At 65.9% G+C, this 112,526-nt stretch carries 115 protein-coding genes (2 of these 115 cut by a window edge); 58 read left to right on the top strand and 57 right to left on the bottom strand.

Annotated elements, in window-relative coordinates:
• The 6 genes from flhB to flgB form a co-directional block, all read right to left on the bottom strand.
• On the bottom strand, window positions 1-545 hold the 5' portion of the coding sequence (flhB, locus tag AAFN88_RS11450; RefSeq protein WP_347520440.1) for a flagellar biosynthesis protein FlhB. It extends 541 nt beyond the left edge of the window; the window shows 545 of its 1,086 coding nt (coding positions 1-545); the start codon lies at window positions 543-545; its stop codon lies beyond the left edge, outside the window.
• A 12-nt stretch (window positions 546-557) separates the two neighbouring features.
• Window positions 558-1,325, bottom strand: a complete 768-nt coding sequence (fliR, locus tag AAFN88_RS11445; RefSeq protein WP_347520439.1) for a flagellar biosynthetic protein FliR — start codon at window positions 1,323-1,325, stop codon at window positions 558-560.
• Between the two features lie 16 nt (window positions 1,326-1,341).
• Entirely contained in the window at window positions 1,342-1,608 is a 267-nt protein-coding gene (gene fliQ, locus AAFN88_RS11440) for a flagellar biosynthesis protein FliQ (RefSeq protein ID WP_347520438.1), read from the bottom strand.
• Window positions 1,609-1,656: 48 nt separating this feature from the next.
• Complete coding sequence (gene fliE / locus AAFN88_RS11435) at window positions 1,657-1,965, bottom strand: flagellar hook-basal body complex protein FliE (protein ID WP_347520437.1); 309 nt, start codon at window positions 1,963-1,965, stop codon at window positions 1,657-1,659.
• Between the two features lie 121 nt (window positions 1,966-2,086).
• On the bottom strand, window positions 2,087-2,494 hold the full coding sequence (gene flgC / locus AAFN88_RS11430; RefSeq protein WP_347520436.1) for a flagellar basal body rod protein FlgC: 408 nt from the start codon (window positions 2,492-2,494) through the stop codon (window positions 2,087-2,089).
• Window positions 2,495-2,542: 48 nt separating this feature from the next.
• Entirely contained in the window at window positions 2,543-2,950 is a 408-nt protein-coding gene (gene flgB, locus AAFN88_RS11425) for a flagellar basal body rod protein FlgB (RefSeq protein ID WP_347520435.1), read from the bottom strand.
• Between the two features lie 212 nt (window positions 2,951-3,162).
• On the opposite strand from flgB, the gene csrA reads away from it, so the two are divergent.
• The 9 genes from csrA (at window position 3,163) to AAFN88_RS11380 (ending at window position 9,179) form a co-directional block, all read left to right on the top strand.
• Entirely contained in the window at window positions 3,163-3,423 is a 261-nt protein-coding gene (gene csrA, locus AAFN88_RS11420; RefSeq protein WP_347520434.1) for a carbon storage regulator CsrA, read from the top strand.
• A 202-nt stretch (window positions 3,424-3,625) separates the two neighbouring features.
• Window positions 3,626-4,009, top strand: a complete 384-nt coding sequence (locus AAFN88_RS11415) for an EscU/YscU/HrcU family type III secretion system export apparatus switch protein (RefSeq protein ID WP_347520433.1) — start codon at window positions 3,626-3,628, stop codon at window positions 4,007-4,009.
• Window positions 4,006-4,332, top strand: coding sequence for a hypothetical protein (locus AAFN88_RS11410; RefSeq protein WP_347520432.1), 327 nt, complete (start codon window positions 4,006-4,008; stop codon window positions 4,330-4,332). The genes AAFN88_RS11415 and AAFN88_RS11410 overlap by 4 nt, the downstream gene beginning before the upstream one ends.
• Window positions 4,333-4,379: 47 nt before the next feature.
• The gene (locus tag AAFN88_RS11405) at window positions 4,380-4,769 is read left to right on the top strand and encodes a flagellar biosynthetic protein FliO (RefSeq protein ID WP_347520431.1); all 390 of its coding nucleotides are present in this window, start codon (window positions 4,380-4,382) and stop codon (window positions 4,767-4,769) included.
• A complete protein-coding gene (gene fliP, locus AAFN88_RS11400) occupies window positions 4,766-5,515 on the top strand; it encodes a flagellar type III secretion system pore protein FliP (RefSeq protein ID WP_347520430.1) in 750 nt (249 codons plus the stop codon). Before AAFN88_RS11405 ends, fliP begins: the two co-directional genes overlap by 4 nt.
• Window positions 5,516-5,618: 103 nt before the next feature.
• On the top strand, window positions 5,619-6,362 hold the full coding sequence (locus tag AAFN88_RS11395) for a 1-(5-phosphoribosyl)-5-[(5-phosphoribosylamino)methylideneamino] imidazole-4-carboxamide isomerase (protein WP_347520429.1): 744 nt from the start codon (window positions 5,619-5,621) through the stop codon (window positions 6,360-6,362).
• 86 nt (window positions 6,363-6,448) lie between these two features.
• A complete protein-coding gene (locus tag AAFN88_RS11390; protein ID WP_347520428.1) occupies window positions 6,449-6,955 on the top strand; it encodes a hypothetical protein in 507 nt (168 codons plus the stop codon).
• Between the two features lie 120 nt (window positions 6,956-7,075).
• Window positions 7,076-8,464: an MmgE/PrpD family protein gene (locus tag AAFN88_RS11385; RefSeq protein WP_347520427.1), complete on the top strand. Its 1,389-nt coding sequence runs from the start codon at window positions 7,076-7,078 to the stop codon at window positions 8,462-8,464.
• Window positions 8,465-8,543: 79 nt separating this feature from the next.
• Complete coding sequence (locus tag AAFN88_RS11380; RefSeq protein WP_347520426.1) at window positions 8,544-9,179, top strand: LysE family translocator; 636 nt, start codon at window positions 8,544-8,546, stop codon at window positions 9,177-9,179.
• A 28-nt stretch (window positions 9,180-9,207) separates the two neighbouring features.
• Here AAFN88_RS11380 and AAFN88_RS11375 read toward each other — a convergent pair whose 3' ends face one another.
• From AAFN88_RS11375 to AAFN88_RS11335, 9 genes are all read right to left on the bottom strand, one after another.
• On the bottom strand, window positions 9,208-12,876 hold the full coding sequence (locus tag AAFN88_RS11375) for a hypothetical protein (protein WP_347520425.1): 3,669 nt from the start codon (window positions 12,874-12,876) through the stop codon (window positions 9,208-9,210).
• Window positions 12,876-13,676, bottom strand: coding sequence for a flagellar motor protein MotB (locus AAFN88_RS11370; RefSeq protein WP_347520424.1), 801 nt, complete (start codon window positions 13,674-13,676; stop codon window positions 12,876-12,878). Before AAFN88_RS11370 ends, AAFN88_RS11375 begins: the two co-directional genes overlap by 1 nt.
• Window position 13,677: 1 nt before the next feature.
• A complete protein-coding gene (locus AAFN88_RS11365) occupies window positions 13,678-14,361 on the bottom strand; it encodes a flagellar motor protein MotB (protein ID WP_347520423.1) in 684 nt (227 codons plus the stop codon).
• Between the two features lie 7 nt (window positions 14,362-14,368).
• Window positions 14,369-14,995, bottom strand: coding sequence for a protein phosphatase CheZ (locus AAFN88_RS11360; RefSeq protein WP_347520422.1), 627 nt, complete (start codon window positions 14,993-14,995; stop codon window positions 14,369-14,371).
• A gap of 75 nt (window positions 14,996-15,070) precedes the next feature.
• Complete coding sequence (locus tag AAFN88_RS11355) at window positions 15,071-15,460, bottom strand: response regulator (RefSeq protein ID WP_347520421.1); 390 nt, start codon at window positions 15,458-15,460, stop codon at window positions 15,071-15,073.
• 114 nt (window positions 15,461-15,574) lie between these two features.
• Window positions 15,575-16,237 carry a MotE family protein gene (locus tag AAFN88_RS11350; protein WP_347520420.1) on the bottom strand — a complete coding sequence of 221 codons (663 nt, stop codon included), beginning with the start codon at window positions 16,235-16,237 and terminating at the stop codon, window positions 15,575-15,577.
• Window positions 16,238-16,277: 40 nt separating this feature from the next.
• Window positions 16,278-16,856 carry a DUF6468 domain-containing protein gene (locus tag AAFN88_RS11345; RefSeq protein ID WP_347520419.1) on the bottom strand — a complete coding sequence of 193 codons (579 nt, stop codon included), beginning with the start codon at window positions 16,854-16,856 and terminating at the stop codon, window positions 16,278-16,280.
• Entirely contained in the window at window positions 16,856-17,938 is a 1,083-nt protein-coding gene (gene fliM, locus AAFN88_RS11340; RefSeq protein WP_347520418.1) for a flagellar motor switch protein FliM, read from the bottom strand. The genes AAFN88_RS11345 and fliM overlap by 1 nt, the downstream gene beginning before the upstream one ends.
• Before the next feature lie 52 nt (window positions 17,939-17,990).
• Entirely contained in the window at window positions 17,991-18,512 is a 522-nt protein-coding gene (locus AAFN88_RS11335; RefSeq protein WP_347520417.1) for a flagellar basal body-associated FliL family protein, read from the bottom strand.
• 306 nt (window positions 18,513-18,818) lie between these two features.
• Here AAFN88_RS11335 and flgF point away from each other — a divergent pair, with 306 nt between their 5' ends.
• Genes flgF through flgH form a run of 4 tightly spaced genes read left to right on the top strand, consistent with a single transcriptional unit; the run spans window position 18,819 to window position 22,153 of the window.
• Window positions 18,819-19,547, top strand: coding sequence for a flagellar basal-body rod protein FlgF (flgF, locus tag AAFN88_RS11330; RefSeq protein WP_347520416.1), 729 nt, complete (start codon window positions 18,819-18,821; stop codon window positions 19,545-19,547).
• 14 nt (window positions 19,548-19,561) lie between these two features.
• Window positions 19,562-20,347 (top strand): flagellar basal-body rod protein FlgG, encoded by a 786-nt coding sequence (flgG, locus tag AAFN88_RS11325; protein WP_347520415.1) that lies wholly within the window; start codon window positions 19,562-19,564, stop codon window positions 20,345-20,347.
• Window positions 20,348-20,361: 14 nt separating this feature from the next.
• On the top strand, window positions 20,362-21,357 hold the full coding sequence (gene flgA / locus AAFN88_RS11320) for a flagellar basal body P-ring formation chaperone FlgA (protein WP_347520414.1): 996 nt from the start codon (window positions 20,362-20,364) through the stop codon (window positions 21,355-21,357).
• Window positions 21,358-21,370: 13 nt separating this feature from the next.
• Window positions 21,371-22,153 carry a flagellar basal body L-ring protein FlgH gene (flgH, locus tag AAFN88_RS11315; protein ID WP_347520413.1) on the top strand — a complete coding sequence of 261 codons (783 nt, stop codon included), beginning with the start codon at window positions 21,371-21,373 and terminating at the stop codon, window positions 22,151-22,153.
• 110 nt (window positions 22,154-22,263) lie between these two features.
• On the opposite strand, the gene dksA is transcribed toward flgH, so the two are convergent.
• A complete protein-coding gene (gene dksA, locus AAFN88_RS11310) occupies window positions 22,264-22,680 on the bottom strand; it encodes an RNA polymerase-binding protein DksA (RefSeq protein ID WP_193371057.1) in 417 nt (138 codons plus the stop codon).
• A gap of 127 nt (window positions 22,681-22,807) precedes the next feature.
• A complete protein-coding gene (locus tag AAFN88_RS11305; protein ID WP_347520412.1) occupies window positions 22,808-23,218 on the bottom strand; it encodes a flagellar assembly protein FliX in 411 nt (136 codons plus the stop codon).
• Window positions 23,219-23,471: 253 nt separating this feature from the next.
• Between AAFN88_RS11305 and AAFN88_RS11300 the strand changes: the two genes are divergently transcribed.
• The 6 genes from AAFN88_RS11300 (at window position 23,472) to fliW (ending at window position 28,864) form a co-directional block, all read left to right on the top strand.
• Window positions 23,472-24,653, top strand: coding sequence for a flagellar basal body P-ring protein FlgI (locus tag AAFN88_RS11300; protein ID WP_347520411.1), 1,182 nt, complete (start codon window positions 23,472-23,474; stop codon window positions 24,651-24,653).
• A 2-nt stretch (window positions 24,654-24,655) separates the two neighbouring features.
• A complete protein-coding gene (locus tag AAFN88_RS11295; protein WP_347520410.1) occupies window positions 24,656-24,961 on the top strand; it encodes a rod-binding protein in 306 nt (101 codons plus the stop codon).
• Window positions 24,958-25,419 carry a hypothetical protein gene (locus tag AAFN88_RS11290; protein ID WP_347520409.1) on the top strand — a complete coding sequence of 154 codons (462 nt, stop codon included), beginning with the start codon at window positions 24,958-24,960 and terminating at the stop codon, window positions 25,417-25,419. The genes AAFN88_RS11295 and AAFN88_RS11290 overlap by 4 nt, the downstream gene beginning before the upstream one ends.
• 57 nt (window positions 25,420-25,476) lie before the next feature.
• Complete coding sequence (gene flgK / locus AAFN88_RS11285) at window positions 25,477-27,345, top strand: flagellar hook-associated protein FlgK (protein ID WP_347520408.1); 1,869 nt, start codon at window positions 25,477-25,479, stop codon at window positions 27,343-27,345.
• A gap of 16 nt (window positions 27,346-27,361) precedes the next feature.
• Window positions 27,362-28,282 carry a flagellin gene (locus AAFN88_RS11280; RefSeq protein WP_347520407.1) on the top strand — a complete coding sequence of 307 codons (921 nt, stop codon included), beginning with the start codon at window positions 27,362-27,364 and terminating at the stop codon, window positions 28,280-28,282.
• 69 nt (window positions 28,283-28,351) lie between these two features.
• Window positions 28,352-28,864 carry a flagellar assembly protein FliW gene (gene fliW / locus AAFN88_RS11275; RefSeq protein ID WP_347520406.1) on the top strand — a complete coding sequence of 171 codons (513 nt, stop codon included), beginning with the start codon at window positions 28,352-28,354 and terminating at the stop codon, window positions 28,862-28,864.
• Window positions 28,865-28,940: 76 nt separating this feature from the next.
• On the opposite strand, the gene AAFN88_RS11270 is transcribed toward fliW, so the two are convergent.
• From AAFN88_RS11270 to AAFN88_RS11225, 10 genes are all read right to left on the bottom strand, one after another.
• Window positions 28,941-31,091 carry a tetratricopeptide repeat protein gene (locus AAFN88_RS11270; protein WP_347520405.1) on the bottom strand — a complete coding sequence of 717 codons (2,151 nt, stop codon included), beginning with the start codon at window positions 31,089-31,091 and terminating at the stop codon, window positions 28,941-28,943.
• A gap of 165 nt (window positions 31,092-31,256) precedes the next feature.
• Entirely contained in the window at window positions 31,257-31,724 is a 468-nt protein-coding gene (gene fliS / locus AAFN88_RS11265; RefSeq protein ID WP_347520404.1) for a flagellar export chaperone FliS, read from the bottom strand.
• A 60-nt stretch (window positions 31,725-31,784) separates the two neighbouring features.
• Window positions 31,785-33,506: a flagellar filament capping protein FliD gene (gene fliD, locus AAFN88_RS11260; RefSeq protein WP_347520403.1), complete on the bottom strand. Its 1,722-nt coding sequence runs from the start codon at window positions 33,504-33,506 to the stop codon at window positions 31,785-31,787.
• Between the two features lie 92 nt (window positions 33,507-33,598).
• A complete protein-coding gene (locus AAFN88_RS11255) occupies window positions 33,599-33,949 on the bottom strand; it encodes a hypothetical protein (protein ID WP_347520402.1) in 351 nt (116 codons plus the stop codon).
• An 82-nt stretch (window positions 33,950-34,031) separates the two neighbouring features.
• A complete protein-coding gene (locus AAFN88_RS11250) occupies window positions 34,032-34,874 on the bottom strand; it encodes a flagellin (RefSeq protein WP_347520401.1) in 843 nt (280 codons plus the stop codon).
• 87 nt (window positions 34,875-34,961) lie between these two features.
• Window positions 34,962-35,798, bottom strand: coding sequence for a flagellin (locus AAFN88_RS11245; protein WP_347520400.1), 837 nt, complete (start codon window positions 35,796-35,798; stop codon window positions 34,962-34,964).
• A gap of 131 nt (window positions 35,799-35,929) precedes the next feature.
• Entirely contained in the window at window positions 35,930-36,766 is an 837-nt protein-coding gene (locus AAFN88_RS11240; protein ID WP_347520399.1) for a flagellin, read from the bottom strand.
• A gap of 87 nt (window positions 36,767-36,853) precedes the next feature.
• Window positions 36,854-37,690: a flagellin gene (locus AAFN88_RS11235; RefSeq protein WP_347520398.1), complete on the bottom strand. Its 837-nt coding sequence runs from the start codon at window positions 37,688-37,690 to the stop codon at window positions 36,854-36,856.
• Between the two features lie 405 nt (window positions 37,691-38,095).
• A complete protein-coding gene (locus tag AAFN88_RS11230) occupies window positions 38,096-38,938 on the bottom strand; it encodes a flagellin (protein WP_347520397.1) in 843 nt (280 codons plus the stop codon).
• 366 nt (window positions 38,939-39,304) lie between these two features.
• Window positions 39,305-40,147, bottom strand: coding sequence for a flagellin (locus AAFN88_RS11225; RefSeq protein WP_347520396.1), 843 nt, complete (start codon window positions 40,145-40,147; stop codon window positions 39,305-39,307).
• 659 nt (window positions 40,148-40,806) lie between these two features.
• Between AAFN88_RS11225 and fliS (AAFN88_RS11220) the strand changes: the two genes are divergently transcribed.
• The 15 genes from fliS (AAFN88_RS11220) to AAFN88_RS11150 all read left to right on the top strand — a co-directional run bounded on the left by fliS (AAFN88_RS11220) (window position 40,807) and on the right by AAFN88_RS11150 (window position 58,013).
• Complete coding sequence (gene fliS / locus AAFN88_RS11220; RefSeq protein WP_347520395.1) at window positions 40,807-41,262, top strand: flagellar export chaperone FliS; 456 nt, start codon at window positions 40,807-40,809, stop codon at window positions 41,260-41,262.
• 36 nt (window positions 41,263-41,298) lie between these two features.
• A complete protein-coding gene (locus AAFN88_RS11215; protein ID WP_347520394.1) occupies window positions 41,299-43,005 on the top strand; it encodes a flagellar hook-length control protein FliK in 1,707 nt (568 codons plus the stop codon).
• A gap of 19 nt (window positions 43,006-43,024) precedes the next feature.
• Window positions 43,025-43,699, top strand: coding sequence for a flagellar hook capping FlgD N-terminal domain-containing protein (locus AAFN88_RS11210; protein ID WP_347520393.1), 675 nt, complete (start codon window positions 43,025-43,027; stop codon window positions 43,697-43,699).
• A 127-nt stretch (window positions 43,700-43,826) separates the two neighbouring features.
• Complete coding sequence (gene flgE, locus AAFN88_RS11205; protein WP_347520392.1) at window positions 43,827-45,080, top strand: flagellar hook protein FlgE; 1,254 nt, start codon at window positions 43,827-43,829, stop codon at window positions 45,078-45,080.
• Between the two features lie 240 nt (window positions 45,081-45,320).
• Window positions 45,321-45,644, top strand: a complete 324-nt coding sequence (locus AAFN88_RS11200) for a DUF1153 domain-containing protein (RefSeq protein ID WP_347520391.1) — start codon at window positions 45,321-45,323, stop codon at window positions 45,642-45,644.
• A 323-nt stretch (window positions 45,645-45,967) separates the two neighbouring features.
• Window positions 45,968-47,671, top strand: a complete 1,704-nt coding sequence (fliF, locus tag AAFN88_RS11195) for a flagellar basal-body MS-ring/collar protein FliF (protein WP_347520390.1) — start codon at window positions 45,968-45,970, stop codon at window positions 47,669-47,671.
• Between the two features lie 15 nt (window positions 47,672-47,686).
• Window positions 47,687-48,703 (top strand): flagellar motor switch protein FliG, encoded by a 1,017-nt coding sequence (gene fliG / locus AAFN88_RS11190; RefSeq protein WP_347520389.1) that lies wholly within the window; start codon window positions 47,687-47,689, stop codon window positions 48,701-48,703.
• A 21-nt stretch (window positions 48,704-48,724) separates the two neighbouring features.
• Window positions 48,725-49,522 carry a FliH/SctL family protein gene (locus AAFN88_RS11185; RefSeq protein ID WP_347520388.1) on the top strand — a complete coding sequence of 266 codons (798 nt, stop codon included), beginning with the start codon at window positions 48,725-48,727 and terminating at the stop codon, window positions 49,520-49,522.
• A gap of 80 nt (window positions 49,523-49,602) precedes the next feature.
• Window positions 49,603-49,911, top strand: a complete 309-nt coding sequence (fliN, locus tag AAFN88_RS11180) for a flagellar motor switch protein FliN (RefSeq protein WP_347521660.1) — start codon at window positions 49,603-49,605, stop codon at window positions 49,909-49,911.
• A 25-nt stretch (window positions 49,912-49,936) separates the two neighbouring features.
• On the top strand, window positions 49,937-50,779 hold the full coding sequence (locus AAFN88_RS11175; RefSeq protein WP_347520387.1) for a MotA/TolQ/ExbB proton channel family protein: 843 nt from the start codon (window positions 49,937-49,939) through the stop codon (window positions 50,777-50,779).
• Window positions 50,780-50,825: 46 nt separating this feature from the next.
• Window positions 50,826-52,190 (top strand): sigma-54 dependent transcriptional regulator, encoded by a 1,365-nt coding sequence (locus AAFN88_RS11170; RefSeq protein WP_347520386.1) that lies wholly within the window; start codon window positions 50,826-50,828, stop codon window positions 52,188-52,190.
• A gap of 47 nt (window positions 52,191-52,237) precedes the next feature.
• Window positions 52,238-54,340 carry a flagellar biosynthesis protein FlhA gene (gene flhA / locus AAFN88_RS11165; RefSeq protein ID WP_347520385.1) on the top strand — a complete coding sequence of 701 codons (2,103 nt, stop codon included), beginning with the start codon at window positions 52,238-52,240 and terminating at the stop codon, window positions 54,338-54,340.
• Window positions 54,340-55,317 carry a GTPase gene (locus tag AAFN88_RS11160; RefSeq protein ID WP_347520384.1) on the top strand — a complete coding sequence of 326 codons (978 nt, stop codon included), beginning with the start codon at window positions 54,340-54,342 and terminating at the stop codon, window positions 55,315-55,317. Before flhA ends, AAFN88_RS11160 begins: the two co-directional genes overlap by 1 nt.
• Before the next feature lie 4 nt (window positions 55,318-55,321).
• A complete protein-coding gene (locus AAFN88_RS11155) occupies window positions 55,322-56,110 on the top strand; it encodes a MinD/ParA family protein (protein ID WP_347520383.1) in 789 nt (262 codons plus the stop codon).
• Window positions 56,111-56,123: 13 nt separating this feature from the next.
• The gene (locus AAFN88_RS11150) at window positions 56,124-58,013 is read left to right on the top strand and encodes a hypothetical protein (RefSeq protein WP_347520382.1); all 1,890 of its coding nucleotides are present in this window, start codon (window positions 56,124-56,126) and stop codon (window positions 58,011-58,013) included.
• A gap of 15 nt (window positions 58,014-58,028) precedes the next feature.
• Here the strand turns inward: AAFN88_RS11150 and AAFN88_RS11145 are convergent, their stop codons facing one another.
• Both AAFN88_RS11145 and fliI read right to left on the bottom strand, forming a co-directional pair.
• Window positions 58,029-58,460: a flagellar FliJ family protein gene (locus tag AAFN88_RS11145; RefSeq protein ID WP_347520381.1), complete on the bottom strand. Its 432-nt coding sequence runs from the start codon at window positions 58,458-58,460 to the stop codon at window positions 58,029-58,031.
• A gap of 71 nt (window positions 58,461-58,531) precedes the next feature.
• A complete protein-coding gene (fliI, locus tag AAFN88_RS11140; RefSeq protein ID WP_347520380.1) occupies window positions 58,532-60,073 on the bottom strand; it encodes a flagellar protein export ATPase FliI in 1,542 nt (513 codons plus the stop codon).
• Between the two features lie 246 nt (window positions 60,074-60,319).
• Between fliI and ctrA the strand changes: the two genes are divergently transcribed.
• Window positions 60,320-61,039, top strand: a complete 720-nt coding sequence (gene ctrA, locus AAFN88_RS11135) for a response regulator transcription factor CtrA (protein ID WP_347520379.1) — start codon at window positions 60,320-60,322, stop codon at window positions 61,037-61,039.
• Between the two features lie 164 nt (window positions 61,040-61,203).
• Here ctrA and AAFN88_RS11130 read toward each other — a convergent pair whose 3' ends face one another.
• The 5 genes from AAFN88_RS11130 to AAFN88_RS11110 form a co-directional block, all read right to left on the bottom strand.
• Window positions 61,204-62,046, bottom strand: coding sequence for a protein-glutamate O-methyltransferase CheR (locus AAFN88_RS11130; RefSeq protein WP_347520378.1), 843 nt, complete (start codon window positions 62,044-62,046; stop codon window positions 61,204-61,206).
• The gene (locus AAFN88_RS11125) at window positions 62,043-63,179 is read right to left on the bottom strand and encodes a chemotaxis response regulator protein-glutamate methylesterase (protein ID WP_347520377.1); all 1,137 of its coding nucleotides are present in this window, start codon (window positions 63,177-63,179) and stop codon (window positions 62,043-62,045) included. Before AAFN88_RS11125 ends, AAFN88_RS11130 begins: the two co-directional genes overlap by 4 nt.
• A complete protein-coding gene (locus tag AAFN88_RS11120; protein ID WP_347520376.1) occupies window positions 63,179-63,544 on the bottom strand; it encodes a response regulator in 366 nt (121 codons plus the stop codon). The genes AAFN88_RS11125 and AAFN88_RS11120 overlap by 1 nt, the downstream gene beginning before the upstream one ends.
• A gap of 86 nt (window positions 63,545-63,630) precedes the next feature.
• Window positions 63,631-64,083 carry a chemotaxis protein CheW gene (locus AAFN88_RS11115; RefSeq protein ID WP_347521659.1) on the bottom strand — a complete coding sequence of 151 codons (453 nt, stop codon included), beginning with the start codon at window positions 64,081-64,083 and terminating at the stop codon, window positions 63,631-63,633.
• A 38-nt stretch (window positions 64,084-64,121) separates the two neighbouring features.
• Window positions 64,122-66,992 (bottom strand): chemotaxis protein CheW, encoded by a 2,871-nt coding sequence (locus tag AAFN88_RS11110; protein ID WP_347520375.1) that lies wholly within the window; start codon window positions 66,990-66,992, stop codon window positions 64,122-64,124.
• Between the two features lie 430 nt (window positions 66,993-67,422).
• Between AAFN88_RS11110 and AAFN88_RS11105 the strand changes: the two genes are divergently transcribed.
• Window positions 67,423-69,171: an iron ABC transporter permease gene (locus AAFN88_RS11105; protein ID WP_347520374.1), complete on the top strand. Its 1,749-nt coding sequence runs from the start codon at window positions 67,423-67,425 to the stop codon at window positions 69,169-69,171.
• Between the two features lie 15 nt (window positions 69,172-69,186).
• On the opposite strand, the gene AAFN88_RS11100 is transcribed toward AAFN88_RS11105, so the two are convergent.
• Window positions 69,187-69,426 (bottom strand): hypothetical protein, encoded by a 240-nt coding sequence (locus AAFN88_RS11100; protein ID WP_347520373.1) that lies wholly within the window; start codon window positions 69,424-69,426, stop codon window positions 69,187-69,189.
• Between the two features lie 241 nt (window positions 69,427-69,667).
• Window positions 69,668-70,699: a Fe(3+) ABC transporter substrate-binding protein gene (locus tag AAFN88_RS11095; RefSeq protein WP_347520372.1), complete on the bottom strand. Its 1,032-nt coding sequence runs from the start codon at window positions 70,697-70,699 to the stop codon at window positions 69,668-69,670.
• A gap of 345 nt (window positions 70,700-71,044) precedes the next feature.
• On the opposite strand from AAFN88_RS11095, the gene AAFN88_RS11090 reads away from it, so the two are divergent.
• Window positions 71,045-71,623, top strand: a complete 579-nt coding sequence (locus AAFN88_RS11090; protein WP_347520371.1) for a hypothetical protein — start codon at window positions 71,045-71,047, stop codon at window positions 71,621-71,623.
• Window positions 71,624-71,788: 165 nt separating this feature from the next.
• Entirely contained in the window at window positions 71,789-73,396 is a 1,608-nt protein-coding gene (locus AAFN88_RS11085; RefSeq protein WP_347520370.1) for a methyl-accepting chemotaxis protein, read from the top strand.
• Window positions 73,397-73,498: 102 nt separating this feature from the next.
• Here the strand turns inward: AAFN88_RS11085 and AAFN88_RS11080 are convergent, their stop codons facing one another.
• The gene (locus AAFN88_RS11080; RefSeq protein WP_347520369.1) at window positions 73,499-74,140 is read right to left on the bottom strand and encodes a histidine phosphotransferase family protein; all 642 of its coding nucleotides are present in this window, start codon (window positions 74,138-74,140) and stop codon (window positions 73,499-73,501) included.
• 172 nt (window positions 74,141-74,312) lie between these two features.
• Between AAFN88_RS11080 and AAFN88_RS11075 the strand changes: the two genes are divergently transcribed.
• Complete coding sequence (locus tag AAFN88_RS11075; RefSeq protein ID WP_347521658.1) at window positions 74,313-74,468, top strand: DUF3553 domain-containing protein; 156 nt, start codon at window positions 74,313-74,315, stop codon at window positions 74,466-74,468.
• A 13-nt stretch (window positions 74,469-74,481) separates the two neighbouring features.
• Window positions 74,482-75,699 carry an ankyrin repeat domain-containing protein gene (locus tag AAFN88_RS11070; RefSeq protein ID WP_347520368.1) on the top strand — a complete coding sequence of 406 codons (1,218 nt, stop codon included), beginning with the start codon at window positions 74,482-74,484 and terminating at the stop codon, window positions 75,697-75,699.
• Between the two features lie 7 nt (window positions 75,700-75,706).
• On the opposite strand, the gene AAFN88_RS11065 is transcribed toward AAFN88_RS11070, so the two are convergent.
• From AAFN88_RS11065 to AAFN88_RS10985, 16 genes are all read right to left on the bottom strand, one after another.
• Window positions 75,707-75,829 (bottom strand): hypothetical protein, encoded by a 123-nt coding sequence (locus AAFN88_RS11065; RefSeq protein WP_347520367.1) that lies wholly within the window; start codon window positions 75,827-75,829, stop codon window positions 75,707-75,709.
• 71 nt (window positions 75,830-75,900) lie between these two features.
• Window positions 75,901-77,292, bottom strand: a complete 1,392-nt coding sequence (locus tag AAFN88_RS11060; RefSeq protein WP_347520366.1) for a c-type cytochrome — start codon at window positions 77,290-77,292, stop codon at window positions 75,901-75,903.
• A 121-nt stretch (window positions 77,293-77,413) separates the two neighbouring features.
• Window positions 77,414-77,755 carry a hypothetical protein gene (locus AAFN88_RS11055; RefSeq protein WP_347520365.1) on the bottom strand — a complete coding sequence of 114 codons (342 nt, stop codon included), beginning with the start codon at window positions 77,753-77,755 and terminating at the stop codon, window positions 77,414-77,416.
• Window positions 77,756-77,763: 8 nt separating this feature from the next.
• Entirely contained in the window at window positions 77,764-78,882 is a 1,119-nt protein-coding gene (locus tag AAFN88_RS11050) for a formate dehydrogenase subunit gamma (protein WP_347520364.1), read from the bottom strand.
• 69 nt (window positions 78,883-78,951) lie between these two features.
• Window positions 78,952-79,191: a hypothetical protein gene (locus AAFN88_RS11045; RefSeq protein WP_347520363.1), complete on the bottom strand. Its 240-nt coding sequence runs from the start codon at window positions 79,189-79,191 to the stop codon at window positions 78,952-78,954.
• A gap of 117 nt (window positions 79,192-79,308) precedes the next feature.
• Complete coding sequence (gene fdh3B / locus AAFN88_RS11040; protein ID WP_347520362.1) at window positions 79,309-79,905, bottom strand: formate dehydrogenase FDH3 subunit beta; 597 nt, start codon at window positions 79,903-79,905, stop codon at window positions 79,309-79,311.
• Between the two features lie 15 nt (window positions 79,906-79,920).
• A complete protein-coding gene (locus AAFN88_RS11035) occupies window positions 79,921-82,788 on the bottom strand; it encodes a formate dehydrogenase subunit alpha (protein WP_347520361.1) in 2,868 nt (955 codons plus the stop codon).
• An 87-nt stretch (window positions 82,789-82,875) separates the two neighbouring features.
• On the bottom strand, window positions 82,876-83,070 hold the full coding sequence (locus tag AAFN88_RS11030; RefSeq protein ID WP_347520360.1) for a twin-arginine translocation signal domain-containing protein: 195 nt from the start codon (window positions 83,068-83,070) through the stop codon (window positions 82,876-82,878).
• Window positions 83,071-83,185: 115 nt separating this feature from the next.
• The gene (locus AAFN88_RS11025; protein ID WP_347521656.1) at window positions 83,186-83,782 is read right to left on the bottom strand and encodes a molecular chaperone TorD family protein; all 597 of its coding nucleotides are present in this window, start codon (window positions 83,780-83,782) and stop codon (window positions 83,186-83,188) included.
• Window positions 83,783-84,084: 302 nt separating this feature from the next.
• Complete coding sequence (locus AAFN88_RS11020) at window positions 84,085-84,822, bottom strand: DUF3306 domain-containing protein (RefSeq protein ID WP_347520359.1); 738 nt, start codon at window positions 84,820-84,822, stop codon at window positions 84,085-84,087.
• A gap of 18 nt (window positions 84,823-84,840) precedes the next feature.
• Window positions 84,841-85,386, bottom strand: coding sequence for a DUF3305 domain-containing protein (locus AAFN88_RS11015; protein ID WP_347520358.1), 546 nt, complete (start codon window positions 85,384-85,386; stop codon window positions 84,841-84,843).
• A gap of 298 nt (window positions 85,387-85,684) precedes the next feature.
• Window positions 85,685-86,176 (bottom strand): hypothetical protein, encoded by a 492-nt coding sequence (locus AAFN88_RS11010; protein WP_347520357.1) that lies wholly within the window; start codon window positions 86,174-86,176, stop codon window positions 85,685-85,687.
• Window positions 86,177-86,493: 317 nt separating this feature from the next.
• Window positions 86,494-86,829: a hypothetical protein gene (locus AAFN88_RS11005; RefSeq protein WP_347520356.1), complete on the bottom strand. Its 336-nt coding sequence runs from the start codon at window positions 86,827-86,829 to the stop codon at window positions 86,494-86,496.
• Window positions 86,830-87,170: 341 nt separating this feature from the next.
• Window positions 87,171-87,398: a hypothetical protein gene (locus AAFN88_RS10995; RefSeq protein ID WP_347520354.1), complete on the bottom strand. Its 228-nt coding sequence runs from the start codon at window positions 87,396-87,398 to the stop codon at window positions 87,171-87,173.
• 58 nt (window positions 87,399-87,456) lie between these two features.
• A complete protein-coding gene (locus tag AAFN88_RS10990; protein WP_347520353.1) occupies window positions 87,457-88,398 on the bottom strand; it encodes a transposase in 942 nt (313 codons plus the stop codon).
• 566 nt (window positions 88,399-88,964) lie between these two features.
• A complete protein-coding gene (locus tag AAFN88_RS10985) occupies window positions 88,965-89,915 on the bottom strand; it encodes an MBL fold metallo-hydrolase (RefSeq protein ID WP_347520352.1) in 951 nt (316 codons plus the stop codon).
• Between the two features lie 445 nt (window positions 89,916-90,360).
• Between AAFN88_RS10985 and AAFN88_RS10980 the strand changes: the two genes are divergently transcribed.
• A complete protein-coding gene (locus tag AAFN88_RS10980; RefSeq protein WP_347520351.1) occupies window positions 90,361-90,939 on the top strand; it encodes a hypothetical protein in 579 nt (192 codons plus the stop codon).
• Between the two features lie 69 nt (window positions 90,940-91,008).
• On the opposite strand, the gene AAFN88_RS10975 is transcribed toward AAFN88_RS10980, so the two are convergent.
• Window positions 91,009-91,470, bottom strand: coding sequence for an Lrp/AsnC family transcriptional regulator (locus AAFN88_RS10975; protein WP_347520350.1), 462 nt, complete (start codon window positions 91,468-91,470; stop codon window positions 91,009-91,011).
• Between the two features lie 139 nt (window positions 91,471-91,609).
• Here AAFN88_RS10975 and AAFN88_RS10970 point away from each other — a divergent pair, with 139 nt between their 5' ends.
• Window positions 91,610-91,891 (top strand): DUF6356 family protein, encoded by a 282-nt coding sequence (locus AAFN88_RS10970; protein ID WP_347520349.1) that lies wholly within the window; start codon window positions 91,610-91,612, stop codon window positions 91,889-91,891.
• Window positions 91,892-92,043: 152 nt separating this feature from the next.
• Entirely contained in the window at window positions 92,044-92,985 is a 942-nt protein-coding gene (locus tag AAFN88_RS10965) for a ChaN family lipoprotein (RefSeq protein ID WP_347520348.1), read from the top strand.
• Window positions 92,986-93,010: 25 nt separating this feature from the next.
• On the opposite strand, the gene AAFN88_RS10960 is transcribed toward AAFN88_RS10965, so the two are convergent.
• A complete protein-coding gene (locus tag AAFN88_RS10960; protein WP_347520347.1) occupies window positions 93,011-93,442 on the bottom strand; it encodes an META domain-containing protein in 432 nt (143 codons plus the stop codon).
• 128 nt (window positions 93,443-93,570) lie between these two features.
• Here AAFN88_RS10960 and AAFN88_RS10955 point away from each other — a divergent pair, with 128 nt between their 5' ends.
• From AAFN88_RS10955 to AAFN88_RS10940, 4 genes are all read left to right on the top strand, one after another.
• Entirely contained in the window at window positions 93,571-94,071 is a 501-nt protein-coding gene (locus AAFN88_RS10955) for a c-type cytochrome (protein ID WP_347520346.1), read from the top strand.
• 53 nt (window positions 94,072-94,124) lie between these two features.
• The gene (locus AAFN88_RS10950) at window positions 94,125-94,526 is read left to right on the top strand and encodes a GFA family protein (protein ID WP_347520345.1); all 402 of its coding nucleotides are present in this window, start codon (window positions 94,125-94,127) and stop codon (window positions 94,524-94,526) included.
• A gap of 204 nt (window positions 94,527-94,730) precedes the next feature.
• A complete protein-coding gene (locus tag AAFN88_RS10945; RefSeq protein WP_347520344.1) occupies window positions 94,731-95,210 on the top strand; it encodes a PAS domain-containing protein in 480 nt (159 codons plus the stop codon).
• Window positions 95,211-95,366: 156 nt separating this feature from the next.
• On the top strand, window positions 95,367-96,719 hold the full coding sequence (locus AAFN88_RS10940; protein WP_347520343.1) for a GNAT family N-acetyltransferase: 1,353 nt from the start codon (window positions 95,367-95,369) through the stop codon (window positions 96,717-96,719).
• A 156-nt stretch (window positions 96,720-96,875) separates the two neighbouring features.
• On the opposite strand, the gene AAFN88_RS10935 is transcribed toward AAFN88_RS10940, so the two are convergent.
• Complete coding sequence (locus AAFN88_RS10935; protein WP_347520342.1) at window positions 96,876-97,541, bottom strand: GntR family transcriptional regulator; 666 nt, start codon at window positions 97,539-97,541, stop codon at window positions 96,876-96,878.
• A 22-nt stretch (window positions 97,542-97,563) separates the two neighbouring features.
• Entirely contained in the window at window positions 97,564-100,509 is a 2,946-nt protein-coding gene (locus AAFN88_RS10930; protein WP_347520341.1) for an FAD-linked oxidase C-terminal domain-containing protein, read from the bottom strand.
• Between the two features lie 138 nt (window positions 100,510-100,647).
• Here AAFN88_RS10930 and AAFN88_RS10925 point away from each other — a divergent pair, with 138 nt between their 5' ends.
• The 11 genes from AAFN88_RS10925 to AAFN88_RS10875 form a co-directional block, all read left to right on the top strand.
• A complete protein-coding gene (locus tag AAFN88_RS10925) occupies window positions 100,648-101,835 on the top strand; it encodes an aminotransferase class V-fold PLP-dependent enzyme (RefSeq protein ID WP_347520340.1) in 1,188 nt (395 codons plus the stop codon).
• A 65-nt stretch (window positions 101,836-101,900) separates the two neighbouring features.
• Window positions 101,901-102,884, top strand: a complete 984-nt coding sequence (locus tag AAFN88_RS10920) for a TRAP transporter substrate-binding protein (RefSeq protein WP_347520339.1) — start codon at window positions 101,901-101,903, stop codon at window positions 102,882-102,884.
• A 136-nt stretch (window positions 102,885-103,020) separates the two neighbouring features.
• Entirely contained in the window at window positions 103,021-103,563 is a 543-nt protein-coding gene (locus tag AAFN88_RS10915) for a TRAP transporter small permease subunit (RefSeq protein WP_347520338.1), read from the top strand.
• A gap of 3 nt (window positions 103,564-103,566) precedes the next feature.
• A complete protein-coding gene (locus AAFN88_RS10910; RefSeq protein WP_347520336.1) occupies window positions 103,567-104,847 on the top strand; it encodes a TRAP transporter large permease in 1,281 nt (426 codons plus the stop codon).
• Window positions 104,848-104,856: 9 nt separating this feature from the next.
• The gene (locus tag AAFN88_RS10905) at window positions 104,857-105,636 is read left to right on the top strand and encodes an enoyl-CoA hydratase/isomerase family protein (RefSeq protein ID WP_347520335.1); all 780 of its coding nucleotides are present in this window, start codon (window positions 104,857-104,859) and stop codon (window positions 105,634-105,636) included.
• A 1-nt stretch (window position 105,637) separates the two neighbouring features.
• The gene (locus tag AAFN88_RS10900) at window positions 105,638-106,855 is read left to right on the top strand and encodes a CoA transferase (RefSeq protein WP_347520334.1); all 1,218 of its coding nucleotides are present in this window, start codon (window positions 105,638-105,640) and stop codon (window positions 106,853-106,855) included.
• Window positions 106,856-106,883: 28 nt separating this feature from the next.
• Window positions 106,884-107,318 carry a heme-binding protein gene (locus AAFN88_RS10895; RefSeq protein ID WP_347520333.1) on the top strand — a complete coding sequence of 145 codons (435 nt, stop codon included), beginning with the start codon at window positions 106,884-106,886 and terminating at the stop codon, window positions 107,316-107,318.
• Between the two features lie 849 nt (window positions 107,319-108,167).
• Window positions 108,168-109,964: a fatty acyl-AMP ligase gene (locus AAFN88_RS10890; protein ID WP_347520332.1), complete on the top strand. Its 1,797-nt coding sequence runs from the start codon at window positions 108,168-108,170 to the stop codon at window positions 109,962-109,964.
• A 60-nt stretch (window positions 109,965-110,024) separates the two neighbouring features.
• On the top strand, window positions 110,025-111,035 hold the full coding sequence (locus AAFN88_RS10885) for an NAD-dependent epimerase/dehydratase family protein (protein WP_347520331.1): 1,011 nt from the start codon (window positions 110,025-110,027) through the stop codon (window positions 111,033-111,035).
• A 117-nt stretch (window positions 111,036-111,152) separates the two neighbouring features.
• A complete protein-coding gene (locus AAFN88_RS10880; protein ID WP_347520330.1) occupies window positions 111,153-111,404 on the top strand; it encodes an acyl carrier protein in 252 nt (83 codons plus the stop codon).
• Between the two features lie 4 nt (window positions 111,405-111,408).
• Window positions 111,409-112,526, top strand: partial view of an aminotransferase class I/II-fold pyridoxal phosphate-dependent enzyme gene (locus tag AAFN88_RS10875; RefSeq protein WP_347520329.1) — the 5' portion only. Its footprint extends 97 nt past the window's final position; 1,118 of the gene's 1,215 nt are visible here — the first part of the coding sequence; the start codon lies at window positions 111,409-111,411; its stop codon lies beyond the right edge, outside the window.

Below are 112,526 nucleotides of genomic sequence, written 5' to 3'. Positions count from 1 at the left end.
TCCTGCACTTCCATCGTCGGGATGACCAGCACATCGTTGCGGTCCGGCCAGACGATCAGCCACACCACAGATCCCACGATCAGAAGCTTCAGGATGCCCTTCAGGAAGTCGGCCAGCGAGCGGCTGGAGAACATCTTCTTGAAGCCGCGCTTGAAGCCGATGTTGGAGAGCTTCGGCTGGATCTGTTCGGTGGTGACGATGATGCCGTTCTGGATCGTGCCGGCCGCCAGGCCCGCCACCAGGATAATGGCCAGCGGGATGGCGGCAACCTTGAGAATGCCCAGCGCCGTGTCCGTCAGAACGTCGCGCATGCCGCCGTTGTCCAGCACGATCATGTGCGGCTGTTCCAGGAAGGGCCGCAGCAGCGCCCCAATGTCCGACATCAGCAACGGCGAGAAGATGCCGACCACCAGCGCCAGGGCCAGCATCATGAACCAGTGCGAGACCTCCTGCGAACGGGGGACCTGTCCCTTCTCGCGCGCATCGGACAGGCGTTTGCTTGTCGGTTCCTCTGTTTTTTGTGAATCGTCGTCTTCACCGGCCATGCTGACGCATCCTCAGTTAAGGCCCGCGAAGGGCAGCATGACGTCCTGGAAACCGGAGATAAACCAGCCGATAAGCGTCGGCAGGGCGATCATCAGGATGCCCATGCCGATCAGGATCTGCAGCGGGATGGCGATGAAGAAGACCTGCATCTGCGGCATGAGGCGGGACAGCAGGCCAAGACCCAGATTGAAGATCAAGCCCACGGCGATGAAGGGCGAGGCGATCTGGAATCCCAGCAGGAAGGCCCGCGCCACACCGCGGGTGATCATCTGCGAGATATCTCCGACCAGGATCGACTGGCCGGGCACAAACAGCTCGTAGCTCTCGATGACGCCGCGCAGCAGCAGGTGATGCAGGTCCAGAATGATGATGATCAGCAGGGCCAGGGTCGAGAGAAACGATCCGGCGATGGACCCCTGCTGGGCTGCCGTTGGGTCGTTGGTCAAGGCATTGGCCAGTCCCGTCACCGTGGCGATCATCATGCCTCCGGTGGACAGCGCGGCCATGAGGACGCGCGCCAAGGAACCCAGGAAAAGGCCGATGAAGGCCTCGCCCAGGATCAGCAGGAACATCGCCATGGCGCTGTCGGGCAGCGCCGGGATAACGCCCTGCGGCAGGACCGGCTGGACCACCACCGTCACGGTCAGCGCCAGGATCAGGCGGATGCGCGGCGAGATATAGCTCTCGCCGAAGCCGGGCATCAGCATCAGGGCGCTGCCCAAGCGCACGAAGACCAGCAATAGAGCGAAAGCTTGATTGGGAAGCAATTCGGCCAGCATGGGCGGCGCTCCTGCCCTAGCCGAGAGAGATCATGCGGTCGAAGAGGCCCTGGGAGAAGGTCGTCAGGCTGCTCAACATGAACGGCAGCATCAGCATCACGCCGACGAAGATGATAATGATCTTCGGCACGAAGGTCAGGGTCATTTCCTGGATCGACGTCAACGCCTGAAACAGCGCGATCACCAAGCCCACGGCCAGCGCCATCAGCATGACCGGCGCGCCGATCTTGAGCATCACGTAGATCGTCTCGCGGCCGATCTCTATGGCTTCCGTGCCGTTCACCGGCCCCCCTTCCCTTTCGCTACGCCGCCGTCTTGCAGCCCAGAGCCCTCAGACCGGCATCCGCAGGATTTCCTGATAAGCCTGGACCACCTTGTCGCGCAGGGTGACCACGGTTTCCAACGTCATCTCCGCCTTCGACACCGCCATGACCACCTCGGTCAGATCGGCCGTGCCGGCCGCCGCCTGGACGGTCTGCCGCTCGCCTTCCAGCATCGTGTCGGCGGCCCGCTCGGCGGCGCGCTGCAGCAGGGAAGAGAAATCGGCGCCGCCGCTGTCGCGCGCCTCCAGGCCGGGCGCGGCCCCGCCCTGGCGCAGCATCTTGTCGTAAGCCTGGATGGCCCCGTTGATATTCATCATTTGGCTCGCTCCTCAGACGCCCGGAATCCGGGTGTCGATCGGGGCCGTCCTGGCGGGTCGGCGGCGCCGTCCTGGCGCCGCGTAACGGTCGCGCTGCCTAGCGCGGGATATCGCCTGCGCCTCAGCGCAGGATATCGATCGTCTTCTGCAGCATGGAGCGCGACGATTCGATGGCCTTCAGATTGGCCTCGTAGCTGCGTTGCGCCTCGCGCAGGTCGGCCATCTCCATCAGCGAATTCACGTTGGGCAACAGCACGTAGCCGTCCTCGTCCGCCGCCGGATGGCCCGGCTCGTAACGGCGCTGGAAGGCGCCGCGGTCGGCGACGATGGAATCGACCCGCACCGTCTCCAGCCCCAGGGAGCGGTCCAGCTCGTTGTCGAAGGTCACCAGCTTGCGCCGGTAGGGCTCGCCACCCGGCGTCTGCGCCGTGGAGTTGGCGTTGGCGATGTTCTCCGCAATGACCCGCAGGCGCGTGCCCTGCGCCCGCATACCGGCGGCGGAGATATTCAGTGATTTCTCAAGATCCATGGCTTCTGCGTCCTAACCGCTTCGCGTCGCCTTGCCCGCTACCGGGCATCAACCCATCCGCCCGCGCAGCGCCATCTTCAACATCGACACCTGCTTCTTGTAGAGATTGGTGATCGCGTTGTAGTCGGCCTGCGTCTGGGCGACGTTGATAAGCTGTTCTTCCAGGATCACGGCGTTGCCGGAAGGCGCGGTCTCGTAGCGCTGCTTCTGTTCGACGCCACGGCCGTCGGCTTTCAGGCTGGAGGTCTGGATGTGTCCGGCCTGTGTCGCGTCCGGCTTCATTGTCGGCTGGTAGTTGCGCTCGACCATGCGGCGGAAATCCTGCGGCTTCAGGTCGTGCGGCACATAGTCCGGCGTGTCGGCGTTGGCAATGTTCTGGGCCAGCACCTTCTGGCGCTGGCCGAGCCATTCCATACGCTTGCCGAGCAGGCCGAAGATTCCGGGTTTCCCGTCCATGACGTTCCTGGCAGTTGCATCGAGCGCCGTTTTCGCCCCCGGCGCCCCGGGGGTCGCAGTCCCGGGACTCCCCCAGCTTTTCCGGGGCCTATGGGCTCCATGATCAAGCCTGCCTTGTTAAGAATCAGTAAAACGAGCTAAATTGTGTATATTAACTATATCCGCGGGCCGGGGGAGGCTGCGGGTCGTGGCGCGGGGGAGCCAAGAGGGCGATGCTTTATCTGACACGCAAAATCGGCGAGTCCGTCATCATAAACGACAATATCGAGGTCACGGTGGTGGATATCCGCGGCAAGTCGATCAAGCTGGGATTTACCTTCCCAAGCGATGCGACGGTGCTGCGGCGCGAAATCTTCGAGCGTATCCAAGAGGAAAACAGGGCTGCTGCCGTAGGCGACGACGAGGCCCTGGCCGAAGCGATCAAGGGCACCGCCGTGCCGGCGTCGCCCAAAAGCGACAGCGGCGGCTCTTAACCCCGTCTCCTTTGCGCCGAGGGCCGTCTAAGGGTCTCTGGCGCTTGGCGTTTTTTCGCCGTTTGAGGGCCGCAGGGCGCTCTCCTCTAACCATTCGTTAAGCATGATCGGTCACCATCGGTGAACCGTCGGAGTTGCGGGCCGCCCAGCGGCCGACCCGGGCCGGCGGCAAAGCCGTGGATTACCGAATCGTGAGTCGATGGTGACGCAGAAACCCCGCCCCGAGCGCAGCCTCGCCATCGCGCTGGAGAACGTGACGCCGGAGGCCGTCGAGGGGCTGGCAGGCCACGCCGCCGGCGCCGCCCCCAGGGTCACGGCCAGCGGCCGCGGTGCCGTCGCCGAGCAGATCCTGCAGATCGCCTTCGAGCGCGGCGTGAAGGTGCGCACCGACAGCGATCTGGCCGAAATCCTGGCGGCGGTCGAGGTGGAGAGCGAGATCCCCCTGGCTGCGCTGGCCGGGGTCGCGGAGATCCTCCGCTACCTCTACCAGACCGACACCGGGCAGACCGACACCGGGCAGACCGGCACCGGGCAGACTGACGGCCGGCACGGCGGGCAAGAATCAGATGAGGAGAAGCAAGCGTGAGTCATACAGCCGCCATCGAGTCCGAAATGCATTCCCTTACGGCGCGCCTGCGCAAGGCCCGGCAGGGCCTTTCGACGGGCACGATCGTCGACCTGACGCCGATCGAGGAGGACGTTAAGGGGCTCTGCCGGGCGATCGAGACCCTGCCGGCCGACGACAGCCGCCAACTCCGCCCGCGCCTCTTCGGCCTGGTGGAAGAGGTCAACCAACTGGGCGAGAACTTGCGCGCCGGCCTGGGCGAGCTGGCCCAGTTGCTGAACGCCGCCAGCGATCGCCGCAAGGCGCTAACCGCCTATGCGGCACCCAAGACCGACAAACCCTAGCAGCCGATCAACCGAACCGCCTGTTGGGGAGCGATTGGGGACACCAAATGGATCTCGGTGAGTACTTCCGCTTCTTTCTCGCGCTGGCCTTCGTGCTCGTGCTGATCGCCGGCTTGGCGGCCCTGCTGCGCCGCTCGGGCTTCGGCGAGCGCCTGGCCGCGACGCCGAGCAGCGCCGGCCCGCGCCGCCTCAGCCTGGTCGAGGTGCGCCCGCTGGACGCCAAGCACAAGCTCATCCTGGTGCGCCGCGACGACCGCGAGCACCTGGTCCTGCTGGGTGCGACCAGCGACCTGCTGATCGAAAGCGACATTCCGGCGCCGCCGGTTCGGCCCGCCGCGGCCGCATCGCCGGTCCAGCCCGGCGGCAGCGCCGATACCGTGGGGACGCAGAACCTGGTAACCCGCCTTGCCGGCAAGCTGCGGAGGCAAACGCCGTGAAGCGCTTCCACTCCCTTGCCGTCCTCGCCCTCCTGCCGGCGGCGCTGCTGCTGCTCCTGCCCGGCGAGGCCCTGGCCCAGGCGCTGACCTTCGACCTGGGCGCCGAGACGGCGGGAACCACCACCGGACGCATCATCCAGCTCATTGTCCTCATCACGATCCTCAGCCTGGCGCCGTCGATCCTGGTGATGATGACCTCCTTCACCCGCATCGTCGTGGTGCTCTCCTTCCTGCGCACGGCCATTGGCCTGCAGCAGACACCGCCCAACTCCGTCGTGGTGAGCTTGGCGCTTTTCCTCACCGCCTTCGTCATGATGCCGACCCTAGAAGCGGTCTACGACGAGGCGTTGGAGCCGCTGATCGCCGAGGACATCACCGAGTTCGAGGCCCTGGACCGTGCCCAGCAACCGGTGCGCCAGTTCATGCTGCGCCATGTGCGCGAGAACGACCTGCGCCTCTTCCTCGATCTGACCGACACCGCCGAGGTCGAGGCGCCCGAGGCGACGCCGATGCGCGCCCTGATCCCCGCCTTTATGATCAGCGAGTTGCGCCGCGCCTTCGAAATCGGCTTCCTGTTGTTCCTGCCTTTCCTCATCATCGATATGGTCGTGGCCTCGATCCTCATGTCCATGGGCATGATGATGCTGCCGCCGGTCATGATCTCCCTGCCCTTCAAGCTGATCTTCTTCGTGCTGGTCGACGGCTGGTACATGGTCGCCGGCAGCCTGGTGCAGAGCTACGGCTAAGCGCCGGTTCGGGGCGGCCCCTCCCGAATCTCCTTCCCTCCCGCGCCGGGCCGCTTCACAATGTCCTGATGATCGGTCTCGGAGAATGAACCGGGAGGCAACCATGATCATCTATCCGGACATCGAGGTGCAGAAGGGGCGCTGCGTGAACCTGCGGCGGGGGCGCGCCGAAGAGCCCATCGTCTACGACATCGATCCTATTGAGGCGGCCCGCAATTTCACCGCGCAAGGCGCGGAGTGGATCCACGTGGTCGATCTGGACGCCGTGTTCAACCAAGGCGACAACGCGGATGTCGTTCAGCGGATCATCGAAGAGGCCGGCTGCCCGGTACAGGTCGGCGGCGCGATCCGCTCCATGGAGCGGGTGCGTCACTGGATCGACGCCGGCGCCCGGCGGGTGGTCCTCGCCACCGCCGCCGTGAAGACCCCGCATCTGGTCAAGGAAGCCGCGACCTGCTATCCGGGCCGGGTGGTCGTCTCGGTGGACGCGCGCGGCGGCCACGTGGTGGTGGAAGGCTGGCGCGAGGCGACCATCTTCACGCCGATCGAGTTCGCACGCCAGTTCGAGGACGTGGCACTGGCGGCGATCATCTACACCGACATCGACCGCGACGACGAACAGCCGGACAGCAGCCTGTCCCACGTAACGGAGTTGGCCGCGGCCATCGAGACGCCGGTGATCGCCAGCGGCGTGGTGAAGTCGCTGGAGGAAATTTCGGTGCTGCAGCACCTCCCCAACATCTCCGGCGCGATCACCAGCCGTGCGCTCTTCGGCGGTGCCTTCACGCTGGCCGAGGCGCTGGCCATCGTCGCGGAGCCGGCGCCGGAGCCGGCACCGTTCCTTTAGGAATTGCCGCCCGACCGCGCCTGACGACCTGTGCCGCACTCTATGCTACTCTGGCCGGGAGCCGATAGCTTGGCAGCCGAGGGCCGATGTCGGGTTCTGTGATCTATTGCATCGACAGGCAAGACCTCATCTCCGAGGTGAGCGATGCCTGGCCGCGTTTCGCCGAGGAAAACGGCGGCGTTCCCGACCCGGCGGCGGTCCTCGGCCGCAGCCTCTGGGACTTCATCGTCGACGAGGGCAACCGCAGCCTCTACCGCTGCATCATCCATGAAGTGCGGCATAAGGCGGAGTCGATCACCATTCCCTTCCGCTGCGATTCCCCCACCGTGGAGCGCCACATGACCATGACCGTCGCTCCCGGCAGCCTGGGGGAGATCGTATTCGTCACTGCCCTGCAGTACGCCTTCGACCGCCGCCCGCTTCCCGTGGGCGGCCCAGCGGAAGAGGCGCGGACGATTGTCGAGTGCGAGTCCTGCCACCGCCTCTGGGCGGGACGCGGCTGGCAGAACTGCTGGGAGGTGATTCGCCAAGGCGACATCGAAATCGACGACCGTCCTATCAAGGTGCTGCGCACCCGCTGTTCGAATTGCTGATCTCCGCTGCGGGAGGCGGCGCAAGGTCGAGACTGAACCAGAGAAGGGCGCATAGCGGAAACCCGCGGTGCCGGAGAAGCGGCAGGCTGGGTCGAACGACCACCGCGGGGAGGCGTCGCCATGCCCGGTGACTGCATCGACTTCATTCATGGACTGAGCCACGCCGCCATTCCGGAAAGCGCGCGCCACGCGGGGCGCCGGCTGCTGCTCGACACCCTGGGCGTCGCAGCCGCCGGCAGCGCCACGCGGGCCAGCCGCATCCTGCGCGACCACGCCGCGCGCTTCTACGGCGGCGGCACGGCCGGCGCCCGCCTGCTCTTCGACGGCCGCCGGGTGGCTCCGCAAGGGGCGGCCCTGGCCGGAGCCGGCACCATCGATTCCCTCGACGCCCACGACGGGCATCGCCTGACCAAGGGCCACGCCGGGGTCGCCGTGCTCCCGGCGCTGCTCGCCTTCTGCGACGAGCTGGCACCCTGCAGCGGCGCGGAGTTCCTGACCCGCCTGGTGCTGGGCTACGAAATCGCGACCCGCGCCGGGATCGCGCTGCACGCCAGCGCGGCGGACTACCACACCTCCGGCGCCTGGAATTCACTGGCCGCCGCGGCGCTCGGCGCCCGCGCGCTGGGCCTCTCGGCGGCACAGACGGCCCACGCCCTGGGGATCGCCGAGTACTATGGGCCGCGCAGCCGGATGATGCGGGTCATCGAGCATCCCACGATGCTGAAGGACGGCTCAGCCATGGGGGCCCTGGCCGGAGTCAGCGCCGCCCTGCTGGCCGCCGACGGCTTCACCGGCGCCCCTGCGGAAATCGTGACGGACTGCGTTCTGGCGCCAATCTGGGCGGACCTCGGCCGGCGGTGGGTCATCGAAGAACAGTACATCAAGGCCTATCCGGTCTGCCGCTGGGCCCAGCCGGCGGTGGAGGCGGTTCTGTCGATCAGGCGGTCACACGATTTCGACCCAGCCTCGGTCGCGCGCGTGACGGTCCACAGCTTCACCGAGGCCGTCCGCCTGGTCACGCGGCGGCCTCAGAGCACCGACGAAGCCCAGTACTCCCTTCCCTTCCCGGTCGCAGCCGCGCTGCTGCGCGGCCGCCTGGGGATGGCCGAGATCGACGGGCCCGGCCTCGCGGACGCGCCGGTCCTGGCGCTCAGCGAGGCCATGGTGCTGGTGGAGGAGCCCGACTACTGCGCCCGCTTCCCGGCGGAACGCTGGGCCCACGCGACCGTCGAACTGGCGGACGGGCGCCGCATTGTCTCGGAGCCCTGCCCGGCCCGCGGCGACCCCGAGGCGCCCTTCAGCGACGCCGAAGTGGCCGCGAAGTTCGACGAGCTGGCTGGGCCGCTGCTGGGCGGAGAGAGATCCGCGGCGCTGAGTGCGGCGTGCTGGGCTATCGATCGCCATCCCGGCAGCCGCGCCCTCACCGACCGACTGCTCGCCCCTGTAGCGGCGCCGCAGATCGCAGCAACCGGGGGCGCCGGGGCTTCGGCCAGGCCAAGCGGAACATAGTCCTGCGGGCGACCATTTGACGCCCTTGGAATCTGCGGGCCGCGTGTAAGTCTGGAGGATCACGCGAGGGAACTGGCCCATGCCGCCTGCAGACTTGCTGATCTCCTTCTTTCTGGCTTCGGCGGCCTTCGCCTGCCTGCCTGGAACGTCGATGGTTTACGTGGCGGCGCGAACGCTGGCGTCAGGCCGCAGGGCCGGCTGGTGGTCCGCGCTGGGTTTCCATCTCGCCGGCCTTGGGCATGTCGCGGCGGCGGCCTTTGGAGTCTCGGCCCTGCTTTCCGTGATGCCCGCAGTATTCACCGCAATGAAGCTGATCGGCGCATCCTACCTTCTCTGGCTTGGCTTCACCTACTTGAGGGGCACTCCCGCGCCAGTACGGCGGGCTGGCAAGTCAAAGGCGCCGACGGCGCGAAGCGCACTCCGCGACAGCGCCATCGTGGAAGCCACGAACCCCAAGACAGCTCTTTTCTTCCTCGCCTTCCTGCCGCAGTTCACGGACCCGGAGGCGGCATGGCCGGTCTGGGGACAGATCGTCGTCCTGGGTGTGACGGTGAATGCGATGTTCAGCCTGACGGATGCCGTCCTGATCGAAGCATCGCAAGCGGCCGCGGCCCGACTTCGCTCCTCCGCAACCTCGTTGAGGCTGCTCCGTCGGCTCTGCGGGTGCCTGCTCATTGCCCTTGGGGTGGAACTGGCCTGGGCGCGGCCCCCGTAACCTGCCGCGCGTTCGGCGAGGGGGGACTCTAGTTCAGCTGGCTGAGGTTCCCGCCGCGCAGGCGTTCACGGTAATTGGCCATGAAATCCTGCGCTTCGCTCACCTTGCCGAGTTCGTCGGCGATGGAGCCGACGGCGACCTTCTCTCCGTCGCCGACCAACAGCTTGAAGGTATCGGCATGAGGACCCCTGGCCATGGCCGCGCCGTAGCGGCGGTCCAGGTCTTCCAGATCCACGGTCTGATCCGACAGCATGAGAGCGACGGCGAGGTTCACCACGAGCTGGCTTTCCTCCTCCTCCATCGGCCGGCGCGGCGGCAGCAGGGGGATCAGCTTCGTAAGGGACGCGACGGCCGAGGGCCATTGGCGCTGGCGCCAGTGAATGTCGGCGCGCAGCCGTTCGGCATCCAGGCTGCCGTCGCCTTCCAGCATGTCCAGCGCCTCGTCGGTCCGCCCCAGGTCCGACAGGCCACGGGCGCGCAACTGGCGCCGCTGTTTCTGCAGTTTATCGCCGAGACCTTCCACCTCGCTGACCTGCAGCGCTTCCAGCGCCGCTTCGGGGTTCCGGTCGAGCAAACGCACCAGCGCCAGGCGGGCCCCGATGCGGGCCTTCTCCGCACCTTCCAACCGGTAGCGGACCTGCCCCTCCAGCAGTTCGGCGGCGCGGTCCAGCAGATCGACCTCGACCAGGCGGTCGGCCAGACCGGCGATCATGCGATCGCCCTCGGGGCCCACGGGGGTCAGCTCCATGAACTCCTGGTACAGCGCCAGGGCGCGCAGCGGCGGCACCTCCGGATCGCCGGCGCCGCGGTAGATCTCGGCGAAGACCTCACGCATACGCTGAGCCGCATTGCGCGCCGCCGGTCCGTCGGGGAAGTTGCTGACCGCCTCACGCAAGGCATAGAGCGCGTCGCGGTGGCGGTCCTCGCGCACATAGAGGTCCGCCAGTTTGCGCAGCAGCGTGAACTCGAAGAGGTCGCCGCGCCAGGCGAAACGCAGGCGCTCCAGCTCCGCAATGGCGGCGGAGGGCGAGAGAGTGCCCTCTTCCATCCCCAGGTCGATCAACGCCAAGCGGGCGCGCGCCTGGGTCGGGCGGTGCGGCCCGTCGCGGGCTTCCATCCACAGCTTGCGCGCCTGCTCGGGATCGCCGTTGGCGTGCTGCAAGGCACCCTGGACGAGCTTCACACGGGCCATCTCACGGTCGTCCAACTGGCCCCGCAGCAGGTTGCCGATCTGGATCGTCGCAGCCTCCAGGTTGCCGGCGCGCAGGAAGGACTCCGCCGCCGCCAAGCCGAGATCGAGCCGCAGATTGCGTGGGTAGGCGGCGATCAGGTCCAGAGCCTCTGCGAAGCCGGTAGCCGCCGCCGGCCAGTCCTCCGCCTGCGCGGCCAAGGCGGCCTGCCAGAGCATCGCCTCGCGCTCGCCGACCAGGGCCGGATGGGCGAGGCTGACGGAAGCCCCACGGAAGTCCTGCAGCATGACCTGGCTGGCGCCCTTGAGCAGGCGGACTTCGGGGTCCAGCGCCAGGCGCGGGTTCTCCGCTTCGATCACCTCGACCGATCCGAGCGTCTCGCTGTCCAGGCCATGGGCGAAGTAGAAGCGCGCCAGGTCGAGCCGGGCGATGCCGAGGCGCTCGCCTTCCAGGCCGCGCATGGCCTGCTGCAGCGCCTGGCGATTGTCCTGATAGTCCTCGATCCCGCCACGCCGCCAAGCCTCCAGGTCGAAGAGGCCCGGGCTGTTGCTCAGCGTGTCGGCGGCGCGCTCGGCGCCGCGGCGCTCCTTGGCCTGGGAGACCAGCAGGCCGTCCCGGTCGCGCACCAGCACGCCGCTGCGGATAGTCGCCACCTCGATCCCCGGGCTCAGCGGCTGCAGGGCGATGCCCTGTTGGGTCTGCAGGCTCCGAAACTGCGGAAAGCTGTAGGGCAGGGTCAGGCCCATGCCGGCGCCGCGCGTCGGGATCACGACCAGGCGGTCGCCGGCGTCCGGATCGCTGACCCAGGTCATGCGCCCGGCACCGATCACCGGGAAGCGGATGCGGCTCCCCGGCCCGTCTTTCTCGCTTGCAGATTCAATCACCGGGGCCGCCAGGCCGCGTTCGGGCAGCGGGCTGCGCGGGCGCAGGTCGACGGTCCAGCGGCTGCCTTCGCGGCTCAGCCGAGGGACCACCGTCGGCGCGGCGCCGATGATCAGGATCGTCGAGCCCCCGTCTTCCATCAGACGGACCTCGCCCAGGTGCGGGGCGCCGGCGGCAATACGCTCGACGACGTCCTTGGGCGCCGGCCGGTCGAAGACCAGCCAGAGCTTCTCACCGCGGCGGAAGGCCGCCGCCGCTGTCGGGCGCTGCCAGGAGAAAGTCATCACCACCGGCACGAAGCCTTCCGCTTTCGGCCCTTGGGCGCTCGAGTTCATGAAGCTCGGCATCGGCTCGGTCTTGATCTCCAGACCGCCGCGCGCGCTGTCGGGAATCGCCGCCGCCTTGGCCGGCGCGGCCTTCCCGGGATCGCCCTTGGCTTCGATGGGCTCGACCTGGGCGGTCTTGGCCGGCGCCGGCTTGCCTGCGGATTTGTCATCGGCCGGCTGGGCGTCGGCGGGCTGGGCATCGGCGGGCTGGGCATCGGCGAGCCTGGTGGGCCCGGGGGTTTCCTCTAGCGGCGCCTTCGCCGCTGCCGGCGGCGTGGCGGCGGCATGGCGCGGCGGCTGCACGGAACGCGGCGTCGCCTCCACCTCGCCGCCCATCGTCTTGGGCACCAGCGGGGTCGGCGCCGGGCTCTCCGCCACGGCCGCCACCTTCTCCTCGGGCGCCCCGGAAGGCGTCTCCGCAGCTTCCCCGGCCAGCGTTGCGGCGGGCTTCTCCGCCGACTGCGGCGCCTCGCGTGGCGTGAGATCCGCCACCTTCGGCCCGGCGGCGGCCGGGACCTTCTCCACCGCGGGCGGCGGTGCGGGTTCCTGCCGTTCCGGCTCGGCCGCGGCGAAGATGTCGAGCACCACCTTCGCGCCGCTGCGGGTGACCTTCAGACGGCTTCCCTCGGGCACCTCCACCGTGACGCCGTCCCGCGTGGCGGAAACGCCGGCAATCTGCGCCAGGCGGCCGGGACGCAGGCCGGAGGTGTCGAAATCGGCCGGCCGGTCGAACACGATGCGCGCGCGCCCCGGCGCTTCCTCAAGCACGTTGCCCACGGGCTCGGCCCAATCGAAGACCAGGCGGCTGAAATCGCTGTGCTGGCCGCCGCGTACCCGCACCCGGGGCAGCTCGGCTTGCGGCGACGCCGCCGCTTCCTTCGGCGGCTGTTCCACCGGTGCCGCCGCGGCGGCCTCTTGCGTCTCGACTGCCGCTTTCTGCAGATCGATCACCACCTTGTTGTCGAGGCGAAAATGTTTCAGCGCGTGAGCGGTGGCCAGCGGCAGGGTCAGGGTCCGGCCGTCGTCGGAGACCTGCGGCGCCGCGGCGTAGCCCGCCAGGCCGCCGCGCATCACCGCGCCGCGGAATTCCGCCGCCTCATCGAAGCTGATGACCAGCCGGTCGCCTTCGATGCGCGCGCGGTAGCCGACCCGGCTGGGCCAGTCGAAGACGAGGCGGCCATAATCCTCGTGCAGGCCGCCCCTTATGGAAACGGAGGCCGGCGCGGACACCGCCTCGGCAGCGGCGAAGGGCGCGGCGGCGGCGAGGATCAGGCAGAGGCGGAGCAGCAGCGTCCGCATCAGCGCACCTCCCCGGCATAGGCGTGGACCACGATGTCGACACGGCGCGCCCGGGCCCTGCGCTCTTCGGCAGGCAGATCGGCGTCGACCTCTGCGTAGCGGGCCGCGCCGTAGCCGCGCACGACGATGCTGCCCTGATAGCCCAGCTCGGTCAGGCGGCCGGAGACCGCCGCCGCGCGGGCCAGCGAAAGTTCCCAATTGGAAGGATAGAGGCTCTGCGGCTGGCTGGGGTCGGCGTGACCCGCCACCTCGACGACGTTGCGCAGGTTGCGCAGCACCCCGCTGAGCGCGAAGACGGCCTTCTCGCCGCCGTCGCCCAGTTCGATCGCCCCTGGCGGAAACAACAGGTCGCCGGGCATGGAAATGACGAGGCTCTCCGCCTCGCGGCTCACCCGCGCCCCGACGAGAGCATCGTTGGCCTCCATCTGCTCCTTCAGCACTGCGGCCAGATAGTCCAGGTCGGTGCCCGGCACCCGCTCCACCTCGTCGGCCGTCTTGTCGGCGGTCGGCAGGGCGACGGTGACCTCTTGCAGGCTGGGCAGACGCGGCGCCAGGGCATCCACCAGGTTCTGCCAGGACTCCTCCTTGATCGTCGACATCGAGAACAGCAGCACGAAGAACGTCAGCATCAGCGCCGCAAGGTCGGTGAAGGTGAGCAGCCAGGCTTGAGAGGTGTCCTGGCCGCCGCGATAGACGAGGATCCCGCCGGAGACCCTGTGCCAGCCCTCCGCCGGCTCGGGCGGGCGCCGGCCGGGCTTGTCGCGCGTCTTGGGCGCTGCGGAACCGCGCTGGTCGGCCATGTCAGTTCTCCCCGCCGCCCGCCGCCGCCCCAGCCGGCCGCGGCGCATCGAGCTGGACGGTAAAGTAGAGGCGCACCTGCCCCGCAAAGGACGGCAGCAGCCCGGTGGACAGGCGCGACGACGTCAAGCCCTGGCGTTCCAGCTCGCGCACCAGCACGCCGGCACGCGCCAGGGCCTCGCGGTGGCCATCCAGACCACTGTTGCTGCCCCGCACGCCGTACAAGAGATCCAGGCGGTAGACCGCCCTTGCGGCCTCCGGGTCGCCCAGCACACCGGCGATCAGACGCAGAATCTCGGCACCGACGGGCAGCAATTCCCTTCCGTCCTCGGAAAAGAGCTCGCTTTCCGGAACGTCCACCTGCAGCGTCCAACTGCCGGGGCTGTCTTCGCGCTCGACGATGGGCAGGCCGGCCCCGAAGATCTGATGCAGCTCGTCGATGACCTCCTCGGCGCCCTTGAAGACGTCGAGGGCCGCCGGATTCCGCCGCAGGTTGACCGAAGCCGGCAACACGCCCTGGAAAGCCTCGCGCACGCTGTCGACGACGGCCGAGCGCTTTTCTTCCTCGAAGCTGGACAGTGCGTTCAGAAGAATGAAGAACGCCAGAAGCAGAATCTTCAGGCTCAGCAGGGCGACAATATGGCTGCTGCTCTTCTGGTAGCCCTTTTGAGATGAGGCACCAGCCATCGGCCCCTCACCCGAACAGCGCGTCGATATCGTCCTGGCTGATCGCGTTCTCAGGCAGCTGCGGGCCGTTCAGAAGATCCTCGTCGGGACGCGCGGGGGCACCGCTCGGCGTGGTCTTCTTCTCTGCCGCCTTGCGCGGCGCATCGCACTTGATGTCGTCGCCGAAAGCATGCAGCAGCGCATCAACCTTGGACTCGACCTGTTGCAGGGCGGTGACCACCTTGGTGATGCGCTGACCCGTGATGTCCTGGAATCCGCAAGCCTCGAAGATCGACGTGACCGCCGCCGAGACCTGCTCGGCGACCTCCGGCTTCATCTTCTCGGTCAAGGCTTCGATGCCTTCGACGGCTTCGAAGATCTGATGCGTCGCCTGTTCGGTCGCGCCGACGATGGCCGTCAGTTCGTCCGTGGCGGCGGGCAGATGTTCGGAGTTGATGTCGTCGGGCCGCAGCTCGGCAATCTCGGCGCGGGCGGTGTTGATGTAGCGCGCCAGGGCCTCGATGTCGGCATAGACCTTCAAGCCGACGGCCGTGAGGTCTCCCTCGATGCTGTCGATAACCGATTCGACGATGGCGACGACTTCGGCGGGGTCGATCGCCCCATCTGTCTTATGCAGTTCCTGGAGCTGCGCCATGATTTTTTCTTTTACGGCCGAGACAGCCATGATTTGCCTCCTAGCCCAAATACGGGAGCTTTGTTGAATAAGGGCTTAGAAGTTTCCAAGGACCGCGGCGAGCTTGGTCTTCAAGGTCGCTGCGTTGAACGGCTTGACGATGTAGTTGCTCACGCCGGCTTCCTTCGCCGCGATCACGTTCTCGGTCTTGCTCTCGGCCGTGATCATGATGAAGGGCAGATCCTTCAGCTTGGTGTCGGCGCGCACTTCCGTCAGCAGCTGCATGCCGCTCATCGGTTCCATGTTCCAGTCGGAAATGACCAGATGGTATTCCTTGTCGCGCAGCTTCTGCAGCGCGGCGCTGCCGTCGGTGGCTTCATCGACGTTGTTGAAACCCAACTGCTTCAGCAAATTCCGAATGATCCGCAGCATGGTCTTGTAATCATCCACGATAAGGATCGGCATACCCATGTCTACAGACGACATCTCTCTACTCCCGTAATTGATCAAGCCCGCCAAAGGCACTTGTGAACCTGCCGAAAAGCTAGCCAATCGGCGTTAATAGTCGGTAAAAACGTCAAGAAAGTCCGATCTTTAGGCCTATTCGCGGGGAAGCGGCAACTCGCGGCGCTGGGCCAACTCCAAGGTAACCGTTTTCGCTCTTTCCGGGTTCATCTTGGCCAGGATCGGCGCCGATTTCCGCTCCTTCATGCGCTCGACGACCTCCAGAAGCACTTCCATGTCGAGCTCTTCGAAGATGCGCGCGGCATCCTTGGGCTTCATGCTTTCATAAATCTTAACGAGGCTCTGCATCTGGGCCTCGGTCTGCTCATCGTGCTCGACCAGCAGCGCCTCGATGGACGCCTGCAGGCGCTCCAGCTCGCCAATACGCTGATCGATGCGCTGCTCCGCCGCTTTCAGCAGCACCTCGCGCTCGTCGATCTCTCGGGCGCGCTGCTCCAGCTCCTCGCGGCGCTGGGAGAGCGACTGCAGCAGCACCAGCTCCTCGTCGGTCATCTGGAAGATGTCCGTCGAGATGTTGGAAATCTGGCCTTCCGGGATCGGTCCGCCGGAGGCGCTCCCTTCGGGAGCCTCCGTCATCTGCCCGGCGTCCTCTGACATTCCCGCATCGCCGGCCGCGGTTTCATACGGCGCCGGCGGGTCGCCGGCGGCAAAGGCCGGGGCCGAAGCGCTGATGGTCTGCCACAGGCCGGCGAGCTTCACCCCTGCGCCAAGGGCGGCGACCAGAATCAAGACCGGCAAGAAGCGAAAACGCATATCCTAACCTCGCAGCGGCACGAGCTCAGCGGATCGCCTGCAGCGTCCGCAGCAACTCGCTGTCGGCTTCCGACAGCTTGCGCTTGGCCAGTTTGGCGATGCCGCGCGGGGCGCCGTTCTTCACCGCGTCCAGGGCGCCGCTCTGCAGGGCGGCCTTGCCCAGAGTCTCGGGCTCGCGGGGCTGAGGCGCCTGCGTGCGGGGGGGCGCCGCGGGCTGCGGCGCCTGCGGCCTTTCCTGATGCAGCGGCGGCGGCGCTGCCTGGGCGGCCTTGCGCGACGCAGCGATCTGCACCTCCAGACGGTCGGCGATCTCGTTGCCCTTCTTCACCAGGAAAGCCATCTCGTCGGCCAGGCGGCAGGCGTCGCCGACGTTCTTGGCCAGGGCCTGGCCGGCGGTGCCGCTGCCCTCCTTCAGGGCCATCAGCCCGCCTTGCGCCTCGCTGGTGGCGGAGGCGAACTCGGCGAAGAGCTTTTCCATATCCCGCTTGGCGTCGCGCAGCAGCGTGAGCTTGCGGTTCAGGGCCACGGCATAGCCGATGGTGACGACCAGCAACAGACAGATGACTGCGTCGAAAACAAGACCGTAGTCCTGCAGCAAAGCCATCAAGACTCTCCTCCCTCTCTCACGATCTTATCGTTCACCTGGACGGCGATATGGCCGCCGCGCCGGCCCATGCGGCCGCGGAACATCGGCACATCGCCGCAGCGCAGCTCGACCTTGGAATTGGGCGTGCAGTTGAGTTCGAGCTGACTGCCCTCCAGCCACTCCAGAACCTGGCCCAGCGGCAGCTCGACCTGGTCCAGCACCGCATCGATGGTGACGTCGGTCTGCCACAGCTCGGCGGTCAGGTGGCCTTCCCAGATGGAATCGCGGCCAAACTTCTCACCCATGAACATCTGCAGCAGCAGCTCGCGCACCGGCTCCAGCGTCGCATAGGGAATCAGCAGTTCGATGAGACCGCCGCGGTCTTCCATGTCGACCCGCAGCGTCACCACGATGACCGCGTTGGCCGGCCGGGCGATGGTGGCGAAACGCGGATTGGTCTCCAGGCGGTCGAAGCGGAAAGTGACCGGCGAGAGGGGGTCGAAGGCGGCCGAGAGGTCGGCCAGCACCACATGGACCATGCGCTCCACGAGGTTGCGTTCGATGGTGGTGTAAGGCCGGCCCTCGATACGCATGGCTGCGGTCCCGCGCCGGCCGCCCAGCAGAACGTCGACGATGGAATAGATCAGGGCGCTGTCCACCGTCATCAGGCCGTAGTTGTCCCACTCCTCGGCCTTGAAGACCGAGAGCATGGCCGGCAGCGGAATGGAGTTCATGTGGTCGCCGAAACGCGCCGAGGTGATGTTGTCGAGGCTGACCTCGACGTTGTCGGAGGTGAAGTTTCGCAGCGAGGTGGACATCATGCGCACCAGCCGGTCGAAGACCACCTCCAGCATCGGCAGGCGCTCGTAGGAGACCAGGGCGGAGTTGAGGATCGCCTGGATGCCGGACTCTTCGCCGTCGTCGTCGCCGGCCCCGGCGACGCCCAGCAAGCTGTCGATCTCGCTCTGATCGAGAACACGGGTCGAGCCACCGCCGGCAGCGGCGCCGCCGCCATCGCCGGAGGCGCCGGCGTCGTCTTCCGCCTCGCCCTCCTCGGCCATGGCCTCCCACTCTGCCATCATCGCTTCTTCGTCGGCCATATCAGACCTTAACCTCTTGATAGAACTGGGAAATTTTTTCTAAACCAGCTCTTTACTGGACCAGCATTTCCTTGAACAGCACATCACGCACCTCGATCGGATGGACTGCGGTGTTGACGCGCATCAGCAGCTCTTCACGCAGGCGCTGCACACCGGCCGACCCGCGCAGATCCTCGACCCGAAGTTCGCGCAGATAGACCTGGAAGTTGTCGACCACGCGCGGCAGCAGGTTGGTCAGCTCGGCGCGGTCCTCCTCGCGGGTCAGCTCCAGGCTGATGGATATCTTCAGGTAGTTGTTCTTCTTGCCGCCGGTGTTCAGGTTGACCAGCATCTGCGGCAGGTCGAAGAAAACGGCGCGGGTATCCACCGGAGCCACCTGTTCCTCGACATGCTCTTCCTTGGCGCCCAGCAGAGGGTCCAGCAGGCCTGCGAAGTAGGCCCCCGCGGCGCCGCCGATCAGCAGCAGGATCGGCAAAATAATGAACAAGACCAGCTTCTTGCCATTGAGGCCACCCTTGGGGGTCGCCTCGATCTCCATATCGCCGAGGTCTTGTGTAACCGCCTGATCGGCCATACCAGTCAACCTATTCAGTTATCTTGAGTTTTCGCCCAGTCAGAGCCTACGGAACGTTGGTTAAGACTTGGTTGAAAGCGTTGATTTCTCCGGCCCCCGGCATGGCAAGGCGGCCGCGCCGGCGATCAGGCGGAGGCAAGATCTGCCCGGCAAGCTCTGCCTTGGCGGCGGCCCGCCCCGCTCTTCGCCGCCCGGCCCGCCTTCCAAAGCCGCGGAATTCCTCGAAGCCGGTCCTGGCACGCCTCTTGCGTGAAAGGGAGCGCCGGGCAGGAGGCCCAGCACTGCCCAAAAGAGGAAGTCAGGACAATGGAGAACGCCGGTTACATCGCGCTATCGCGCCAAATGGTCTTGCGGCGGGAGATGGACGTCATCGCCAACAACATGGCGAACATCAACACTCCCGCCTACAAGGGCCAATCCATGCTTTTCGTCGAGTATCTGGAGACTTCGGATTCCGGCGAGAAGATGAGCTTCGTGCAGGACGTCGCCTTGGTGCGCAACCTGACCGAAGGCCAGATGACGACGACCGAAAATCCCCTGGATCTCGCCATCGCCGGCGAGGGCTACTTCGAGATCGATACGCCCATCGGTCCCCGCTACACCCGCAACGGCGTCTTCCAGCTCAATGCCGACGGCGAGCTGGTCACCAGCAGCGGCCAGCGGGTCCTGGGCGAGGGCGGCACCCCCATCACCCTGCCGCCGAACAGCAGCGACGTGACGATCACCCGCGACGGCACCATTTCGACCGACCAAGGCCCGGCCGGCCGCCTGCGCCTGGTCCGCTTCGAGAACGAGCAGGCCCTGGTGAAGCTGGCCAACGGCCTCTATGACGCCGACGGCCAGGATTCCCTGCCGGCCGAGGGCGCCGAGGTGCTGCAAGGCACCATCGAAGGCTCCAACGTCCAGGGCATCACCGAACTGACGCGAATGATCGAGACCGTCCGGCACTACTCCTCCACCGGGCGCATGGTCAACGACGAACACGAACGGCAGCGCCGCGCAATCCAAGCGCTCGGCGGCACGGTTCAAGCTTAAGCGAGGCTAGAGAGATGAGATCACTGAACATCGGCGCGACGGGGATGCTGGCTCAGCAGCTCAACGTCGAGGTCATCTCGAACAATATCGCCAACATGAACACCACCGGCTTCAAGCGGCACCGGGCGGAGTTCCAGGATCTTCTGTACCAGAACCTGCGCCGCGTCGGCTCCGCTTCCTCCGATGCCGGAACCATCGTGCCGACCGGCGTCCAGCTCGGCTTGGGCGTGAAGTCGGCGGCGATCTACCGCATTTCCGGCCAGGGCAATATCCAGCAGACGGAAAACCCCCTGGACCTGGCGATCAACGGCCGCGGCTTCATGATGGTCGAACTGCCGAGCGGCGAGACCGCCTATACCCGCGCCGGCAGCCTGCAGCTCAGCCCCGACGGCGACATCGTCACCGCCGACGGCTATGTCGTGCAGCCCGGCATCACGGTGCCCGATGACGCCGTCTCCATCACCGTCAACGAGAGCGGTGAGGTCTACGTGGACCTGGACGGCCAGGTCGCCCCGGTGCGCGTCGGGCAATTGGAGCTCGCCAACTTCGCCAATGAGGCCGGCCTCGACGCCATCGGCCAGAACCTGCTGATGGAAACCGCCGCCTCCGGCCAGGCCACCGTGGCGACCCCGGGCTCGGCCGGCTTCGGCCGCATCGTCCAGGGCGCCCTGGAGACCTCCAACGTCAACGTGGTCTCCGAGATCACCAACCTGATCACGGCCCAGCGCGCCTACGAGATGAACTCCAAAGTCATCGAGTCCTCCGACGAGATGATGCGCACCGTGACGCAGCTGCGCTAGGCGGGAGGCTGAAGATGCGTAAGACGACAACTTCCCTGGCTCTCCTGGCCCTGCTGGCGGCGGTGCTGCTGCTGCCGCAGGCCCGGGCCGAAGCCGCCGCCCAGGCCCCGGCGGGACAGGACCTCCTGACCCTGCGCGCCAGCAGCGTGGTCGAGGACGACGTGGTGCGCCTGCGCGACCTCTTCGACGGCATCGCCGACCCGGCGGTAGCCGAGACGCCGGTGGCCAAGGCGCCGCAGCCCGGCGCCTCGATCGATGTCGGCGCGCGCTGGCTGGCGGCCGTGGCCAAGGCGCACGGCCTGCCCTGGCAGCCGCGCTCGCGCTACGAGCGGGTCAACCTGCGCCGCGACAGCCACGACATTCCGGGCGAGGAGATCGAAGCTGCCCTGCGCACGGCCCTGGCCGACCAGGGCCTGGACGGCGACCTGCGCCTTTCCTTCGACCAGCCGGGCCTGCGCCTGCGCCTGCCGAGCCGGGCCGAGCGCAGCCTGCGGGTGGCGCGTTTGACCCTCGATCCCTCTTCCGGGCGTTTCCTGGCCCACGTGGTGGCCCCGGCCAGCGGTGAGCCCAAGGCATCCCTCTCGGTCACTGGCCGCGCCCTGGAGATGACCGAGGTGCCGGTCTTGAACCGGCGCGTCAATCCGGGCGAGGTCATCCGTGCCCGCGACATCGAATGGATGAGCGTCCAGGCCAACCGCCTGACCCGCACCACCGTGGTCGATGCCGCCAGCATGATCGGCATGAGCCCACGCCGCCCGGTGCGCGCCCAGGACCTGGTGCGCAGCACGGATCTGCAGACTCCGGTCATGGTGACCAAGAATACTCTGGTAACCATCCGCCTGCAGACCGAGCGCATGCAACTCACGGCCCAGGGCCGGGCGCTGGAAGACGGCGCCGAGGGCGATGTCGTGCGCATTATGAACACCAAGTCGAATACCATCGTGAACGGCGTCGTCGTCGACGCCGGCAGCGTGATCGTGGCGCCCGCCACCGTCACCGCCCAACGCTAAGGGAGCCAGGTAGATGTCCCGAACCCGCGAGCCCAAGATGAAGAAAGCCCTGAAGCTGGCCGTCAATGCCGGCCTGATCGTTGCCGCCGGTCTCTCCTTGAGCGCCTGCAACCTGATGAACCGCCTGGCCGCCGTCGGCGAAGAGCCGAAGCTCTCCGCCATCGACAGCCCGGCCCCTCTGGCCGCGCCCCAGGCGGTCTCCCTGCCGATGCCGGCGCCCCTGGCGGTCGAGCGGCAGCCGAACTCCTTGTGGCGGCCCGGCTCCCGCGCCTTCCTGAAGGATCAGCGGGCCAGCAACGTCGGCGACATCCTGACGGTGATTATCGAGATCGCCGACAATGCGGCGATCAGCAACACCACGACGCGCGGGCGCGTGAACTCGGAGAACTCCTCGGCCAGCGCCTTCCTGGGCTACGAGGCCAGCCTGGGCGCCATCCTGCCGGAAGCGGTCGACCCGACCAACCTGGTGGACCTGGACAGCGATTCCTCCAGTTCCGGCACCGGTGGCGTCAACCGCAACGAGTCGATCAATCTGCGTGTCGCCGCGCTGGTCACCCAGGTGCTGCCGAACGGCAACCTGGTGCTCGCCGGCCGCCAGGAAGTGCGGGTGAACTACGAGAAGCGCGAGCTGCAGGTCGCCGGCATTATCCGCCCGGAGGACATCACCTCGACCAACACCATCGACTACGACCAGATCGCCGAGGCCCGCATCGCCTACGGCGGCCAGGGCCAGATCTCCGACGTCCAGCAGCCCCGCTACGGGCAGCAGGTCTTCGATATCCTCTGGCCCTTCTAAGCCCTGCTTCGCATCCTCCATCGCAGGCAAAAAAGGGCCGCGTCTTTGACGCGGCCCTTTCTTGTTCTGGGCTACTGCTTTTCGGGGAAAGCAGCCCTACGTGAAGGCTCTCAGTCGTCCCGGTGGGTCCGTTCCATGCGTTCATGCCGTTCCTGCGATTCGATCGACAGGGTGGCAATCGGCCGGGCCTCGAGGCGGCGCAGGGAAATCGGCTCCCCCGTCTCCTCGCAATAGCCGTAGGATTCGTCCTCGATCCGCCGGAGGGCGGCGTCGATCTTGGAGATCAGCTTGCGCTCGCGGTCGCGAGTGCGCAGCTCCAAGGATCGGTCGGTTTCGAGAGACGCCCGGTCGGCAATGTCCGGTTCTTGTAGAGAGACCTCCTGCAGGTGCTGCAAGGTCTCGCCCGATTCGCGCTGCAGGTCCGCCTTCCACTGCAACAGTTTCTGGCGGAAATACTCACGCATCTTCGGGTTCATGAACTCTTCGCCCTCTTTGGGACGGTAGTTCTTCGGCAGCTTCACTGTCATCCCTGGTCCCGTAAATGAGTACCAAACGCGCCGGGAGTATATGGAATTTGCCTAGCCCGGCAAGTCCATGGAATCTTCAAATTTTCTTGGGCGGTTTCCGCCTCGGGATCCGGGTCCCCGGACGCCGTCAGCGCCCCCGCTTGGCCAATTCCACAGCCGCCCGAACCTCAATCTCATTAATGATTTCAGCTAGTTGTGGATCATCGACCTTGTCCTGGCGCTGCCTCAGGAGCCCCGCCAGGTTTTCCAGGTGGGCCAGCGGCACCTCGCCCAGCATGATGGCGATACGCAGTTCTTCCAGCTTATCCAGCAGCGATTCGGCGCGCCGGCGCGCGCGCGCGCGGCCCTCCGTGGCGTCGCCGACCTCCTGAACCGCCAAAAGGGCGGTCAGGGCCGAGACCGGGGAAGCCCCGGTCGGCGCCGCGCTCTGCGCAGGGCCCTCGGCCAGGGCGCGCGCGAAACCGCCGCCGCTGGGGGCCGCGCGGCCGCTGCGGGACGTCGACGTGGTCTTGGGGCCGGAAAAGCGGTCGATCTTCATTCACAACCTTAGAGGAACGGGTTCCTCGGGAGACACTGCGCCCACGCGGTTAATAACGCGTTAAACGTCTGAAAAACCGGCAGGAATTTCCTACCCAGCGGCGCCGGTTTTTGCCGTGCCAGCCCCGGCACGCGCCGCCGAGGCCCGCCCGCAAGGCCGGGAACCCGCCATTTCCGCCAGATTCCGGCATTCCGCAAGTTGGCACGGGATTCGCATTGAGACTGGCGAGTCCAAAGCCCCGGGAATGTTCTTGATGCCCACTGCACGCTTTCATAACGCCGCTTTCCGGCCCGCTTCCAGCCTCCGGCTGCGCCGGGCGCTGACACTGGCTTTCAGCCTGGTTCTCGCGCTCGGCCTGGCTCTGGAGACGACTGCGGCCCGCGCCCAGACGGTGTCGCGGATCAAGGACGTCGCCGACTTCGAAGGCGTGCGCGACAACCTCCTGGTCGGCTACGGCCTGGTGGTCGGGCTCAACGGGACCGGCGACAATCTGGACAGCGCCGTCTTCACCCGCGAGAGCCTGATCGGCATGCTGCAGCGCCTGGGCGTCAATGCGCGGGACGACGACCTGGACACCGACAACGTCGCCGCGGTGATGATCACCGCCGACCTGCCCCCCTTCTCCCGCCAGGGCACCCGCATCGACGTGCAGGTCTCCGCCCTGGGCGATGCCGAGAGCCTCTTGGGCGGCACCCTGCTGGTGACCCCGCTGCTGGGCGCCGACGGCGAGGTCTACGCCGTGGCCCAGGGCCAGGTGGCCGTGGCCGGTTTCAGCGCCGCGGGCAACGCCGAGACCATCGTCAAGGGCGTGCCGACCTCCGGGCGCATCGCCAACGGCGCCATCATCGAGCGCGAACTGGGCTTCGAGCTGGAGCAGCTGAGCTCGGTGAAGCTGTCCCTGCGCAACCCCGACCTCACCACCGCGCGCCGCATCGCCGACGCCATCAACGATTTCACCGGCGAGGCCGCGGCCCGCTCCGTCGACCCGACCACCGTGCGGATCAGCCTGCCGGCGCGCTACAACGGCAACGCGGTTGCCCTGATGACCGATATCGAGCAGCTTCGGGTGCGCACCGACCAGCCGGCCCGCGTGGTCATCGACGAGGCCTCCGGCATCATCGTCATGGGCGAGAACGTCCGCATCAGCACGGTCGCCATCGCCCAGGGCAATCTTACCATCCGCATCACCGAGACGCCGCAGGTCAGCCAGCCCAACGCCTTCTCCAACACCGGCAACACCGAAGTGGTGGACCGCACCGACATCCAAGTCGACGAGGACGGCGACAAGCGCCTGGCCGTGGTGCCCTCGGGCATCAGCCTGCAGGAGCTGGTCAACGGCCTGAACGCCCTGGGCATCGGCCCGCGCGACATGATCTCCATCCTTCAGGCGATCAAGGCCGCCGGCGCCCTGCAGGCCGAGATCGAGGTGCTGTGATCATGGACCGGACCGCCCTCGCCGCCTCCCTCGGCCGCGTCCAGCCCTCGCCGGCCGAGAACGCGGTCGCTCTGAAGCAGGCCAAGCAGGCTGCCGAGGAATTCGAGTCGCTGTTCATCGCCGAGATGCTGAGCCCGGTGTTCGAGAGCCTCGACACCGGCGGCCTCTTCGGCGGCGGCCAGGGCGAGAAGATTTACCGCTCCCTGATGGTTCAGGAGTACGGCAAGGCCATCGCCAAGGCCGGTGGCATCGGCATCGCAGACACGGTGCAACGCGAAATCCTCAGAATGCAGGAGAATCAGCAATGACCGAGATCCAGGCCGACGCGGCCCCGCCGACCCAGGAGGAACTGCGTCAGGTGATCCACATTATCGAGGACCTGACGGCGGTGATGAGCCGCGAGGTCGAGCTGCTGCGCGCCATGCGGGTGCGCGACTTCGGCGAGCTGCAGGACCACAAGCTGGGTCTGGTGCAATCCTACGAGAAGCATACCGAGAACCTGCGCAGCAACCCGGCCTTCGTCGAGGCCATCGACCCGTTGCTGCGTGAGGAACTGACCGACGTGATGGAGCGCATGCACGCAGTGATGAGCGAGAACGAAATGGCCATCAACGCGGCGCGCACCGCGAACCAGCGGGTCGCCACCGCCATCGTCAAGGCGGTGGAGGAGCAGCAGAGCGAAAGCGCCGGCTATTCCAACCGCGGCGGCTCGGGCAAGGCGGCCGGCAAGCCGCCGGTCTCCGTGCAGATCGACCAGCATCTCTAACCCCCGGAACCCGAGGCAGCGGATCCAGTCGACTGGATTTTCAGCGAGATACCGAACATGACGCTCAGCATCGCCCTCTTCAACGCGCTCAGCGGCCTGCAGGTCAACCAGACGGCCCTGCAGGTCACGTCGAGCAACGTGGCGAACGTCAACACGCCGGACTACGCGCGTAAGATCCACGATCAGCAGAACCGCGTGCTGGGTGGCATCGGCGCCGGCGTCGAGACCGCGCAGATCGTGCGCCGCATCGACCAGTTCCTGCGCCGCGACCTGATGGAAGAGACCACGGTGCTCGGCAACGCCGAGGTGCGCGCCGATTATCTCAACCGGATGCAAACGCTCTTCGGATCGCTGGGCAACAACAATGCCCTCGGCAACTCGATCACCGACCTGGCGGTCGCCATCGAAAACGTGGCCAACAGCCCCGAAGTCGCCGCACACCGTTTCGACGCGGTCAACGAAGCGGCCGAGATGGCCCAGTACTTCAACAGTATGGGCGACCAGATCCAGCAGCTTCGCACGCAGGCCGATGCCGAGATCGGGGCCGCGGTCGACACCATCAACACCGAGCTGCAGATTATCGCCGACCTGAACTCGCAAATCGCCAACAACCTGGTCAAGGGCCAGCCGGTCGGCGACCTCCAGGACCGCCGCGACGTGGCGGTGAAGACCATCTCCGAATACATGGACCTGCAGGAGTTCACCGACGCCACCGGCCAGGTCCGGCTGTTCACCGCCGCCGGCCGCTCTTTGGTCTCGGGCGTGACGGTCAGCAGCCTTTCCTACACGACCACGCCCTTCATGACCGCCAACGAATCCTACCCGGCGACCATCAGCGGCATCTATCTCAACGGGCCGACCAACGATATCAGCGCCGAGATCACCAGCGGCAAGCTGGGCGCCCTCATCGAGATGCGCGACCAGGCGCTGCCGGCGATGACGAACGAACTGGACCAACTCGCCGCCCAGATGCGCAACGAAGTGAACCGGGTTCACAACCGCGGCGCCAACACCCCCTTCGGCCTGGGCACCGCGGCCGGCGACCCCGCCGCCATGTACGGCTCGCGCGAGATCGCCACCCCCACCGATCCGCTGACCCTGGGCTCCGGCGTAACCTTCGCCATCCTGGACGCCGACGGCAATTCGGTCACCGCACCGATGACCATCGCCGCCGGCGCGACCACGCCCAATGCCATTCTGGCCTCCATCGACGGCTACCTGACGGCGGCGCCCGGCTACGGCACCGCCGCCTGGAACGCCAACCGCATGGAGATCAAGCTGGAGCCCGGCTACCGCCTGGCGATCCTGGACAACGGCCCCGCCGCCGACATGGGCGACGCCACCATCACCTTCGACGCCGACGGCGACACGGTGAGCGAGAACTACCTCGGATTCTCCAACTTCTTCGGCCTCAACGACCTCTTCGAGACGCCGGCGCTCACCGGCGGCGTTCTGGCTATGGAGAACCAGGGCAGCGATCTGGGCATCTCCAGCACCATGCAGGTGCGCCAGTCGATCATCGACGACCCCTCCTACCTGTCCCGCGGCATGCTGCGCGGCACGGTGCCGAACCTGACCCTTGGCGTGGGCGACAACGAGATCGCCCAGCAACTGGCCAACGCCTTCGGGCAGAACTTCGACTACGCCAGCATCGCCAACGGCCCCTCGGCGGTCAGCACCACCTTCTCGGGTTACGCCGGCGAGATCCTGTCTTTCAACGCGTCGCAGACCGCCTCGGCAGACGAAGCCCTGAAGTTCGAGACATTCTTCTTCGAGGACCTCCAGGCCCGCTTCAACTCGGAGGCAGGTGTCAACCTGGACGAGGAACTGGCCAACATGACGATCTTTCAGAACGCCTACAACGCCTCGGCGCGCTTGGTACAGACGGTCGACGAAATGTTCGACACCCTCTTGAGCCTGGCCTGAGGTTAGGAGACATCCAATGTTCCGGGTAGCCAACTTCGCTCAGCACCAGCTGACCCTGTCCTACACGATGCGCACGCAAGGCAACGTCGCCGACCGGCAGATCCAGATCGCCAGCGGCAAGGTGGCGCAGCAGTATTCCACCATCTCGGCGGACGCCAGCCAGCTTGTGAACGTGGAGCGCGCCGTAGCCCGCACAGAGCAGTTCAATCGCAACATCGATCAGGCCCTCACACGCCTCAGCATCATGGAATCCTCCGTCGGCATTCTGGTGGACCGAGCGACCGAGGTGCTGGCCATCATAAGCTCTGCGATGTCCGGCCAGAATATCGCCGACGTGCCGCTGGAGGAGTTCGCGGCCACCTTCCTGGCCGAGGCGGAATCTCTGCTCAACACCCAGCACGAAGACCGCTTCCTCTTCGCCGGGGCGCAGACCAACAATCCCGCTGTCGACCTGAGCGACCCCACCTATACGCCGCAGGCGGGACTGCCGGGCGTCTTCACCGCCGACTATGACTTCTACCAGGGCGACAACCTGCAGCTCGCGGTGCGCAGCGACGAGACCTACGAAACCGCCTACGGCATCACCGCCGACGAGCCGGCGTTCGAGGAAATGCTGCGCGCCCTTGCCTATATGGACTACGCCGGCGCCAACCTGGACGACGCGGTGCTGGAGGAGGCCTACTCCCTGATGAAATCCGCCGTCGACGGTCTCAGCGACATCCGCGGCCGGATCGGCGCCAGCACCAAGGTGCTGGAAGCCGCGAAGGACGGCCATGAGGACTACCTGACCTACACCGCGAACCTGGTCTCGACCCTGGAAGACGTCGACGTGGCCGAAGCCACGACCCGGCTGGCGCAGGACGAGGTCCAGCTCCAGGGCTCCTACCTGTCGCTGTCCCGGATCAGCGATCTGAGCCTCCTCAATTATTTGAGATAAATGCCCTGAATAGCGATTTCGTAACCAGATGGGGCCGATAATGGGGCCCTCAAGAGTAAGGAGTTAACTATGCCCCGCGAGATTCAGGCAGCCAGGATGGCCGCTCCAGCCAGCCACGGCGGGTACGCCTCGGCGCCTCCCTCCGGTGCGGAACAGACGACGACCGTGAAGACGCGGTTCGGCGTCATCGAATTCGACCTTAACCAGGCCTTAACCTTCCCGAAGGGAATTCCCGGCTTTGTCGGCTACAATTCCTTCGGCCTGGCGATGATCCCCAGCGAATCGCAGTCCAGCTTCATGCTGCTGCAGGCCCTGGACCCGGACGACCTCTCGTTCATCGTCCTGCCCTACGAGCCCGCCGCCGGCCTGATCGAGCCGAAGGACATCGACGCCGCGCTGCAGCACCTGAACATCACCGTTCAGAACTGCGCCATCATGCTGATCGCGACCTTCCGGCGCATGGGCAACAGCTTCGAGACCTCGGTCAACATGCGCGCGCCGATCTTCATCGATACGAAGAGCCGTCAGGCCTGGCAGTACATCATGCCCAATGACCGCTACGAAGTGCGCCATACCCTGTAAGGCGCCAAAGCAGACGCGGAAAAGGGCCGTCCTCCGGGACGGCCCTTTCTTTTTGCGGGTCGCGGGAGAGAAGCCCTCAGCCGCGAAGGCGTGCCTCCAGGGCCGCCGCGATACGCTCCATCAGCACCGACCAGGGCTCGGTCCAATGGCGCTGCCAGTGAAGATGGTGGGGGACCCCGTACTCGCCCTTGGGCGACTCGTTCACGCGGCTGCCGCCCGCGGACATCAGCCAGATCTCCTTGCCCACCGCTTCCGCGATACGGCTGGGCGAAGTCGACGTCGACAGCACCATGTCCATCTGGGTGGTCAGCGCAAAAGCCGACTCCATATCGTCCTTCAGGTCGATGTCGTCCCAACGGTGGATTTTGATGCCGAAGCGCGCCTCGGCCTCGGCAATCTCCTCTTCGCACTTCTCGTAGAAGAGATTGACGAAAACAAGCCCGGGGATGCGGAAGATCGGCTCCCACATCTCCAGCCGGGTGTAGTGGATGTCACGGTCGCGGTGGGAGTACTGGCTGCGCCAGCAGATGCCTAACTTGAAACCTTCCGGCAGGCCCGACACGCGTTCCGCCATCTGCTCCACCAGCTTCGGGTCCGGTGCCAGATAGCCCTTGGCGTTCCGGGAGCGCTCACCGCAGGCAAAGGCGGCTTCCAGGTCATCTTCCGGATAGCGCTTCATGGCGATTTCCGCCTCGGTGAGAGGGAAATACTGAAGCAGGTTGCCGGCCGGGAGGTGAAGATCGCAGTCCTTGCGCTCCAGGTCGGTCTTCACGTCCAGCTTCTCCGGCAGGAAACTCGCCTGCGGAAAGCTGCGCTCGAAGATCGGCAGCATGCGCTTGTCCGCCTCGATGACCACCTGCCCGGCCGCATCGATGATATGCGGATAGCGGCGGCTGAAGTCGATCTCGTCACCCAGGCCCTGCTCACGCCACACGAGAATGCGTTTGTCGGCGATGTCCTCGCCACGCCAGCGGGGCTGCCTGAAGCAGCGGACCGGCTTGCGCAGATTGGCCGTCAAGCCGGAATCGAAGTAGTCCCAGGATTCTTCGAACAGCTCGTTGCGCCATAGCGACCGCGCCAGCGAGAACTGCAGACCCGGCTCGTTCGGCTGGAACTTGACGGCCTTGCGGAAGTACTCCAGGGCTTTGGGGTTGTCGCCCTGTTCCTGGCAGACCAGTCCGCGGTTGTGGATATACTCGCCGCGCTCCGGCTCCAGATCGATCGCCTTGTCGTAATGGACGTTCGCCTTATCCAGCTCGTGCAGCAGGCGCAGCGCATTGCCGGTATTGAAATAGCTGGAGGCAAAGCTGGGTTCGAATTCCATCGCCTTGCGAAAGCAGACCAGCGCCTCGCGGTAGCGATGCTGGTCCATGTAGGTATTGCCCAGATTGGAATGGGCAGCGCCGTTGATGGGATCGAGTTCGACGCCCTTCTTCCCATAGCGGATTGACTCTTCGAAATTCCCCTGGGCACGCTTGATCATGCAGAGGTTGATATAGGGCTGGGCCATCTTCGGATTGGCCTCGATCGCCTTGAAGCAGGATTTTTCGCCCAGCTCGTACTTCTCGTTGTCGATCGCGATCTTCCCGAGATTGACGTGCGCCTCCGCATAATCCGGTTTCAGCCCCACGGCCATGCTATAGGCGTCGACCGCTTCCTTGATCAAGCCTTGGCGTTTCTTGATCAGACCCAGGTGGTAAAAGGCCTTGGCGTCACTGTTGTTGAGCCGGATCGCCATGATCAAGGCCTCGATCGCCTGGTCCAGAACGCCGGCGTCCAGCAGCAGGATGCCAAGCTCCCGGTAGGTTCCGCCGTTGTCCGGCTCCAGCTCGAGAGCGCGGGTGTAGACGTTGACCGCCTGATCCATCTGCCCCAAGCCATGCAGTAGCTTGGCGTAGAGAACCTGCACCGCGGGGTTGGCCGGCGCCGATTCCAGCGCCCGCTTCATCAGCTTCTCGCCCTCCGGAAAGCGGCGCTGGCGCATATAGCAGAGCCCCAGCAGTGCCGTGGCGACGGGATTTCCGCGGTCGGCGCTCAGAACTCTTTTGAGCATGTCGACGGCGCCCCTTAAGCGCCCGGTCTCGTACTTTTCCTCCGCCGCCGCCAGCATCTTGCCCAAGTCGCGCCCTTTCCGGCCTTCCTTGGGGCCCTGGCGGGCCGCCTTGGCGCCGCGCGGCGACTTCATCGACTTCTCGGCATTGGGGGATGCTGGCTGCTGCTGGCTCATTCGATCCTGCTCACGGGTGCTGAAATTGCTGCACAGGCGCCACCCGATGGGCCGGGCCGGACGCCGTCACCACATTAAGCAGTCATTTACTAAGAGAACCTTTAAAGTCGTCCCCGAAGGCACCGGGCCGGCTGGATTCCAGCCGCCGGCGGCTGCTTTGCGTCTTCAGATGGAAAGGGCGACGGAAGACGGCGCCGGCGTTTCCGGCTCCGTGCCCTCGGCGGCCGGCTTCCCCCCCGCTTGCGGAGGGGCGCTGCCCTGGCCATTCTTCGCCAACTCCGCCCAACTCGCCCTAACTTCACCGAGGGCGTTGATGATCTCGTCGCAGGCCGACGCGGAATTGCTCATGTTGACCTTCTGCAGATCGCGGAAGATCGTATGGTAGAACTGATCGAGCATCAGGGAGATGTCCCCGCCCCTCTCGAAATCGAGGTGCGACTGCAGGCCCAAGAGAATCTTGCAGGCCTTCTGGGTGGCGTTGAAACGATCCTCGATCCGGCCCTCCTGGATGGCCGCCTTCGCCTTGCCCACTTCCTTGATCATGCCGTCATAGAGCATGACCACCGCGCCCAGCGAGGTCGTCATGTTGGAGGCGGCCTGGTAAGCGGACAGAGCGTTGTAGGATTGTGTCACGTTCCCGAACCTCGATGCTTCACGGTCTCGCCCGCCGGCCGTTCCCGGCGGGAAGCTGGATCAGTCGTCGCCGCCCTTGAGGAAGGCCGAGAGCTGATCGGCCATTGCCTGGGCCTGGGCAACGGCCCGCTCCATGGCAGCATACTTCTCGACCAGGGTGTTCTGGTAGATCAGAAGACGGTCTTCCAAGGCCAGGATCTTGTCGCTGTAGTCCTCGCTCTGGGCCGTCAGGCGGTTCACCTCTTCCGTGATCAACCCGTCGGAAGCATTCACGTAGTTCTCGAGGTGCTGGTAGAGGCGCTCGGCGATGCCGGTCGTCGTCGTGATCGTGATGTTCTGGGCCACCGCGCCCGCATCCGAAGTGTCACGGCCATAGGCCAGCGACATACCTTCGTAAATCGTCCCCTCCAGACCGCGCAGCACGCTGCCGTCCACCTGGAAGGCATCGACCCCGCCGACCTGCAGGTTGGTGCCGTCGATGGCTCCGCCCGGATCGGTGATCACGAAGGTGCCGACCTCCAGAAGCTGGCCCCGCTTCACCAGCCGTACCTCGGCAGAACTCGACTGGAAACCGAATTCGAAGACGGCGCGCACCTGGTCCAGCTTGTCGACCAGGTTGGCATCCAGGGTCCCGTTGTCGATGGTCAGCAGGCCGTCTTCGCCGATCTCGATACCGACGCTGCGCAGGGTCGCCAGGTCGCTGGCCCCGACACCGTCGACGAGGTCGGCCAGGTCGCCGCCCAGGTCGCGGCCCAGAGAACGCAACAGGTTGTCGCCGAAGAGAATTGCCGCGGAGCCGAGCTCGCCGTCCTCGTTCACCTCCTGCTGCGACAGCAGGAAGGACTTTACATCGTTGTAGGCGGTGACGAACTCGTCGATCTGCGCCCTCGCCGCCGAGAGGTCGTTCTCGATCTCCAGGGTCACCGTGGTGCCCACGTCGGCCTTGAAGAGATCGATGGTCACGTTGTCGATAAGATCATCGATCTCGTTGGAATCGCGCTCGATAACGGTGGCGATGCCGTCCAGCGTGAGCTGCGCCGGCTGCGGCACCTGTAGAACTTCGGTATAGGTTGCGCCGTTGTCCGCGGAGAGCCCCAAGGCCGCCAGAGTGGCGCCGGCGTTGTCGCCGGTGACCTGGATCGCCTTGTTGGTGTCCTCCGCCGTCAGGACGACCCGATAGTCGCCGGCGGCGATCTTGAGAGCTGAGGCGCGAACGCCGGTCGTGCTGGAAACGGCGTTGATGGCATAGACCACGTCCGTGGCGGTCATGTCCGGGGTGACGGCGATGTCGGCGGTGGTCCCGCCGGCCAGGCCGACGGTGATGGTTTCCGTGACGCCCAGCGCCGTCGAGACATCGGCCAGCGTGCTGCCCGAGACTTTGTGAGCTTCGGCAATCTGCTGTACGACGATCTCATAAACGCCCGCAGCGGCATTGTTGGTGGCCGTGGCGCCCAGAATCTCGGTCGCCGCCGTCGCGGTGTTGGAGGAGACGAAGGCGGCCTTCTGCTCGAAGACGTTGCTCAGAATGCCGGTGGAGCCCGGCGGGTTGCGCAGCCCGTTGACCGCGGACTGAAGGTTGTTGAGAAGTGTCTTGAACTCATTGAACGCCGCGATGCGGGTATCGTTCTGCGAGATCTTGTTCTCAAGCCGGTCGATCGGGATCCGCTTGACGGCGAGCGAGGCTTCAATGATGGCAGCCGTGTCCAAGCCGGAAAACGAGCCGGTCAGCAGCGGGGAGTTTCCCAGGAAGGAAACCGTGCCCTGTGTTCCTGCGAGAGCCATAACACTTCTCCTACGCCCCCAATTCTACACCCCAGACTACTGCTGTATTTGCTTAAAAGCCGTTAAAATATCTTGGTTATCAAGGCATTAAGCTATACGGAAATGGTCTTGTTTGGCTTCTTACCCACACCCTGGAGGACCTCCTCCACGCTCCGGAATGCCTTTTCCGGAGGGAATTCCACCAAGATGTCGCCGTTCTGGCGATCGTAGACCCGGACGATCAGCCGCCCGCTGTCCTGATCCTTGTAGGTGGTCAGGGCGGAGTTCGGAGCGGCTTGCTGAAGCACCGGCTTGCTGGATCTCCCGCTGGCCTGCACGGCCTGCGGGCTCTCCACCTTCTCGGGCGTCATCGTCCTGGTGTCGACCGGCGGCGCTTTGGCCGGGGTCGAGGTGGTATTCGGAACCGCCGTCGACGAGGCGGTGCTCTTGATCGTCGTGTCCATGTGCTAAAGCCCTCCTTAGGCGGGCCTGCCGGACCGGCCGGGTGTGGCCCCTAAAGGCCACACCCAACCAGACAATCCGGGCTTACTGCAGAACCCGCAGCAGGGACTGCGGGATCTGGTTGGCCTGGGAGACGGCCGACACGGCCGCCTGGACCAGCACCTGGTTGGAGACCAGCTTGCTCTGCTCGGCGGCCAGGTCGACGTCCATGATGGACGACTTGGCCGCGTCGATATTCTCCAGCGAGGTCGCGATCTGCTGACCGCGGAACTCGAAACGGGAGATCAGAGCACCAGCCGTCGCACGCGCCTCGGAGATCGAGTCGATCGCCGTGTCGACCGCCGCCATCGCCGCAGAAGCGTTGCCGGGGGTGCTCACGCTGCTGCCGTTCACGCCAAGACCGGTGGTGGTGAAGGCGGTCACAGCCGCGCCCGGAGCGAGGTTGGTGAAGTCGACGGTGATGGTGTCGCTGACGTCGGTGCCGACGAAGTAGTCGGTCGCCGTCACCGTGCCGTCCAGAACCGAGTCGCCGTTGAAGCGGGTGGTCGCGGCAATACCGTTGATTTCGCTCAGCAGCTCCTGGAACTCGGCGTTGATGAAGCCACGCTCCGTGTTGGTCGGAACACCCGACAGCGACTGGGCCGCCAGGGCTTTCATGCGCTGCAGGACGTCGCCGATACGGGCGAGACCACCATCGGCCACCTGCACCACGGAGGCACCCTGGGCGGCATTGATGCCGGCCTGGGTCAGCGCCGTCACGTCAGCCTTCAGACGGGTGCCGATGGCAAGGCCGGCGGCGTCGTCGGAAGCCTTCACGATGCGCGAGCCGGAGGCCAGCTTGCTGACCGAGCTCGACGCCATGGACGAGTTGTAGTTCAGGAAACGGAGGGCGGAGTTCGCCGCCGTATTCGTAGCAACAACAGGCATCAGTTCATTCCTTCTACTTGAAGAGGTGGTGTCCCCCGCATCGCGCGGGGGACATATCCTGCCGGCCTACTTGGCCAGCCTATGTACCTACTGCAGCACCCGCAGCAGGGACTGCGGGATCTGGTTGGCCTGAGAGACGGCCGAAACCGCCGCCTGGACCAGCACCTGGTTGGAGACCAGCTTGCTCTGCTCGGCGGCCAGGTCGACGTCCATGATGGACGACTTGGCCGCGTCGATGTTCTCCAGCGAGGTCGCGATCTGCTGGCCGCGGAACTCGAAACGGGAGATCAGGGCACCAGCCGTCGCACGCGCCTCGGAGACGTCGTCGATCGCCGAGTCAACGGCGGCCATAGCCGCCTGAGCACTGGCAACCGTGCTGACTCCGTTGGCGGCCACGCCCAGCGTGGTCGCGGTAAAGTTGGCGGCGCCTGCCGCCAAGGCAGTGAAGTCGACGGTGATGGTGTCGCTGACGTCGGTGCCGACGAAGTAGTCGGTCGCCGTCACCGTGCCGTCCAGGACCGAGTCGCCGTTGAAGCGGGTGGTCGCGGCGATACCGCTGATTTCACTCACCAGCTCGCTGTACTCGGCGTCGATGAAGCCACGCTCCGTATCGGTCGGAACACCCGACAGCGACTGGGCCGCCAGGGCCTTCATACGCTGCAGAACATCGCCGATACGGCCGAGGCCGCCATCGGCCACCTGCACCACGGAGGCACCCTGGGCGGCATTGATGCCGGCCTGGGTCAGCGCCGTCACGTCGGCCTTCAGACGGGTGCCGATGGCAAGGCCGGCGGCGTCGTCGGAAGCCTTCACGATGCGCGAGCCAGAGGCCAGCTTGCTGACCGAGCTCGACGCCATGGACGAGTTGTAGTTCAGGAAACGAAGGGCGGAGTTCGCCGCCGTATTCGTAGCAACAACAGGCATCAGTTCATTCCTTCTACTTGAAGAGCCTTCTCTTCCGCCACGTCCTGCAGCGGAAGAAACAGACCAGCTTACCTAGCCGGCCAGGAACTCCTCCCCGGGAGGCGCCAAGCCTCCCGGGGAGAAACGCTAAATTACTGCAGCACCCGCAGCAGGGACTGCGGGATCTGGTTGGCCTGGGAGACGGCCGAAACCGCCGCCTGGACCAGCACCTGGTTGGAGACCAGCTTGCTCTGCTCGGCGGCCAGGTCGACGTCCATGATGGACGACTTGGCCGCGTCGATGTTCTCCAGCGAGGTCGCGATCTGCTGACCGCGGAACTCGAAACGGGAGATCAGGGCACCAGCCGTCGCACGCGCCTCGGAAACGCGGTCGATCGCCGTGTCGATCGCCGACATCGCCGCAGCGGCCGCGCCGGCCGTCGCCACATCGCTGGAGCCAACACCGAGGGTAGCGGCGGTGAAAGCCGCAGCACTGGCCGCCAAGCTGGTGAAGTCGACGGTGATGGTGTCGCTGACGTCGGTGCCGACGAAGTAGTCCGTGGTGGCGACCGTGCCATCCAGGACCGAGTCGCCGTTGAAGCGGGTGGTCGCGGCAATGCCGTCGATTTCGCTCACCAGCTCCTGGAACTCGGCGTCGATGAAGCCGCGCTCCGTATCGGTCGGAACACCCGACAGCGACTGGGCCGCCAGCGCCTTCATGCGCTGCAGAACGTCGCCGATACGGCCGAGGCCGCCATCGGCCACCTGCACCACGGAGGCACCCTGGGCGGCGTTGATGCCGGACTGGGTCAGCGCCGTCACGTCGGCCTTCAGACGGGTGCCGATGGCAAGGCCGGCGGCGTCGTCGGAAGCCTTCACGATGCGCGAGCCGGAGGCCAGCTTGCTGACCGAGCTCGACGCCTGGGACGAGTTATAGTTCAGGAAACGAAGGGCGGAGTTCGCCGCCGTATTCGTAGCAACAACAGGCATCAGTTCATTCCTTCTACTTGAAGAGGTGGCGCCCCCCGCGTCGCGCGGGGGACATATCCTGCCGGCCTACTTGGCCAGCCTATGTACCTACTGCAGGACCCGCAGCAGGGACTGCGGGATCTGGTTGGCCTGGGAGACGGCCGACACGGCCGCCTGGACCAGCACCTGGTTGGAGACCAGCTTGCTCTGCTCGGCGGCCAGGTCGACGTCCATGATGGACGACTTGGCCGCGTCGATGTTCTCCAGCGAGGTCGCGATCTGCTGGCCGCGGAACTCGAAACGGGAGATCAGGGCACCAGCCGTCGCACGCGCCTCGGAAACGCGGTCGATCGCCGTGTCGACCGCAGCCATCGCCGCCGTCGCAGCGGCGACCGTGCCAACCCAGGTGCCGTTCACGCTGATACCGGCCGCAGTGAAGGAAGACGCCGCGGCGGCCAGGTTGGTGAAGTCGACGGTGATGGTGTCGCTGACGTCGGTGCCGACGAAGTAGTCGGTCGCCGTCACCGTGCCGTCCAGAACCGAGTCGCCGTTGAAGCGGGTGGTCGCGGCAATACCGTCGATTTCGCTCAGCAGCTCCTGGTACTCGGCGTTGATGAAGCCACGCTCCGTGTTGGTCGGAACACCCGACAGCGACTGGGCCGCCAGGGCCTTCATACGCTGCAGAACGTCGCCGATACGGCCGAGGCCGCCATCGGCCACCTGCACCACGGAGGCACCCTGGGCGGCGTTGATGCCGGACTGGGTCAGCGCCGTCACGTCGGCCTTCAGACGGGTGCCGATGGCAAGGCCGGCGGCGTCGTCGGAAGCCTTCACGATGCGCGAGCCAGAGGCCAGCTTGCTGACCGAGCTCGACGCCATGGACGAGTTGTAGTTCAGAAAACGAAGGGCGGAGTTCGCCGCCGTATTCGTAGCAACAACAGGCATCAGTTCATTCCTTCTACTTGAAGCGTCGCCCCCTCCACCTCCTGCGGAGAGGTCCGATAGCGACCTACTTGGCCGCCGGAGCATGCGCTGGACGGAATCCGAGCACACAAATCCGTCTCCCCCTACGCAAGGGGGATGCCAAAAAGGTGTAATCGCTCCAGATTTACTTATGTACCAGAAGCTTAGAGAAGGAACCTCAGACCCGATGTAAGGCCGCTCGGGCCAAAAAGCGGCAAGATCTGCCGGCCTGGCTAGGCAAAATCTGCCGCCGGGCTCTCTGGCAAGGCAAGAGTTGCCGAGGGGAAAGTAAACAGATCCTTACTTTTCGGGGGCAAGGAGGCCGGGCGGCGCGCTCCCTGCGCGACCGCCCCTACCCCACGCCCGAAGATGTCCGGCCCAGGGCCGCTACTGCAGCAGCCTGAGGAGGGCCTGTGGCAGTTCGTTGGCCTGCGACAGCGCCGAGACCGATGCCTGGACAAGCACCTGCGACGAGACCAGCTTGCTTTGTTCCTCAGCCAGGTCGACGTCCATGATGGATGACTTCGCGGCATTGATGTTTTCAAGAGAAGTGGCGATCTGCTGCCCCCTGAACTCGAAGCGGGAGATCAGGCCGCCCAGGGTCGCGCGCGCCTCCGACACCAGGTCGATGGCGGCATCCACCGCCGCCATTGCGGCGCCGGCCGCGGATACCGTCCCGGCGCTCTCGGCGGCCAGGCCAAGCGACGTCGATGTATAGCCGGCCGTGGCCGCCAGGGTGCCGAAGTTGACGGTGATGACGTCACCCACCTCACTGCCGACGAAGTACTCGATCGGCGTCGCGGCCGTCGGGGAGCCGTCGAGCAGCGAGTTGCCGTTGAAGCGCGTGGTCGTCGCCATGGCCGTGATTTCTTCGCTGAGCTGCTGGAACTCGGCGTCGATGAAACCACGCTCCGTGTTCGAGGGAACGCCCGAGAGCGACTGCGCCGCCAGCGCCTTCATGCGCTGCAGCACGTCGGCGATGCGCGCCAGGCCGCCGTCGGCCACCTGCAGCACCGAGGCGCCCTGGGAAGCGTTGACCGCCGACTGGCGCAACACCGTGGTGTCGGCCAGGAGGCGCGTACCGATGGCCAGACCGGCGGCGTCGTCGGACGCCTTCACGATGCGCGAGCCGGAGGCAAGCTTCGACACCGAGGCGCCGGACATCATCGAGTTGTAGTTCAGAAACCGCAGCGCCGAGTTGGCCGCCGTGTTCGTCGTGACTGTGGGCATGGGTCTACTCCAATAACCTGTTGGGGCAGAGCCCCGAGAACCGACGTCCTGCCGGTAAAAACTGCGCCAAACAAACGACTTAAGCGCGGCCTGCCCCTATCTATGCAGAGATCGTGCCAACCCAAGAAATTCTATTTACTTCAGCAATATCAATATGATGAGCTGTCACCCAGGCACCAGGCCCGCCGCGCCGCGGCTGCCGATGGGAAGGGATTTCTCAACAAACATGGAAAAGTCTGCCGGGTGCGGCGGCTTCACGGCAGACGGCGGATAAAAGCCCTTCCCGTAAAAGCCGGGCCAAAAAAGCTCGGGGCGGAGCGCCTTCTTGGCCCCCCGCCCCGTTCACCTCTGCCCAAAGAGGTGTGGTTACTGCAGCAGTCTGAGGAGGGCCTGCGGCAGTTCGTTGGCCTGCGACAGCGCCGAGACCGATGCCTGGACAAGCACCTGCGACGAGACCAGCTTGCTTTGTTCCTCAGCCAGGTCGACGTCCATGATGGATGACTTCGCGGCATTGATGTTTTCAAGAGAAGTGGCGATCTGCTGCCCCCTGAACTCGAAGCGGGAGATCAGGCCGCCCAGGGTCGCGCGCGCCTCCGACACCAGGTCGATGGCGGCATCCACCGCCGACATGGCGTTGCCCGCGGCCGACACGGTCGAGGCGCTCTGCGTATCGAGACTGAGGTCGGTGGCGGTAAAGCCGGCCACGGCAGCCAGGGTGCCGAAGTTGACGGTGATGACGTCACCCACCTCACTGCCGACAAAGTAGTCGACCGGCGTGGCCGCCGCCGAGGAACCGTCGAGCAGCGAGTTGCCGTTGAAGCGCGTGGTCGTCGCCATGGCCGTGATTTCCGCGCTGAGCTGCTGGAACTCGGCGTCGATGAAACCACGCTCCGTGTTCGAGGGAACGCCCGAGAGCGACTGCGCTGCCAGCGCCTTCATACGCTGCAGCACGTCGGCGATGCGCGCCAGGCCGCCGTCGGCCACCTGCAGCACCGAAGCGCCCTGGGAAGCGTTGACCGCCGACTGGCGCAACACCGTGGTGTCGGCCAGGAGGCGCGTGCCGATGGCCAGACCGGCGGCGTCGTCGGACGCCTTCACGATGCGCGAGCCGGAGGCAAGCTTCGACACCGAGGCGCCGGACATCATCGAGTTGTAGTTCAGAAACCGCAGCGCCGAGTTGGCCGCCGTGTTCGTCGTCACTGTAGGCATGGGTCTACTCCAATAACCTGAGTGGGCAGAGCCCGAGAGCTGGCTGCTTGCCGGCGTCTCCTGTTCCCGGATGGACCCGGAAACAGGCGGGCGCCCTGTCTTCAGCACAGATCATGCCAATTTCAGGGAGCGTATTTTTTCATTATTCATCATATAGTTATGCCGTCATGTCGCGCGGAGGACCGCGGCAAAGTCTTGCGCCGGCTGGAATTTTCTGCATTGCCCAGCGGGCAAAGACTTCCTGCTCCATCGCGCCCGGCGGCGGCGCACTCGCCTGCTCCGGACCGCGGGACGTCGCGAGCCGCTGCGCGTGCCGCAGCATCTCCTTATAAGCATCATCACCTTATAAGACCGGCGCGCTCGCCCGAGCGCCCTATCCTCTCCCCAGCGGACGGCCGACCGGGCAAAGCTTGTCCTGCCACCCTGCAAGAACTGCCAGGCAGGAATGATCCGGCGCCAGCCCGCGAACGAAGATGCCGCATCGAAAGCCGCCGATTTCAGCCGGTTTCCGGCAGACCGAAGAGTTGGCCCGCAACTTGCGTTCTCCCTGCCGTGACTTGGAGTGGCCGGACGTTCCGCGTTCACCGCTCCTCAGCCCCCGAAAGCAGCAATGCCGTCTGGCGCGGCCCTGCCCCGGGAAGCAACACGGAGATAGAACAATGCCGCTTACCGCTACCGAAGCCTTTCGCAGCGAGGTGAAGAGGGCCCGTCCGACCGAAGTCGTCGTGATGCTCTATAACGAGGCCATTCTCTCGCTGACTGCTGCGATCAAGGCCATGCAGCAGAACGATATCGAGGAACGCTGCAACCGGATCAACGTGGTCACCGAGATCGTCGGCACCCTGCACATGAGCCTGGACATGGAAAAGGGCGGAGAGATCGCCGAACAGCTCGGCCGCATCTACCGCTTTGCCCTGGCGCAGCTCATCCGCGTCAACATCCACAGCGACGCCGAGGGCACCGCGAAGATCATCGATCTTCTGAAGCCCCTGCGTGATGCCTGGCAGGAAGTCGACCAGCGGATGTCCGAAGGTGCCGATGAGGCCTCGATGGAAGCCACCATCTTGCGCCGACTGGAAGCCGCCGGTTTCCGCCTGGACGTCCACGCCGCCTAAAGCGGTTCAGAACAAGAAAGACACGCGGACCCTTCGATGCAAGCAATCGCTCCGGATTTCTATACGCCCTTCGACGGCCGGTCCTCGACCCAGAAAGAGGATCGCGCCGGCGACGGGCTGTTTGACAGCCTCCTCCGCGAAGAGGAAGCCCGCTACGAAAGAGACACCCGCTCGGCACGGGAGCCGAGCCCTGTGCCCGGCCCCGTCCGGGAGGAGTCCTATGACGACTACGGGCGCGAGGATGTCCCTCGCGAGGAGCCCCTCGAGGACGCGCGGGAAGAGCGGCCTGCGGACGACCATGACCTGTCCGACGCAAGCGATGCGGCGGAGGACGACAACCAGAGCGAAACCCACGCGGACACCCCGGCCGCATCGGCTGAAGACACCGCGGAGGCGCCAACCGCGGACGACTCAGGCAGCGGCGAGAACGCTGCGGCTGCCACGGCCGAGACGCCGGCTGAGGATGAGACCGCGACCGCGGGGGATGCCGCCCCGGCGGCTGGCCCGGCCAAGAACGACGCCCCCGGCGCGCAGCATGCGAATGCCGCCGCCTTCGTGGTCCCGGGCCAGGAGGTGCGCGGCACCACGCCTGCGGGCGTGAAGGGTGACGTGCCCGGCACGGCGGACGCCGCCAAAGCCACCCCCGCGAATGCCGCTTCCGCCGCCGCCCAGAACGCACCGGCTCCGGCGGTCACCGCTGAAGAGGCAGCCGCCCTGCCCGCCAGCGCCGCGGCGCCGGCGGTCAAGGCCGCTGGCAAGGCCTCCGAGACCGCAACCTCGAAGGCGGCCAACCCGACCGCGGCGGCCAGCCGCCAGTCGCCGGACACGCCGCCGGCCAATCTGGCCGAAGCAAGCGGCCGCCCGGCCGCCGCCGCCACGACCTCCTCCTCCAATGGCCAGACGGTTACCACTGAGGGTACCGAAGGTTTGAGCTCGCGCCCCTCTGCCGCCTTGGGCGGTGGTGCGGCGACCGCGGCCCTGGCTCAGAACGGCGAGCCCCCGGCCAAGTCAGGCGGCCAGGCCAAGGCTGACGGGGCTGCCGGCGAGTTGCCCCAGCAGGCGGCTGCCGCCAACAAACCCGCTCCCCCAGCCAACCAGGCCGCCAAGGGGCAGGAAATCGCCGCTGCCGCCAGCGACAAGGCAGCCCAGGCTCTCACTCCGGCCGCCACCGCCGGCGGATCTGACGGCGCCGGCAGCAGCATGCAGCAAGCGCCCTCCGCCACGCCCGTAAGCGGCGGCGCGGCTCCGTCCGGCGGCAGCGTGCAGACCACCAGCTTCGCCGAGACTCTAACCAATGCCCGCCAGGGCGCCGCCGCGGATCCCTCCGAGCAGATCGCCCTTCAGGTCCGCCGCGCCCAAGTCGCCGGTCAGGATCAGATCAACATCAAGCTCCACCCCGCCGAACTGGGGCGCATCGAAGTGAAGCTTGAGAGCAATCACGACGGCACCCTGCGCGCCGTCATCTCCGCCGAGCGGTCCGAGACCCTGGACCTGCTTCAGCGCGACGCGCGGGGGCTGGAGCGTGCGTTGCAGGAGGCCGGCGTGAAGACCGACTCCGGCAGCCTCAACTTCAACCTCCGGGGCCAGAACCAGGGCCAGGACCAGAAGGCCGGCGGCGGCAACGCCGCGGAACGCGGCTCCCCTGACTCCAACGCCCGGAATACCGGGGCCGGCGAGTCGGCCCAAGCCGTTCCCCCGCAGCCGACGTCCTACCACGACGGCGCCCTGGACATCCGGGTCTAAGGCGGAAGGAGACTGAGTCATGCCGGTCGAAAGCGTACGTCAACCCGTCAACGGCGTTGAGTTCAAGAGCAGCGACGCCAGTTCGCTCACCAACGGGTCGTCGTTGGCCGAAACCTTCGACACCTTCCTGACGCTGCTGACCACGCAGCTACAGTACCAGGACCCGCTGGATCCGATGGACACCAACGAGTTCACCTCGCAGCTCGTCGAGTTCACCGGCGTCGAACAGGCCATCTCGACCAACAAGAAGCTGGACAGCCTGATTGCCCTGCAAAGCGAGATGCAGCTCAACGACGCGGTGAGTTACATCGGCAAGACGGTCGGTGCCGACGGCATCATCCTGATGCTTCAGGACGGCCAGTCGACCATCACCTACGACCTGGGCGCCAATGCGGCCGAGGCGAATATCCTGGTGATCGACGAGTTGGGCAACACGGTCCGTACCCTCCAGGCGGATACCGAGGTCGGTCACCATGAAGTCGTCTGGGACGGCCTCGACGACGACGGCGATCCTCTCGAGGACGGCCTCTACGGCTTCCTGGTGACGGCGATCGACAGCAGCGACAAACCGGTGCCCTTGGTGCAGGGCACCAAGGGCCGGGTGACCGGCGTGAAACTGGTCAACGACGAGGTGGTTCTGGAGATCGATGAGCTCGAGGTCGCGCTCAACGATATCCTGACCATCGCACAGTAGGCCGGCACGGCCCCAACACGGAACGATGCAGAAGTTTTAGAGTTTTCGAGCAACGAGAGAGCTGATTTCAGGCCCGGAAGCCGCTTCCAGAAGACCGCTATCCGGCCCTAACCAAGGAGACGAAGTCATGAGTATCTACGGCGCCATGTTTGCCGGCGTGTCCGGTCTGGCCGCACAGAGCAATGCCCTGGGCATGATCTCGGACAACATCGCGAACGTGAATACCGTCGGCTACAAGGGGACCAGCGCGCGCTTTTCCACGCTGGTGACCCAGGCCGCGACCCAGACCACGCACACCCCCGGCGGCGTCACGTCCTCGCCCTATTCCTACATCGACCGCCAGGGCCTGCTCCAGGGCTCCGCCTCCGGCACGGATCTCGCGGTCGCCGGCCAAGGCTTCTTCGTGGTCAACGAATCGGCGAATCCGGGCTTCAGCGACGACTTCTATTTCACCCGCGCCGGGTCCTTCAATCCCGACCAGAACGGCAACCTGGTGAACGCTGCGGGGTACTACCTGCAGGGCTACAATCTGCGCACCACCACGCCGCCGCCCAGCTCCAGCACCTTCACCGGTCTGGAGACCGTGAACATCTCGAACCTCTCGGGCAGCGCCGCGGCGACGACCAATATCGCGCTGGGCGTCAACCTGCCCTCCACGGCGGCGGTCACCGATAGCTTCTCGGTGACGGCTCAGGTCTTCGACTCCCTGGGCAACGCCCATGACATGAACATCACCTTCACCAAGACCGCCATCAATTCCTGGTCCTGGTCGGCCCAGAACCCGACCATGGCCGGCGTCGGCACCGCCACCGCGGCCGGTTCGGGCACCATCACCTTCGATACCGACGGTACGCCCCTCGCCTTCACGCCGGTCGCCCCCAGCGTCACTTTGACGGGTTTCACGACCGGTGCCGGCAACTCGACCGTCGCCTTGGATCTGGGCACCGTTGCGGGCACCGACGGCCTGACCCAGTTCGCCGGTGACTTCACCATTTCCAATATCGACCAGGACGGTGTCCGCTTCGGCAACTACACGGGCATCACCATCAGCGAGCAGGGCATCGTCACGGCCCTCTTCGACAACGGCCAGAGGCTGGACATATACCAATTGCCGCTGGGCATGTTCAGGAACCCCAACGGCCTAGAGTCCCGCAGCGGCAACGTCTATCTGGAGACCGACCGCTCGGGTAACTTCCAGCTGAACCTGGCCGGCAACGGCGGCGCCGGCGACATCGCGCCGGCCGCGCTGGAATCCTCGACGGTCGACCTGGCCGAGGAATTCACCAAGATGATCATCACCCAGCGTGCCTACTCGGCGAACACCAAGGTCATCACAACCGCCGACGACATGCTGGAAGAACTGATCCGCGTTAAACGCTAAAGCTGAGGTCTGAGGGGTGCATTTTCCCGGGATGATGATTAAAGACACATCCCGGGAAGGGCTCCCACGGCGCCCGGACACCCCCTCAACCCTTGGGTTTGCGCTGCTGCGGACGTTAAGATTAAGGAAGGCTTCAAGTTATCTCAATCTTAGCTTAACCGCCTGATTTAGCGAATTTTAAACAGCGCCGGCCTATCTTAGCGGGACCACAGAATTAATTTGAGAGACAGGATCTGTTCGATGTACTCCGACAGCTCAGGTAGGCCAACCAGCGTGATCGGGCCGGCAGGCAAGCCGCTCAGCTTGGACGACCTTCCGCCGCCGTCCACCAAGCGCTGGGTGATCCGCCGCAAGGCCGAGGTCGTCACCGCGGTGCGCGCCGGCCTGCTCACCCTGGAAGAGGCTTGTGAACGCTACAACCTCTCCGTCGAAGAATTCCTGTCCTGGCAAAGCCTGATCGACAAGCATGGAATGCGTGGGCTGCGTACCACGCGGCTGCAGCAGTACCGTCGCCATCTGGTCGGCCACCCCGAGAAGATGAGCGATACCCGCTCGACCTCGTGACCTCCACCGCCGCCAAGCGGCAGCATTGACATTCGGTTCTCTCGAAAACCCCGCCGGTCCTTCCGGCGGGGTTTTGCTTTCTGTGCTTAGGACGCCGTTAATCATCTTCGCCGAGGCCTGCCGCCACGATGGACTCCGCGGGGGGAAAATTCTTCCCATCAGCTAGGCAATAATTGCCCGCTGTTAACGTGACCTTTACCGGAAGCAATTAGCCTAAAAATACAAGCCAGCCAATGCGATGAACCGGTTCTCGGCAGGCTTGCGGAAGCCTCTGGTCGGCGGCTTCCGACGTTTGGGTCGATGATGCATCAGGACGGTCAACTTTGAACTCTCTCTTTGAGACACTGAAGAGTCTGGGCCCGGCCCGCCTCGGCATGATGGCGGCGGTGGCAGCAGGCATCATTGCATTCTTCATCTATCTGACCAGCCGCCTCGCCTCGCCGGAGATGTCGCTGCTTTATGCAGAGCTCGACGCGCAGGACAGCGGACAGATCATCGCCCGCCTGGAGCAGATGAACGTCCCCTACCGCATCGGCGAGGAAGGTGGAAAGATCTTCGTCCCGCAGGACCAGGTCGGGCGCACCCGCGTTGTCATGGCCGAGGACGGCCTGCCCAGCGGCGGCTCCATCGGCTACGAGATCTTCGACCGCTCCGAGGGCCTGGGGACCACCAACTTCGTCCAGAACATCAACCACGTGCGCGCCCTGGAGGGTGAGCTGGCGCGAACCATCCGCTCCGTCTCCTCGGTCAAGCAGGCGCGCGTCCATCTGGTGTTGCCGCGGCGGGAGCTCTTCAGCCGCGACCGGCAGGACCCCAGCGCTTCCATCGTCCTCATGCTGGGCGGCAGCCGCGGCCTGGACCGGCAGCAGGTGAGCTCGATCCAGCATCTGGTGGCCGCGGCGGTGCCCGGACTGAAGCCCACCATGGTCTCCATCATCGACGACCAGGGCAATCTTCTGGCCCGCGGCACCGAGGAAGGCAACGTATCGCAGACCGCCGGCCGCGCCGAGGAAATGCGCGTCGGTTACGAGTCGCGCCTGGTGCGCACGATCGAAGAGATGCTGGCCCGCTCCCTCGGTCCCGGCAACGTGCGCGCCCAGGTCTCCGCCGAGATGGATTTCGACCGCATCACCGAGAACGCCGAGATTTTCGATCCCGACGGCCAGGTTGTGCGCTCCACCCAGGTGGTGGAGGAGCAGGCCAGCAACCAGGACGGCGCGCCCGCCGGCGTCACGGTGGGCAACAACCTGCCCGACGCCCTGCCGGAGCTCGACAGCGGCAGCGGCAGCCAGAGCCAGACATCGCGCACCGAGGAAACCGTCAACTACGAGATCACCAAGACCGTCAAGACCCACATCCGCGAGGCCGGCATGGTGCGCCGGCTCTCGGTGGCCGTCATGGTCAACGGCAAGACAGTCTCCGACGCCGAGGGCAATCCCACCTACGAGCCGCGCACCGCGGAAGAGTTGGAGAAGATCACCGCTCTCGTCCGCTCCGCCGTGGGCTACGACGAGGAGCGCGGCGACACCATAGAGGTCGTCGAGATGCCCTTCATACAGGTTGCCGGCGCTGACGGGACCCTGGAGGAAGGCTACTTCGGCTTGACCAAGGCCGACCTCATGCGGATCGCCGAACTTCTGGTCCTCGGCGTGGTCGCGGTGCTGGTGCTGCTGCTGGTGGTGCGCCCGCTGCTCGGCCGCCTTCTGGAGGTCGACGAAGAAAGCCTTGCCGAGGGCGGCGGCCCCGCCCTCTTGCCCGACGGCAGCCCGCAGCCCGCCCTGGTAGGACCGGACGGCCAAGATGTCCCGCGCCTGGCCGGGGACCCGGGCACCGTGGTGGCCACACGCGTCGGCGAAGAGCGGGGCGGCGGGAAGAACATCGCCAACGAGATAGACCAGATGATCGACCTGAACCAGGTGGAAGGCCGCGTACGGGCTTCCTCGGTCAAGAAGATCGGCGAGATCATCGAAAAGCACCCGGAAGAAGCCGTGAGCATCATCCGCGGCTGGCTCCACGCAGAAATGTAAAGCGGATCCGATTCGATGCGTGTACGCGAAGACATCCAAAGCATGAGCGGCCCGGAGAAAGCCGCCCTCCTTATGCTCGCGGTCGGCGAAGAAAACGCCGCGCGCCTGTTCAGCATGATGGACGACGAAGAGATCCGCGAACTGTCGCAGGCCATGGCCAATCTCGGCACCGTCACCTCTGAACTGATCGAGCAGATGCTGGTCGAATTCGCCGACCAGATTTCGACCACCGGCTCGGTGACCGGCAACTACGACAGCACCGAGCGCCTGCTGATGCGCGTCCTCGACAAGGACAAGGTCGACGGCATCATGGAGGAGATCCGTGGCCCGGCCGGCCGCACGATGTGGGACAAGCTGGCCAACGTCAACGAGATGGTGCTGGCCAACTATCTGAAGAACGAGTACCCGCAGACGGTCGCCGTCGTGCTGTCCAAGATCAAACCGGAGCACGCCGCCAAGGTCCTGGGTGTCCTGCCCGAACCCTTTGCCATGGAAGTGGTGATGCGCATGCTGCGCATGGAAGCGGTTCAGAAGGAAGTCCTGGACGATGTCGAGCGCACCCTCCGCAACGAGTTCATGTCCAATCTGGCGAAGACCAACCGCCGCGACTCCCACGAGCTGATGGCGGATATCTTCAATTATCTGGACCGCACGCTGGAAACCCGTTTCCTCACCGCTCTGGAGGAACGCAACCGCGACTCCGCCGAGCGCATCAAGGCCCTGATGTTCACTTTCGAGGACCTCGGCAACCTGGATCCGGGCGGCGTGCAGACGCTGCTCAGCGCTTCCGACAAGTCCAAGCTGGCCACGGCCCTGAAGGGAAGCTCCGAAACGCTGCGCGATTTCTTCTTCTCCAACATGTCCGAGCGCGCCGCCAAGATCATGAAGGAAGATATGCAGGCCATGGGTCCGGTGCGCCTGAAGGACGTCGACGAAGCGCAGATGTACATGGTCGCCACCGCCAAGGAGCTGGCCGAGAAGGGCGAGATCATCATCAGCGAGAACAAGGGAGAGGACGAGCTCGTCTACTAACAGGGCGGGAGCGTCGCGATCATGAGCAACTTCGAGAAATTCCTCTTCGACATCTCCTTCGAGACCGAGCGCGAGCGCGAGGCGAGAGCGCGCGCCGCCGCCGTGGCCGAAGCCGTCGAAGAACCCCCGGCCCCGACCTTCAGCGAGGAGGAACTGCAGGCCGAGCGCCAAGCCGCCTTCGCCGAAGGCAAGGCCGCGGGCTTGGCCGAAGCGGAGCAATCCCATGCCAAGCGGTTGGCCGACGGCATTGCCGAACTGCCGCCCCATTTCGAGCGGATGGGCCTGGAACTGGAGCGCCTGGAGGCCGAACGCCGGCACGGTGCGCTGGATACCGCCGTCACGGTGGTCCGCAAGCTGTTTCCCCGCCTGGCGCGCGAGGGGGGCCTGGAGGAGATACAGGCCGTGGTCGAGGCCTGCCTGGAGCGCCTGCGGGACGAACCGCGCCTGGTGATCCGCTGCACCGACGGCGATCTCGACGCGCTGCGCGAGCGTATCGAGAGCAGCACCTGCCGCGGCAGCTTCGAAGGCAAGTTGGTATTCCTGGCCGACGAGGCCATCGCGCCGGGCGACGTCAGGGTCGAGTGGGCCGACGGCGGTGCGGAGCGCGACCAGGCCGGCCTGTGGAAGGAGATCGACGCCATCATCGCCCGCGCCCTCGCCCCGGCGGCGGCGCGCGCGGGAGAGCACGCTGAGGAGCAGACGCAAGGCCGGGGGCGGTCCCCGCGCGACGAAATTCAGGCGTCCAAGGACGCCCCATCCCCTTCCCAGCCGCCGGCCGCGGCCGGGGTCGAGCCGCTCCGGCGGGCACAGAGCGCCTAGCGGCGACAGTAGATTAGGAGGTCTCCATGACCGAAGACGAAACCTTGGATCTCGCCGACCTGGACGAAAGCGCCCCGGAGATGGAGGTGCAGGAAGAAGACGATGGCAGCCTGCCGGAGGCCAATCGCCCCCCGACCAACGCCAAGGAGTTGGAGGCCGTCTACGATATTCCGGTGCAGGTCTCGGCAGTGCTCGGCAAGGCCAACATGCAGGTCAGTCAACTGCTCAAGCTGGGCCGCGGCGCCATCGTCGAACTGGACCGCAAGGTCGGCGAAGCCATCGACATCTATGTGAACAACCGTCTGGTCGCCCGCGGCGAAGTCGTCGTGGTGGAGGAGCACCTCGGCGTGACCATGACGGAAATCATCAAGGTCGACCGCAGCAGCTGACGCGCGGATTTTGGAACCCAGGATCATGGCCGATACCCAGACCACCAGCGCCCAAGGGCAGGCGACCGCGGAAATGAAGAGTCCGCGGATCGGCCCGTCCGTGGACTTTGCCACGCTGCTCGGCGTCAGCGGTGCCTTCGCCATGATCGCCGGCGCCATGGTGCTCAGCGGCCAGGCGGCGGCTTTCCTGGACGTTCCCTCGATCCTGATCGTCATCGGCGGCACCTTTCTGGTCACCACGGTCTCCTTCAGCCTGACCGAGATCGGCCAGGCCCAGGGCCTGATGTTCCGTGCGGCGATCTATCACGCGGACTCGCCCGAGGACGCGGTCATGCAGTCGCTCTACCTGGCCGATCTGGCGCGTAAGCGCGGTCGCTTGGCCCTGCAGACCGTCACCGACAGCCTGCACTACGCGCCCTTCCTCTACCGCGCCATCTGCATGGTGGTGGACGGCATCCCCGCCGACGAGGTCGAACGCGTCATGAATCGTGAAACGGAAGCGACCTTCGAACGCCACCAGCGCGCCGCAGGGGTGCTGCGCCGGGCCGGCGAAGTGGCGCCGGCCATGGGCCTGATCGGTACCCTGATCGGCCTGGTCCAGATGCTGGGCAGCCTGGACGATCCTTCCACCATTGGCCCTGCCATGGCGGTCGCGCTGCTCACCACCTTCTACGGCGCCGTCCTGGCCAACATGGTTTTCAACCCCTTGGCCAGCAAACTGGAACGTAACGCGCAGATCGAGTCGATGGTGTGCCAGATCTACACGATCGGCGCGGCCTCGATCAGCCGCCAGGAGAACCCGCGGCGCCTCGAGATGATGCTGAACACCATTCTGCCACCTGCCGAGCGGGTGGCCTACTTCGATTAGTCAGAGTTGAACCGGATTTAACTTACTTGGGACTTGGAGAGAAGGCATGCGGCTTCTCATTGTGGGAACACTGGACGGACACATCGCCACGGCCGGCAAGCTGGCCCTGGAAAGCGGCGCCAAAGTCGCCCACGTCGACAACATTGACGCGGCGCTGACCGCCCTGCGTTCCGGCCAGGGCGCTGACATGGTGATGGTCGAGGTCAACCTGGACATCGGCGCCTTCTGCAGGAGCCTGAAGTCGGAGAGGATCTCGATACCGGTGGTTGCCTGCGGCATCGGGCCGGAGCCGGCCGCCGCCGCCGACGCAATCCGCGCCGGCGCGCAGGAATACGTCCCCCTGCCGCCCGACGCCGAGCTGATCGCCGCCGTGCTCTCCGCGGTTTCCGAGGAGACCAGCACCCTGGTGTTCCGCGATCCGGCGACCAGCGCCGTCCTGCGCCTGGCCGAGCAGGTCGCCCCTTCCGACGCCAGCGTCCTCATCACCGGTGAGTCCGGCACCGGTAAGGAGGTCATGGCCCGCTTCCTGCACTCCAAGTCCAAGCGCGCCAATCAGAGCTTCATCTCCGTCAACTGCGCCGCCATTCCCGAGAATCTTCTGGAATCCGAGCTCTTCGGCCACGAGAAAGGGTCCTTCACCGGCGCCGTGACCCGCCGCATCGGCAAGTTCGAGGAAGCCAGCGGCGGAACCCTGCTGCTCGACGAAATCTCCGAGATGCATCCGCGCCTGCAGGCCAAGCTGCTGCGCGCCATCCAGGAACGCGAAATCGACCGGGTCGGCGGCAGCCAGCCGATCAAGGTCAACATCCGCCTGATCGCAACGTCGAACCGCGACCTGGAGGAAGAAGTCAGGAACGGCAACTTCCGCGAGGATCTCTACTTTCGCCTCAATGTGGTGAACATCCAGCTTCCGGCCCTGCGCGAGCGGCCCCAGGACATCCCCATCCTGACCCAGCACTTCGCCGCCAAGTACTCCGAGGCCAACGGCGTGCCCACGATGGCCGTAACGCCCCAGGCGATGGAGGTGTTGAAGGCCCACCACTGGCGCGGCAACGTGCGCGAGCTGGAAAACACCATGCACCGGGCGGTGCTGCTGGCCCAGGACGGCAGGATCGGCCCCGAGGCGATCATGCTGACCGGTCAGAGCCTGAACCGGCACCAGCAGGTCGCCGAAGCCGGAGCGGACGCCGGCGAGAACGGCGGCGAAGCCAAGCAGCTTGTGGGGCGCACCGTGGCCGACGTGGAGAAGGATCTGATCCTCGACACCCTGGAGCACTGCCTGGGCAACCGCACCCATGCCGCCAATATCCTGGGCATCTCCATCCGCACCCTGCGCAACAAGCTGAAGCAGTACAGCCAGGATGGCGTGCCGGTGCCCCTGCCCGGCGAAGGCGAGCGCACCACGGCTTGATGCAGGCGGCTCGAAGCGATTGCGCAAGGTCCTGAAGGCACCCCGACATGGCTGAGACCAACACAGAGGCGGGCGCGGGCGGCGGTCAGTTGGCCGCTGCCTTCAACGCGCTGAAGCGTGGCGACATCGCGCTCGCGCTGGGCGTCGTCGCCATTCTCGTGGTCCTCATCCTGCCGATGCCGGCCTGGACCCTGGACCTTTCGCTGGCGATGTCGATGACCTTCTCCGTCCTCATCCTGATGACGGTTCTGTTCATCACCAAGCCGCTGGAATTCAACTCCTTCCCGACGGTTCTGCTGATCGCCACCATGCTTCGCCTGGCGCTGAACCTCGCCTCGACGCGGCTGATTCTGGCCAACGGCCACGAGGGGACAGACGCCGCCGGGCAGGTCATCCAGGCCTTCGGCAGCTTCGTGATGAGCGGTAACTTCGTTATCGGTATCATCATCTTCGGCATCCTGGTGATCGTGAACTTCATCGTCATCACCAAGGGTTCCGGACGTATCGCCGAGGTTTCCGCCCGCTTCAGCCTGGACGCCATGCCCGGCAAGCAGATGGCCATCGACGCCGATCTCTCCGCCGGTCTGATCGACGAGTCCGAGGCGCGCAAACGCCGCAAGGAGCTGGAGGACGAGAGCAATTTCTTCGGCTCCATGGACGGCGCGGCCAAGTTCGTGCGCGGCGACGCCATCGCCGGCCTGATGATCACCTTCATCAACGTCATCGGCGGCATCATCATCGGCGTCGCCCAGCAGGGCCTGACCTTCGGCGAGGCGGCTGAAACCTATACGATCCTTACCGTGGGCGATGGCTTGGTCAGTCAGATCCCCGCCCTGATCGTCTCCACCGGCGCCGGCCTGCTGGTCTCCAAGTCGACCGCCACCGGCTCCATGGACAAGGCGCTGATCGGCCAGTTGGGCGGCTATCCGCGCGCCCTCGGCCTGTCGTCCTTCCTGATGCTGTCGCTGGCCCTGCTGCCCGGTATTCCGGCGGTGCCCTTCCTCGCGCTCGCCGGGCTGGCCGGCACCGGCGCCTATTTCGCCAGCAAGCGCAACAAGGCGACCGCCGCGGCCGAGGCGAAGGCCGTCGCCGCACAGCAGACCGCGCCGGTGACGGAAGAGCCCATCGCCAACGCCCTGCAGATCGACCAGGTGCGCCTGGAACTGGGCTACGGCCTGCTGCCCATGATCAATGGCCAGGGCGGCCAGCGCCTAACCGACCAGATCAAGTCGCTGCGCCGCCAGTTGGCGCAGGAAATCGGCTTCGTCATGCCCTCGGTACGCATCCAGGACAACCTGCAGCTCCCGGCGAACACCTATGTCATCCGGGTCAAGGAGATCGAGGCGGGACGCGGCGAGCTGCGCCCCAACATGCTGCTGGTCATGGACCCGCGCGGCGAGAAGATCCCCCTGCCCGGCGAGGAAACGGTCGAGCCGACCTTCGGCCTGCCGGCCATGTGGTGCGACGAAGGCAGCCGCGAGGAAGCCCTGTTCCGCGGCTACACCGTGGTCGACCCGCCGACGGTGGTGACCACGCACCTGACCGAGTTGATAAAGGACAATATGGCCGAGCTGCTGTCCTACGCCGAGACGCAGAAGCTGCTCGACGAGCAGGACAGCGAGCAGCAGAAGCTGATCGCCGACCTCGTTCCCACCCAGATCACCGTCGGGGGCCTCCAGCGCGTCTTGCAGAATCTGTTGGCCGAGCGCGTCTCCGTGCGCGACCTGCCGACCATCCTGGAAGGCGTCTCGGAGGCCTGCGGCTATACCCGCAACGTCACCGCGATCACCGAGCACGTGCGCGCGCGCCTGGCCCGCCAGATCTCCAACGACTCGGTGAATCACGAGGGTTTCATACCGATGATCACCTTGTCGGCGCAGTGGGAGCAGGCTTTCGCCGAAGCGATCGTCGGAGAGGGCGAGGACCGCCAGCTTTCCATGGCCCCCACGCGCCTGCAGGAGTTCATCGGCGCCGTGCGCCAGACCTTCGAGCGCCACGCCATGATGGGCGAGAGCCCGATTCTGCTGACCTCGCCCCCGGTGCGGCCCTTCGTGCGCTCTATCGTCGAGCGCTTCCGCCCCTCCACCGTGGTGCTTTCTCAGAATGAGATCCACGCCAAGGCGAAGATCAAGACGCTGGGTCAGATCTGATGCTGCTGCGCACCTTCACAGCGAGAACCGCCACCGAGGCGATGCAGCAGGTCCGCGAGGTGCTGGGCGACGAAGCGATCATCCTCTCGACCCAGGACGACGACACCGGCATCAAGGTCACAGCGGCACTGGAACCGGCGAACGGCGCTGTCCCGGAAGCCGCGCCGGACCGCCGTGAGTCCTGGGAGGAGCTGGAAGCCGCCGACCGCATCGCGGAGGTGCTGGATCATCACCGGGTTCCGCGCGGCTTGGCGGACCGGCTGCTCAATGCGGCAGCCAACACGTCCACCGACGACTGGATGATGGCCTTCGCCGCGGCGCTGGATCATGAATTGAGCTTCCTGCCGCTGGGCGACATCGGGCCGGAACGCCCGGTCATGCTGGTCGGCCCCTCCGGCGCAGGCAAGAGCGTCACCGCCGCCAAGCTCTGCGCCTGCGCAAGGCTGGCCGAGGGGCGTAGCCTGCTGATCACCATGGACGGCGGCAAGGCCGGCGGCCGCGCCCAGGCCGAGACCTTCACCAAGGCGCTCGACGCCCGGCTGGTCTGCGCCGAAGATGCCGCGGCGGTGGGCGCCGCGGCCGCGGCGCGCGCCAACGACGAGATCGCCATCATCGATACCGTCGGCTGCAATCCCTTCGACGCCGCCGAGCGCGGTGCCCTGCGCGAAGCGGCCAACGCCGCCGGCGCCGCCATGGCACTGGTGCTTCCGGCCGGTGGAGACCCGGCCGAGACCGCCGACATGGCGCTGGCCTTCGCAGAAGAAGGGGTGCGGTGCCTGATCCCCACCCGCCTGGATTCCGCGCGCCGCTTCGGCGGTCTGATCAGCGCCGCCCACGTCGGCGGCATGAGTTTTCTCGCGGCGGGTGTCTCCCGCCATATTGGCGGCGGCCTGGTCGCCGTCAACCCGGTTTCCCTGGCGCGCCTGCTCAGCAGCCGGGCGCCTTTCCAAGCCTCCACCCTTCTCGCGGCGGACTAACAGAATGATCGAAGCCCCCATGATGGAACGTGAAGAGCAGCGGACGAGCTGCGCGAACATGCTGGCGGTCGCTTCCGGCAAGGGCGGCGTCGGCAAGACCTGGCTCTCCGTCACTCTGGCGCAGGCCCTTGCCCGCGGCGGCGGACGCGTGCTGCTGTTCGACGGCGACCTGGGCCTGGCCAACGTCGACATCCAGCTCGGCCTGCACCCCTCCAACGATCTGGGCGGCGTGCTGGACGGCAGCTACGAACTGAAGGAGGCGGCGACCCATCACGACGCCGGCGGCTTCGACGTCATCGCCGGGCGCTCGGGCAGCGGCAGCCTGGCCAACATTCCCGCCGGGCGCCTCCGGCAGCTGATGGACGACCTGGCCGCCCTGGCGTCTTCCTACGACCGGGTGATCCTGGACCTGGGTGCCGGCCTGGAGCGCACCGTGCGGGATCTGGCCGCCGCCGCCCGCACCACCTTGGTGGTGGCGACCGACGAGCCGACTTCGCTGACCGACGCCTACGCCTTCATCAAGCTGGCCCAGATGCAGAACCCCAAAGCCGATCTGCGCATCGTCATCAACATGGCGACTTCTCCGGCAGAGGGTGAACGCACCTATGCCACCCTGCTGAAAGCCTGCGAGTCTTTCCTGAAGATATCCCCGCCGCTGGCCGGCGTGATCCGCCGCGACAGCAAGGTGAAGGACGCCATCCGCCACCAGGTACCGTTGCTCGTCCGCCACCCGAACTCGCAGGCGGCCAGCGACATCGAAGCCCTGACACGGCGGCTTAACGGCAAGACCTGAAGGGCCCTGCGGCATGAGCGATATCTTCGCGACCCTTGCCGCAGGAACGACGCGCCCGGCGTCCGCGACGGGCGGTGAAAGCGCCGTCCGCGTCGTCGATCCCTCCCCCGACCTCTCGCGCCTGGCAACGGGTGAAAGCCTGCGTGGCACCGTCGTCGGCAAGGATGAGCACGGGCACCTCCTGGTGCGCACGCGCGTCGGCGTTCTGCAGCTTGCGGCGACCCGTGCGCTGCCCGTCGGCAGCGAAGTCGTGCTGCAGGTGCGCAGCGTCGGGCCACAGGTGATGATAAACCTCCTCCTGTTGGACAGCGCTGGCGCGGCTGTGCCGAACGCCGGCGGCGGAGCGGTTCAGACGCTGCCGCCGGGCGCCGCGGCGGCGCAGACGCCCAGCACCCTGCCGGCCACTCCCCACGACCTTGTGCAGCCGGCCCAGGTGCTGCGCGGCGTCCTGCACGCCGCCCCGCCGGTGCCGCTGCTGGCCGGCCTGCCGACCGCGCAACCGGGCGCCGAACTGCTGGTGCGCATCCTGGCGCTGGGCGTCCAGTCGCAAACCGCCGCCACCGCACCCGGAGCACCGCCATCCGGTCCCCTCCCGCACCCGGCCGCCATACCTGCGACAGCTCCTGCCGCCGGTCAAGCAGCCGGCCAGATCCCGGGCCAGTCCGGCGGGCAAGCGGGCACCTCCGCAGCCCCGGCGGCTCCCCCGGGCACGCCGGCGACGGGGCCGACCGTCGGTCAAGCCGTCACCCCGGCCACAGGCGCGCCGCAGAGCCTGGCGCCCGGCAGCGCCACGCCGTCAAGCGCTTCGGCCCCAAGCGCTTCGGCCGCCGGCGCCGCCACCCCCGGCACCCCTGCCACAGGCAATACCACGGCGGGCCTGCGCCTGGCGCCACAGACCCCGGTCGCCAATTCCGGCCACTCCGTTGCCTCCGCTCTGCAAAACCTCTCGACCGAAGCCGCGGCCCGCGCCGCCGGCACCCCCAGCGGCCCCCAAGGGCGCCCTCAAGGCGCCCAGGCCCTCCCGGCCGGTCCCGGCGGCACCGCATCTCCTGCCGCAGCGGGCCTGCGCCTGACCGGCCTGGTCACGGCAACCACCAGCAGCGGCCAGCCCATCCTGCACACGCCGCTGGGGACACTCACCCTGGACACGCGCGCCGCCCTGCCGCCGGGCAGCAGCCTGGCGCTGCAGATCACCCTGCCCGCCGCCCTGCAGCCCGGTCAGGACACGCCGGCCGCCCGCGCCCTGGCCGCCGCCTGGCCCAGCCTGGAAGCGCTGGAGGAAGCGATCTTCCACGGGCTGCAGCCGGCGCAGGCGGAAGCCGTGACCCGAACCCTGCCCCAGGTCGGCCCGCGCCTCGCCTCCGGCATGCTGTTCTTCCTCTCGGCCCTGAACCAGGGCAACCTCGGCGGCTGGCTGGCGCCGGCCGCGGCCGCTGCAGAGCGCGCCGAGCACGGCGATCTTTTCGAGCGTCTGGGCCGCGAGTTCGCCGGCCTCAACCGCAGCATCGATACCCCGGCCGGCGAGTGGCGCTTCGTGAACCTGCCGCTGTGGAGCGAGCAGGGCCTGCGCGAGCTGCGCTGCTTCTTCCGCCACCAGCATCACGGCGGCGGCAAGGATGGGCAAGACGGCGACAAGGCCACCCGCTTCGTGCTGGAACTGGAACTGGAGCGTCACGGCGAGCTGCAGCTCGACGGACTGGTGCGGGCGCGCCGCTTCGACCTGCTGCTGCGCAGCCGCCGTCCCCTGCCCGCCCTGGTGCGAGGCGACCTCATGGCGCTTTTCGAGGAGGCCAACGCCATCGCCGGCTATACCGGCCAGCTCGTCTTCCAGGCTTCACCGGATTGGCTGCAGCTACTGGCGGCGCAGTCCGCCGGCCGGCCGCACGACGGGTTGAACGTCTGAGCTTAGATTTTCTCGCTAACTCTGGGCGGCTCCCGCCGCCTGGCGGCGGTGCAGGTCGATGCCCAGCTCGTCGGAAGCGTTCTGCTCTCTGCGCGACTGCTTCAAGGCCTCGCGGCGCTGGTGGTTGCCGTGCGCCGTCTCGTACTTCTTGAATTCCTGAAAGGCCTGAGCGATCTCGTCGCGGGCGAAGGCGATGGAGCGGTCGACCCCGGCGATCGATTCCTCGATCTTCTGGCGCCGGTCGATGGTGGCCTTTATGAAGGCCGGCAGGGAGATACTGGCGATCTCCGAGCGCTCGGCCGCGGCCTGCTCGCGGGCAAGCTCGGCTTGCAGCGCTTCGATGTTGCCCAGCAGCTTGGTCCGAAAACGTTCCAGTTCGGCAAGCTTCTGACGCTTCTCGTCCAGGTTCCAACGGTGCAGGCGCACCAACTGATCAAGGGCAGTCACCGCAAATCAACTCCTAACAAAATACCCGTTCTCGCGCCTGCGGGGCGTCACTCCCGCCACCGCACCGTCCTTCATTGTGCCTGGCCGGAAGCCACGGCTTTCGCCTGGGCCAGATTGAGCGCGGCGGCCATGCGGTCGCGGCGCTGCTCGAAACCCCGCTCGCCGGGCCGGCGTTCCTGGGCCTGAACGGCGTCGAGACCGCCTTCGGGCACCGCCGTTTGGGCCGCGGCCAATCCTTCCACCTCGATGTCTTCCCTGGCGGCTTGCGGCTGCGCGGCCTGAACGGCAACAGGATCGTCCATGCCGAGCAGACCGGCGAGCTGGCTGTAGCCTTCCGCCAGATGACTGATCTCGTCCTTCTTCTGGCCGAGGAAGGCCTCCAGGGCGTCGTTGTAGTGGATCGCCTCGTCGACCGCCGGATCGCTGCCTTGCTTATAGGCGCCGATGCGGATCAGTTCGGCCATGTTCTCATAAGTCGACAGCAGGTTGCGGGCCCGGTGGACCAGGGCGTTCTCGCCCTCGCTGTTACAGTCCGGCATGGTGCGCGAAACGCTGCGCAGCAGATTGATGGCCGGATAGCGGTTGCGCTCGGCCACCGCGCGCTCCAGGACGATATGGCCGTCCAGGATGCCGCGCACCGCGTCGGCGATGGGTTCGTTGTGGTCGTCGCCCTCCACCAGTACCGTGAAGAGGCCAGTGACCGAGCCGTCCTCGATGCCCGGGCCGGCTCGTTCCAGCAGGCGCGGCAATTCGGCAAAGACCGAGGGTGGATAGCCCTTGCTGGCCGGCGGCTCGCCGGCCGAGAGGCCGATCTCGCGCATCGCCATGGCGAAGCGTGTGACGGAGTCCATCAGGCAAAGAACGTCCTGGCCCTCGTCGCGGAAGCACTCGCTGAGCGCCATGGTGAGGTAGGCGGCCTGGCGGCGCATCAGCGGCGGCTCGTCGGAAGTGGCAACCACGACCACCGAACGGGCCAGGCCCTCCGGCCCCAGGTCGTCCTCCAGCCACTCCTGAACCTCGCGGCCGCGCTCGCCGATCAGGCCGATGACGTTCACGTCGGCCTCGGCGTAACGCGCCAGCATCGAAAGCAGCACGGACTTGCCGACGCCCGAACCGGCGAAGATGCCCATGCGCTGGCCGCGGCAGCAGGAGAGGAAAGTGTTGATGGCGCGCACGCCCAGATCGATCTTGCCGCCTAGGCGCTTGCGGCTGTGCGCTGGCGGCGGCGAGGCGCGCAGGCTGTAGGCGGCCGGCCCGTCGGGCAGCGGCCCCTTGCCGTCGATGGGCTCGCCGAGGGCGTTGACCACGCGACCCAGCCAGGCGCTGGAGGGCCGCACCAGCGGCTCGCTCTCCAAGACCTCCGCCTTGCAGCCAAGCCCGACCCCTTCCAGGGAGCCGAAGGGCAGCAGCAGGGCGCGGCGCTGGCGGAAGCCGATGACCTCGCAGATCACCCGGCGGTCCCCCTGGGCGTGAATGGCGCAGCGTGAGCCGATGGAAAGAGCCTGTTCGAGACCGGCGACTTCGACCAGCATGCCGAGCACGCCGGCAACGCGGCCATACAGGCGGTAATCCGCCAGCTGACCAATTTCCTTAACGACGGTGGAAACAACCATCCAGTAATTCGCCTGAGGCCCCCCGGTCCAAGAACAACGACCTTTCGAGGCAGTCTCCGGTATCGGCCTTAAGGTTGGGTAAAATTAAGAAAATCGGCAATCGGCACCGGGCCGCCGCAACCTCCGGACCGCTTGTTTGCCGCCAATCAACAATAATTAACGATGGTAAGAATTTATTAACAATGCTTCGGCAAAATGGTTAATAATCAAATCCCAGGGGAACCATACAGGCATTAGGTCACCACCATGAGAGTTCTGCTTGTCGAGGACGATACCGCCACAGCCCAAGGCATCGAGATGATGCTCCGGTCGGAAGGCTATGTGTGCGACACGACCGATATGGGCGAAGACGGCCTTGAGATCGGGAAACTCTACGACTACGACATCATCATTCTTGATCTGATGTTGCCGGACATGGACGGCTACGAGGTGCTGCGGCGCCTCCGCGCCGCCCGGGTCAAGACACCGATCCTGATCCTCTCGGGCCTCAGCGGCCTCGATGACAAGATCAAGGGCCTCGGCGTCGGCGCCGACGACTACCTGACCAAGCCGTTCGACAAGCGAGAGCTGGTCGCGCGCATCCAGGCCATCGTCCGCCGCTCCAAGGGCCATTCGGACTCGGTGATTTCGACCGGCAAGCTGACGGTCAACCTGGATACCCGCACCGTCGAGGTGGAAGGCCAGCCCCTCCACTTGACCGGCAAGGAATACGGGATCCTGGAGCTGTTGTCGCTGCGCAAGGGCACGACCCTGACCAAGGAGATGTTCCTCAACCATCTCTACGGCGGCATGGACGAGCCCGAACTGAAGATCATCGACGTCTTCGTCTGCAAGCTGCGCAAGAAACTGGCCAACGCGACCGGCGGCGACAACTACATCGAGACCGTCTGGGGCCGCGGCTACGTGCTGCGCGATCCGGTCAGCACCGACAGCGCCGAGCCCGCGAAGCACGCCGCCAACGCCTGAAACCGGCGGGGGTCCCCAGACAGGGGGACAGCTTCCGGCGCCGCCCGCAGGGGCTGGAACCAATCATAAAGAAGGCCGCTATCCAACTGGATTAGCGGCCTTTTTTACGATCTCAATGCAACGTCCGGGGGCGCGGCGGCGGCTCCGCGGGAAGCAGCCGGGACTCAGCCGACCTTGCGATCCAGGTTGGCGTTGCCGTTGGTCAGGCGGTAGATGCCCCGCTGGCCGGGAACCACCTCGAAGGACTCGGAAATGCCCAGCACCGTCTCGGCGCCCCCCAGATAGAGGTAGCCGTCGGCCGGCATGATCTGGGCGATGCGCGACAGCACCTGCCCCTTGGTGGTCTGGTCGAAGTAGATCAGCACATTGCGGCAGAACACCACATCGAAGGTGCCCAGCGCCGCGGGACTTTCCAGCAGGTTGAAGGGCCGGTAGGAGATCATTTTGCGGATCTCCTCGCTGATCCGCCACTTCTCGCCCTCCTGGGTGAAGTACTTCATCAGCAGTTGGATCGGCAGGCCGCGCTGAACCTCGAACTGGGAATAGAGACCTTCCTTGGCCTTGTTCAGGATCTCCGTGGAAAGGTCGGTGGCGACGATCTCGATCTTCCAGCCGGACAGCTTGGCCGCCTGCTCCTTCAGGATCATGGCCAGAGTATAGGGCTCCTGCCCGCTGGAGCAGGCGGCGCTCCAGATGCGAATCTGCTTGCGCGCGGCACGCGCCTCCAGCAGATGCGGCAGGACGATCTCCCTGAACTGGTCGAAGGGCCGGTTGTCGCGGAAGAAGAAGGACTCGTTGGTCGTCATGGCCTCGGTGACGTCGACCAGCAGGCGCTCGTCCTTGTTGCTCCGCAGGGCGGCGATCAGCGGATCGAAGCCGTCCAGGCTCCATTTCCGCGCGACGGGATTCAAGCGGCTTTCCAGGAGATAGGCCTTCTCCTGGGTGATCACCAGGCCCGAGCGCTGATAGAGCAACTGGGCAATAAACTCGAAATCGTTCACATTCATGCCGCTGACCTCATGACCAACTTGCGGACGCTGGGGCCGATCTCCTTGATCGGCAGAACGGCCGAACACAGACCGCTCGTGGCGACAGCTCCCGGCATGCCCCAAACAACGCTGGTGGCTTCATCCTGAGCGATGACCGTTCCACCGGCCTCGACCACCTCGACGGCCCCCTTCTTCCCGTCCGACCCCATTCCCGTCAGGATGATGGTCAGCAGGTCGGAGCCGTAAATCTTCGACAAACTGCGCAGCATCGGATCGACCGCCGGCCGGCAGAAGTTTTCAGGCGGGTCCTGATTCAGACGAATGATGCTGTCGACACCCTTGCGTTCCACCACCATGTGGTAGTTGCCGGGGGCGAGATAAATTTGCCCGCCGACGATCTTGTCACCATCCTTTGCCTCGGCGCAGGGCACGCCCGTGGCGCGGCCGATGTGCTCGGCCAGCAGGGTGGTGAAGGTCGCCGGCATGTGCTGAGTGATCAGGATAGGCAGCTTGACCGCCGCCGCCATGTCGCGCAGCACTTCCAGAAGCGCCTGCGGCCCCCCGGTCGAGCTGCCGATGGCGATGAGCCGCGGCAAGGCCGGCGAGGCCTTCCGCAATTCGATCTTGCGTACGGCCGGCGCAGGCATGGGGCTCTTGCTGGCGACGGGCCGTGCGACGACCGGCCGGTTTGCCGGCCGCGCCGCTGCCGCCAGGCCCTTGACTTTCTCCGTCAGCTCACGCTGAAACGCATCTTTGGAGGTGAGCTCGCTGGTCGAGCTCGGCTTCGGCAGATAGTCCGCCGCGCCTGCCTGAAGGGCGCGCAGGCTGACTTCCGCGTTCTTCCGGGTGAGGGTCGACGCCATGACCACCTGCACGCCGGGCTTCTTCTCAAGAAGCTTGGGCAGCGCTGTCAGGCCGTCCATCACCGGCATCTCGATATCGAGGATGATGACCTCGATGTCATGACGATCCAGGGTCTTTACTGCAATTTCGCCATTGCCCACGGAGGCGACGACCTTGATGCTGGGGTCTTCTTCCAGCGACCGGGTCAGCAGGCCGCGAATGACCGCCGAATCGTCTACCACCATCACGCGGTAGGGATCGCCCGATCTTCCATCGGCGCCGCCAGGGGCGGACTTGCTTTCTGGCATCAGATGAGACCTACCTGGACGAATTTCGACTCAATGATGTCGCTATCGAAGGGCTTCATGATGTACTCGTTGGCCCCGGCCTCTATGGCCTTCTTGATATGCTCCATGTCGTTCTCGGTCGTGCAGAACACCACAACCGGCTGATCGACATCCTGCATGGCCCGCAGCTCCTGCAGGAACTCCAGGCCGTTCTTGACGGGCATGTTCCAGTCGAGCAGCACCGCATCCGGCATGTTGCGCTGGCAGGCTTCAATCGCCTTCTGGCCATCCTCGGCCTCGTCGGTCGCGAAGCTAAGACCTTCAAGGATCTTGCGCGCTACCATGCGCACCACCTTCGAGTCATCGACGATCAGACATGACTTCATTTTCATGCTCCAGCTAACATCCCGACTGGCTGTCCCTTTGGCCCTTTCGGTCGCTTCCAGCCGGCCCCCAAAGTATGCGCGCGGCCTCAGGCCGCCTGAACGCGGTCGTAGTCCAGCAGCCTGTTCACGTCGAGGACCACCAGAAGCTGGCCGTCCAGCCGGTAGATGCCCAACGAGTAATCCCGAAACTTCGGATCCAGGGTCGGCGGATTGCGTTCCCAGGCGGAGCTCTTCAACGCCAGCACCTCGCCGACCGAATCGACCATCAGGCTATAGAGCTCGCCCTCGTGCTCGGCGACGATGCTCATGGAAGCCTTACGATCGCGCGGCGGCAGGCCGAGACGCAGACGCACGTCCATCGCCGTCACGATACGGCCGCGCAGGTTCAGGGAACCGGCAATCTCGGGCGGCGCCAGCGGGATGCGGGTGATGTTGTGCGAACTGAGGACGTCCTGAACCTTCAGCACGGGGATGCCGAACAACTGGTCCGCAATGGTAAAGGTTACGAAGTCTTCCGTATCCGCGAAGGCATCCGTCATCGGCGAGCGTTCCGCCGCGCCTTCGTCTTTAGGGCCGCTCATGCCGCACCTCTCAGTTCAGACAGGGTATCGTGTAGGGTGTTCAACAAGGCATCGCGGTCGGTCTTGGCGACGTAGTCCTTGAAGCCGGCCTCGCGGCCCCGCGCCAGGTCGCTCGGGTTGGAGAAGCTGGAGAGCGCGACGATCGGCGTCTCGGCCCAGCGGGTCTCCGCCGTGACCTTGCGGGCGAACTCGAAGCCGTTCATGCCCGGCATCTCGATGTCGGAGATGATGACGTCGAAGTCCTCTCCGGCCTCGCAGAGCTCCAATGCCGCGTCGGCCGACTCGACGCAGACCACTTCATATCCCGCGACCGTCAGCAGGGGCTGCAGAAGGTTGCGGAAGAAGGGGCTGTCATCGACGACCAGAAGACGGCGGCCGCGACCGTCGCCGTCCAGGGTCTCCCGGTCGGCCTGGAACCAATCGTGGAACGCCAGGGTCAGATAATAACCGGCGTCGATGATATCGGTCGCCTTGCTGTCGATCACCGCCGTGCCGACATAGCCTTCGCGCTCGGAAGACAGCTCGATATTCATGCGGCCTTCGACGATATCGACGATCTCCTGGACCACCAGGCCCATGGTGCGGCTGCGATCGGCGAAGACGAGGACCGGCTGGCGGCCTTCGGATTCCAGCTTTTGAGCGGAGTCCATCATCACCAGCGGCATCAGCTGGCCGCGGTACTGCACCACATACTGGCCGTTCGAGAACTCGACCTTCTGCAGGTCGATTTCCTCGAGCCGCGCCACCAGGGCCAGCGGCACCGCCTTGGGCGTGTCGTCCACCGCGCGGAAGATGAGCATCGCCACGCTGTCGGAACTGCTCGCCACGTGACGGCCCTTGGCGTCGTCCTCGGCGCCCTCGGCCACCGAGATTTCGCCGGTGGCCGCCGCGATGCCGTTGGGATCGAGGATCATCACGACGCTGCCGTCGCCCAGAATGGTATTGCCGGAGAAGAGTTGGATGTTGCGCAGGATCGGCGCCACGGGCTTGACCACGATTTCCTCGGTATCGAAGACGCGGTCGACGATGATGCCCATGGAGTAGTTGCCAATCTGGGCCACGACGATAAAGACCTCCTCGTCGTCCGCGCCCTTGGCTTCGGGCGCCCCGGCTTCCTCGACCAGCTTCGGCCCCGCCTTGGCGGAGTCCTTCGGCGCCTCGGCGCCCCCGGCCTCCATGGCCTGCTCGGTCTCGGCGACCGGGGCCGGCAATGCGTCCTTGGCGGCCTTGGCGGTGTTCTCACCGTCCAGCTTCAGCAGATGGCGCAGATTAACCAGCGGCAGCAGGCGGTTGCGCAGGCGCAGCACCGGGGTGCCGTTGATGCGCTCGATGGTGTGCTCGGTGTGCGCAGAAGCCCGTACCAGCTCGACCACCGAGAGCTGCGGGATGGCGAAGCGCTCGGAAGCGCACTCGACGATCAGCGCGGAGACGATGGCCAGGGTCAGCGGAATCTTGATGACGAACTTGGTTCCCCGCCCTTCGACCGAAGTCAGCTCGATGGTGCCGCCGATCTTCTCGATGTTCGTGCGCACCACGTCCATGCCGACGCCGCGGCCGGAGACGGAGGTCACCGCCGCCGCCGTGGAGAAGCCGGCCTTGAAGATGAACTGCTGGATCTGCTGCTCGCTCATCTGGTCCAGCTCGGTCTCGCTGGCCAGGCCGTTGTCGAGGCACTTCTGCCTGATCTTGTCGACCGAGAGACCTTTGCCGTCGTCGGCGATCTCGATGATGATATGGCCGCCTTCGTGGAAGGCGTTCAGAGTGACCGTGCCGGATTCCGGCTTGCCCGCCTTCAGGCGTTCGGCCGGAATTTCCAGGCCATGGTCCGCCGAGTTGCGCACCATGTGAGTGAGCGGATCCTTGATCAGCTCCAGCACCTGGCGGTCCAGTTCGGTCTCGGCGCCCTTCATCACCAGGTCGATCTTCTTGTCGAGCTCGTGCGCCAGGTCGCGGACGATGCGGGGCAGCTTGGCCCAGGCATTTCCGATCGGCTGCATCCGCGTGGCCATCACGCCTTCCTGCAGCTCGGAGACCACATGGTTCAGGCGCTGCAGCGGCGCGGCGAACTCGCTCTCGTTCTGGCTACGCAGAATCTGCAGTAGCTGGTTACGGGTCAGCACCAGCTCGGAGACCATGGTCATGAGGTTCTCGAGCACATCGACGTTGACGCGCAGCGACTGGTTGGCGACCGAGCCTTCCTTCTTGGCATCGGCGGCGGCCGGCTCCTTGTCGGCCTGCTTCGGTGCGGCGTCCTTCTTGGGCGCAGCCTCTTTCTTCGGCTCCTCCGCCTTCACCGGCTCCGGCTCGGCTTCCGCCTCGGCGGCTTCCTGGGCCGCCTTCTCGGCCGCCAGCTCGGCCGGGCCCTTGGCGTTCTGGAACGCCAGCTCCAGCTCGTCGAGCGTCACGTCGCCGCTGCCGCTCTCCTCGGCGGGCGCCTCTTCGGCGGCCGGCGCTTCGTCTGCGGCCGGCGCGGCTTCGGCCGCGGCACCGCCGCCGTCGGCGAAGGCGTTTAGACGTGCGATCAGATCGGAATCGTCACCTTCCGGCTCCGCCTCGGTCGCTTCCAGCTGCTCCAGCAGGGCACGGATATTGTCGAGGCATTCCAGGATCAAGGTGACCGCTTCGGGGGTGACCTCCAACTCGCCGTCGCGCAGCTTGCCCAGCACGTTCTCGCCGGCATGCGCGACGCTCTCCAGGCGGGGCAGCCCCAGGAAACCGCAGGTCCCCTTGATGGTGTGCATCAGCCGGAAGATGTTCCCCAAGAGATCCTTGTCGTTGGGGTTCTGCTCGAGCTGAACCAGCTCGACATCGAGTTCCGCGAGGCTCTCGTTGGTCTCGGTCAAAAATTCGCTTAGAAGATCATCCATCGCCACAGTCCTACTCTTTGCCCGAAAAGGCGGACGCTTAGCCCGGGGCGATCAACGCTGTTAACCAAGGCCCCCGAATTGACGCAGAACAGTGCCAAACATAGATTAAGAAGCCCTTACTTAACTCCTGGGAACCGCAGGGGAATTGCCGCATAGAGGGGATTTTCATCAAAACCGGAAAGGCGCAATGACCGGCAAGAACGTCCCGCCAAAGCAGCTCTTCAAGCCCATGAAACTGAACTATGTGAGTAGCCTGACCACGGAGAAGATCGTCGCTTCGCCAGACCCCGCTTCACCGCCGCCCCTTAACTCAAATCCTGTTCCGCCGGGCGGCGCGCGTTGCCTCTTCGCCTTGCCGGAGAGGGCGAGATGTGAGACAGGACCAGGAATGACGACATTCCGCCCAACCCTGCCGGCAGCGGTGGCCTGAGTGCCCAGCGATCCGCCTCTCCCCGCGCCGCTGTCTCCGGCCGGTCCGCTCGATCCGCGGCCCGGTCGGCGGCCGTATGGCGACCGGAGCGGACGGCGGCGCCCCTGGAGCCCGCTCACCTGGCTCTCGGTCGCGGTCGCCGGGCTGTTCCTCATTCCAGTGGTCAGCGTGCTCTTCAGCCTGACCCAATCGGGCGGCGGCACCTGGAGCCACCTGGCCAACACGGTTCTGCCCCGTTACCTCTTCAACACGGCGGTCCTGATCGGCGGCGTCGGCATCGGCGTACCGGTGCTGGGGGCTGGAACCGCCTGGCTGGTCACCATGTGCCGCTTTCCAGGGCGCCGCGTCTTCGAATGGGCGCTGATCCTGCCCCTGGCGGTCCCCGCCTACGTCATGGCCTATGCCTATACGGATTTCCTGCAGCCCGCGGGCCCGGTGCAGAGCCTGTTGCGGGAATTCACGGGCCTCACCTACCGGGAATACTGGTTTCCCGAGATCAGGTCGCTGGGCGGCGCAGTCGCCATGCTGACCCTGGTGCTCTATCCCTATGCCTACATGCTGTCGCGCACGGCCTTTCTCGACCAGTCGGTCTGCGCACTGGACGTCAGCCGTACGCTGGGCTGCGGCCCCTGGGCCACCTTCTTCCGCGTCGCGCTGCCGCTGGCCCGGCCGGCGATCATCGCGGGCACCGCGCTGGCCCTGATGGAGACGCTGGCCGACTTCGGCACCGTGTCCTTCTTTGGCGTGCCCAACTTCACCACCGGGATCGTGCGCGCCTGGATCTCCTTCGGCGACCGCACCACCGCAGGCCAGCTTTCCTCGATCCTGCTGATTTTCGTCTTCCTGGTGATGCTGCTGGAAATGCAGAGCCGCGGCCGGGCGCGCTTCCACCACGCAACAGACCGCTATCAGCAACTGCCGGGAAACCGCTTGAAAGGTCTGAGCGCCCTCGGCGCCTTCCTGGCCTGCTTCCTACCGCTATTCCTCGGCTTCCTGCTGCCGGCAGGCATCCTCATGACTATGGCGCTGACGGCCGGCGACCAGCAGTTCGGCGAGCGCTATCTCGAACTCGTGGGCAACAGCGTCATTCTGGCGGTCGTCACCGCGGTCCTCGCCGTCGGCCTGGCGACCCTCATGGCCTATGGCCGCCGCCTGCAGGGGGGTGCGGTGGTGCAGACCGCCAACCGTCTGGCGGCCCTGGGGTACGCGATCCCGGGCACCATCATCGCCGTTGGCGTCCTGGTGCCCTTCGCCGCCTTCGACAATGCCCTGGACGCTTGGCTGCGCGCCACCCTGGGCATCTCCAGCGGCCTGCTGCTGACCGGCAGCATCGCCGCCCTGGTCTTCGCCTATCTCGTCCGCTTTCTGGCGGTGTCGCTGAACACCGTAGAGTCCGGCCTGGGCAAGATCCGTCCTTCCATGGACGACGCCGCCCGCGCCCTGGGCGTGCGGCCTCTCGGCGCCCTGGCGCGGGTCCACGCGCCGATGATGTGGCCCTCGCTGCTGACCGCCGGCCTGGTGGTCTTCGTCGACGTGATGAAGGAACTGCCGGCCACTCTGGTGATGCGGCCCTTCAACTTCGATACCCTCGCGGTGCAGGCGCACAACTTCGCCGCCGACGAGCGCCTGACCGAGGCGGCGACACCGGCGCTGACGATTGTTGCGGTCGGCATTCCGCCGGTCATCCTGTTGAGCCGGGCCATCGCCCGCGGGCGGCCCGGCGCGCGCGCCCGGCGGCTGCGCCGCTAAAGCAGCCGGCGCGGTCTAGTTGCCTTTCGGCTTCTTGCCGCCCTTGCTTTCTTTTGCCGCCTCGGCCTTCTCGGCGCCCTGGCCGACCTTCTTCACGCACTCGTCCTTGGCCTTGGGATCTGCCAGCTTCTTGCACTCCTCAAGCTGCGCTTTGATTTCCGCGTCCGACTTGGCGAATGCGGTTGTGGCCAGGAAGCCTCCCGAGAGGCCCAAAGCCGCCGCAACAACGGCGGCAGCAATCACATTCCTCGACATATAGAACCCTCCTGCGAACTACGAGAAGACCCCCGGGACGACAGGACAATCCACTATGTAAAGGGTGGCTTCAGGGCCTGCGGTTTGGCAATTGCAAATGCCGCCTGCATAGGTCGCAGCCGTGCGGCGACAACCACCAAACCAGGACGCGAAAGGCTGCCGCGCCCTGCCCCTGGGCAAGAAAAAAGCCCGCGGAACCGGTCGGGTCCCGCGGGCTCGAAGGCTTCACGACGCCGTCGGATCAGTTCCAGCCGACGCTGTCGAAGATCATCTGCGCCTTCGCCTGGTTGGTGCCGTAGACCGAGACGTTCACGGGATCGAGCTTGAAGTCGCCGAGTTCCTGCAACGCCTCGTTGGGCGCAACCCCCTCCACGATCGGATACTCGTTGTTGCCGTCGGCGAAGTACCGCTGGGCCTGCGGGCTGGCGAGATACTCCATGAACTTCACCGCGGCCTCTTTGTGCGGAGCGTGCTTCAGCACGCCGGCAGCGGAGATGTTCACATGAGTGCCGCGGTTCTCCTGATTGGGAAAGACCCAGCCAATCTTGTCGGCCAGTCCCTTGTCCTTGTCGCCGGGGTTGGTCATCAGGCGGACGAAGTAATAGGAATTGGCCACGGCGACCTCGCACTCGCCGGCGCCCAGACCGCGCAGCTGATCGGTGTCGCCGCCCACCGGCTTGCGGGCGAAGTTGTCGACCACCCCCTGAGCCCAGGCGCGGGCAGCCTCCTCGCCATCCGCCGCGATGATCGAACTGAGCAGCGACTGATTGTAGACGTTGGAGCTGCTGCGGATGCAGACCTTGCCCTTCCACTTGGGGTCGGCGAGGTCTTCATAGTCCTTGATCTCACCCGGCTGGACCGCCGCCTTGCTGTAGTAGATCAACCGCGCGCGGGCCGAAAATCCGTACCACAGGCCATCGGGGTGGCGCAGGTTCTCCGGCACCGCCGCGGCCAGCGCCTCTGAAACGACCGGCTGGAACAGACCCGCTTCCTCGGCGCGCCAGATGCGCCCCACGTCGACCGTCAGAAAAACGTCGGCAGGACTGTTCTGGCCTTCGCTCTTGATACGCTCGATCAGGGCATCTCCCTTGCCTTCGATGCGATTGATCTCGATCCCCGTCAGTTCGGTGAAACCCGCGTAGAGCGCTTCGTCGGTCTGGTAATGGCGCGAGGAATAGAGATTGAGCACTTCCTGCGCCTGGGCCGGCAGCCCGCTTGCCAGCACGGCAACACTGATCGCAGTCCCAAGGACCGCGCGCCGGCATAAGTTCATCGTTTACCTCCTTGATTTTCCTGAGCGTCCACTCCCGAAGCATCGGGCTGGCGTGGCTCCGTTCCCGGCCATTCGGTTATGGTCCAGCGGCAACAGTTATTGCAAATCATTCGCATTGTCAAGTGGCCTCGCGGCGCGAGCCCCGGCGGGAAGCGGAGGGTGCTCAACACACCGGGAGGTTGGCCCTCACCCCGAACAACTCCTGCGTGAGATCTCGATAACTTCCAAGACCGTAAATCGGCAAAAGTAACCTTAAGTTAAACCGGATGGGCTAATGATCCCTGCTTTGGAAAGGCGAGCGCGGCAGCGAGCGTCTGTATGAGGAACTCTATTGGAGCCAACAACATGTCACTTATGAAGGGAATTGTGTCCGGCCTCGCGGGTACGCTGCTCGCCACGGCTGCTTGGGCAAGCGAGGCGCACGTCGCCCCGGCCACCGATTTCGCCAAGAACACGGTCAAGCAGTGGGTCTCCAGCGCCACCGTGATCGAAGCCGTCAAGGCGCAGAACGCCAAGCATGCCGGTCTCAGCCAGGCCGACATCGACAACATGGACAAGGACTGGCGCTCCCAGACCGACGCCGGCAGCAAGCCGATGATCGACGCCGTCCTCGGCAACGCCCTGTCTTCCTTCCTGCGCCAGCAGAAGGACAGCTCCCAGGGCCTGGTGACCGAAGTCTTCGTGATGGACAACCGCGGCCTGAACGTCGGCCAGAGCGACGTCACCTCCGACTACTGGCAGGGCGACGAAGCCAAGTGGCAGAAGACCTACAGCGCCGGTCCGGACGCCATCTTCGTCGACGAGGTGGAGATGGACGAGTCGACCCAGACCTTCCAGTCCCAGGTCTCCATGTCGATCGTCGACCCGGCCTCCGGCGAGGTCATCGGCGCCATTACCGTCGGCATCAACGTCGACGCGCTGTAAGTTTCGCCGGGACCGTTGCGGTCCCTGCGAGTAGTGAGATTATCCGTCCAGGCAAGACGCCTGTAAGGGGTGGATTTGATGAGCAAACCTCAGAAACCGCAATCTTCGAAGACCGCGAAAGCCGGTCTTTCACGGATGAGCCTGGGCGGATTTTCTCGCCTTTCCGTGGCCCGTAAAGTCATTCTGACCGCCGCGACCACGGCAACACTGATCCTGGTGGCCCTGGTGGCCATCAGTATCGGCCAGACCACCAAGCTTGCCCTCGCCACCGGCGAGGCCGGCTTCGCGACCATGACCCGCCTGATCGCCAACAACGCGGCCGGCGGCATCCGTTGGAACAAGCCCGACGCCATCGAGACGGCCTATATCGACTTCGCGACCGCCGAAGACTCGGTGATCGCCAACGTCGTGGCGCTGAACAAGGATGGCGAGGAGCTTATCCGCTTCAATCATCCATCGCTGACCCAGGCCGACATGAACGCCTTCATCGGCGAAGCCAAGGGGGCATCGGAGCGTCATTTCCAGAGGCTGGAGAACCATGTTCTTATCTCCAGCCCCGCCCTCAATCCCAAGGACGGCTCCTTCATCGGCACGGTGATCATCGCCTGGTCGATCGAAGGGCTGAACGGCAGCATTCAATCCGCCGCTATGCAGCAGGGCATCATTTCGGTCGGTGCCCTGGTGATTCTGATCGGCCTGCTCGGTTTCGTCACCAGCCGCCTGATCGGCAAGCCGCTGGCGATGATGACCACCACCATGGGCAAGCTGGCCGATGGCGACACCTCCGTCGAAGTGCCCGCCATGGACCGCCACGACGACATTGGCGCCATGGCGCGGACGGTCGAGACCTTCAAAACCAACGCCATCGAGCTGGAACGCTCGACCGCGGCCCGCGAGGCCGAGAAGGCCAAGGCCGAGGAAGAGAAGCGTCAGGCCATGCAGAAGCTGGCCGACGAGTTCGAGTCCAGCGTGCGCGGCGTGGTGGACAATGTCACCAGCGCCTCAGGCCAGGTGCAGACGACGGCTCAGTCGATGTCCCAAACTGCCGAGCAGACCAGCCAGAAGACCGCTGCCGTCGCGGCCGCCACCGACCAGGCCGCCAACAACGTGCAGACGGTCGCCAGCGCCGCCGAGCAGCTCACCGCCTCGATCCAGGAGATCGGCCGCCAGGTGGCGCAGTCGACGAAGATCGCCAGCGATGCGGCGGATCAGGCCCGCACCACCAACCAGGAGGTCGGCGCCCTGGCCGACGCCGCCCAGAAGATCGGCGACGTCGTCACCATGATCCAGGACATTGCCGAGCAGACCAACCTGCTGGCCCTCAACGCCACCATCGAGGCGGCGCGGGCGGGCGAGGCCGGCAAGGGCTTCGCCGTCGTGGCCTCGGAGGTCAAGCAACTGGCGACCCAGACGGCCAAGGCCACCGAGCAGATCGGCCAGCAGATCAACGAGATCCAGAACGCCACGGGCGGCGCGGTCGACGCCATCGCCAAGATCACCTCGACCATCGAGGAAGTTCACGGCATCGCCAACGGCATCGCCGCGGCGGTCGAGGAACAGAGCTCGGCGACGGAAGAAATCTCCCGCAACGTGCAGGAAGCCTCGGCCAGCACCAGCGAAGTCTCCGCCAACATCGGCGACGTGACCTCGGCGGCGGCTCAGTCCGGCGATTCCGCCAAGACCATGCTGACCGCCGCCAACGAGCTGGCCGAGCAGTCGAAGAGCCTCAGCAATCAGGTCGACCACTTCCTCGCCAACATCCGCGTGAGCTGAGCTTCCGGATAGGGACGAGGCAAGGAAAAGACGCCGGCAGCGCTTCTGGGCACTGCCGGCGTCTTGCTGTCTGCCCTGCCCTCTCCCGCCAACCGCGGCGGGTCAGCCCGCCAGCTTCACGCTGAACCGCACACTGTCGCCGGCCGGTGTCTCGATTTCCAGGTCGCTTCCCAGCCGCCGGGCGATAAGGCGAGTGAAATACCCATGCACGCCGCGCGGGCTGAGCTCCTCCAGATCGACGTCCTCCTGCAGGCCGGCGAGGGATTCCGGCCGCAGGTGGGCGTCCTGGCCCTTAGCCGTCACCGCGCAGTCGATGCCCTGCGGGCCTGGCGAAATCTCTACGCTCAAGGTGCCGCCGCGGGGGAGCGCTTCGTGGCCCAAGGCGATCATGTTGAGCACCAGCTTGGCGATCCCGTCAGGAGCCCCCTCAGGCGCCTGGAGCAGCGTCCAGTCCAGCTTGGTGCGCGAGGTTTCCAGCAAGGCGGCGGCCAGGTCGCGCAGCGGCGTGTAGTCCGGGCCGACGCGCGCGCCGGCCATGCCGTAGGCCAGGCGAAAGTACTGTAGGATAGTCGATGCCTGCCGTGCGGAGTTGGTGGTCAGCTGCATGGCGTCGTCGGCCATTCCGAATTCGTCGTCCGACAGCAATTCCAGCCCGTTGCCGATGGCCCCGATCGGGCCCACCAGATCATGGCACAGGCGCGAAGCCAGAAGCTCCGCAACACGCACGTCAATCTTCAAGTCCATCAGCCTGCAATCCCCAAGATAGTCCTGAATGGCCCGGCATTTCCGCAGCCCACGCTTCCTTATACACTAAGCGGCAAGCTACACTAAAGGCGTAGGCGAAACCGGAGACCCATAGCATGCGGAAATCGGGAAGACGGCGGCCGTGAGCACCACTCACCACCTGGCGCCGGGCATGCTCGTCCGACACCCGACCCAGCCCGACTGGGGCCTGGGGCAGATCCAATCGGTGATCGACGGGCGCGTCACCGTCAATTTCGAGCATGCCGGCAAGCTGCTGATCATCGCCTCGCAGGTGGAACTGGAAGTCGTTGCCGACGATGCCCACTAGAATAGCCGGCGCCATGCCGCCGACAGCCCTCCCCTTCCTTTCGCCCGCCGCCCTGCGCCATACCCTGCTGCCGCTACTGCTGCTGATCTGGTCGTCCCAGACCGCTCCACTGGGCGCCCAGCCGGCGCCGGACCGGCCGGTGGCCGACCAGGCACTGCACCAGGCGGCGCGCAGCAACGACGTGGAGCTGGCGGGCTTCGCCTTGGAGCGGGGCGCCGATCCGGAAGCCCGCGACCAGCTCGGCAATACGCCGCTGCACGTCACCGCCATGTACGGCAGCCCGGCCGTGACGGAACTGCTGCTGACCCGCGGCGCCGACCCCGCGGCGGCGACGCCGGACGATAGCTGGACCGCCCTCCACTACGCCGCTTACGAGGGCTACGACCGGGTTGCCGAACTGCTCGTCAAGGCGGGCGCGCCGCTCGACGCGCGGGAGAAGGACCACGGCAACACGCCGCTGCACATTGCCGCACGGCGGCTCAAGCGGCCGGTGCTGGCAGTCCTCCTGGCCGCCGGCGCCGAGGTCGACGCCCGCGACGAAGCCGACGGCAACACCGCGCTGATCGACGCCGCATTCGATCCGCTCGGCACGCCCCTGGTGGCGGAGCTTCTGGCGGCCGGGGCCGATCCCAACCTGGCGGCGGCGGACGGCACCACAGCGTTGATGGCGGCGACCCGCGCCGGCGCGGAAGGCGGCTTCCAGTTGCTGCTGGCGGCCGGCGCCGACGCCGGGGCGCGCCGCCGCGACGGCCGCTCGGCCCTGCACATCGCCGCCGGGCACGGCCATACCAAGCTGCTGCGCGACCTGCTGGACAGCGGCCTACCCGCCGACCAGCAGGCCTCCGAAGGAGAGACGGCCCTGGGTGAAGCGATCGAAGCCGCGCAGGTCGATACCGTGATCGCTCTGCTGGATGCGGGCGCCGACCCCAACCGGCCGGGGCGCGGCGGCCGTCCGCCGGTGGTGCTGGCGGCGGCGGCAGGCCAGGCCGGAGCGCTCTATGTCCTGTTGAACAGCGGCGCCGACCCCGACGCCCGCGAAGTCGAGACCGGCAACACCGCGTTGATGATGGCGGCCAACCGGGCCCGCCTGGAGGAAGTGAAACTGCTGCTCCAGGCCGGCGCCGACCCGAACCTCGCGGCCAAGGACGGTTGGACCGCCCTCACCGCCGCCGAGATGATCGGCGACAGCGAGATCGTGGAGCTGCTGCGCCTGGCCGGCGCGCCCGAGTAATCGGTGGCTATAGGCGGACGTTGGAGGTCGAGTAGACGTCCGCGGCCTTCATCGGCATGCTCGACAGCACCACCGCCCCAAGAACGGCGATCAGGATAGCCGCAACGGCACCCGCAATGATCGATTTCATAGTCCTGCAATCCTCAACAAAGATGGTCTCCGATGTCCCCGCACAGCGGGCGGCCTGCCTCGGGCCGCCCTTCACTGGGCGGAGGTGATGCTCTTCAGGTAGCTGATCAGGTCTTCGCGGTCTTTTGCCGAAGGCATACGCTGAAGCGGCATCTTGCTGCCCGGCGTGAAGGCATCAGGTCCCTCGGCGAAAAGCCGGTCGATGGTCTCTTCGGTCCACACAAGGCTGCTATGGCTGAGGGCATCGGAGTAGTTGTAACCCTCGATGGTCCCCGCGCGCCGGCCAAAGACTCCATACAGCGTTGGCCCGGCGCGATTGCCGCCATCGGCCGTAACGGTGTGGCAGGCCACGCACTTGCGGAACAGCTTGGCGCCGCGCCCGTCGGCCTTCCCCGCCGCCGCGGCCGCTTCAGGCAAGGCCGCGACGTCCTCGGAAGCGCCGACTTCGCTGCGGGTCTCCATGTCCCAGATGCGGGTCACGGCGTCCGCCCCGGCGGAAAGCAGTCGCTTGCCGTCGGGGGTGAACGTCAGCGACCAGACCGGCTGGCGATGGCCGTAGAGCGAGGCGATGATGCGGCGTTCCCCGATGTTCCAAAGGTTGATCGTGCCATCGACGCCCCCGGACGCGGCCAGACCGCCGTCCGGCGACACCGCCACCGCGAAAACCGGACCTTCGTGCCCGCGCAGCACGGCCAGTTCCTCGCCGCTGCTCAGATCCCAGAGGCGCACCGTCTCATCGACGGAGGCCGAAAGCGCCTGCCGGCCATCCGGCAGGAAGGCGACGGCGTTAACGCCGAAGTCGTGGCCCTCCATAAGGCGCAGCAGCCGTGGCGCGCCGCCGTCCTCCGGCAACTCGTAATAGCGCAGCACGGAATCGTAGCTGCCGGCCAACAGCCCATGACCGTCAGGCGAGAACGCCACAGCGTTCACGTTGCTGCGGAAGTCGTCGAGCGAGTTGAGCTGCTTCAGGCCGATCAAATCCCACAGCCGCACCGTGCGGTCCCACCCGGCGGAGGCCGCCAGGCGGCCGTCGGGCGAGACGGCCACCCCCGCCACTTTGCCCGCGTGGCCGGTGAAGACATGCAGCAGCTTGCTGGTTTCCAGGTCCCAGAGGCGGAGAGTCCCGTCGTCGCTGGCGGAGAGCGCCTTACGGCCACCCTCCAGCAGCGCCACGGCATTGACCGCGCCGTCGTGGTCGTCCAACACCTCCAGTGCTTCCTGACTGTCCAGATTCCAGAGGATGACGCTGTAATCGAAACTGGCGGACACCGCCCGGCGACCGTCGGGCGTGACGGCGATGCCCTTCACGAAGCCGCCATGGCCGCGTAATTCCGCCTCGGCGGGCACGGCACTCCAGGCCGCCGCCAGGCAAACCGCGGCCAGAGCCAGCCGCAGAGGAAAACACAGCGGCCACCGCCCGGCGGCGGGCTGCGCTTTAGTCGATTTCGAAGGGCAGTCGATCAACGGGCTGACCTATCTTCTTTACCAGGGGCCGACCATGGCGCGAGCGATCCGCTCGCTTTCCGCCACCCCGGTACCCCGCAGCGCGGGCTCGACCGGACTTGCCGGCTCCGCCCCCGCGCCCTCACCTTTCGCCGCCGGGTGGAAGCGGCGGCAAGGTGTATCCGCTGGCATGGTGCCTGAAGGAGGAAACCAGTTCGCCGCTCTGCTGGTCAACGGCCAGGAGATGTACCTGGAAAGCGCCGTTGCTGTTGCCGCCGGGCCGCATGACCGTCAACAGCCATACCTTGCGTCCGTCCAGCTCTCCGGCGCGAACCTTCAGGACCTGGACCCCATAGGCCTCGGAGATGCTCTTGGCGGCGGCCTCTTGGCTGACCGCGGCCTCGGCGGAGGACGGCAAGGGCACAGCCGCCAGTACGCCGGCACAGGCAAACGCGAAGAAAAGACTACGGCACCACCCGATCATGGAACCCCCTATTCAGCCGGTTGTTGCGCCTCCGGGCCGCTGCGCACCTCCTTCACCCAGAGGGCGTGGTGCTCCTTGGCCCAGTTGAGGTCCACCTGGCCGCTGCCCATCGCTTCGAAGGCGCCTTCCATGCCCAGGGACCCGATGTAGATGTGGCCGATGATGATGGCGATGAGAATCAAGGCCACCACGCCGTGCCAAAGCTGCGAAAGCTGCATTTCCTGCATCATGGTCAGGTCGGTCGGCAGGCCGAAGCCAAAGATGTTCAGCACCTCGAAAGTGCCGGCGAAGAAAGAGAACTGGAACGGGAAGAGCAGCGCGACGCCGGAAAGACTGATCGAGACGCCCCCCAGGATGACCGACCAGAAGATCAGCTTCTGCCCGGCATTGAACTTGCCTGCCGGAGGATGCACGCCCTTCTTGAACAGGCCGCCACCGACCGCCAGCCAGTGCAGGTCCTGCTTCTTGGGGATGTTCCGCCCGACCCAGAGGAAGAAGATCATCACCACGCCGACCATGAAGGCGAAGGACAGGAAGTTGTGGGCGTACTTACCCGCGATGGTGATCGCGGCGAAGATGTCCGGGCCGAGGATCGGCAGCAGCACATGGCGGCCGTAGAGGATGTTAAGGCCGGTCAGCGCCAGGACGATGAAGGAAATGGCGGTGATCCAGTGCGCCGTGCGCTCGATCATGTTGAACCGCTCGATGGTCGATCCGCTGGGGCCTGCATCGATCCGGATGCGCCCGCGCACGGCAAAGAACACGGCGATCACGGCGACGATACCAAGCATCGCCCAAGCGCCGTAGACCGTCACCGGGCCGTTGCGCACCGCGCGCCAGTTGTCGCCTTCCGACTGGATCAACTGACCTGCCTGCGCATTGGGGATGGAAACCGAACCAGCCTCGCCGCGGCGGATCGCGCGCCAGAACTCGCTGTCGGCGGTATTGCCCAGAACGTTACCGGGAACGTTGCCCGCCGTCGGGCTCTCACTGGGCGTCTGGTCGGCGCTCTGCGCCCAGGCGGAGGTCGCAGGAAGCGACATCGCCGCGGCGGCGGCCAGCAGCAGCAGGGTGCCGAACATAAGGGAAAAGACATTGCGCCGTGTGCGCAAGACGGAGGCGGTCATGGTATTTCCTCTCACCGGGCTACTTCTCTTCATCGTCTGGGAGCAATGAAAGGGGATGCCGTTATCGGGTCAGCCGCCGCTCTGCAGCGTCGCGCGGGAGCGCAGTTCGTCGCGTCGCTCCTCGCTCAGCTCGCTGTCGGCCTTGCCGAGATAGGTGCCCTTCTCGTAGCGCAGCACGCGCCCCTGCTCGGACTCGTCACAGCCCGCCAGAGCCAGGACAAGGGTAGCACCGGCGGCGACAGGTATCAGCTTGTGCAGGATCATCGGGATTTCTACCTCCAATCGAGGCAACAAGAACAAACGGGTCATGGTTAATATTTCCTTACGGACTCCAGACCCCAAGGGGAAAGAGGGGCGGCGCCAAGCGCCGCCCCCATTCCATATCGGGGCGCAGGATCGCTCCCGATTACTCCGACCGAATCGGGCTCAAGAGCCCGATTTCTGGTCGTAGGCCGTCCCCCAGCCCCAGGCGCCCGACCCGAACCCGCGGGCGACGACGCGCTCGCGGTAGATGTCGGACACCACATCGCCGTCGCCGGCGAGCAGGGCCTTGGTCGAGCACATCTCCGCGCAAAGCGGCAGCTTGCCCTCGGCCAGACGGTTGCGCCCGTACTTCTGGAACTCGGCCGCGGAGTTGTCCTCCTCGGGACCGCCGGAGCAGAAGGTGCACTTGTCCATCTTACCGCGGCTGCCGAAGTTGCCGGCCTGCGGATACTGCGGCGCGCCGAAAGGACAGGCGTAGAAGCAGTAGCCGCAGCCGATGCAGAGATCCTTGGAGTGCAGCACCACACCGTCTTCGGTCTGGTAGAAGCAGTCCACCGGGCAGACGGCCATGCAGGGCGCGTCGGAACAGTGCATGCAGGCCACGGAGATGGACCGCTCACCGGGCTTGCCATCATTGATGGTCACCACCCGGCGCCGGTTCACGCCCCAAGGCACCTCATGCTCGTTCTTGCACGCCGTGACGCAGGCATTGCACTCGATGCAACGCTCGGCGTCGCAGAGGAATTTCATTCGTGCCATGATTCAACTCCTCCCTTAAGCCGGCTCGACACGGCAGAGCGTGACTTTGGTTTCCTGCATGTTGGTCACCGAGTCATACCCGTATGTCTGTGCCGTGTTGCTGGCTTCACCGAGTACGTAAGGATCGGCGCCCTTCGGATACTTGTGGCGCTGATCCTCACCTTGCCAATGACCGCCGAAGTGGAACGGCATGAATGCCACGCCGCGCCCGACACGCTCGGTCACCATTGCTTTGACCTTGACCTTCGCGCCCTCGGGGCTGTGTACCCAGACCATTTCGCCGTCGCGCACGCCGCTGTTGTTGGCGTCCACGGGGTTGATCTCGACGAACATGTCCTGCTGCAACTCGGCCAGCCAAGGGTTGGACCGGGATTCTTCGCCGCCGCCCTCATATTCGACCAGACGGCCGGACGTGAGAATGGTCGGGAAGTCGCCCGAGAAATCCTTGTCCTGGATCGACTTGTAGAGGATCGGCAAGCGATACATCTTGCGATCGTCGTAGGTCGGGTAGTCGGCCACCAGATCGCGCCGCGGCGTGTAGAGCGGCTCGCGGTGCAGCGGCACCGGATCCGGGAAGTTCCACACCACGGTACGTGCCTTGGCATTGCCGAAGGGGGCGCAGCCGTGCTTGATGGCGACGCGCTGGATACCGCCCGAAAGGTCGATCTTCCAGTTGGTCTTGTCGCCGGCGACGGCCTCGATGGACGAACGCTCCTCGTCGGTCAGATCCTTGTCCCAGCCCAGCTTCTTCAGCATGGCCATGGTGAACTCGGGATAACCGTCCTGGATCTCCGAGCCGACCGGGTAGGACCCTTCGGCGAGAAGGTTGTCGCCGTCGCGCTCCACGCCGAAACGCGCGCGGAAGCAGAGACCGCCCTCGGCGACCGGCTTCGACGGATCGTAGAGGACCGGGGTGCCCGGATGACCCATCTCCGCCGTGCCCCAGCAGGGCCACGGCAGGCCGTAGTAGTCGCCGTCGGCAGGACCACCGCGGGCCTGCAACGAGGTCTTGTCGAAGGTCTGCTGGTTCGCCATGTGGGTCTTCAGGCGCTCCGGCGACTGTCCGGTGTAGCCGATGGTCCACATGCCGCGATTGATCTCGCGCAGCACGTCCTCGACCAGCGGAACATTGTTCTCGACCTTGATGTTCTTGAACATCTCGTCCGCGAAACCGAGCTTCTTGGCGAAGAGATACATGATCTCGTGGTCGACCTTGGACTCAAAGAGCGGGTCGAAGACCTTGTCGCGCCACTGCAGCGAGCGGTTGGACGCGGTCACGGAGCCATAGGTCTCGAACTGCGTGGCCGCCGGCAGCAGGTAGGTGCCGTCCTTGCGGTCGTTCATCACCGCCGCCATCGTCGGATAGGGGTCGACGATGACCAGGAGGTCCAGCTTCTCCATCGCCTTCTTCATGTCGGGCAGACGGGTCTGCGAGTTCGCCGCGTGCCCCCAGAAGACCATGGCCCGGAGGTTGTCCGGCTGGTCGATGTTTTCCTTCGCCTCCAAGGCAAGGTCGAACCAGCGCGACACCGGCACGCCGGCCTTCTCCATGAAGTCCTTGCTGACGAAACGGCCCTGCAGCCACTCGTAGTCGATATCCCAGACCCGCGACCAATGCTTCCAGGCGCCGGCCGAAAGACCGTAGTAGCCCGGCAGGGTGTGGCAGAGCACGCCCAGATCGGTCGCGCCCTGAACGTTGTCGTGGCCGCGGTAGATGTTGGTGCCGCCGCCGCTGGTCCCGATCACGCCGAGGGAGAGACCGAGGATGCAGTAGGCCCGGGTGTTGTTGTTGCCGTTGGTATGCTGGGTGCCGCCCATGCACCAGATGATGGTGAAGGGGCGGTTGTTGGCCAGCGTCCGCGCAACGCGCTTCAACTGCGAGCCCGGCACGCCGGTGACACGCTCGGTTTCCTCGGGCGTCCACTTAGCGACTTCGGCCTTGATCTGGTCCATGCCCCAGACGCGCTGGCGGATGAACTCCTTGTCCTCCCAGCCGTTCTCGAAAACATGCCAGAGGATACCCCAGATCAGCGCCACGTCGGTGCCGGGGCGGAACCGCACGTATTCATCGGCATGCGCCGCGGTGCGCGTGAAGCGCGGGTCGCAGACGATGAAGGGCGCGTTGTTCTGCTCCTTGGCCTTCAGCATGTGCTGCATGGCGACGGGGTGGGCTTCGGCCGGGTTGCCGCCGATCTGGAAGATGGCGCGCGAGTTGTGGATGTCGTTGTAGCTGTTCGTCATCGCGCCGTAGCCCCAGGTGTTCGCAACACCCGCGACCGTGGTCGAGTGACAGATACGCGCCTGGTGGTCGCCGTTGTTCGACCCCCAGAAAGCGTAGAACTTGCGGAAAAGATAGGCCTGCTCGTTGCTGTGCTTCGCGGAGCCCAGCCAGTAGACGGAATCGGGGCCGGAGCTCTGGTAGATCTCCAGCATCTTGTCGCCGATTTCATCGATCGCCTGTTCCCAGGTAATCTTGGTCCACTTGCCGTCAACCAACTTGGTCGGATGCTTCAGGCGGCGTTCGCCGTGCGCGTGCTCACGCACCGAGGCGCCCTTGGCGCAGTGCGAGCCGAGGTTGAAGGGGCTGTCCCAGCCGGGCTCCTGCCCGACCCAGACGCCGTCTTGAACTTCGGCCATGACCGTGCAGCCCACGGAGCAATGCGTGCACACGGACTTGACGATCTTCACGTTGCCTGTCGCCGCTGAGGCCGCTTCGGCCTTCTTGACCATCCCGAGCGGAACCGACGCCGCGGCGATACCGCCAGCGGTCAATCCGGATCGTTTCAGGAAGGTACGGCGGTCAATGGCGCTACCGGCACCGCCGGCTACCGCCTTTGACAAACGGGGGCCATTCGCAACCCCATTCGTCCTTTTGGTAAGCATTGACCTCTCCCTAAAGAGTGAGTTGGTACGGAAGGGCCCGTCTTGGAAATTTCCTCATGGCCCCGAAAGCCCTTTGGACGAACCGACCTAGAAACGGGCCAGTTCGTAGAACTTCCGCACGTGGTCGGTTTCCGCGTAGCCGGTTCCCTTCGACGGCGGCGAGACGGCCTCGACCGCGCCCGCCTGGGACGCTGTCACGGCAATCGCGGCGGCACCGGCACCAAGGCCGGCCTTCTTGAAGAAGTCCCGACGGCCCGCGTTGATCTCTTCCTTCTTGCTCAACGGTCCACCCTCCTTTGTCGTGGTGACCTTGTCGTTGCAGCGGTCGGGCCTAGAAGTCCGCTGCGCTCCCGAATTCCGCCCGTTTTCCGGATCGACCGGCCAACGGACGATGGCGCTAGGCCGCCATGTCGAACGCCTGGGTCTCGACCGCCAGGAAAAGGCGGCCGATGGTGCCCACAGGCATGTAGAGGACGGCCGACTGGGCCGCCTGCAGGTCCTCGAAGAACCGCGGCGCCCAGCAGCCGATGTGTGTGTCGAAGAATTCGCGCTGCACCGCCAGGTCGGCGGGCTCGCCGAAGCCGCCGGTGATCAGTCCGGCCATCATCTCGCAGAGCGCGGCGATATGGTCTTCGGGCTCGGCGACGTCATCGGCGCGGGCGATCTGCAGTTTGGCCATATCGCCGCGCAGCCGCGCCAGGGGCTTCTCGTTCAGGAACCCGGTGAGGTAGTAGGAAGCATAAGGCAAAAGCTCGCCGTGGCCGATGCCGACAAAGAGGTCGAAGTATTCCTGCTTGGCGGTTTCCATGCTGGTGCCGCGGGCCGCCGCGGCCAGGGCCTTGATCCCCTGCCCCAGTTCGGAGTCGTCGCCTTCGAGGCCACGCAGCATCAGCAGCAGTTGCTCGTTCGGCTCACGCGACAACAACTGCGCCAGCAGCGCATACCATCCGGCGCGCAACTGGTCTTCCTCCGATATCTGAACCTGCGCCGCCATGCTACCCAAGCGCGACACTCTCCCAACCTTCCGCCAGAGGCCGGTCTCCGGCCTGCGAAGCCGAGTACCGATCAGTACTCCTAAAGCCCCGCGAATCTGGCTCTATCGGCTCTATATCCCTGATTTTCCCAGGGTTTCTATCTTAGAACCTTTCGAATTAGACCCCCTTTGCGCGGCGACTGTCAACATAATCGCATGCTGCAGCGCACAACCCAAAGCAGGCTCGGAAAGGCCTATTTCTGCCCGCCGCCTTGCGACCTTTACGCAATGCGCGGGGAGAGATTAGCAACCTGAAGGAATGCCTAGCGGGTCGGCTCGCCCCAGCGGCGCTGGGAGGCGGAGCGCTGCGGCGCACGCGCGCCCCCGTGCCGCCGTGCCGGGGCGGCCGCCGCCAGCGGTTCGCCGGGGTTGCGCGCCTTCTGGCCAAGGGAGCCCGCGCCGCCGCCAACCTCCGGCGGCGCGCCCTCTCCACCTTGGGGTTCGGACAAGTCCGATGCCGCGCCGGGATCTCCCGCGGCCGCGTCGCCGGACTCCTCGGCGCCAGAAGCCCCGGCCGGCGCCGGCGCCGTGCCGGCTGTCGCCTCCACGGCCCGCTCCTCCGCCTTCTCCGCCTCTTCCTCGTCCTCGCCCAGCACCATGCCCTTGCCGACCTGATAAATGGTCTTCAGCCCCGCCACTACGGTCGCGGCATCGGTATAGTCCAGATCGTAGTCGTTGAGGCCATCGAGATGACCGAACACAGGGTCCAGGCGCCACAGCTTGCGCAACGCGCGCCGGCGCAAAGCGTCCGGGACGCCGTCCTGCAGGAAGACCGTGAAATCGGACTCGGCGTCCAGACTGTCGATATCGGGCAGGTCAGCCGGCTCGATCGGAGCCCGGCCCTCCTCCGGCAGGGCCTCCTGTCCCGCCGCGGCGAGGTCCGCCGGAGCGTCGCCGGGCTTCGTGCCGTCCTGCGCCAATTCGGCCTCGGCCGCTTCCCGCTTGCGCTGCGACCAGCGGGAGAGGAAGGCCTTGCCGCCGTCTCGGTCCTCTTTAGTCATAGGTTCCTCGGTCGCACATCAGGGACTGCGCCGGTCCTTCGGCGGCAGGGAGACCGGCGGGCGGCGGCTGAACAACTCGTCGCCGGGCGCGGCCTTCTTGCGTTTGCGCTTGGTGAAGACCTCGTCGACGTGGTGAGCGTCGACGAAAGCCTGAACGAAGGCGGCGACATCCTCGGGCATCGGCACGGGCTCGACGATTTCCTCGCCGCTGTCCAAGTAGTCCTGCGCCTCGTAAGGGCTGGCGGTCACCAGGAAGGGCAAATAGCTGTGCGGCGATTCCGGATCGTCGTCACGACGCAGCAATACATAGATGCAGGGCGGGTTTTGCGAGAGGTTCACCTTGTAGCTCTCGGTTTCGGCCCGGAACAGTTCGAGGCGCAGGGTGCCGCAATGGTACTGGACCCAGCCCTCGCCTCGGCGCAGTTCCGTCCACTCGCCCTGGGAATCGAGGACCGGCGCTCCCGGAACCACCGCCACCGGCCGCCAGTTGAAATCGATCCAAGGGTGATCGGAGCGTTGCCGCTCGATCACCACGCCAAGGGGCATGGTCTCGCTTTTTTCCATGACCTCCGCATTCCAACCGCAACCCGGCCCAACCGCAACCCGGCCCGCGCCGCCCGACACTAGATAGCCCGAAACCGGTTCGGCGCAAGGCCACCGCACGCGCCCGGACAGCGGCGCGGCCAAACGGCCCTAGAAGAAGAGGGTATGATTTTGTCTGGCACTTGGCCAGTGCGCGCGGCGGTTGTGCCTGGCGGTTGCGTTGGATGGCCGGAAACGGCGGCAACCCGGGCAGCCGCAAGGGCGGCCCGGAGAGACCGGGCCGCCCTGCTGCGTCGCTGCCGTCAACGAAGAGTCGCTATCAGTTCCAGGCCGAGGCCTGCGCGCTGCCGGTCATCTTGGCGGAGTAGGAGCGCGCCATGCGGACGTAGTAGGCGACCTCCTCGCTCTTGGCCGCACAGCCGTCCAGAGCGCCGTAGACGGAGATCTGCAGCAGGCCGCTCAACTGCTCGCCCTCGATGTGGCGGCGGCCGGCCTCCTGCAGCGGACCGCAAGCGTCGTTGAGCTGCTCCTCGACCGAGTAGAGCGCGTCGAGCAGCGGCAGATCGTGGCTCTCGGCCTCGACGATGGTCTGCGCCAGATCGCCCGAGACCTGGTTCTGATATGTGAACACCGCCGCGGCACGATCCTCGATGGTCTCGTCGATCAGCATCGGCACGACCAAGGAGTGCGCCGCGCTCACCGACGTGCCGATCGCCGCCATGGCGACCACGGTGGCCAGGGCGCGTTTCTTGAAACGGCCCCGCGGGTGCCCCTTGTGCTTGAATCGAAATCTCTTGTTTGAATTGCCCATATCTCTGTCCTCACCTGAAGCATTCGCATCGCATAGCCGGGCGGGCCTTGTTGCCGCCGCCGCACCCGATCCTCCGCAGGTGCCGCGGCCGGCCTTTTCCGGCACTTACTCTCGCGTGAAGCAGTCTGGGTGATTCAGCCTTTCCCGAATCTTACCAGTGCCCAGAGACCCTGGGTTTGTCACAGAAGCCGGGAAATTGAAGCAAATCGGCGGTAGAAGAACTGCGGATTCAGGCCGCCTTCCAGGGCCTGCGGCCACGTGGATTCAGTTCAAATCTGACGACAATTTGAGACATCGGCTTATGACGGTCGCGAGGCTCAGCTCGCCGCCCGCAGCTTCAGCTTCAGACCGACCACCTTGTAGACATCGAGGCCGGTGATGCTGGCGATCTCGCGAAACGACAGCGAGGTCTCGCGCAACAGTGTGGCCGCATGACGGTAGGGATTCATGCGCCGCTGCTTGGTTTTGCGCGCCTGGGTCACCGTCGAGGTCACCGCCTTGCGCAGTTCGTCGGCATCCAGGCCGCGCGACTGCGCGGCGCGCAGGGCGGCCTCGCGCCGCGCCTTGTCCTCCATGATGAAGTTATCCATCAGATGGACGGCGCGCGCGAAGCGGTCGAGGGATTCGGGATGGAAGCCCAGATCGTCCGTCATGTGCGCATCGCCGCGCGGCGGCGCCTGCCGCGGCTCTTCATCGATGCCGCCGGCCGCCGCCTCGTCCAGCGTCAGGCCGAAACGCTTGGCCAGCCGTTCGGCGGCCGCAAGGGCGTTCGACCTTTCGCCTTCGAAGGGGCTTTCGGCCGCCAACTGCAACAGATTGTGAAACCGCTGCCGCTCGGCCTCTGTGAATCCGACTGAAATGACGAGCTACCCCTGAGGTGAAACGAAATGCGCCAGTATAGCACCAAGGGTTAGCAAGACCCAAAAGACTGCCGCATTTTCCGGGCAGGCCCCAACCTCGGCTCTATGAAGCTTGAATGAAACTGGAACGACGGCTAGCCGCGCTTGTTGACCTCGCGGAGGCGCTCGCGCAGCCGCCGCGCAAAGGCGCCCGGCTGCTTCATGGGATCGATTTCCCCGGCCAGGTCGCGCAGCTCGTCGCGCGCCGATGCGAGACGCGGCTTCACCGACGTCTCATAGGTCTCGGCCGCCTTCGCCTGTACCTCCGGGTCGGCGGCAATGCGCCGCGCCGCGGAGACCAGCAGGTTTCGCAACAGAACCACGTGGAACTCTCCTTGCCTGAGCCGCCGCTGTCGGCGACGCCGCCTGTCTCCATTGAAATCAGGAGGCGGCCCGCTCTTCAAGATCCTTTTCGAAGCGCCGCACCGCGCGGCTGACGGTGCTGTAATGCACGCCGAAGTGCGCGGCAATAGTGTTCTGGCTATAGGCGCCGCTCAGATAAGCCCGTGCCATGGCTTCCTCGCGGCTGGGCGCCTGCGCGGCGAAACTCTGCAAGGGCGGCGGCGGCGCCTGCCACTGCGCCTTGGGAATTTCCGCCAGGCTGCCCCGGCCCGCCGCTTCGGCGGCGGCGCGCTCGCGCATCCGGACAACGAAGTCCTCGGAGCCGAGAAACACTTGATGGCGCAGGCTCTCCCAGACGGAGGGGCGGTCAGCGGCGATGTCCGCCGCGCAGCGGCGGCGCGCCGCATCCAGGTCCGGGGCATCCAGGTCCGGGGCATCCAGGTCCGGGGCAGGCAGGTCCGGGGCGGCGGAAGCGCCGGCATAGAGGCCCAGCAGATCGTCTACCGCCAGCCAGTCGGGCGCCGACCGTCCCGACGGCAGGCGCCCCAGCAGGGCCCGGCAGGAACTCCAGCGCCAAGCGGCGGCCTCTTCGGCCAGACCCAGTTCCAACGGCCGGCGCAGGACGTCACGGCAGACCGCGGCGACGAAGCCCGGCTTCTCCACCATGACCGCCCGGTAGCGGCCCTGAAACAGATGCCCGCCGACGCCGTGGCGGCGGTTGAAGGCCTGGGTGTAGCGTCCGTTGATCTGGCGCATGCCGCGGGCCAGCGTCGCCCGCCGGGTCTCCACCACCAGATGATAGCGGTCCGGCAGCAGGCAGTAGGCCAGGCAGCGCCAGTCGAAGCGTTCGCAGGCCTGGCCGACGATCTCCAGGAATAGCTCGGAATCCTCCGCCGCCCGGAACACCGTCTGACCGGCATTGCCGAGGGTGGTGAGATGATAGACCGCGCCGGGCAGTTCGAGGCGAAGGGGCCGTGCCATGGCCGGATTCTATCGCTTCCCAATGCAAATTCCAAGACCTGACCCTTTTACTTGTCCAACTCTCCGACAGGGACGGAGCCGAAGGCGCAGGCAGCAGACAACAGGAAGGCCGGCACCGGGGCACCGCGGATCGGGCACCAACCGCCGCCAGCGACGGCAAAGCGGCTGAACGGGGCCGGGCTGCAGGGGCTTGCTGGGAAAAATGATCGGCGGGGTGCCGGATGGGCGCCGGCACCCCGCCGGTCCAGGGACTGGGTGATCCCTGGTGTTCCGGAGCGCCGGGAGATGGGGTTGGCCCTCCGGAACGGGGCAGGTCAATGACGGAGACCCTAGGCCGCCTCTGTTTCTGCCGGATTTCGCGAGTCCGGAAATTTTGTTTCTTTCGCTTCATTTTGCCGCCCGGCGGCCGGGTGAGCCTCGCCGATGGCGCCGCCGGGAACCTGATGACCGACCGCGGTTGCGCCGCCCCCAAGATCGCCGGACTGCCGGCCCGGAGCATCCGCTTTTCGAACCCGACGTGAGCCGCGGGGACCTTATCGACCCGCGCCCCGGCCCCCGGCAGCCGTCTATTCGAACTCCATCTGCTCGAAGACCCGCCCGGCGTTGCGCTTGGCCAGTTCGTCGAAGGTGTCGAGGTGGGCGTAGGGCGACTGGTCGACGTAGAAGGCATCCTCCAGGCCGCCGCCCTCGTCCAGCAGCTTGCGGATCTCCCCGCGCAAGAAGACCAGGTAGTCCTTCGTGTAGCGGCGCACCTGATCCATGTTGGTCGGATGGCCGTGGCCCGGAATGACATAGGTGGCCTCCAGCGCCTCGAAATTCTCCCAGCTCTCCAACCAGGCGGCTGTGCCCGTGTCCTCGAAAATGGGCAGCAGCCGTTCGTGGAACGCCATGTCGCCGGCGATGACCAGGCTCTGTCCCGGCAACCAGACGGCGACGTCGCCCGGCGAGTGGGCGGGACCCAGGTTCTTCACTTCGATGCGGAAGCGGCCCATCTCGATGACCTTCTCGTCCTCGAAGGTCTCCGTCGGCCCCTGCAACACCGTGCCTTCCGCCTTGTCCTTGTTGTAGCCCCGCATCTGCGCGAGGATCTGCGGCCCGCGGTCCCCGAACTCGGTGGCCGCGTCCGCCTGCGCCAGGATCGGCACGCCCTGCCCCGCCCAGTAGGCGTTGCCCAGCATGGCATGCCCCTGTCCGTTCTCGTTGATCACGAGCTTCACCGGCTCGTCGGTGACCTGCTTGATCTCCTCGTGCAGCGCCTGGGCGAGCTGCGTGCAGGCGCCGGCGTTGACGACCACGACCCCCTCGCCCGTCACGATGAAGGACAGATTGTTGTTGTGTCCGGAATTCTCGTAGCTGGGCGGCGCCGTGGCCCCGATCGCCGACCAGACATGGGGAATCACTTCCACCGGTTTGCTGTAGAGCACCGACTGAGGATACTGGTCGGGGATGTCCTCGCTGGCGAAGCCGGGGGACGCGGCGGCGAGAAGGAAAACCAGAGCCGGGACCTGAAAACGCATAACCAAAGCTCTCCTGACTTCATTCGACGACAGCGCGGCAACCGACACACGCCAATACATTTTATTATTCAGATATTACTATGAGACAAGTTGGCGGGATACCCTTTTCCAATGCCGCTTGGGCCTTGCCGGCTAAAGCCGAAACGCCTCAGGGCCGGACATCTCGGCGCCCGCAGGCGCGCGTGGCGTTAACCCTGCCAGCGCCGGCGTCGAAGAAATCGCGCCGTTCTTCGCCCCTTCCTTCGCCATGGAGCGGCCGGCGCAAGACTTATGTATGAGATTCCCCATCCGCGCGTCGAAAACGTCGCAAACCAGTAAAAAATCTCTTAAAATACAAGGCAATGACAGAGGTCATGGTTAACGCCCCCAGGGACCGAGCGGCTGGCAGAGCGGCCGGGGACGGACCGGCCGACACCGTAAAAACAGACAACAGTAAGAGGCGAAGATGCACAGGCAGACGAGGAACAGAAAGCGGCCGCAGACGCGCGCCGTACCAGCCTCCGCCCGGCGGCAGTCGGCGTTGCTGGGCGTCGTCATCACGATCCTGATGGCCCTGCTGCTCTTCATGTGGGCGCAGCAGGCGCGCGCCGCCATCGGCGACGCCGCCATCACCGCCGGCCAGGCCGAGGAGACCCTCGACATGGCCAAGTCGCCGCGCGAGGTCTTCGTCGGCCGCTGGTACGGCGAGGACATGGAGGCCGGCAGCATCACCAAGCGCTGGCTGGTCGACGCCTTCCCCGACGGCGTTTTCCGCATCACCTTCCGCTTCTATGAAGATGATGGCGGCTACCGCGAGCAGATCGAGGTCGGCGAATGGGGGATTTCCGGCCCGGTCTACTTCCTCTCGACCAAGGGCTGGGTCGACGACGGCATGTTCCTGAAGGCCGACACCAGCAACGGTCAGCTCTACGACGCCTACAAGATCCTGAAGCTGGAACAGCAGGTTTTCGAGTACGAGCACTTCGTGAACGGCAACCGCTATCAGGTCCGCCGCGTCGATACCGGCTTCACGCTGCCCGAATAGCGCCCCGGTCCAAATCGCTCCGAGAAAGGTTGGAGCGACCCGCCCGCTGCGGCCCGGAGGCGGACTGCGCTAGGGCGCGTAGTCGACGGGCAGCGCCGTGGTGTACTTGATCGCCTCCATGGCGAAGCTGGAACTCACATCGAACAGCGGCACCGCGGCGATGAGTCGCTTGTAGACGTCGTCGTAGGCCCTGATGTCCGGCACCACCACCCGCATCATGTAGTCGATCTCGCCGCTCATGCGGTAGAGCTCGACCACCTCCGGGATCCGCGTCACCTTCTGGGCAAAATCCTTCAGCCATTTCTCGTCGTGCTGGCTGGTGCGGATGGCCACGAAGACGGTGACGCCGACGTTCATCTTCTCCGGATTCAGAAGAGCGACACGCCGCTCGATGATCCCCTCGGCCTCCAACTTCTGAATGCGCCGCCAGCAGGGCGAAGCCGAAAGGCCGACCCGCTCGGCGACCTCCGCCACCGGCAGGTCCACGTCCTCCTGCAACAGTTTGAGGATTCTTCGATCGATGTCATCCATGGAATAATAATCCAATAATTACCAACTTAGAGATATGAATTACCATGAAATTCCCGAAATTGCGGTAACTTTGCAAGCCGATTCCGCCCACGGCGGCCTATTCTTGAGGGCCGCTTGAGTTTGGAGCCCGATGTCCCCCGTGTCCTTTCGAGATCTCTTTACCGAACACCCGGCCAGCGTCGGGGAAACCTACTGGCAGCACTTGGCCTCAGCTTGGGGCTTTTCCTGGCGCATGATGCTGGCCTCCCTCGCCTGTCTGATCCATGCCCTGCTGCCCTTTCTCTTCGTGAAGACCGGCAGCCGTGCAATCACCGGCCTGCACGACCGCATGGTGGTGAACCGCCACCGCCAGGCAGCCCAGCACAGCGGCGCCGACTCTTCGGCCGGAACGCCGGCAGAGGCCGGCCGCTCCACCGCCTGACCGCGCAGCCTCTCCCGCTCGACATCCTCCCGCCCCGACATCCTCCCGCCCCGACCTGCTCCCGCCCCGACCTGCTCCCGCCCCGACTTGACGGGGCGGCGCCGAACCGCCACTAAGAACGCTGGTTGAGGCCAGCGGCGGGATCCAATCATTTGCGCGCACTTCTCTGCCTGGCGGCGTTATCCTGCCTCCTGACCGCCGCCGCCGAGGCGGCGCCGGCCCGCCTTCTGAACGACCATCCCCTGAACGGCAGTCTCTGGGACACGCGCAGCGGCCAGCCCACGACCGAGGATGCGCTTTTCTCCGCAGCGGCGGCCGCCGACTGGGTTCTGATCGGCGAGAAGCACGACAATGGCGAGCACCACCGCCTGCAGGCGCGCATCGTCGCCGCCCTCGGGCGCCGCGGGCGGCGCATGGCCGTCGTCTGGGAAATGGCCGAGCCGGAACACGCCGGGGCCCTCGCCGCCGCCCGCCTGGAAGACGTCGGCAGCCTGGAGGCAGCACTGGCCTGGAAGGCCCGCGGCTGGCCCGACTGGGACGAATACCAGCCGATCGCCGAGGCGGCCCTGGCCGCAAGAATGCCGATGCTGCCGGGGAAGCCCTCCCCGTCTCAGGTGCGCGCCCTGGCGCGTGGCGAGGATCTGGCACCGGACACTGCCGAATTGCTGTCCCGCTCACGGCGCTATCCGCCTGCGGTGCAAAGCGATTTGCTGGAGGAACTGGCGGCGAGCCATTGCGGCAGACTGCCCGAAGCGGCGCTCGCCCCCATGGCCGAGGTGCAGCGCTTCTGGGATGCCTCCATGGCCGATGCCCTGCGCCAAGCCACACAGCCGCCTCACGACGCCGAAGGAGCCATCCTCATCGCCGGCAGCGGCCACGTGCGCGAAGATCGCGCCGTCCCCTGGCACCTGGAAGGTGAGAGCCTCACGGTCGCCCTGGTGGAAGTCGTAGCCGGGCGCCAGACCGCGGCGGACTACCCCGCCTTCGATCCGCGGCTTTTCGATTTCGTCTGGTTCACGCCCCGCGTGGACGACAAGGACCCCTGCGCGGCGTTTTCTGAAGAGCGAGGCCCTGAAGAACCGGTCCCTGACTAGCGGATGACGGCCTTCGGCCGGATCTTCACTCGTCCGCGCGGAAACGGACCAGAATGTTGCCGGCGCCGTCGAGCAGCAGCAGATCGCCGCCTTGAAGGCGATAGCCGCGGGTGCCGTCGAGGGCGTTCAACAAACGGACCTCCTGACTCATGAGCGGCTCCGGGCAAGCGATCTTCGTGGCGCCCAGGTTCCCGAAGGACATGGCCTGCCCATCGATGATCACCGATCCGAAATAGCCGTTGCAGCCGGTGTGCCCGCTCACTTTCCCATCGGCGGCGACGTGGAGATTCGACTGCGGCTGCGGGGCGACAGGCTGTCCCGCCACCTCTTGCGCCACCCAGGTACGATCAAACAGGGGCTCGGCATCTTCATTGGTGTCATCCGGGCCGAGAGCGCAAGCCGCCAGCCCCGCCGCGGCAAGAGGCAAGAGCAGGAGATTCCGGGCACTCAGGTACAAGGCGTTGCTCCCTTCGTCGATTGCGCCGCCTGCCTGCGGCGGCCAATCAGGCTATCCCCGACTCGCCCGGGAATGCTACCACTCTCTGTACTGGGTACCTTATTCCACCGTCTGAAAGGATCGGCCATATGCAATCCGCCGCCGCCCCCCGCAGAGCAAGTTTCGTCTTCGCGACATTGCTTGCCGTCCTGGCAGTGACCGGCGCCGCGCCGGCGACGGCCCAGGATGCCGCGGCATCGGGCCAACGCAAACTGGTCCTTCCTCTCGCCAATGCCGAGGAGGGCCTGAAACTCTTCGTCGGCAAGGGTTGCGTCGTCTGCCATGCAGTGAACGGCGTCGGCGGCAAGGCGGCGCCGGCGCTGGACGCCGATGGAGACGATCCCTATTTCGACGTCTTCGATTTCGTCGCCCGCATGTGGCGCGGCGCACCGACCATGATCCTGCTGCAGGAAATGGAACTGGGCTATCAGATCGATCTCAGCGGCGAGGAACTGGCGCACCTGGCGGCTTTCGCCTCCGATCCCGACGTGCAGAACCGCTTCGGTGAAAGCGATATTCCGGAGGTCATCCGCGACTGGATGGTCGACGAGGTCTACGAGGAACTCGACCCAGACAACATGACGCGCTGACCCTTTGCGCGCGCCGGCGGCCCTTCGGGTGGCAGGCAAGGAGCGACAGTGGAATGACGACGACAGGCGGGCGCTGTCTTTGCGGCGAAGTGACATACGAGTACGACGGGCCGGAGAACTGGCGCGCCTACTGCCACTGCGAGAGTTGCCGGCGCAACACCTCCTCTCCGGTCACCGCCTTCTTCGGCGTGGCGCGGGCAGCCTGCCGCTTCACCGGCAAGAAACCGCATGTGTACGAATCATCGCCCGGAGTCCGCCGCCATTTCTGCGGCCGCTGCGGCACGCCCATGGCCTATGAATCCCTGCGCTTTCCGGATGAAATCCACCTCTACGCAGCCAGCCTCGACAAACCCGAGGCCTACCAGCCGCAAGGCCACGTCCACTGCGCCGAGCGGCTGCCATGGTTCGATGTCAGGGACGACCTGCCGCGCCACCCCTCTGGCGGCAGCGACTGAAGCGGTCCAGCGCTCCAAATATCACTTCCTCGCACGGCCAAGGTTCGTAATACTTCGCGTTCAGTGCTTTATTGATTTCAATAGCTTCCAAGCCTCTTCATATTGCTTTAAGTAAGAACTGGTTGGTAGCTGGTCGGTTGGAATCGCGGTCGGCAAGATGATGTGGCTATGTCCGCTTGCCGGCCCAAACAAAAGCAGGGTTCAGTGGTAAAGATCGCGTTGGAGGAAATTCCCGACACGGCCTGCGAAGAAGTGCGCTTCTTCTGCGACTACTGGCTCCGCCTGAAAGGAGACGCCCTACTCCCTTCCTGTGAGGTGCTCGATCCACTCGACTTCTTCGCCTACCTTTCGCGCGTCTTCATTGTCGAGGGCCGCAGCGTCGAGGAACTCCAAGTCCGCCTGGCCGGCACCGTCTACCGGGAACTCTACGGCTTCGAGGTCACCGGCAAGAAAGTCACCGAACTGATTCCCTTCGACAATCGGGGAGACATCTCGCTCAGCTACGGGCGCTGCATGCAGGAGAGAACTCCTGTCTACGACGTGAACAGGATGACCTGGCGCGAACGGGGCTCGGAAGTCCAGTTCGAGCGGATATTGTTACCTTTCGGGGACGATCTGGGCGTGGAGCGCATCCTGGGGTTCGCCCAGTTCTTCGATAGTGACGGTAAAAAGATATTTACCTAGCACCCGGAAATATTAACCATAAATCTTTACTTTTCATTGTGTAAACAAATCATTTACACAATAGACTCAATTTTATTTTAATTTTATCCAAGTAACCTCTTACTCGTGGTTGCGTGAATTTCGAAAATTCACTGACGCAATCTGCGAGATGGGGTCATGCTTAAATCATCCATTCCCGAAATCGGAGTCCTGGTTCCGCCGCTGTCGCAAGAAGCGGGGGGCTATACCATCGCCGGCTTCACGGCGGCAGACGCGCCCGATATTCCATGCGCTTTCCGGGCGGTCTATGGCGAGGACTACCTCAGTCCTCTGGTCTACGATCCAGCGGCCTTCACCGAACTGGTGAATTCCGGCGAGCAGATATCCTTCATCGCGCGCGATCCGCAGGGCGAGATCGCCGGGCACATCGCCCTGGCCTTCTCCTCCCCCAACCGGGGCGTGGTCGAACTCTGCCAGGGCATCGTCTCCCCGGAGCACCGCAAGTCCGGCATCTTCGTGCGGATGATCGACCGCGCCCTGGACTTCGCCCGCACCACGCTGGGCGCCCAGGCGATCCTCGGCATTTCGCTCACCAACCACATCGTCTCGCAGAAGGTCGTCTGCAAACTGGGGTTCCGCGACGTCGGCTTGGAAATCGACTACGTGCCTCAGCGCATGCTGGCGCGCGAAGGCGCCGGCGGCCCGGCCGCCACGCTGCTGCAATATCTCGACCTGGGGCGCAGCCCGCACGCCCCCTGCCACCTGCCCCCTTCCTATGCCTTGTGGTTCGCGCGCCTGTTGAACGACGCCTCGATCGACGGGCACCGCCAGATCACTCTGGCCACCGGCCTCGAGCAGCGCCCCAGCATCTGCGAAAGCAAGGACATGCCGCGCTTCGATATGGCGCGCCTGGTGGTGCGCCGCGCCGGCAACGACTTCTGGACTCTGGTCGGCGACCATGAGGCCCAGGCGGAGGCCGCCGGGCGGCGCAGTTTCCAAGTCTTCATCGGCCTCGGTACGCCGGAAGGCGCCGCCGCCGTGGAGCTGTTGCGCGGCTGGGGTTACGCCTGCAGCGGGCTGATGCCCGGCTACCTGGAAGGCGGCCAGCATGCCGCCATCATGTACCGCAGTTTCGAAGAGCCGTACTTCGAAGGCATCAAGCTTCACAACTCCGGGGCCCAGCGTCTATTGGACTGCGTGATGGCCGATTGGCAGCGCGCCGAACGCCTGGGCGCCGAACTGCGCCACGCCTTCGCCGACGAAGCGGTCGAAGCGCCGAGCCAGGCCACCCTGCCGTCGCTGCCCGACAGCGTCCGCACACCGGCGGAAACCACCATGCGGCTCCTGGGACTGGACGGCCGCGTCCCACTGCAGGACGGCGGCATGACGCCGGTCGATTTTGGGCCGGTCGACTTTGAGCCGAACGGCGAAGAGGAAGCCCGCCCGGCCGCGCCGCAGCCCGGAGTTCCCAAGGATACCGAGGGCGCGCACAGGGCCGGCGCGAAGCCCCCCAAGGCCATGCTGCAATAGACGGAAACGCTTTCGGAGGCGCGGCCCCTTCGCCGTGCGGGATCGCCGGTCAGGCTCACACCGCCATCCGGGACGCCGGGCACCCTTGCGAGCCGGGCACCCTTGTGAAAAGTCCGCTCTCCCGGTCTGCCGCCGAAGCCTCAATCGGCCGGCAGGCTACTCCGTGAGGGCATCCTTCACGGTCTGCAGCTTGTTGGACAGATGCTCCTTCAGCAGCACCGCCAGACGCTTGCCGTCGCGGGCCTTCAAGGCTTGCAGGATCTTCTCGTGCTCGTCCACCGCATTGCGCCAGCGTGCCGGCGACATGTTGGCCATGTAGCGCGCGCGGCGCACCCTGCCCGAGAGGCTGAGCTGCATCTGCGCCAGCGTCGGATTGCGGGCGGCATCCAGGATCATCTGGTGGATCTGCTCGTTGAGCTTGAAGTAGTCGCGCAGCGCGCCGGCCTCATACTTCACCACCATGCGGTCGTGCAGTTCCTGGATGCGCTCCAGCTCCGCATCGGTGATGTGCTGGCAGGCCAGCTCGCCGGACAGCGCCTCCAGGGCGCCCATGATCGGAAAGGCCTCATCCAGGTCGGCCAGGGTCAGCTTGGCCACGGCACAGCCGCGGTTGGGCGTCAGGAGCACCAGGCCTTCGGTGGCCAGCACCTTCATGGCCTCGCGCAGCGGCGTGCGCGACACGCCGAACTGCTCGCAGAGCTCTTTTTCCGCCAGCTTCTCGCCCGGGGCCAGGTCGCCCTCGGCGATCATGTGGCGCAGGCGGTCGGCCAGCTCGTTGTGGAGCGGGCGCCTTTGAATGGGGGCTGCGACTTCTATGCTCATGCCAACGTCCTCTGGTACCGCTTTAGTTTAGCGCAAGATCGGAGGATTCGCGAAGCACGCGTGCAACGTGAACGGCTTCCCTCCCCGCGCCGTCGGCAATCTGGTGCCGGCAGGAGGTGCCGTCGGCGACGACCAGCGCCTCGGCGCCTGCCGCGCGCACTCGCGGCAGCAGGCTGAGTTCGCCCATCTTGCGGGAGATTTCGGCGGTCTCCGCCTGATAGCCGAAGCTGCCGGCCATGCCGCAGCAGGACGATTGGATCAACTCCACCTCGAGCCCGGGAATGAGCGCCAGCACCGCCTCGATCGGCGCCACCGCGTCGAATGCCTTTTGGTGGCAATGCCCGTGCAAGAGAGCACTGCCGCCCGGCAGCGGCGCCAGCGGCAGCTCGAAGCCGCCGCCTTCGGGATCGAGCCTGGCGGCCACGAACTCTTCGAAGAGCATGACCCGCTTGGCCTGTTCGGCCGTCCACTCCTCGCCCAGCAGCGCCGGGGCCTCGTCGCGGAAGGTCAGCAGGCAGGAGGGCTCCAGGCCCACCACCGGCACCCCGCGGTCGACGGCGTGGCCGATGACCGCGAGACTGCGGCGCATCTCCGCCTTGGCCTCCTCAACCAAGCCGGCGGCGAGGAAGCTGCGCCCGCAGCACAGCGGGCGGCCTCCATCGTCGGGCCGCGCCTCGACCGGCGCGAAGCCGGCGCGCAACAGCACCGTTTCGGCGTCGCGAAGATTGTCCGGCTCGAAGTAGCGGTTGAAGGTGTCGGCGAAGAGAATGACCTCGTCGCCTTGCGCCGGCAGTTCCTTCTGACGGTAGACGTCGCCGCGCCAGCGCGGCAGCGGGCGGTCGGCGGCAAAGCCCAGAAGGCGCTGCGACAGCGCCGCCAGACCCGGCAGGCGGTCGCGCAGGTTCAGCAGCCAGGGCGCCTTGGACGCATAGGGGGCATAGCGCGGCAGATAGGCGACCAGCATCTCGCGCAGGGCCACGCCCTGCTTTTCGGCGCGGGCCGCCAGAACCTCGATCTTCATCTTGGCCATGTCGACGCCGGTCGGGCACTCGCGCTTGCAGCCTTTGCAGGAGACGCAGAGGGACAGGGTCTCGGCCATCTCGTCTGAGGCGAAGGCGTCCGGCCCAAGCTGGCCGGAAATCGCCAGGCGCAGGCTGTTGGCGCGCCCGCGCGTCAGGTCGCGTTCGTCATGGGTAACCTTGTAGGAAGGGCACATGACCCCGTCGACCTTGCGGCAGGCGCCGTTGTTGTTGCACATCTCAACGGCGCCCTGGAACCCGCCGCCGGCGCCCGGATAGGCCGACCAGTCGAAGACGGTATCCAGCTCCGGCACCCGGTAGTCCGGCGCGAAGCGGAAGAGCGAGCGGTCGTCCATCTTCGGCGGCCGCACCACGCGGCCGGGGTTCAGAACCCCCGCCGGGTCCATACGGTCCTTCACCCACTCGAAACTCTCGACCATGCGGTCGCCGAACATCTCGCGGTGGAATTCCGACCGCACGATGCCGTCGCCATGCTCGCCGGAATGCGATCCCTTGTATTCCCGGACCATTTCGAAGGCTTCTTCGGCGATGGCGCGCATGGCCTTCACGTCCTGGTCCAGCTTCAGGTTCAGGACCGGTCGCACGTGCAGGGTGCCGACCGAGGCGTGGGCGTACCAGGTGCCGTCGGTGCCGTGCTTGTGGAAGATCTCGGTCAGGCGGCGGGTGTACTCCGCCAGGTCGGGCAGTTCGACGGCACAGTCCTCGACGAAGGACACCGGCTTACGCTCCGCCTTCATGGACATCATGATGTTGAGGCCCTGTTTGCGAACCTCCCAGATCTGCTTTTGAAATCCGGCGTCGACGGCTTCCACCACGCCGCCGTCCTTCTTGCCCGGGTCCCCCCAGCGGTAGCCGAGCTGCGCCATCATCTCGCCCAGCGCCTTCAGCCGGCGCAGGTTTTCGTCCTGGTCCTCCTCGGCGAATTCGACCAGCAGGATGGCGCCGGGTTCGCCGCGCACGAAGCGGTCGACCACCGGGCGGAACATCGGGATGTCGCGGCTCAGCTCGATCATGTTGCGGTCGACCAGTTCGACCGCCGTCGGACCCAGGGTCACCAGATGCTGGGCCGCGTCCATGGCGTCGTAGAGCGTCGGGAAATGACAGGCGCCCAGGGTCTTGTTGGCCAGGATCGGCGAAAGCTTCAGGGTGAGGCGCTCGCTCAGCGCCAGCGTGCCCTCGGAGCCCACCAGCAGGTGGGCAAGGTTGTTGGTCGCGCCGCCCTCACCGAGCCCCGGCATCAAGGCGTCGATGTTATAGCCGCCGACCCGGCGCAGCACCTGTGGGAAACGCGCACGGATTTCCTCCGCCTCGCGCCCGCCGAGGTCGAGCAGATCCTGGAACAGCGCTGCCACCGCATTGGTCTCCGCCAAGCCCGGCCCCGCGTCGCGGCGCACCTCGCCGAAGGTCGCCTTGCTGCCGTCGGCCAGCAGGGCGTCGATGGAAGCGACGTTGTCGCGCATCAGGCCGTAGCGAATCGAGCGCGAACCGCAGGAGTTGTTGGCCGCCATGCCGCCGATGGTGGCGCGCGAAGCCGTGGAGACGTCGACCGGGAACCACAGGCCGGTGGGCTTCAGCGCTGCGTTCAACTGGTCGAGCACCAGCCCCGGCTCGACCACGCAGGTCTGCGACTCCGGATCGACGGAGACCAGATTGCGCAGATTCTTGGACAGGTCGACGACCACGGCGCGGTTAACGGTCTGCCCGCACTGAGAGGTGCCGCCGCCGCGCGGCAGAACCGGCACTCCCGCTTCGCGGGCGATCTCCAGCGTGGCTTCGACGTCGGCCCAAGTCTCGGGCACCACCACGCCCAGCGGCACGACTTGATAGACAGAGGCATCCGTCGCGTAGCGGCCACGGCTGAAGAGATCGAAGAGAACCTGCCCTTCGATGTGCTGTTCCAGGCTTCTGGCCAGGTCACCACTGCTCATTGTTGACAATCGCCTCAGATATGTATTTTGTATTCAGTATTCATAGCGACAAAAACCCGGGATGCGCAAGGGCTGGTCAAACAGCAGGTATCGCGAGCGGGTCCGTCGGGAAAAGCCGGAACGGCTGATAGGGGAAGCATGCCAGGGCGTCATTTTCTTCAAATTCCAGGACCCACCAACGTACCGGATCGCGTGCTCCGGGCCATGGACCTTCCAACCATGGATCACCGCGGGCCGAAGTTCGGCGTGCTGGGCCAGCGCGTGCTGGAAGGTATGCGTTCCATCTTCAAGACCAAGGGCCGGGTGGTGATCTACCCCGCCTCCGGCACCGGTGCCTGGGAGGCGGCCTTGGTCAACACCCTATCCCCCGGCGACCGGGTGCTCATGTTCGAGACCGGCCATTTCGCCACTCTATGGAAAGGCCTGGCCGAACGCATCGGCGTGGTGCCGGAGTTCATCGCCGGCGATTGGCGCAGCGGCGCCGACCCGGCGGCCATCGGCGCCCGCCTGGCGGAAGACAAGGCCCACCAGATCAAGGCGGTTTGCGTCGTCCACAACGAAACCTCGACCGGCGCCACCAGCCGCATCGACGAGGTGCGCAAGGCGATCGACGAGGCCGGCCATCCGGCGCTGCTGATGGTGGACACCATCTCTTCCTTGGGGTCCATCGACTATCGCCATGACGAGTGGGGTGTCGACGTCACGGTGGCGGGCTCTCAGAAGGGCCTCATGTTGCCGCCGGGCCTGTCCTTCAACGCCATCAGCGAAAAGGCGCTGGCGGCCTCCAAGACCGCGAAGCTGCCGCGTTCCTACTGGTCGTGGGACGAGATGCAGGGCCCCAACGACACCGGCTTCTTCCCCTACACGCCGGCCACCAACCTGCTGTACGGCCTGGCCGAAGCCGTCGACATGCTGCACGAGGAAGGGCTCGACAACGTCTTCAAGCGCCACGACCGCCACGCCGAGGCGACGCGCCGTGCCGTGCGCGCCTGGGGCCTGGAAGTGCTGTGCAAGAACCCGCGCCATTACTCCAGCTCGCTGACCGCGGTGCTGGTGCCCGAGGGGCAGAGCGCCGACCACTTCCGCAAGGTGACCCTGGAAAACTTCGACATGTCGCTCGGCAACGGCCTGTCCAAGATCGCCGACAAGGTGTTCCGCATCGGCCACCTGGGCGACTTCAACGATCTCATGCTCATGGGCACCCTCTCCGGCGTGGAGATGGGCCTGGAGCTGTCCGGCATTCCCTACCGCCGTGGTGGGGTGCAAGCGGCCCTCGGATACCTTTCGGGCCAGGACCAGTCCTTGGCGGAGGGCGCCGCCGACTGAACCGAGAGCAATCAACACCTGCGCAGATCCGCGATAACGACAAACAAAACCCTGGGGAGGATACAATGCGAATTATTGGACTTGTAAGTGCAGTTGCCCTGACGGGGCTGCTCGCCAGCCCGGCGGCGGCCGAGAAACTCACCCTGAAGTTCGGTCACGTCGGCGCGCCCGGCTCGCTCTTCGAGGCGAGCGCCAACGAGTTTGCCCGCTGTTCCAACGCCGCGCTGGGCGACAAGGCCGAGGTACAGGTCTTCGGCTCTTCTCAGTTGGGCAAGGACAGCGAACTGCTCCAGAAACTGAAGCTCGGACAGGTGGATTTCTCCCTGCCGTCGTCGGTCATGTCCTCGGTGGCGAACGAGTTCGGCGTCTTCGAGATGCCCTACATCATCAAGAGCCGCGAGCACATGAAGCGGGTTCAGGACGCCATCCTGGAGAGCAAGCTGCAGCCGGCGGTCCAGGCCAAGGGCTACCGCATCCTCGGCGTGTGGGAGAACGGCTTCCGCAACATCACCAACAACACCCGGCCGATCAACAAGCCGGAAGATCTGGACGGCATCAAGCTGCGCACGCCCAAGGGCGCCTGGCGGGTGAAGATGTTCAAGCTGTACGGCGCCAACCCGACGCCGATGGCGTTCTCCGAAGTCTTCACCGCACTGCAGACCGGTGTCATCGACGGCCAGGAGAACCCCTACGCGCAGATCTGGTCGGCCAAGTTCCAGGAGGTCCAGAAGTACCTCTCGATCACCGGCCACGTCTACACCCCGGCTTACCTGCTGGTCTCGGACAAGCACTTCTCGGCCCTGCCCGGCGACGTCCAGGCCGAGCTCTCCAAGTGCGCCACCGCGACGCAGGACTTCGTCTACAAGACGGCCGCGGATCTGGAAACCGATCTGCTGAGCAAGCTCAAGGCCGGCGGCATCCAGGTCAACGTCGCCGACAAGGACGCCTTCATCGCCGCTTCCAAGCCGATCTACACCGAGTTCGCCACCTCCATCGATGGCGGCCAGGAGCTGATCGACACCGTGCTGAAGCTCGGCGAAGGCTCCTAAGGCTTGACCCAAACCCGGGACCCCAGCGGTCCCGGGTTTCTTCTTTCATGCGACACCGTGCCGGCGCCTGCCGGCGAGAATCGTTCGCCCGCCGAAGCAATGGCGATGGGCGCTATCTTGAGGAGTGTGCCTGCCGATGCTGAAGGCGGCCCAAAGAACCCTGGAGTGGCTGCTGGAGTGGATCACCATCATCCTGATGGTCGCCCTCTCCGTGGTGGTCATCATCGCAGTCTGTTTCCGTATGGTGGGAGACTCCCTGTCCTGGTACGACGAGATCGCCGCCATTCAGCTTTCCTGGATCACCTACTACGGCGCAGCCCTGGCCGCGCTGAAGCGCAGCCACATCGGCTTCGACAGCGTCCTTCTGGCCGTCCCCATGCCGGCGCGCATGGTCGCCGTGGCGCTGGCCGAGATCACCGTCATCGGCTTCTTCGTAATCATGACCTGGGCGGGCATGGAGGTGCTGGAGGTGCTTGAAGGTACCTACCTGATCTCCCTCACCTGGGTGCCGGTGCAGCTCACCCAGTCGGTCATCCCGATCGGCGGCGCGCTGTTCATCCTCTGTGAACTTCTCAGTTTACCGCACTACTGGCGCATGACCGCCTCCGGCACCTCGCTGGAGCATGCCGAAATCGAGCAGGAAGTGGAGCACGAACTGAAACAGGCGGGAGGCCGCTGAGCCATGCTTATGTTCGTGATTTTCGCAGCCCTGGTGCTGATGATCTGCCTCAACGTGCCGATCGCCATCGCGCTGGCGGTTTCCGCTGTCATCGGCCTGGTCGCCACCGAGGGCGCCGGCAGCCTGGTCACCGTCGCCCTCGACATGTACGACGGCTCCACGAAGTTCTCGCTCATCGCCATCCCGATGTTCGTGCTGGCCGGAGCCATCATGAACGCCGGCGGCATCACCGACCGCTTGATCAACTTCGTCTCCGCCCTGATCGGCTTCGTGCGCGGCGGACTGGCCATGATCAACATCGGCGTCTCGCTGTTCTTCGCTGAGATCTCCGGCTCGGCGGTGGCCGACGTGGCGGCGCTGGGCTCGATCCTCATTCCGCAGATGAAGAAGCGCGGCTATAGCGGACCGCTCGCCGCCGCGGTCACCTCTTCCTCGGCCTCCTTGGCGATCATCATCCCGCCTTCGATCCCGATGATCCTCTACGCCGTCTCCGCCGGCACCTCGGTGGAGCAGCTCTTCGTCGCTGGCGTGGTCCCCGGGCTGATCGGCGCCGCCGGCCTGATGGGCGTCGCCTACGCCTTCGCGCGCCGTTACAACCTGCCCGTCGAGGAAGCCTTCGACATGGCGCGCCTGCGGCGCACCTTCGTCGAGGCCCTGCCGGCCTTCACCCTGCCCATCATCATTCTGGGCGGCATCTTCGGCGGCTTCGTGACCGCGACCGAGGCCGCGGGCCTGGCGGTCATCGCCGCCCTGCTGGTCGGTCTCTGGTATCGGCAGATCGACATCCGCCACCTGAAACGGGCGATGCTGGACGGCGGAATACAGACGGCGGTGGTCATGCTGCTGGTCGCCTCCTCCGTCCTGATGGGCGGATTCCTGACCCGCGCCCAGGTGCCGCAGGATCTCGCCGCGGCGATCCTCGACTTCACCGAGAACAAGTACGTCATCCTGCTGATCCTCAACGTCTTCTTCCTGGTGATCGGCTTCTTCCTGCATTCGGCGGCGGCGATCATCCTGGTCGTTCCCATCGTCATCCCGCTGATCGCGGCGGCCGGCATCGATCCGGTCCATTTCGGCCTGGTGGTGACGCTCAACCTGGCCATCGGCCAGCAGACGCCGCCGGTCGCCAGCGTGCTGATCACCGCCTGCACCGTGGCCCGCGCCAACATCTGGGAAGTCTCGAAGGTGAACGTCTATTTCATCGCCGTGCTATTGACGGTACTGATGATCTGCACCTACGTGCCGGCTATCCCGATGTTCCTGGTCGAGTACTTCTACAGGTAGGATGAAGTCATGAGCGACGAACTGCTCTACCAAGTGCGTGACGGCATCGGTTTCGTCACCTTCAACCGGCCGCAGGCGCGCAACGCCCTGACCTTCGCCATGTACGAAGGCCTGGCGGAGATCTGCGGCACCGCCGCCGACAAAGGCGACGCCAAGGCCCTGGTCATCCAGGGCGCCGGCGACAAGGCCTTCGCCGCCGGCACCGACATCGCCCAGTTCCGGGACTTCAAGACGCCCGAGGATGCAATACAGTACGAACGGCGTATCGACCGGGTGCTGACGGCGGTGGAACGCTGCCCGCTGCCCACCGTGGCGGCGCTGGCCGGGGCCTGCACCGGCGGCGGCGCCGGCATCGCCGCGGCCTGCGACATCCGCATCGCCGCGCGCGACTTGAAGTTCGGCTTTCCCATCGCCCGCACGCTGGGCAACTGCCTCTCGGCCATGAACCTGGCCCGCCTCTCGGCCTTGATGGGGGCCGGACGCGCCAAGGAGGTCATTTTCACCAGCCGCCTGGTCGGCGCCGAGGAAGCCTTCGCGGCGGGCCTGGTGACCGAGCTGCTGGACGGCAAGGCGGCGGTGGAGGCGCGCGCGGCCGAACTCGCGGAGCAGCTCGCCGGCCAGGCACCGCTGACCCTCAAGGCGACCAAGGAGGCCCTGCGCCGCCTCGCCGTGGCCGGCGCCGAGGTGGAGGACGAGGACCTCATCGTCATGTGCTACACCAGCGCCGACTTCCGCGAAGGCCTGGAAGCCTTCCTCGCCAAGCGCAAACCGGACTGGAAAGGCCGCTGAGATGACCGAACGAAAGAACGGCCCCCTCACCGGCTGCCGCGTCGTCGAACTGGCGCACATCATGGCCGGGCCTGTCTGCGGACTGATGCTGGCCGACATGGGCGCCGAGGTCATCAAAGTAGAGAAGCTGGCCGGCGACGACACCCGGCGCATGCTGCCGCCCGACATCGCCGGCGAACCCGCCGCCTTCATGATGATGAACCGCAACAAGCGCGGCATCGCCCTGGACCTCAAGCAGCCGGAGGGCAAGGAAGCGCTCCTGCGCCTGCTCGACCGCGCCGACGTGGTGATCGAAAATTACCGCAAGGGCACCATGGAGAAGCTGGGCCTCGGCTACGAGACCCTGAAGGCCCGCAACCCCGGGCTGATCTACTGCGAAATCTCCGGCTTCGGCCGCAGCGGCCCCTACGCAGAGCGCGGCGGCTTCGACCTCATCGCCCAGGGCATGTCCGGCCTCATGTCGATCACCGGCGAGGGGCCCGGCCGTCCGCCGGTGAAGGTCGGCGCGCCGGTCACCGACATCACCGCCGGCATCCTGGCCGCCATGGGCGTCTGCGCCGCCTACGCGCGCAAGCTACAGACCGGCGAGGGCCAGAAGGTCGACACTTCGCTCTTCGAGGCCGGCATCGTCCACACCTACTGGCAATCGGCCATCGCCTTCGCCACCGGCGTCTCGCCGGGCGCCATGGGCTCGGCCCATCCTCTGAACGCACCCTACCAGGCCTTCCGCACCGCCGACGGCTGGATCAACATCGGCGCCGCCAATCAGAAGAACTGGGAGCGCCTGCTGGACATCCTCGACCACCGCGAACTGCGCGACGACGGGCGTTTCCTCAGCAACGACAAGCGCATGGCCAACCGCGAGGCGCTGGAGGCCGAGCTCAACAAGGTCTTCGAGACCAGGACGACGGATGAGTGGCTGCGCGTTCTCGAGCAAGGCGGCTTTCCCGCCGGGCCCGTGCTCTCCGTCGGCGAGATGCACCAAGACCCCCAGGCGCTCGCCCGCGAGATGATCGTCGAGACCGAGCACCCTGTCGCTGGCGCGGTGAAGAGCATCGGCCTGCCGGTGAAGTTCTCGGAGACGCCGGGCGGTGTTGCCCGCCCCGCCCCGCTGCTCGGCCAGCACAGCCGCGAGATCCTCACCGAATTGGGCTACTCCGGCACCGAGATCGACCGCCTTGTTCAGGCCGGCGCAACCATCGATGCCGCACCCCTGTAGCCCCAACTGCCAGCAAAAAGGCCAGACGATGCCGGACCCCATCAGCCTCACGCAGGCCAATGCCATCATCGAGGTCGCGCTTGAGAAAGCCGCAGAGATGAAGCTGAAACCGCTGACCGTCGCGGTGCTGGATGCCGGCGGCCACCTGAAAGCACTGGCGCGCCAGGACGGCACCTCGACGCTGCGCCCGGAGATGGCCCAGGGCAAGGCGCGCGGCGCCATCGCCCTGGGCCTCGGCTCCCGCGCCCTCTTCCAGCGCGCCCAGGAACAGCCCTTCTTCATTCAGGCGGTCAATGCGCTGTGCGACGGATCCCTCGTGCCGGTGCCCGGTGGCGTGCTGGTGCGTGATGCGGCCGGCGTCATCGTCGGCGCCGTGGGCATCACCGGCGACACCTCCGACCACGACGAAGCCTGCGCAATCGCCGGCATCGAGGCGGCGGGGTTTGAAGCCGACCCCGGCTGATGCGCCTTTATTCACGGTCCCCTGGTACCCACGGTCCTTGGCGATCCTCGCTGCCGAAGCGCGGCGAAATCAACCAAAAGCTGAGTACGCTCCGGTATCGCAGCCGGGACAAGAAAAATCGGCAATGGCCTGGAGGTGCCGCCGCTGCGCGGCCCAACGCCGCGGCGTCCCGCCGCTTTCCCCGCTGCCGGCACCCGCTACGGTCACAAATTGTTACGCAATATTTCATCCCTGCGGGGTCCGCCGGGTTCGGTTTTCGCGGCCCCGGCCGGCCGAATACACCCCCGCGCCCCGAAAGAGGCAAGCGCGGCGGCACTTTGCGGACGGTAACACCGACCCGCGGCGATCGTCCATCCGGGCCCAAGGCGCCCGCCGCGCCGCCTTGAAATGCGCAGCTTCCGGGCGTTTCCGTCAGGTTCCGGTCAGAGGCGACTGTTACCTGTCTGATTGATTGCCCGGCACAAGTGTCGTAAATCACAGGACTAAAGCGAGCTTGGCGAGTCGCCCGGATCGTGCCGGTTTCGGGCCGCTACGCCGGCTACGCAAGGTGATTATCGGGGGAAGAAGACCACGAAGCGTCAGAGCCGGTACGTCCTTTGGCGTCTTCAAAGATTGACGAAGCCGCAATAAAGCGGCAAAGGATGCAGGTCTGCAGTGGAATTCACGATCCCTAGGTGTAGTTCTTGGCCGGATCGCTGGAAGGGGAAACAGGGTCGGCAAGGCTGCCTCGACGACACTGGAAACAGGCAGTCCGGGGAATAGTCGGGCGATCAGGAGCCTCACCCTTCCCGAGCGTCCGGTCCGGCCGCGAAGACAGAGAGATCAAAAAAGGAAGCTAGGGATCATTTAATGCCAAGTGTTACGGCATCAACGAACAGCAACCTGTCGTTCCGCATCGCAGAATTCGAAACACTCGTCGACGGATTGGACTACGCGGCCCAGGGCGAAACCGGGTGCAATTTCTTTTCCCCGCGCGGCGAGCTGCGCGAAGCGCTGACTTATCGAGACATTCGCGACCGCGCCGTTTCCCTCGCGCAGCGCTTTGGCCGCCTTGGGCTCGAACGCGGCGCCCGCGTCGCCCTGGTTGCCGAAACCTCCCCCGACTTCCTGATCTTCTTTTACGCCTGCCAGTACGCAGGCCTGATTCCGGTGCCCCTGCCGCTGACCATCAACCTGGGCGGCCATGAAGCCTATGTCGGACGCCTGCGCAACATGATCACCCGCGCCGGTGCCGAGATTGCCGTCGGCCCCGCCGAGATGCTGCATTACTTGAAGGAAGCGGCGGACGGCCTGAAGATGGTCGGCACACCCGAAGACTTCTACGCCCTGCCCGCCGTAGGCGGCGACCTGCGCCCCTTCGCCAAAGACGAAGCCTGCTACATCCAGTATTCCTCGGGCAGCACCAGCCTGCCGCGCGGCGTCTTCGTCTCCCAGCGCGCCATCACCAGCAATGCCCGCGGCATCGGCCAGCACGGCCTGAAGCTGCGCGCCGGCGATCGCGCCACCTCCTGGTTGCCGCTGTACCATGACATGGGCCTGGTCGGCTTCTGCCTGACCCCGATGCTGAGTCAGATCACTCTCGACTACCTGGCGACCAAGAGCTTCGCCCTGCGCCCGCTGACTTGGTTGAAGCTGCTGTCGCAGCACGGCGGCACCATCTCCTTCAGCCCGACCTTCGGCTACGAACTCTGCGCGACTCGCGGCCTCAACGGGTCGGCCAAGACCATCGACCTGTCGCATTGGCGCGTCGCCGGCATCGGCGGCGAGATGGTCCGCGCCGAAACGCTGGCCCGCTTTGCCGAGACCTTCGCGGTGACGGGTTTCTCGCCCAAAGCCTTCCTGCCCAGCTACGGCTTGGCGGAATCCACGCTCGCCGTCGCCTTCGCGGCACTGGACCAGGGCGTCGAGGTCGACCGTATCGACCAGGAGCACTACACCCACACCGGCAACGTCACTCCGGTCAACGGCAAGGCCAACGGCACCGTCAACGGCAACGACCGCGCCGCCCGCTCCTTCGTGGTCTGCGGCGCGCCCATTCCCGGCCACGAGGTCGAGGTGCGCAGCGAGACCAACGCGCCGCTGGCGGACCACAACGTCGGGCGCATCGTCGTGCGCGGCCCCAGCGTCATGGACGGCTACTTCAACGACCCCTCGGCCACCGCCGCGGTAACCACGGAGGACGGCTGGCTCGACACCGGCGACCTCGGCTACATGATCGACGGCAAGCTGGTCGTGACCGGGCGCCGCAAGGATCTCGTCATCCTCAACGGCCTCAACATCTGGCCCCAAGACGTCGAATGGGCGGTCGAGGCCCTGGATGAAGTCCGTGGCAGCGACGTCGCCTGCTTCTCCGTTATCGAGCCGGACGGCAGCGAGCGCATGATCGTCGTCCTGCAATGCCGCTTGCACGACATCGCCGCGCGCGAAAGCCTGCGCAAGAAGGTTGCGGCCACGGTGCGCAAGACCTGCGGTGCCGACTGCCGCGTGGTCCTGGTGCCGCCGAAGACCCTCAAGTTCACCTCCTCCGGCAAGCTCAGCCGTTCGGCGGTGAAAGCCGACTACATCTCCGGAGAGATCTGCGATCTCAATCTCGCTACCAGCCGGCAGGCCGCGCCGGCCCCAGCCTATTCCGAGCAGCGCAGCTAGCTTGGCCGCGCCGCCCGGCGCCGGGAGCCCGCCCCGCCCGCGCGGGGCCGACAGACAACCATGAACGACGCGACCACGCCCCGCGGCAGTATCGCCCTGACCGGCGGCTCCGGCTTCGTTGGCGGCCATATCCTGCGCCGCTTGGTCGCCGAGGGCTGGCAGGTGCGCGCCCTCACCCGCCGCCCCGACAGCTTGCCCGGGATCGAGGGCGTGGCGCCGGGCACCGTGACGCCGATTCCGGGCGACCTCGGGTCCGCAGAGGCCCTGGCCGAGCTGGTCGCCGGCGTGGACGCGGTGATCCACTGCGCCGGCCTGGTGGCCGCGCGGCGCAAGGCGGACTTCCTGCGCGTCAATGCGGAAGGCACGGCGGCCCTGCTGCGCGCCGTGACAGCGAGAAAACGGGCCGGCGGAGACGCACCGTGTTTCGTGCTCATGTCCTCCCTCGCGGCGCGGGAGCCGCAGCTCTCGCCCTACGCCCACAGCAAGCGCCAGGCCGAAGAGGAACTGCGCCGCATCGGCGCGGATCTGGACTGGCGGATCCTGCGACCCGCCGTGGTCTACGGGCCGGGCGACCGGGCCACTCTGCCCCTGTTCCGGCAGTTCCTGCGCGGCCTCGCCCTGGTGCCCGGCGGCGGCGGGCGTTTTTCCATGATCTATGTTGAGGACCTGGCCGCCGCCGCGGTGGCCGCCCTGGCCCCGGAGCTGCCGTCCGGCGGCATCCTGGAGCCCGATGACGGCACTGCCGGGGGCTATGGCTGGCCGGAACTGCTGGCCGCCGCCGCGCGCCTGGCCGGACGGCCCGTGCGGGCCATCGCCGTCCCCCCTGCGCTTCAGCGCCTGGCCGCGGCCCTCGGGACCGCCGGCGCTCTGGTGAGCGGCCGCCCCGCCGTGCTGTCCCAGGGCAAGGTCAACGAAATCGGCCATCCCGACTGGGTCTGCCGTCCCCGGCCGCCCGAGGCTCTGCCCGGCTCCCCGTCGCTGAGCGATTGCATTTCCTGGCGTCCGGCGGTAGGCCTGGACGAGGGTTTCTCCAAGACCGTCGCGTGGTATAAGGCTGCTGGCTGGCTTTGACGCGCGCGTCCCAGGCATCGCGGACACCGCACGCGCCGCCCGGTTGCCGTTGGGGGGAACCAGGTAGGAAACGGGGCCCCTTCCAAAGCCAGAAGGCCGCGATCATGAGGGAACGACATGCAGTGGACTGCCGATAAGGTCCAAGAGGAGATTATTACGCTCCTTCAACCCTTTAATCCCAAAGACATCGACATCACGCCGGAAACCGACCTCTCCGCCGATCTCTATATGGATTCCGTAGCGGCCATGAACCTGGTCATGGAGATCGAAGACCGCTTCGAGATCGACATTCCGATCAGCCTGCTCCCGGACGTGAACAACCTCCAGGATCTGATCGATGTGGTGCTCGCACAACTGAGCAAGGGCTAACCTCATGAGCCTGTTCGATAAATACGATCAGATCACCCTCCGCCACAACCGCCTCCTGGCGGCCGGCAGGGACCCTTTCAACATGTGCATGGACCGCATCGTCTCGGCAACCGAGGCGATCATCGACGGGCGCGAGACCATCCTGGTCGGCACCAACAACTACCTGGGCCTGACCTTCGATCCCGACTGCGTCGAGGCCACGGTGGAAGCCGTGCGCCAGCAGGGCACCGGCACCACAGGTTCGCGCATCGCCAACGGCACCTATGCCAGCCACCGCGTGCTGGAGCAGGAAATCGCGGCCTTCCTGGGCCGCGAGGCCGCCATGGTCTTCCCGACCGGCTATCAGGCCAACCTGGGCATCATCGCAGGCCTGGCCGGTCCCAAGGACATCATCCTGCTGGACGCCGACTCCCACGCCAGCATCTACGACGGCTGCCGCCTCAGCGGCGCCACCTTGATCCGGTTCCGCCACAACTCCCCGGCCGATCTCGACAAGCGCCTGGAGCGCCTCAAGGGCGACGGAACGAGCAAGCTGATCATCGTCGAGGGTATCTATTCCATGCTGGGCGACCAGGCGCCGCTGGACGAATTCGTCGACGTGAAGCGCCGCCATGGCGTGGACCTGCTGGTCGACGAGGCGCATTCCCTGGGCGTCTTCGGCGAGAACGGCCGCGGCATCGCCGAGGCTTACGGCGTCGAGGACGACGTCGACTACGTGGTCGGCACCTTCTCCAAGAGCCTGGGCGCGGTCGGCGGCTTCGGCGCCTCCAGCAACCCGGAGTTCGAGCAGCTTCGCTTCACCAGCCGACCCTACATGTTCACGGCCTCCTCCTCGCCGTCCAGTATCGCCACGGCCATGGCCACCCTGAAGAAGATCCAATCCCAGCCGCAGTTGCGCCGCCAACTCTGGGACAACGCCAAGGCGCTCTACGGCGGCCTGAAGGATCTGGGCTTCGAGATTTGCGCCGAGACGAGCCCGATCATCGCCGTCAAGCTGCCCAGCGAAGAGGCGGCGGTCTTCATGTGGAACGCGCTGATCGAGTCCGGCGTCTATGTGAACCTCGCGTTGCCGCCGGGCACCCCGGACGGCTCCTGCCTGCTGCGCTGCAGCCTCTCGGCCGC

Source organism: Pelagibius sp. CAU 1746 (genome assembly GCF_039839785.1).
Lineage (GTDB): Bacteria > Pseudomonadota > Alphaproteobacteria > Kiloniellales > Kiloniellaceae > Pelagibius.
This window is presented reverse-complemented; position numbering and strand designations above follow the sequence as displayed.

Coding starts and splice junctions, on each gene's coding strand:
- dksA (WP_193371057.1), bottom strand. CDS start 22,680: ATGACAGTGAAGCTGCCGAAGAACTACCGTCCCAAAGAGGGCGAAGAG.
- AAFN88_RS11395 (WP_347520429.1), top strand. CDS start 5,619: ATGATCATCTATCCGGACATCGAGGTGCAGAAGGGGCGCTGCGTGAAC.
- fdh3B (WP_347520362.1), bottom strand. CDS start 79,905: ATGGCACGAATGAAATTCCTCTGCGACGCCGAGCGTTGCATCGAGTGC.
- fliM (WP_347520418.1), bottom strand. CDS start 17,938: ATGGCCGACGAAGAAGCGATGATGGCAGAGTGGGAGGCCATGGCCGAG.
- AAFN88_RS10935 (WP_347520342.1), bottom strand. CDS start 97,541: ATGAGCATAGAAGTCGCAGCCCCCATTCAAAGGCGCCCGCTCCACAAC.
- flhA (WP_347520385.1), top strand. CDS start 52,238: ATGGCTGAGACCAACACAGAGGCGGGCGCGGGCGGCGGTCAGTTGGCC.
- AAFN88_RS11015 (WP_347520358.1), bottom strand. CDS start 85,386: ATGGAAAAAAGCGAGACCATGCCCCTTGGCGTGGTGATCGAGCGGCAA.
- AAFN88_RS11345 (WP_347520419.1), bottom strand. CDS start 16,856: ATGGCTTTGCTGCAGGACTACGGTCTTGTTTTCGACGCAGTCATCTGT.
- AAFN88_RS11035 (WP_347520361.1), bottom strand. CDS start 82,788: ATGCTTACCAAAAGGACGAATGGGGTTGCGAATGGCCCCCGTTTGTCA.
- AAFN88_RS10915 (WP_347520338.1), top strand. CDS start 103,021: ATGCTGAAGGCGGCCCAAAGAACCCTGGAGTGGCTGCTGGAGTGGATC.
- AAFN88_RS11215 (WP_347520394.1), top strand. CDS start 41,299: ATGCAAGCAATCGCTCCGGATTTCTATACGCCCTTCGACGGCCGGTCC.
- fliI (WP_347520380.1), bottom strand. CDS start 60,073: ATGGTTGTTTCCACCGTCGTTAAGGAAATTGGTCAGCTGGCGGATTAC.
- AAFN88_RS11305 (WP_347520412.1), bottom strand. CDS start 23,218: ATGAAGATCGACCGCTTTTCCGGCCCCAAGACCACGTCGACGTCCCGC.
- AAFN88_RS11050 (WP_347520364.1), bottom strand. CDS start 78,882: ATGACCGCCTCCGTCTTGCGCACACGGCGCAATGTCTTTTCCCTTATG.
- AAFN88_RS11250 (WP_347520401.1), bottom strand. CDS start 34,874: ATGCCTGTTGTTGCTACGAATACGGCGGCGAACTCCGCCCTCCGTTTC.
- AAFN88_RS10955 (WP_347520346.1), top strand. CDS start 93,571: ATGCAATCCGCCGCCGCCCCCCGCAGAGCAAGTTTCGTCTTCGCGACA.
- AAFN88_RS11355 (WP_347520421.1), bottom strand. CDS start 15,460: ATGTCGTCTGTAGACATGGGTATGCCGATCCTTATCGTGGATGATTAC.
- AAFN88_RS11360 (WP_347520422.1), bottom strand. CDS start 14,995: ATGGCGCAGCTCCAGGAACTGCATAAGACAGATGGGGCGATCGACCCC.
- AAFN88_RS11075 (WP_347521658.1), top strand. CDS start 74,313: ATGCTCGTCCGACACCCGACCCAGCCCGACTGGGGCCTGGGGCAGATC.
- AAFN88_RS10900 (WP_347520334.1), top strand. CDS start 105,638: ATGACCGAACGAAAGAACGGCCCCCTCACCGGCTGCCGCGTCGTCGAA.
- flgG (WP_347520415.1), top strand. CDS start 19,562: ATGAGATCACTGAACATCGGCGCGACGGGGATGCTGGCTCAGCAGCTC.
- AAFN88_RS11185 (WP_347520388.1), top strand. CDS start 48,725: ATGAGCAACTTCGAGAAATTCCTCTTCGACATCTCCTTCGAGACCGAG.
- AAFN88_RS10890 (WP_347520332.1), top strand. CDS start 108,168: ATGCCAAGTGTTACGGCATCAACGAACAGCAACCTGTCGTTCCGCATC.
- AAFN88_RS10880 (WP_347520330.1), top strand. CDS start 111,153: ATGCAGTGGACTGCCGATAAGGTCCAAGAGGAGATTATTACGCTCCTT.
- AAFN88_RS11125 (WP_347520377.1), bottom strand. CDS start 63,179: ATGCCAGAAAGCAAGTCCGCCCCTGGCGGCGCCGATGGAAGATCGGGC.
- flgF (WP_347520416.1), top strand. CDS start 18,819: ATGGAGAACGCCGGTTACATCGCGCTATCGCGCCAAATGGTCTTGCGG.
- AAFN88_RS11365 (WP_347520423.1), bottom strand. CDS start 14,361: ATGGCTGGTGCCTCATCTCAAAAGGGCTACCAGAAGAGCAGCAGCCAT.
- AAFN88_RS11090 (WP_347520371.1), top strand. CDS start 71,045: ATGTCACTTATGAAGGGAATTGTGTCCGGCCTCGCGGGTACGCTGCTC.
- AAFN88_RS11175 (WP_347520387.1), top strand. CDS start 49,937: ATGGCCGATACCCAGACCACCAGCGCCCAAGGGCAGGCGACCGCGGAA.
- AAFN88_RS11065 (WP_347520367.1), bottom strand. CDS start 75,829: ATGAAATCGATCATTGCGGGTGCCGTTGCGGCTATCCTGATCGCCGTT.
- fliD (WP_347520403.1), bottom strand. CDS start 33,506: ATGGCTCTCGCAGGAACACAGGGCACGGTTTCCTTCCTGGGAAACTCC.
- AAFN88_RS11130 (WP_347520378.1), bottom strand. CDS start 62,046: ATGAATGTGAACGATTTCGAGTTTATTGCCCAGTTGCTCTATCAGCGC.
- flgC (WP_347520436.1), bottom strand. CDS start 2,494: ATGGATCTTGAGAAATCACTGAATATCTCCGCCGCCGGTATGCGGGCG.
- AAFN88_RS11230 (WP_347520397.1), bottom strand. CDS start 38,938: ATGCCCACAGTCACGACGAACACGGCGGCCAACTCGGCGCTGCGGTTT.
- fliN (WP_347521660.1), top strand. CDS start 49,603: ATGGAGGTGCAGGAAGAAGACGATGGCAGCCTGCCGGAGGCCAATCGC.
- AAFN88_RS10925 (WP_347520340.1), top strand. CDS start 100,648: ATGCCAGGGCGTCATTTTCTTCAAATTCCAGGACCCACCAACGTACCG.
- AAFN88_RS11225 (WP_347520396.1), bottom strand. CDS start 40,147: ATGCCTACAGTGACGACGAACACGGCGGCCAACTCGGCGCTGCGGTTT.
- AAFN88_RS10980 (WP_347520351.1), top strand. CDS start 90,361: ATGCACAGGCAGACGAGGAACAGAAAGCGGCCGCAGACGCGCGCCGTA.
- fliW (WP_347520406.1), top strand. CDS start 28,352: ATGCCCCGCGAGATTCAGGCAGCCAGGATGGCCGCTCCAGCCAGCCAC.
- AAFN88_RS11405 (WP_347520431.1), top strand. CDS start 4,380: ATGGATCTCGGTGAGTACTTCCGCTTCTTTCTCGCGCTGGCCTTCGTG.
- fliR (WP_347520439.1), bottom strand. CDS start 1,325: ATGCTGGCCGAATTGCTTCCCAATCAAGCTTTCGCTCTATTGCTGGTC.
- AAFN88_RS11370 (WP_347520424.1), bottom strand. CDS start 13,676: ATGGCCGACCAGCGCGGTTCCGCAGCGCCCAAGACGCGCGACAAGCCC.
- AAFN88_RS10920 (WP_347520339.1), top strand. CDS start 101,901: ATGCGAATTATTGGACTTGTAAGTGCAGTTGCCCTGACGGGGCTGCTC.
- AAFN88_RS11070 (WP_347520368.1), top strand. CDS start 74,482: ATGCCGCCGACAGCCCTCCCCTTCCTTTCGCCCGCCGCCCTGCGCCAT.
- AAFN88_RS11390 (WP_347520428.1), top strand. CDS start 6,449: ATGTCGGGTTCTGTGATCTATTGCATCGACAGGCAAGACCTCATCTCC.
- flgE (WP_347520392.1), top strand. CDS start 43,827: ATGAGTATCTACGGCGCCATGTTTGCCGGCGTGTCCGGTCTGGCCGCA.
- AAFN88_RS11240 (WP_347520399.1), bottom strand. CDS start 36,766: ATGCCTGTTGTTGCTACGAATACGGCGGCGAACTCCGCCCTTCGTTTC.
- AAFN88_RS11010 (WP_347520357.1), bottom strand. CDS start 86,176: ATGGGCAATTCAAACAAGAGATTTCGATTCAAGCACAAGGGGCACCCG.
- AAFN88_RS11045 (WP_347520363.1), bottom strand. CDS start 79,191: ATGACCCGTTTGTTCTTGTTGCCTCGATTGGAGGTAGAAATCCCGATG.
- AAFN88_RS11055 (WP_347520365.1), bottom strand. CDS start 77,755: ATGATCGGGTGGTGCCGTAGTCTTTTCTTCGCGTTTGCCTGTGCCGGC.
- AAFN88_RS11160 (WP_347520384.1), top strand. CDS start 54,340: ATGCTGCTGCGCACCTTCACAGCGAGAACCGCCACCGAGGCGATGCAG.
- AAFN88_RS11290 (WP_347520409.1), top strand. CDS start 24,958: ATGACCGAGATCCAGGCCGACGCGGCCCCGCCGACCCAGGAGGAACTG.
- flgB (WP_347520435.1), bottom strand. CDS start 2,950: ATGGACGGGAAACCCGGAATCTTCGGCCTGCTCGGCAAGCGTATGGAA.
- AAFN88_RS11380 (WP_347520426.1), top strand. CDS start 8,544: ATGCCGCCTGCAGACTTGCTGATCTCCTTCTTTCTGGCTTCGGCGGCC.
- AAFN88_RS11210 (WP_347520393.1), top strand. CDS start 43,025: ATGCCGGTCGAAAGCGTACGTCAACCCGTCAACGGCGTTGAGTTCAAG.
- AAFN88_RS10930 (WP_347520341.1), bottom strand. CDS start 100,509: ATGAGCAGTGGTGACCTGGCCAGAAGCCTGGAACAGCACATCGAAGGG.
- AAFN88_RS11300 (WP_347520411.1), top strand. CDS start 23,472: ATGCCCACTGCACGCTTTCATAACGCCGCTTTCCGGCCCGCTTCCAGC.
- AAFN88_RS11200 (WP_347520391.1), top strand. CDS start 45,321: ATGTACTCCGACAGCTCAGGTAGGCCAACCAGCGTGATCGGGCCGGCA.
- flgK (WP_347520408.1), top strand. CDS start 25,477: ATGACGCTCAGCATCGCCCTCTTCAACGCGCTCAGCGGCCTGCAGGTC.
- AAFN88_RS11095 (WP_347520372.1), bottom strand. CDS start 70,699: ATGAACTTATGCCGGCGCGCGGTCCTTGGGACTGCGATCAGTGTTGCC.
- AAFN88_RS10885 (WP_347520331.1), top strand. CDS start 110,025: ATGAACGACGCGACCACGCCCCGCGGCAGTATCGCCCTGACCGGCGGC.
- flgH (WP_347520413.1), top strand. CDS start 21,371: ATGTCCCGAACCCGCGAGCCCAAGATGAAGAAAGCCCTGAAGCTGGCC.
- AAFN88_RS10990 (WP_347520353.1), bottom strand. CDS start 88,398: ATGGCACGGCCCCTTCGCCTCGAACTGCCCGGCGCGGTCTATCATCTC.
- AAFN88_RS11005 (WP_347520356.1), bottom strand. CDS start 86,829: ATGACGGACGATCTGGGCTTCCATCCCGAATCCCTCGACCGCTTCGCG.
- AAFN88_RS11080 (WP_347520369.1), bottom strand. CDS start 74,140: ATGGACTTGAAGATTGACGTGCGTGTTGCGGAGCTTCTGGCTTCGCGC.
- AAFN88_RS10985 (WP_347520352.1), bottom strand. CDS start 89,915: ATGCGTTTTCAGGTCCCGGCTCTGGTTTTCCTTCTCGCCGCCGCGTCC.
- AAFN88_RS11170 (WP_347520386.1), top strand. CDS start 50,826: ATGCGGCTTCTCATTGTGGGAACACTGGACGGACACATCGCCACGGCC.
- AAFN88_RS11155 (WP_347520383.1), top strand. CDS start 55,322: ATGATCGAAGCCCCCATGATGGAACGTGAAGAGCAGCGGACGAGCTGC.
- AAFN88_RS10910 (WP_347520336.1), top strand. CDS start 103,567: ATGCTTATGTTCGTGATTTTCGCAGCCCTGGTGCTGATGATCTGCCTC.
- flgA (WP_347520414.1), top strand. CDS start 20,362: ATGCGTAAGACGACAACTTCCCTGGCTCTCCTGGCCCTGCTGGCGGCG.
- fliS (WP_347520395.1), top strand. CDS start 40,807: ATGCCGCTTACCGCTACCGAAGCCTTTCGCAGCGAGGTGAAGAGGGCC.
- AAFN88_RS11020 (WP_347520359.1), bottom strand. CDS start 84,822: ATGACTAAAGAGGACCGAGACGGCGGCAAGGCCTTCCTCTCCCGCTGG.
- AAFN88_RS11120 (WP_347520376.1), bottom strand. CDS start 63,544: ATGAAGTCATGTCTGATCGTCGATGACTCGAAGGTGGTGCGCATGGTA.
- AAFN88_RS11245 (WP_347520400.1), bottom strand. CDS start 35,798: ATGCCTGTTGTTGCTACGAATACGGCGGCGAACTCCGCCCTTCGTTTC.
- AAFN88_RS11110 (WP_347520375.1), bottom strand. CDS start 66,992: ATGGATGATCTTCTAAGCGAATTTTTGACCGAGACCAACGAGAGCCTC.
- AAFN88_RS11270 (WP_347520405.1), bottom strand. CDS start 31,091: ATGAGCCAGCAGCAGCCAGCATCCCCCAATGCCGAGAAGTCGATGAAG.
- AAFN88_RS11235 (WP_347520398.1), bottom strand. CDS start 37,690: ATGCCTGTTGTTGCTACGAATACGGCGGCGAACTCCGCCCTTCGTTTT.
- AAFN88_RS11295 (WP_347520410.1), top strand. CDS start 24,656: ATGGACCGGACCGCCCTCGCCGCCTCCCTCGGCCGCGTCCAGCCCTCG.
- AAFN88_RS11115 (WP_347521659.1), bottom strand. CDS start 64,083: ATGACGGATGCCTTCGCGGATACGGAAGACTTCGTAACCTTTACCATT.
- ctrA (WP_347520379.1), top strand. CDS start 60,320: ATGAGAGTTCTGCTTGTCGAGGACGATACCGCCACAGCCCAAGGCATC.
- csrA (WP_347520434.1), top strand. CDS start 3,163: ATGCTTTATCTGACACGCAAAATCGGCGAGTCCGTCATCATAAACGAC.
- AAFN88_RS11025 (WP_347521656.1), bottom strand. CDS start 83,782: ATGGCGGCGCAGGTTCAGATATCGGAGGAAGACCAGTTGCGCGCCGGA.
- AAFN88_RS11385 (WP_347520427.1), top strand. CDS start 7,076: ATGCCCGGTGACTGCATCGACTTCATTCATGGACTGAGCCACGCCGCC.
- AAFN88_RS11280 (WP_347520407.1), top strand. CDS start 27,362: ATGTTCCGGGTAGCCAACTTCGCTCAGCACCAGCTGACCCTGTCCTAC.
- AAFN88_RS10895 (WP_347520333.1), top strand. CDS start 106,884: ATGCCGGACCCCATCAGCCTCACGCAGGCCAATGCCATCATCGAGGTC.
- AAFN88_RS10940 (WP_347520343.1), top strand. CDS start 95,367: ATGCTTAAATCATCCATTCCCGAAATCGGAGTCCTGGTTCCGCCGCTG.
- AAFN88_RS11150 (WP_347520382.1), top strand. CDS start 56,124: ATGAGCGATATCTTCGCGACCCTTGCCGCAGGAACGACGCGCCCGGCG.
- fliE (WP_347520437.1), bottom strand. CDS start 1,965: ATGATGAATATCAACGGGGCCATCCAGGCTTACGACAAGATGCTGCGC.
- fliG (WP_347520389.1), top strand. CDS start 47,687: ATGCGTGTACGCGAAGACATCCAAAGCATGAGCGGCCCGGAGAAAGCC.
- AAFN88_RS11375 (WP_347520425.1), bottom strand. CDS start 12,876: ATGCGGACGCTGCTGCTCCGCCTCTGCCTGATCCTCGCCGCCGCCGCG.
- AAFN88_RS11335 (WP_347520417.1), bottom strand. CDS start 18,512: ATGGCCGATCAGGCGGTTACACAAGACCTCGGCGATATGGAGATCGAG.
- AAFN88_RS11255 (WP_347520402.1), bottom strand. CDS start 33,949: ATGGACACGACGATCAAGAGCACCGCCTCGTCGACGGCGGTTCCGAAT.
- AAFN88_RS10950 (WP_347520345.1), top strand. CDS start 94,125: ATGACGACGACAGGCGGGCGCTGTCTTTGCGGCGAAGTGACATACGAG.
- AAFN88_RS10975 (WP_347520350.1), bottom strand. CDS start 91,470: ATGGATGACATCGATCGAAGAATCCTCAAACTGTTGCAGGAGGACGTG.
- AAFN88_RS11100 (WP_347520373.1), bottom strand. CDS start 69,426: ATGTCGAGGAATGTGATTGCTGCCGCCGTTGTTGCGGCGGCTTTGGGC.
- AAFN88_RS10905 (WP_347520335.1), top strand. CDS start 104,857: ATGAGCGACGAACTGCTCTACCAAGTGCGTGACGGCATCGGTTTCGTC.